General features: G+C 63.0%; 104 protein-coding genes and 6 tRNA genes (2 of these 110 only partly in view). 68 read left to right on the forward strand and 42 right to left on the reverse strand.

What is annotated here, in order from left to right:
* Positions 1–95, forward strand: partial view of an MFS transporter gene (locus Q7C30_RS17860; protein WP_317872281.1) — the final stretch only. The gene continues 1,060 nt to the left of window position 1, outside the view; only the last 95 of its 1,155 coding nucleotides appear in the window; the start codon falls outside the window, past its left edge; its stop codon occupies positions 93–95.
* A complete protein-coding gene (locus Q7C30_RS17865; protein ID WP_317872282.1) occupies positions 95–625 on the forward strand; it encodes an oxidase in 531 nt (176 codons plus the stop codon). Before Q7C30_RS17860 ends, Q7C30_RS17865 begins: the two co-directional genes overlap by 1 nt.
* Positions 626–712: 87 nt before the next feature.
* Here Q7C30_RS17865 and Q7C30_RS17870 read toward each other — a convergent pair whose 3' ends face one another.
* The gene (locus Q7C30_RS17870) at positions 713–985 is read right to left on the reverse strand and encodes a DUF3509 domain-containing protein (protein ID WP_029613749.1); all 273 of its coding nucleotides are present in this window, start codon (positions 983–985) and stop codon (positions 713–715) included.
* 272 nt (positions 986–1,257) lie between these two features.
* Between Q7C30_RS17870 and Q7C30_RS17875 the strand changes: the two genes are divergently transcribed.
* Together Q7C30_RS17875 and Q7C30_RS17880 are read left to right on the forward strand one after the other, a co-directional pair.
* Positions 1,258–1,779: an ankyrin repeat domain-containing protein gene (locus Q7C30_RS17875; protein WP_317872283.1), complete on the forward strand. Its 522-nt coding sequence runs from the start codon at positions 1,258–1,260 to the stop codon at positions 1,777–1,779.
* Between the two features lie 53 nt (positions 1,780–1,832).
* Positions 1,833–2,363, forward strand: a complete 531-nt coding sequence (locus Q7C30_RS17880; RefSeq protein ID WP_317872284.1) for a hypothetical protein — start codon at positions 1,833–1,835, stop codon at positions 2,361–2,363.
* A gap of 45 nt (positions 2,364–2,408) precedes the next feature.
* Here the strand turns inward: Q7C30_RS17880 and Q7C30_RS17885 are convergent, their stop codons facing one another.
* Positions 2,409–3,347, reverse strand: coding sequence for a ZIP family metal transporter (locus tag Q7C30_RS17885; RefSeq protein WP_317872285.1), 939 nt, complete (start codon positions 3,345–3,347; stop codon positions 2,409–2,411).
* 301 nt (positions 3,348–3,648) lie between these two features.
* On the opposite strand from Q7C30_RS17885, the gene Q7C30_RS17890 reads away from it, so the two are divergent.
* The 4 genes from Q7C30_RS17890 (at position 3,649) to Q7C30_RS17905 (ending at position 7,019) form a co-directional block, all read left to right on the forward strand.
* The gene (locus tag Q7C30_RS17890; protein ID WP_039579165.1) at positions 3,649–3,840 is read left to right on the forward strand and encodes a PLDc N-terminal domain-containing protein; all 192 of its coding nucleotides are present in this window, start codon (positions 3,649–3,651) and stop codon (positions 3,838–3,840) included.
* Between the two features lie 154 nt (positions 3,841–3,994).
* Positions 3,995–6,073, forward strand: a complete 2,079-nt coding sequence (locus Q7C30_RS17895; protein WP_039579161.1) for an LTA synthase family protein — start codon at positions 3,995–3,997, stop codon at positions 6,071–6,073.
* Between the two features lie 190 nt (positions 6,074–6,263).
* Positions 6,264–6,500, forward strand: coding sequence for a hypothetical protein (locus Q7C30_RS17900; RefSeq protein WP_029613755.1), 237 nt, complete (start codon positions 6,264–6,266; stop codon positions 6,498–6,500).
* A gap of 186 nt (positions 6,501–6,686) precedes the next feature.
* Positions 6,687–7,019: a ribonuclease E inhibitor RraB gene (locus Q7C30_RS17905; RefSeq protein ID WP_029613756.1), complete on the forward strand. Its 333-nt coding sequence runs from the start codon at positions 6,687–6,689 to the stop codon at positions 7,017–7,019.
* Positions 7,020–7,052: 33 nt separating this feature from the next.
* Here the strand turns inward: Q7C30_RS17905 and Q7C30_RS17910 are convergent, their stop codons facing one another.
* On the reverse strand, positions 7,053–7,853 hold the full coding sequence (locus Q7C30_RS17910) for a cytochrome c (protein ID WP_317872286.1): 801 nt from the start codon (positions 7,851–7,853) through the stop codon (positions 7,053–7,055).
* Between the two features lie 534 nt (positions 7,854–8,387).
* On the opposite strand from Q7C30_RS17910, the gene Q7C30_RS17915 reads away from it, so the two are divergent.
* Positions 8,388–9,116: an amidotransferase gene (locus Q7C30_RS17915; RefSeq protein ID WP_029613758.1), complete on the forward strand. Its 729-nt coding sequence runs from the start codon at positions 8,388–8,390 to the stop codon at positions 9,114–9,116.
* Between the two features lie 63 nt (positions 9,117–9,179).
* Here Q7C30_RS17915 and Q7C30_RS17920 read toward each other — a convergent pair whose 3' ends face one another.
* The 3 genes from Q7C30_RS17920 to Q7C30_RS17930 form a co-directional block, all read right to left on the reverse strand.
* A complete protein-coding gene (locus Q7C30_RS17920) occupies positions 9,180–10,151 on the reverse strand; it encodes a magnesium and cobalt transport protein CorA (protein ID WP_039579153.1) in 972 nt (323 codons plus the stop codon).
* A gap of 70 nt (positions 10,152–10,221) precedes the next feature.
* Positions 10,222–10,941, reverse strand: coding sequence for a 1-acylglycerol-3-phosphate O-acyltransferase (locus Q7C30_RS17925; protein ID WP_116888706.1), 720 nt, complete (start codon positions 10,939–10,941; stop codon positions 10,222–10,224).
* A gap of 102 nt (positions 10,942–11,043) precedes the next feature.
* Positions 11,044–11,733, reverse strand: coding sequence for a crotonase/enoyl-CoA hydratase family protein (locus Q7C30_RS17930; RefSeq protein ID WP_317872287.1), 690 nt, complete (start codon positions 11,731–11,733; stop codon positions 11,044–11,046).
* A gap of 289 nt (positions 11,734–12,022) precedes the next feature.
* Here Q7C30_RS17930 and Q7C30_RS17935 point away from each other — a divergent pair.
* Positions 12,023–12,112 (forward strand) — tRNA-Ser (locus tag Q7C30_RS17935).
* A gap of 56 nt (positions 12,113–12,168) precedes the next feature.
* Here the strand turns inward: Q7C30_RS17935 and Q7C30_RS17940 are convergent.
* The 5 genes from Q7C30_RS17940 to Q7C30_RS17960 form a co-directional block, all read right to left on the reverse strand.
* Positions 12,169–13,134 carry a D-glycerate dehydrogenase gene (locus Q7C30_RS17940; RefSeq protein ID WP_317872288.1) on the reverse strand — a complete coding sequence of 322 codons (966 nt, stop codon included), beginning with the start codon at positions 13,132–13,134 and terminating at the stop codon, positions 12,169–12,171.
* An 8-nt stretch (positions 13,135–13,142) separates the two neighbouring features.
* Positions 13,143–14,435 carry an MFS transporter gene (locus Q7C30_RS17945; RefSeq protein WP_039579145.1) on the reverse strand — a complete coding sequence of 431 codons (1,293 nt, stop codon included), beginning with the start codon at positions 14,433–14,435 and terminating at the stop codon, positions 13,143–13,145.
* 60 nt (positions 14,436–14,495) lie between these two features.
* Positions 14,496–15,446: a sugar kinase gene (locus tag Q7C30_RS17950; RefSeq protein ID WP_317872289.1), complete on the reverse strand. Its 951-nt coding sequence runs from the start codon at positions 15,444–15,446 to the stop codon at positions 14,496–14,498.
* Positions 15,439–16,218: an AP endonuclease gene (locus Q7C30_RS17955; RefSeq protein WP_317872290.1), complete on the reverse strand. Its 780-nt coding sequence runs from the start codon at positions 16,216–16,218 to the stop codon at positions 15,439–15,441. Before Q7C30_RS17955 ends, Q7C30_RS17950 begins: the two co-directional genes overlap by 8 nt.
* Before the next feature lie 83 nt (positions 16,219–16,301).
* A complete protein-coding gene (locus Q7C30_RS17960; protein ID WP_317872291.1) occupies positions 16,302–17,324 on the reverse strand; it encodes a LacI family DNA-binding transcriptional regulator in 1,023 nt (340 codons plus the stop codon).
* A 235-nt stretch (positions 17,325–17,559) separates the two neighbouring features.
* On the opposite strand from Q7C30_RS17960, the gene Q7C30_RS17965 reads away from it, so the two are divergent.
* Positions 17,560–19,002, forward strand: a complete 1,443-nt coding sequence (locus Q7C30_RS17965; RefSeq protein WP_317872292.1) for a sensor domain-containing diguanylate cyclase — start codon at positions 17,560–17,562, stop codon at positions 19,000–19,002.
* Here Q7C30_RS17965 and Q7C30_RS17970 read toward each other — a convergent pair.
* Positions 18,999–21,131: a TonB-dependent siderophore receptor gene (locus Q7C30_RS17970; RefSeq protein WP_317872293.1), complete on the reverse strand. Its 2,133-nt coding sequence runs from the start codon at positions 21,129–21,131 to the stop codon at positions 18,999–19,001. The two genes, Q7C30_RS17965 and Q7C30_RS17970, sit on opposite strands and share 4 nt — an antisense overlap.
* 471 nt (positions 21,132–21,602) lie before the next feature.
* Between Q7C30_RS17970 and Q7C30_RS17975 the strand changes: the two genes are divergently transcribed.
* Genes Q7C30_RS17975 through Q7C30_RS17995 form a run of 5 tightly spaced genes read left to right on the forward strand, consistent with a single transcriptional unit; the run spans position 21,603 to position 27,898 of the window.
* Positions 21,603–23,060 carry a serralysin family metalloprotease gene (locus tag Q7C30_RS17975; protein ID WP_039579134.1) on the forward strand — a complete coding sequence of 486 codons (1,458 nt, stop codon included), beginning with the start codon at positions 21,603–21,605 and terminating at the stop codon, positions 23,058–23,060.
* Positions 23,061–23,115: 55 nt separating this feature from the next.
* Positions 23,116–23,496, forward strand: a complete 381-nt coding sequence (locus Q7C30_RS17980) for an AprI/Inh family metalloprotease inhibitor (protein WP_052192099.1) — start codon at positions 23,116–23,118, stop codon at positions 23,494–23,496.
* 34 nt (positions 23,497–23,530) lie between these two features.
* The gene (locus Q7C30_RS17985; RefSeq protein ID WP_039579131.1) at positions 23,531–25,252 is read left to right on the forward strand and encodes a type I secretion system permease/ATPase; all 1,722 of its coding nucleotides are present in this window, start codon (positions 23,531–23,533) and stop codon (positions 25,250–25,252) included.
* Positions 25,249–26,541: an HlyD family type I secretion periplasmic adaptor subunit gene (locus Q7C30_RS17990; RefSeq protein WP_317872294.1), complete on the forward strand. Its 1,293-nt coding sequence runs from the start codon at positions 25,249–25,251 to the stop codon at positions 26,539–26,541. The genes Q7C30_RS17985 and Q7C30_RS17990 overlap by 4 nt, the downstream gene beginning before the upstream one ends.
* A gap of 10 nt (positions 26,542–26,551) precedes the next feature.
* Positions 26,552–27,898 carry a TolC family outer membrane protein gene (locus Q7C30_RS17995; protein WP_317872295.1) on the forward strand — a complete coding sequence of 449 codons (1,347 nt, stop codon included), beginning with the start codon at positions 26,552–26,554 and terminating at the stop codon, positions 27,896–27,898.
* Positions 27,899–27,904: 6 nt separating this feature from the next.
* Here Q7C30_RS17995 and Q7C30_RS18000 read toward each other — a convergent pair whose 3' ends face one another.
* Together Q7C30_RS18000 and Q7C30_RS18005 are read right to left on the reverse strand one after the other, a co-directional pair.
* Positions 27,905–28,387: a GreA/GreB family elongation factor gene (locus Q7C30_RS18000; protein ID WP_317872296.1), complete on the reverse strand. Its 483-nt coding sequence runs from the start codon at positions 28,385–28,387 to the stop codon at positions 27,905–27,907.
* Between the two features lie 2 nt (positions 28,388–28,389).
* Complete coding sequence (locus Q7C30_RS18005; RefSeq protein WP_317872297.1) at positions 28,390–28,779, reverse strand: hypothetical protein; 390 nt, start codon at positions 28,777–28,779, stop codon at positions 28,390–28,392.
* A 187-nt stretch (positions 28,780–28,966) separates the two neighbouring features.
* Between Q7C30_RS18005 and earP the strand changes: the two genes are divergently transcribed.
* Positions 28,967–30,097: an elongation factor P maturation arginine rhamnosyltransferase EarP gene (gene earP / locus Q7C30_RS18010; RefSeq protein WP_317872562.1), complete on the forward strand. Its 1,131-nt coding sequence runs from the start codon at positions 28,967–28,969 to the stop codon at positions 30,095–30,097.
* A gap of 48 nt (positions 30,098–30,145) precedes the next feature.
* Positions 30,146–30,715 (forward strand): elongation factor P, encoded by a 570-nt coding sequence (efp, locus tag Q7C30_RS18015; protein WP_029613941.1) that lies wholly within the window; start codon positions 30,146–30,148, stop codon positions 30,713–30,715.
* Between the two features lie 70 nt (positions 30,716–30,785).
* On the opposite strand, the gene Q7C30_RS18020 is transcribed toward efp, so the two are convergent.
* From Q7C30_RS18020 to Q7C30_RS18030, 3 genes are all read right to left on the reverse strand, one after another.
* A complete protein-coding gene (locus tag Q7C30_RS18020) occupies positions 30,786–31,214 on the reverse strand; it encodes an organic hydroperoxide resistance protein (protein ID WP_295482534.1) in 429 nt (142 codons plus the stop codon).
* Positions 31,215–31,328: 114 nt separating this feature from the next.
* Positions 31,329–31,784 (reverse strand): MarR family transcriptional regulator, encoded by a 456-nt coding sequence (locus Q7C30_RS18025; RefSeq protein WP_029613943.1) that lies wholly within the window; start codon positions 31,782–31,784, stop codon positions 31,329–31,331.
* 57 nt (positions 31,785–31,841) lie between these two features.
* The gene (locus Q7C30_RS18030; protein ID WP_304483287.1) at positions 31,842–32,795 is read right to left on the reverse strand and encodes a LysR family transcriptional regulator; all 954 of its coding nucleotides are present in this window, start codon (positions 32,793–32,795) and stop codon (positions 31,842–31,844) included.
* Between the two features lie 114 nt (positions 32,796–32,909).
* Between Q7C30_RS18030 and Q7C30_RS18035 the strand changes: the two genes are divergently transcribed.
* The gene (locus Q7C30_RS18035; protein ID WP_317872298.1) at positions 32,910–33,659 is read left to right on the forward strand and encodes a sulfite exporter TauE/SafE family protein; all 750 of its coding nucleotides are present in this window, start codon (positions 32,910–32,912) and stop codon (positions 33,657–33,659) included.
* Here Q7C30_RS18035 and Q7C30_RS18040 read toward each other — a convergent pair.
* The 4 genes from Q7C30_RS18040 to Q7C30_RS18055 form a co-directional block, all read right to left on the reverse strand.
* Positions 33,656–34,333: a response regulator transcription factor gene (locus Q7C30_RS18040; RefSeq protein ID WP_039579112.1), complete on the reverse strand. Its 678-nt coding sequence runs from the start codon at positions 34,331–34,333 to the stop codon at positions 33,656–33,658. The genes Q7C30_RS18035 and Q7C30_RS18040 overlap by 4 nt on opposite strands.
* Before the next feature lie 7 nt (positions 34,334–34,340).
* Positions 34,341–34,718 (reverse strand): translation initiation factor 2, encoded by a 378-nt coding sequence (locus tag Q7C30_RS18045; protein WP_295482522.1) that lies wholly within the window; start codon positions 34,716–34,718, stop codon positions 34,341–34,343.
* Between the two features lie 115 nt (positions 34,719–34,833).
* Positions 34,834–35,133 (reverse strand): YciI family protein, encoded by a 300-nt coding sequence (locus tag Q7C30_RS18050; protein WP_317872299.1) that lies wholly within the window; start codon positions 35,131–35,133, stop codon positions 34,834–34,836.
* A gap of 1 nt (position 35,134) precedes the next feature.
* The gene (locus Q7C30_RS18055) at positions 35,135–35,731 is read right to left on the reverse strand and encodes a septation protein A (RefSeq protein ID WP_317872300.1); all 597 of its coding nucleotides are present in this window, start codon (positions 35,729–35,731) and stop codon (positions 35,135–35,137) included.
* Positions 35,732–35,798: 67 nt separating this feature from the next.
* Here Q7C30_RS18055 and Q7C30_RS18060 point away from each other — a divergent pair, with 67 nt between their 5' ends.
* The 6 genes from Q7C30_RS18060 to Q7C30_RS18085 all read left to right on the forward strand — a co-directional run bounded on the left by Q7C30_RS18060 (position 35,799) and on the right by Q7C30_RS18085 (position 42,230).
* Positions 35,799–36,659, forward strand: coding sequence for a PHP domain-containing protein (locus Q7C30_RS18060; RefSeq protein ID WP_295482511.1), 861 nt, complete (start codon positions 35,799–35,801; stop codon positions 36,657–36,659).
* Positions 36,660–36,672: 13 nt separating this feature from the next.
* Positions 36,673–37,302 (forward strand): L-threonylcarbamoyladenylate synthase, encoded by a 630-nt coding sequence (locus Q7C30_RS18065; protein ID WP_317872563.1) that lies wholly within the window; start codon positions 36,673–36,675, stop codon positions 37,300–37,302.
* 125 nt (positions 37,303–37,427) lie between these two features.
* A complete protein-coding gene (locus Q7C30_RS18070; RefSeq protein ID WP_162889593.1) occupies positions 37,428–38,126 on the forward strand; it encodes a ScpA family protein in 699 nt (232 codons plus the stop codon).
* Between the two features lie 16 nt (positions 38,127–38,142).
* A complete protein-coding gene (scpB, locus tag Q7C30_RS18075; protein WP_317872301.1) occupies positions 38,143–38,907 on the forward strand; it encodes an SMC-Scp complex subunit ScpB in 765 nt (254 codons plus the stop codon).
* 168 nt (positions 38,908–39,075) lie between these two features.
* Positions 39,076–40,158 (forward strand): 23S rRNA pseudouridine(2605) synthase RluB, encoded by a 1,083-nt coding sequence (gene rluB / locus Q7C30_RS18080; protein WP_317872302.1) that lies wholly within the window; start codon positions 39,076–39,078, stop codon positions 40,156–40,158.
* Positions 40,159–40,808: 650 nt separating this feature from the next.
* The gene (locus tag Q7C30_RS18085; protein WP_317872303.1) at positions 40,809–42,230 is read left to right on the forward strand and encodes an amino acid permease; all 1,422 of its coding nucleotides are present in this window, start codon (positions 40,809–40,811) and stop codon (positions 42,228–42,230) included.
* Positions 42,231–42,442: 212 nt separating this feature from the next.
* Here the strand turns inward: Q7C30_RS18085 and Q7C30_RS18090 are convergent, their stop codons facing one another.
* Positions 42,443–43,327 carry a LysR substrate-binding domain-containing protein gene (locus Q7C30_RS18090; protein ID WP_317872304.1) on the reverse strand — a complete coding sequence of 295 codons (885 nt, stop codon included), beginning with the start codon at positions 43,325–43,327 and terminating at the stop codon, positions 42,443–42,445.
* A 162-nt stretch (positions 43,328–43,489) separates the two neighbouring features.
* On the opposite strand from Q7C30_RS18090, the gene Q7C30_RS18095 reads away from it, so the two are divergent.
* Positions 43,490–46,510, forward strand: a complete 3,021-nt coding sequence (locus tag Q7C30_RS18095) for an FAD-binding and (Fe-S)-binding domain-containing protein (protein ID WP_317872305.1) — start codon at positions 43,490–43,492, stop codon at positions 46,508–46,510.
* Positions 46,511–46,532: 22 nt separating this feature from the next.
* Here the strand turns inward: Q7C30_RS18095 and Q7C30_RS18100 are convergent, their stop codons facing one another.
* The 4 genes from Q7C30_RS18100 to phhA form a co-directional block, all read right to left on the reverse strand.
* Complete coding sequence (locus tag Q7C30_RS18100) at positions 46,533–47,732, reverse strand: MFS transporter (protein ID WP_317872306.1); 1,200 nt, start codon at positions 47,730–47,732, stop codon at positions 46,533–46,535.
* A 94-nt stretch (positions 47,733–47,826) separates the two neighbouring features.
* Complete coding sequence (locus tag Q7C30_RS18105) at positions 47,827–47,955, reverse strand: hypothetical protein (protein ID WP_275898054.1); 129 nt, start codon at positions 47,953–47,955, stop codon at positions 47,827–47,829.
* 282 nt (positions 47,956–48,237) lie between these two features.
* Positions 48,238–48,594, reverse strand: a complete 357-nt coding sequence (locus Q7C30_RS18110; RefSeq protein WP_039579085.1) for a 4a-hydroxytetrahydrobiopterin dehydratase — start codon at positions 48,592–48,594, stop codon at positions 48,238–48,240.
* Positions 48,595–48,633: 39 nt separating this feature from the next.
* Positions 48,634–49,419 carry a phenylalanine 4-monooxygenase gene (gene phhA, locus Q7C30_RS18115; protein ID WP_317872307.1) on the reverse strand — a complete coding sequence of 262 codons (786 nt, stop codon included), beginning with the start codon at positions 49,417–49,419 and terminating at the stop codon, positions 48,634–48,636.
* A 252-nt stretch (positions 49,420–49,671) separates the two neighbouring features.
* On the opposite strand from phhA, the gene Q7C30_RS18120 reads away from it, so the two are divergent.
* Positions 49,672–51,234 (forward strand): sigma-54-dependent transcriptional regulator, encoded by a 1,563-nt coding sequence (locus Q7C30_RS18120; protein WP_317872308.1) that lies wholly within the window; start codon positions 49,672–49,674, stop codon positions 51,232–51,234.
* A gap of 60 nt (positions 51,235–51,294) precedes the next feature.
* On the opposite strand, the gene Q7C30_RS18125 is transcribed toward Q7C30_RS18120, so the two are convergent.
* Entirely contained in the window at positions 51,295–51,552 is a 258-nt protein-coding gene (locus tag Q7C30_RS18125) for a DUF2790 domain-containing protein (protein WP_029614282.1), read from the reverse strand.
* Between the two features lie 402 nt (positions 51,553–51,954).
* On the opposite strand from Q7C30_RS18125, the gene acs reads away from it, so the two are divergent.
* From acs to astE, 13 genes are all read left to right on the forward strand, one after another.
* A complete protein-coding gene (gene acs, locus Q7C30_RS18130) occupies positions 51,955–53,916 on the forward strand; it encodes an acetate--CoA ligase (protein ID WP_039579080.1) in 1,962 nt (653 codons plus the stop codon).
* A gap of 510 nt (positions 53,917–54,426) precedes the next feature.
* Positions 54,427–55,212 (forward strand): ABC transporter substrate-binding protein, encoded by a 786-nt coding sequence (locus tag Q7C30_RS18135; RefSeq protein WP_029614281.1) that lies wholly within the window; start codon positions 54,427–54,429, stop codon positions 55,210–55,212.
* 91 nt (positions 55,213–55,303) lie between these two features.
* Positions 55,304–55,993: an ABC transporter permease gene (locus Q7C30_RS18140; protein ID WP_317872309.1), complete on the forward strand. Its 690-nt coding sequence runs from the start codon at positions 55,304–55,306 to the stop codon at positions 55,991–55,993.
* Positions 55,990–56,688 carry an ABC transporter permease gene (locus Q7C30_RS18145; RefSeq protein WP_039579076.1) on the forward strand — a complete coding sequence of 233 codons (699 nt, stop codon included), beginning with the start codon at positions 55,990–55,992 and terminating at the stop codon, positions 56,686–56,688. The genes Q7C30_RS18140 and Q7C30_RS18145 overlap by 4 nt, the downstream gene beginning before the upstream one ends.
* 22 nt (positions 56,689–56,710) lie before the next feature.
* Positions 56,711–57,475 carry an ATP-binding cassette domain-containing protein gene (locus Q7C30_RS18150; RefSeq protein WP_295482468.1) on the forward strand — a complete coding sequence of 255 codons (765 nt, stop codon included), beginning with the start codon at positions 56,711–56,713 and terminating at the stop codon, positions 57,473–57,475.
* Positions 57,476–57,568: 93 nt separating this feature from the next.
* The gene (argR, locus tag Q7C30_RS18155; RefSeq protein WP_317872310.1) at positions 57,569–58,549 is read left to right on the forward strand and encodes a transcriptional regulator ArgR; all 981 of its coding nucleotides are present in this window, start codon (positions 57,569–57,571) and stop codon (positions 58,547–58,549) included.
* Positions 58,550–58,754: 205 nt separating this feature from the next.
* The gene (locus tag Q7C30_RS18160; RefSeq protein WP_039579070.1) at positions 58,755–59,975 is read left to right on the forward strand and encodes an aspartate aminotransferase family protein; all 1,221 of its coding nucleotides are present in this window, start codon (positions 58,755–58,757) and stop codon (positions 59,973–59,975) included.
* Between the two features lie 140 nt (positions 59,976–60,115).
* Positions 60,116–61,135 carry an arginine/ornithine succinyltransferase subunit alpha gene (gene aruF / locus Q7C30_RS18165; RefSeq protein ID WP_116888677.1) on the forward strand — a complete coding sequence of 340 codons (1,020 nt, stop codon included), beginning with the start codon at positions 60,116–60,118 and terminating at the stop codon, positions 61,133–61,135.
* A gap of 62 nt (positions 61,136–61,197) precedes the next feature.
* On the forward strand, positions 61,198–62,229 hold the full coding sequence (gene astA, locus Q7C30_RS18170) for an arginine N-succinyltransferase (RefSeq protein ID WP_039579066.1): 1,032 nt from the start codon (positions 61,198–61,200) through the stop codon (positions 62,227–62,229).
* On the forward strand, positions 62,226–63,689 hold the full coding sequence (gene astD, locus Q7C30_RS18175; protein WP_317872311.1) for a succinylglutamate-semialdehyde dehydrogenase: 1,464 nt from the start codon (positions 62,226–62,228) through the stop codon (positions 63,687–63,689). The genes astA and astD overlap by 4 nt, the downstream gene beginning before the upstream one ends.
* A gap of 23 nt (positions 63,690–63,712) precedes the next feature.
* Positions 63,713–65,062, forward strand: a complete 1,350-nt coding sequence (astB, locus tag Q7C30_RS18180) for an N-succinylarginine dihydrolase (protein WP_317872312.1) — start codon at positions 63,713–63,715, stop codon at positions 65,060–65,062.
* 16 nt (positions 65,063–65,078) lie between these two features.
* Complete coding sequence (locus Q7C30_RS18185) at positions 65,079–65,369, forward strand: topoisomerase II (protein WP_317872313.1); 291 nt, start codon at positions 65,079–65,081, stop codon at positions 65,367–65,369.
* Between the two features lie 11 nt (positions 65,370–65,380).
* Positions 65,381–66,388: a succinylglutamate desuccinylase gene (gene astE, locus Q7C30_RS18190; protein ID WP_317872314.1), complete on the forward strand. Its 1,008-nt coding sequence runs from the start codon at positions 65,381–65,383 to the stop codon at positions 66,386–66,388.
* Between the two features lie 4 nt (positions 66,389–66,392).
* Here astE and Q7C30_RS18195 read toward each other — a convergent pair whose 3' ends face one another.
* A complete protein-coding gene (locus Q7C30_RS18195) occupies positions 66,393–67,583 on the reverse strand; it encodes a M91 family zinc metallopeptidase (protein ID WP_317872315.1) in 1,191 nt (396 codons plus the stop codon).
* Between the two features lie 358 nt (positions 67,584–67,941).
* Between Q7C30_RS18195 and alaS the strand changes: the two genes are divergently transcribed.
* The 8 genes from alaS (at position 67,942) to mgtE (ending at position 74,694) form a co-directional block, all read left to right on the forward strand.
* The gene (gene alaS, locus Q7C30_RS18200) at positions 67,942–70,566 is read left to right on the forward strand and encodes an alanine--tRNA ligase (RefSeq protein WP_317872316.1); all 2,625 of its coding nucleotides are present in this window, start codon (positions 67,942–67,944) and stop codon (positions 70,564–70,566) included.
* Between the two features lie 87 nt (positions 70,567–70,653).
* Positions 70,654–71,889 (forward strand): aspartate kinase, encoded by a 1,236-nt coding sequence (locus Q7C30_RS18205; RefSeq protein WP_116888672.1) that lies wholly within the window; start codon positions 70,654–70,656, stop codon positions 71,887–71,889.
* A gap of 170 nt (positions 71,890–72,059) precedes the next feature.
* Complete coding sequence (gene csrA / locus Q7C30_RS18210) at positions 72,060–72,248, forward strand: carbon storage regulator CsrA (RefSeq protein WP_003254503.1); 189 nt, start codon at positions 72,060–72,062, stop codon at positions 72,246–72,248.
* Positions 72,249–72,320: 72 nt separating this feature from the next.
* Positions 72,321–72,411 (forward strand) — tRNA-Ser (locus tag Q7C30_RS18215).
* 106 nt (positions 72,412–72,517) lie between these two features.
* A tRNA-Arg gene (locus Q7C30_RS18220) sits at positions 72,518–72,594 on the forward strand.
* Positions 72,595–72,666: 72 nt separating this feature from the next.
* Positions 72,667–72,743 (forward strand) — tRNA-Arg (locus Q7C30_RS18225).
* An 88-nt stretch (positions 72,744–72,831) separates the two neighbouring features.
* Positions 72,832–72,908, forward strand: a tRNA-Arg gene (locus tag Q7C30_RS18230).
* Positions 72,909–73,251: 343 nt separating this feature from the next.
* The gene (gene mgtE / locus Q7C30_RS18235) at positions 73,252–74,694 is read left to right on the forward strand and encodes a magnesium transporter (protein WP_039579015.1); all 1,443 of its coding nucleotides are present in this window, start codon (positions 73,252–73,254) and stop codon (positions 74,692–74,694) included.
* A 63-nt stretch (positions 74,695–74,757) separates the two neighbouring features.
* On the opposite strand, the gene Q7C30_RS18240 is transcribed toward mgtE, so the two are convergent.
* The gene (locus Q7C30_RS18240) at positions 74,758–75,084 is read right to left on the reverse strand and encodes an Arc family DNA-binding protein (protein ID WP_029613963.1); all 327 of its coding nucleotides are present in this window, start codon (positions 75,082–75,084) and stop codon (positions 74,758–74,760) included.
* A 622-nt stretch (positions 75,085–75,706) separates the two neighbouring features.
* Between Q7C30_RS18240 and Q7C30_RS18245 the strand changes: the two genes are divergently transcribed.
* A tRNA-Arg gene (locus Q7C30_RS18245) sits at positions 75,707–75,778 on the forward strand.
* 77 nt (positions 75,779–75,855) lie between these two features.
* Here Q7C30_RS18245 and lpdA read toward each other — a convergent pair.
* From lpdA to Q7C30_RS18265, 4 genes are read right to left on the reverse strand one after another with little or no spacing between them, the layout of a single operon-like run.
* Positions 75,856–77,235 (reverse strand): dihydrolipoyl dehydrogenase, encoded by a 1,380-nt coding sequence (lpdA, locus tag Q7C30_RS18250; protein ID WP_317872317.1) that lies wholly within the window; start codon positions 77,233–77,235, stop codon positions 75,856–75,858.
* 2 nt (positions 77,236–77,237) lie between these two features.
* Positions 77,238–78,518, reverse strand: coding sequence for a dihydrolipoamide acetyltransferase family protein (locus Q7C30_RS18255; protein ID WP_317872318.1), 1,281 nt, complete (start codon positions 78,516–78,518; stop codon positions 77,238–77,240).
* Positions 78,519–79,574 (reverse strand): alpha-ketoacid dehydrogenase subunit beta, encoded by a 1,056-nt coding sequence (locus Q7C30_RS18260; RefSeq protein WP_039579008.1) that lies wholly within the window; start codon positions 79,572–79,574, stop codon positions 78,519–78,521.
* Position 79,575: 1 nt separating this feature from the next.
* On the reverse strand, positions 79,576–80,808 hold the full coding sequence (locus Q7C30_RS18265; RefSeq protein ID WP_039579006.1) for a 3-methyl-2-oxobutanoate dehydrogenase (2-methylpropanoyl-transferring) subunit alpha: 1,233 nt from the start codon (positions 80,806–80,808) through the stop codon (positions 79,576–79,578).
* A 197-nt stretch (positions 80,809–81,005) separates the two neighbouring features.
* Here Q7C30_RS18265 and bkdR point away from each other — a divergent pair, with 197 nt between their 5' ends.
* The 3 genes from bkdR (at position 81,006) to Q7C30_RS18280 (ending at position 84,421) form a co-directional block, all read left to right on the forward strand.
* Complete coding sequence (gene bkdR, locus Q7C30_RS18270) at positions 81,006–81,491, forward strand: Bkd operon transcriptional regulator BkdR (RefSeq protein WP_039579003.1); 486 nt, start codon at positions 81,006–81,008, stop codon at positions 81,489–81,491.
* A 207-nt stretch (positions 81,492–81,698) separates the two neighbouring features.
* Positions 81,699–82,940 carry a glutamine synthetase family protein gene (locus tag Q7C30_RS18275; RefSeq protein ID WP_317872564.1) on the forward strand — a complete coding sequence of 414 codons (1,242 nt, stop codon included), beginning with the start codon at positions 81,699–81,701 and terminating at the stop codon, positions 82,938–82,940.
* Positions 82,941–83,065: 125 nt separating this feature from the next.
* A complete protein-coding gene (locus tag Q7C30_RS18280) occupies positions 83,066–84,421 on the forward strand; it encodes an MFS transporter (protein ID WP_317872319.1) in 1,356 nt (451 codons plus the stop codon).
* A 62-nt stretch (positions 84,422–84,483) separates the two neighbouring features.
* On the opposite strand, the gene Q7C30_RS18285 is transcribed toward Q7C30_RS18280, so the two are convergent.
* From Q7C30_RS18285 to flgA, 4 genes are all read right to left on the reverse strand, one after another.
* Positions 84,484–85,227 carry a flagellar regulator YcgR PilZN domain-containing protein gene (locus tag Q7C30_RS18285; RefSeq protein WP_317872320.1) on the reverse strand — a complete coding sequence of 248 codons (744 nt, stop codon included), beginning with the start codon at positions 85,225–85,227 and terminating at the stop codon, positions 84,484–84,486.
* A gap of 80 nt (positions 85,228–85,307) precedes the next feature.
* Complete coding sequence (locus Q7C30_RS18290; protein WP_304483253.1) at positions 85,308–85,775, reverse strand: flagellar protein FlgN; 468 nt, start codon at positions 85,773–85,775, stop codon at positions 85,308–85,310.
* Between the two features lie 46 nt (positions 85,776–85,821).
* On the reverse strand, positions 85,822–86,136 hold the full coding sequence (gene flgM / locus Q7C30_RS18295; protein ID WP_039578995.1) for a flagellar biosynthesis anti-sigma factor FlgM: 315 nt from the start codon (positions 86,134–86,136) through the stop codon (positions 85,822–85,824).
* 159 nt (positions 86,137–86,295) lie between these two features.
* The gene (gene flgA, locus Q7C30_RS18300; protein ID WP_039578992.1) at positions 86,296–87,048 is read right to left on the reverse strand and encodes a flagellar basal body P-ring formation chaperone FlgA; all 753 of its coding nucleotides are present in this window, start codon (positions 87,046–87,048) and stop codon (positions 86,296–86,298) included.
* A 67-nt stretch (positions 87,049–87,115) separates the two neighbouring features.
* Between flgA and Q7C30_RS18305 the strand changes: the two genes are divergently transcribed.
* The 16 genes from Q7C30_RS18305 (at position 87,116) to Q7C30_RS18380 (ending at position 107,321) form a co-directional block, all read left to right on the forward strand.
* The gene (locus Q7C30_RS18305; RefSeq protein ID WP_317872321.1) at positions 87,116–88,045 is read left to right on the forward strand and encodes a chemotaxis protein CheV; all 930 of its coding nucleotides are present in this window, start codon (positions 87,116–87,118) and stop codon (positions 88,043–88,045) included.
* Positions 88,046–88,096: 51 nt separating this feature from the next.
* Complete coding sequence (gene cheR, locus Q7C30_RS18310; RefSeq protein ID WP_029612439.1) at positions 88,097–88,924, forward strand: protein-glutamate O-methyltransferase CheR; 828 nt, start codon at positions 88,097–88,099, stop codon at positions 88,922–88,924.
* Between the two features lie 253 nt (positions 88,925–89,177).
* A complete protein-coding gene (gene flgB, locus Q7C30_RS18315) occupies positions 89,178–89,585 on the forward strand; it encodes a flagellar basal body rod protein FlgB (RefSeq protein WP_029612438.1) in 408 nt (135 codons plus the stop codon).
* A gap of 2 nt (positions 89,586–89,587) precedes the next feature.
* Positions 89,588–90,031: a flagellar basal body rod protein FlgC gene (flgC, locus tag Q7C30_RS18320; protein ID WP_029612437.1), complete on the forward strand. Its 444-nt coding sequence runs from the start codon at positions 89,588–89,590 to the stop codon at positions 90,029–90,031.
* 16 nt (positions 90,032–90,047) lie between these two features.
* Positions 90,048–90,740 (forward strand): flagellar hook assembly protein FlgD, encoded by a 693-nt coding sequence (gene flgD / locus Q7C30_RS18325; RefSeq protein WP_295482391.1) that lies wholly within the window; start codon positions 90,048–90,050, stop codon positions 90,738–90,740.
* 30 nt (positions 90,741–90,770) lie between these two features.
* Entirely contained in the window at positions 90,771–92,129 is a 1,359-nt protein-coding gene (flgE, locus tag Q7C30_RS18330) for a flagellar hook protein FlgE (protein ID WP_039578988.1), read from the forward strand.
* Between the two features lie 72 nt (positions 92,130–92,201).
* Complete coding sequence (locus Q7C30_RS18335) at positions 92,202–92,387, forward strand: hypothetical protein (RefSeq protein ID WP_039578985.1); 186 nt, start codon at positions 92,202–92,204, stop codon at positions 92,385–92,387.
* A 213-nt stretch (positions 92,388–92,600) separates the two neighbouring features.
* Positions 92,601–93,341 carry a flagellar basal body rod protein FlgF gene (locus Q7C30_RS18340; RefSeq protein ID WP_039578983.1) on the forward strand — a complete coding sequence of 247 codons (741 nt, stop codon included), beginning with the start codon at positions 92,601–92,603 and terminating at the stop codon, positions 93,339–93,341.
* A 48-nt stretch (positions 93,342–93,389) separates the two neighbouring features.
* Positions 93,390–94,175, forward strand: coding sequence for a flagellar basal-body rod protein FlgG (gene flgG / locus Q7C30_RS18345; protein ID WP_029612435.1), 786 nt, complete (start codon positions 93,390–93,392; stop codon positions 94,173–94,175).
* Positions 94,176–94,235: 60 nt separating this feature from the next.
* Positions 94,236–94,931 carry a flagellar basal body L-ring protein FlgH gene (gene flgH, locus Q7C30_RS18350; protein ID WP_039578982.1) on the forward strand — a complete coding sequence of 232 codons (696 nt, stop codon included), beginning with the start codon at positions 94,236–94,238 and terminating at the stop codon, positions 94,929–94,931.
* A 6-nt stretch (positions 94,932–94,937) separates the two neighbouring features.
* A complete protein-coding gene (locus Q7C30_RS18355; protein WP_162889550.1) occupies positions 94,938–96,053 on the forward strand; it encodes a flagellar basal body P-ring protein FlgI in 1,116 nt (371 codons plus the stop codon).
* Positions 96,054–96,064: 11 nt separating this feature from the next.
* On the forward strand, positions 96,065–97,261 hold the full coding sequence (gene flgJ / locus Q7C30_RS18360; RefSeq protein WP_039578981.1) for a flagellar assembly peptidoglycan hydrolase FlgJ: 1,197 nt from the start codon (positions 96,065–96,067) through the stop codon (positions 97,259–97,261).
* Positions 97,262–97,273: 12 nt separating this feature from the next.
* Complete coding sequence (flgK, locus tag Q7C30_RS18365; protein WP_317872322.1) at positions 97,274–99,319, forward strand: flagellar hook-associated protein FlgK; 2,046 nt, start codon at positions 97,274–97,276, stop codon at positions 99,317–99,319.
* A 14-nt stretch (positions 99,320–99,333) separates the two neighbouring features.
* Positions 99,334–100,902 (forward strand): flagellar hook-associated protein 3, encoded by a 1,569-nt coding sequence (locus Q7C30_RS18370; protein WP_317872323.1) that lies wholly within the window; start codon positions 99,334–99,336, stop codon positions 100,900–100,902.
* 73 nt (positions 100,903–100,975) lie between these two features.
* Positions 100,976–104,545, forward strand: a complete 3,570-nt coding sequence (locus Q7C30_RS18375; RefSeq protein WP_317872324.1) for a glycosyltransferase — start codon at positions 100,976–100,978, stop codon at positions 104,543–104,545.
* Between the two features lie 52 nt (positions 104,546–104,597).
* Complete coding sequence (locus Q7C30_RS18380) at positions 104,598–107,321, forward strand: glycosyltransferase (protein WP_317872325.1); 2,724 nt, start codon at positions 104,598–104,600, stop codon at positions 107,319–107,321.
* Positions 107,322–107,374: 53 nt separating this feature from the next.
* Here Q7C30_RS18380 and Q7C30_RS18385 read toward each other — a convergent pair whose 3' ends face one another.
* The 5 genes from Q7C30_RS18385 to Q7C30_RS18405 form a co-directional block, all read right to left on the reverse strand.
* Entirely contained in the window at positions 107,375–110,764 is a 3,390-nt protein-coding gene (locus Q7C30_RS18385; protein ID WP_317872326.1) for a glycosyltransferase, read from the reverse strand.
* A 146-nt stretch (positions 110,765–110,910) separates the two neighbouring features.
* Positions 110,911–111,894 (reverse strand): hypothetical protein, encoded by a 984-nt coding sequence (locus Q7C30_RS18390; protein ID WP_317872327.1) that lies wholly within the window; start codon positions 111,892–111,894, stop codon positions 110,911–110,913.
* Positions 111,887–112,612, reverse strand: a complete 726-nt coding sequence (locus Q7C30_RS18395) for a WbqC family protein (RefSeq protein WP_205419286.1) — start codon at positions 112,610–112,612, stop codon at positions 111,887–111,889. The genes Q7C30_RS18390 and Q7C30_RS18395 overlap by 8 nt, the downstream gene beginning before the upstream one ends.
* Complete coding sequence (locus Q7C30_RS18400) at positions 112,606–113,310, reverse strand: class I SAM-dependent methyltransferase (RefSeq protein WP_295482362.1); 705 nt, start codon at positions 113,308–113,310, stop codon at positions 112,606–112,608. Before Q7C30_RS18400 ends, Q7C30_RS18395 begins: the two co-directional genes overlap by 7 nt.
* A gap of 72 nt (positions 113,311–113,382) precedes the next feature.
* A protein-coding gene (locus Q7C30_RS18405) for an ATP-grasp domain-containing protein (protein WP_317872328.1) crosses the window boundary here: on the reverse strand, positions 113,383–113,922 show its end. The gene runs 729 nt beyond the window's last position; only the last 540 of its 1,269 coding nucleotides appear in the window; the start codon falls outside the window, past its right edge — the gene reads right to left on this strand; the stop codon is at positions 113,383–113,385.

A 113,922-nucleotide genomic window follows, 5' to 3' on the forward strand; every position in this document is an offset into this window, starting at 1 on the left:
GCCCGTCATTCACCTTTGGTATGGCCAGCCTCGCGGCGCTGGCCGCAGCCGTTATCATTGCCCGCCATTGTCCACCGAGCAGGAGCAGCCCCTGATGAGCATTCTCAGCGTTTTCCAGTGCAGCAGCCCACAGCTGCCGTACAAGGTGCTGACCCACCACGACGACATCGTTGCAACGTTGGCCGAACATGGCGTGCGGTTCGCCCACCAGAGTCTTCCGTGGTCTATCCGGCCAGGTAATGCCCAGCAACAGGTTCGCGACGAGGCGGGTGAGTGGATCGATGGGCTAATGGCTGAGCATGGCGCCACATCATGGACATTGCTCGATTGTGAGGAAGAATTGCCGGACGCTGGCGGCTGGCGCGAGGAGCACGTTCACAACGCGCTTGAGGTATTTGCCATGATGGCGGGGCGTGCTCAGGTCAGCCTGCGGATAGGCGATGAGGTGTTCGCAGTATTGTGCGAGAGGGGCGATATTCTGCACGTGCCAGCCGAAATACGGCGCTGGATCGACCTGGGGGACAGGCCGTTCTGCCTGGCGCTGCGCCTCACCGGGAACGGTCAGCCCGCGAAATTCACAGGGGATGATTTGTGCCGCGAACTTCCGGGGATGGCTGAGCTCTAACGCTCCACGCAACGATCGCGGGGTACTCCTGCTCCAGCGCAGTCCCTTCGTGGGAGCAGGAGTGCCTCGCGAACCCGGTGGCCATGCTCAACGGTAGGTTGGCAGGGCGAAGCGTTGTTGGCTTTGCAGCATGGAAATGACGGGCAATTCGCTCGCCTGCTCGGCCAGATCGCGGCGGATGGCGCTGATGGCCCAGGACAGTTGCTCGGCGCTGTGCAGTTGTGCGTAAGAGAGCACGCGGCGGGTCACGGTACCGTCAGCAGCGCGCAGCGTCAGCAGGATGCCACCGTCCGGGCGGGACTTGGTGTCGACCTGGTAAGCGGAAAAGACCGAGACGAATTTTTCCTGGATAAGGTCCATTAGCAACTCCTGATGTATAAGCGTTGGCAATCGTGGAGTAATGATTGCAGTCACCGTGCCAGGATTCGGACTTTGTTATTTTCCTTTAAAATCAATGACTTATTACTGATTTCCATAAAGCCTTCCATGCATTGTGCATGGTCGTGCAATTTGCACAGTGCATTTTGCAAGGTCATAGCCGCTGTCTTTGACGTCGATAGAATCTGAACCTTTGTCCTGCGCCTGAGGCCTGAAGCAGAATCAGGCCATCATTTTTTGCCAGGAGGTTGCAGATGTCCGATTCACAGCCCGTCACCATGACTGAAGATGAAACCGCTGCGTTCGCTGCAGAGGTATTCGAGCGCGCCCGTCAGGGCGATGCGGTGATGATCGAGCGGCTGCTCGAAGGTGGATTGCCTGCCAACTTGCGCAACCACAAGGGTGACACCTTGCTGATGCTGGCCAGCTATCACGGTCACCATGCGGCGGTGCAGGTACTGTTGAACCATGGTGCAGATCCCCTGATCGCCAATGACAATGGTCAGTTGCCTATCGCCGGGGCGGCCTTCAAAGGCGACCTGCCGATGATTCGCCTGTTGGTCGAGCATGGCGTGCCAGTCGATGCCGCCGCCCAGGATGGCCGCACCGCGCTGATGCTGGCGGCCATGTTCAACCGCAGCGAGATTCTCGACTACCTGCTCGCCCAGGGTGCCGATCCGGCTCATCGGGACGCGCGGGGCGCCACGGCCTTGGTGGCCGCGCAAACCATGGGCGCCAGCGACGCTGCCGCTCGGCTCCAGTCCCTGGTCGGCTGAGGGCGCGGCGGGTATCCTTGGCGCCTTTTTGCCCTTCGCCAAGCAGGCCCTCCATGAAAACCCAGTTGCTCGAATTCATCAGCCTCATCGGCGCCGGCTGCATCCCGGAGGCTGACATCGAGCGCATCGCTGACGAAGCCGCCCAGGCCTACGCCGATCCGGCGGCTTTTCTTGCAGCCAATCCCGACATCAATTACGACGACAGCTTCCCGATCCCGCTCGGCGAATGGGTGGTGCTCGGCAGTCTCCCGGATACCGTGGTGTTTCAAGCCGATACCTACCAAGGGCTGTTTCAGGCCATCAGTGACTCCTTCGACAAGAGCGTGCCATTGACCCTCAAGCCCAAGCAGTTGACGCGCACCGAACCGCTGACAGCGCTCAACCGCATTCAGGTTCAGATGAGTGCGCTGAACAAGGAGGCGGGCGGCTATGTGCTGCTCGACTTCAGCCAACTGCTCGATGACGAATTGCAGATGGTGATGGTCGGTCAACATGACCTGCCGCGGGTGCTGGAGTTGGGTCAGGCACTGGGTATCAAGGTGGAGCCAGCGCTGGAGGCGCTCAAGGTCGCTGTTCACGTCTGAGGCGCGAGTCAGTGCCTTGAGCGGGTGAGAGGACGTGCCGACGTGTCAGCCCAGGGCCGTGTCGAGAAACATCATCACTGCGAAACCGCCCATCAGACCCAGGGTTGCGGAGGTCTGGTGACCATTGCGATGGGTTTCGGGGATGACTTCATGGGACACCACGAAGATCATCGCGCCAGCCGCCAGGCCCATGCTGATGGGGTAGGCGAGGGCAAAGCCGGTGGAGATGCCCAGGCCAATCACCGCGCCCAGCGGCTCCATGAGTCCCGAGCCGATGGCCACAAGCGCAGCCTTGAAATTCGACAGCCCCGTGGCGCGCAGTGCCATGGCCACCGCCAGACCCTCCGGGATGTCCTGAATGGCGATGGCGCTGGTCAGTGGCAAGCCGATGCTCATGTCGCCATTGGTGAAGCTCACACCGATGGCCATGCCTTCGGGCAAGTTGTGCAGCGTGATCGCCAGTACGAACAGCCATACCCTGCTCACCCGCTCGGCGTCCGGGCCGCAAGGGCCAGTGCTTTCGTGCTCATGGGGGGTGAAGCGGTCCAGGCCGAGCATCAGCAGGACCCCCAGGCCCATGCCCAGCACCACCACGGCGGCAGCGGCCGGGCCGTTGCCGGTGATCGCCCGAGCAGCATCCAGCCCGGGCAGAATCAGGGAAAACGAACTGGCGGCGAGCATCATGCCGGCGGCAAAGCCCAGCATCACGTCCTGGCTGCGGGCGCTGACGTCGCGCAGCACCACGGCCAGGATCGCGCCCAGCGCCGTCGCGGCAAAACCCGATAGACCGCCCAGCGCCGCCAGGTGCAGGTTCTGCGAGTGATCGCCATTGATCGCATTCCACAAGCTGGCCAGCAGCAGCAGGATGATCGCCAACAGGCTCAGCCCCAGGCCGGCGCTCAGCCAGGGCGTGTTCAGCGCCTGCTGGCGCCAGGCATCCAGAAACGAGGAGGGTGAGGAGCCGTGGGTGTGAACTGGGGGCATGCAGACCTCTGCGACGATGAATGGCGGCAGTCTATCCAGTGACCCGTGGCGCGGGCCAAGGATTCCCTTCTATGGGGGTAATAGCCGACTATGCTCAGCCCTAGGCTCTGTTTGAAAAGTCTTGAGACGAAGGTCAGGCAAGGCGAAAACCGCCGAGGAACGGTCGGAGTCGCGCTCGACTTTACGGGTTGTAAATGAGCATTCCGACCGGGCTGGCGATCCAGGCGGTTTCCAACGCAGCATCACCGAGTATCAAGACTTCTCAGACAGAGACTAACGACGTCACACTGGGAGTTGCCACATGGGTTCAACCTTCAATGGCCTCGTTGGCCTCATCATTCTGGCCCTGGATATCTGGGCGATCGTCAACGTGCTGAAAAGCTCGAGCGAGGTCGGGATCAAGATCCTGTGGATTCTGCTGATTGTGTTGTTGCCGGTCTTGGGACTGATCATCTGGGCGATTGCCGGACCGCGCGGTAACGTGCGGCTGTGATCGTTCGTCGTGACAAAATTTTCACACGGGATTCACCAAACTCCGCGCCGCACGTTTACTGTATGCGTCCCTGCCGGCAATCGACCGGCACGGGCCTGAAAAAGGCGCGCCAGTGCCTTCTCCCACTCCCTGAAACCCTAGGATCCTCCCATTCATGGCCAATTCGGATGCCTTGAAGCCACGGGCCACGTCGGCACCGTTCGCACCGACCGTCAAATCGCACCTTGCCTACACCTTGCTCAGCGGTCTGCTGATCATGCTGATGCTCAGCCTGGTGCGCCTGGCGCTGCTGATCTACAACAGCGACCTGATCGGCGATACCCCGGCGGCTACGGTTGCCGAAGGCTTCGTCAACGGCTTGCGCTTCGACCTGCGGGTCGTGGTGTACCTGAGCATTCCGCTGCTGCTGGCGACCCTCAGCCCATGGGCCATGGCACGCCGCGGGCTGTTCCGTTTCTGGCTGACGGTCAGTTCCAGTGTGGTGATGTTCCTCGGCCTGATGGAGCTGGACTTCTACCGTGAGTTCCACCAGCGCCTGAACGGTCTGGTCTTCCAGTACATCCAGGAAGACCCCAAGACCGTCATGAGCATGCTCTGGTACGGCTTCCCGGTGGTGCGCTACCTGTTGGCCTGGCTGTTCGGCACCTGGCTGCTGAGCTTGCTGTTCAAAGGTATCGACCGCCTCACCCGGGGCAGCGGCAGCACGGCGCAGGTGGCCGGAGCGCGTCGCGTGGCACCCTGGTACGGGCGTCTGGCCGTGTTCATGGTACTGCTGCTGGTGGCGGTGGTCGCGGCACGCGGCACGCTGCGTCAAGGTCCGCCGATGCGCTGGGGCGATGCGTTCACCACCGACTCGAACTTCGTCAACCAGTTGGGCCTCAATGGCACCCTGACCTTGATCGATGCGGCGAAGAGCCGTTACGGGGAGGACCGCGCCAATATCTGGAAGCCGGTCCTGGACACCCAGGTGGCCCAGCAGACCGTGCGCAACATGCTGCTGACGCCCAACGACACGCTGGTCGATGCCGACCAGGCGGCCGTGCGCCGCGACTTCCGGCCGCCGGCCGAGAACACCTTGCCGATCAAGAACGTGGTCGTGATCCTGATGGAGAGCTTCGCCGGCCACTCCGTCGGCGCGCTGGGCAGTCCGAACAACATCACACCGTATTTCGACAAGCTGGCCAAGGAGGGGTTGTTGTTCGACCGCTTCTTCTCCAATGGCACCCACACCCATCAGGGCATGTTCGCCACCATGGCGTGCTTCCCCAACCTGCCGGGCTTCGAGTACCTGATGCAGACGCCTGAGGGCGGGCACAAGCTGTCCGGTCTGCCGGCGCTGCTCAGTGCCCGCGACTATGACGATGTCTACGTCTACAACGGCGATTTCGCCTGGGACAACCAGTCCGGTTTCTTCGGCAACCAGGGCATGACCACCTTCATCGGCCGCAACGACTTCGTCAACCCGGTGTTCTCCGACCCGACGTGGGGTGTGTCCGACCAGGACATGTTCGATCGCGCCAATCAGGAGCTGTCGCACAATTACGGCAAGAAGCCGTTCTACGCCCTGCTACAGACGCTTTCCAACCACACGCCGTATGCCTTGCCGGCAGACCTGCCGGTGGAAAAGGTCACTGGCCAGGGACGTCTGGACGAGCACCTGACTGCCATGCGCTACTCCGACTGGGCACTTGGCCAGTTCTTCGAGAAGGCGCGCAAGGAGCCGTACTTCAAGGACACTCTGTTCGTGATCGTCGGCGACCACGGTTTCGGCAACAACCAGCAGATCACCGAGTTCGACCTGGGTCGTTTCAACGTGCCGTTGCTGTTGATCGCGCCGGGTATCCAGGAGAAGTTCGGTGCGGTCAGCCACACGGTCGGCACCCAGGTCGACATCGTACCGACCATCATGGGCCGCCTGGGTGGCGAAACCCGCCACCAGTGCTGGGGGCGTGATTTGCTGAACTTGCCTGCTGGCGACCAGGGTGTAGGCATGATCAAGCCTTCGGGCAGCGAGCAGGTGGTCGGTCTGGTGCAGGGCGATCGCTTGCTCATCGAGTCCAAGGACATGTCCCCGCGCATGTATCGCTACCAACTGGGTCGCGAATTCAAGGCCGAGCTGATCGAAAGCCCGGACCAGCCGGAGATGCTCCAGAAGCTCGAAGCCTTCATCCAGACGGCCACCAAGAGCCTGCTGGACAACACGGCTGGCGTGGTTCACGGCAAGCCGCAGTAATTGCCAGCGGTATGATCGAGCCCGCCGTCTATCGGCGGGCTTTTCATTTGCCACCCAGGCTCATAGGGAGCGTAGTGGATCCTGAAAAAATCTTCATGCCACAGCGCCAGCCTTTCTGAACAACGCCCTAGCCCCATGGTCAGCTATTAACAGATGTCACCCACGTTGTGCTTCGAGCGAGGATCTATCAATGAAAGAATGGGAAGTCATCTTTCTCGACCAGAAAGGTGTGAAGCAAAGTTTGCGTTTTGCCAGCGAGCGCGAGCCTAGCTTCGAGGCTGCGGCGCACGAGATTCTTTCAAAATGGTTCCCTGTGACGAAGCGGCTCGACCTCAATGATTTCGAGGACCGTAATCCCACCCCAACGCTCGAGCTGCTCAAGGAACAGCATGGGGTGACCATTCACACGATTCTCGAAGCGTCCTGATCACAACGCCCTGGCTGGGCACCGCACGACGTACTACTCTGCACACAGGCGCCGGTTCACTTCGAGTCGGTGCCTATCACCTCCACCGCTGCATCAGCTCGAACTGCCAGTCACCTAACCTGCGCGCCCGCGCGGGCGCGTCAATGCACGGAAAGTCTATCCCTTGGTTTTTCAGGAGGACGATTCATGAGCAGCCAGAACGATGACATCAGCAGCAGCGTACTCCGCCAGATGAAGGCGGGCGGGTTCGACTTCACCCAGATCCATCCCATCGAGTTCTATGCCACCTTCCCGGACGAGGACGGTGCGCGTCAGGCTGCCGGACAGTTTCGCGGTGAGTCGATCAATGCCCAGGTGCATGAGCGTGACGATGGAGCCTGGCACCTGGAACTGAGCAAAGTAATGTTCGCCACCCATCGTGGTATCGGGGCGTTCGAGCAAGCCTTCGAGGCGGTGATTTCGCCCTTGGGCGGCGAAGTCGAGGGCTGGGGCGTTCGGCAGGAACGCTGTGTAGCCTGAACCGGCGGGGCCATGGATTGGCCCCCTCGTCGCTCAGCGTCGACGTCCGGCCATATGCGCCAGATAGCCGATCAGCGCGTCCAGTTCCTGATCACTCAATACCGTCTCCGGGAATCCAGGCATGCGCGCCTGCGGCCAGTGCCTGAGGCTCTGTGGGTCACGCAAGTACTGGCGCAGATAGCCAGGCTGGAAATATTCAGTGGGGTTGTGCGGCACATTGAGGTCCGGTCCGAACTGCGCGTCGCCTGCGCCGTTGAGGCGGTGGCAGACCAGGCAGTTTTGCTGAAACAGCGCAAAACCCTGCCGCACAGGGTCTTCGGCCGACAGTTCAGCCGCAGGAAGCAGGGCAGGGAAGCGCTCGGAGACGGGCGCCAGCCGACGGATGCTGGCTATCTGATAGGGCCATTGTTCAGGGCGAATAGCGCTGGCAGCTGGATCAGTCCACACCAGATAGAAGGGCCCTGCACTTGGCTTGCCTGGTTTCAGGCCGGGCCAGGGTTGATGCGGGTCTTCCACTGCTACCCAGGCCCGCGCCGGTCCGGGTTGCAGTAAAGGGCCAGCCGGCATTTCCGCGGCGAATCCATCCAGCGCTACGGCCTGCAGATGATCGTCTTCGTCGACGCCCTCGAGCAGGCTTGCCAAGGGTACGGCACGGTAGTGCATCGCTCGCTTGTAGGCCACATCCTCTGGAATGTCGATCGCTTGAGCCTGGGGGTGCTTCAACAATTGCTCGGCCTGCCATTGACGCTGAACCTGCCCCAGGTCCAGTGTCAGTTGCGCGGCCGCCAACGGCGCGCTGATCAGCAAAAAGAACAAGCCCAGACAGTGGCGCACGACGTTTCTCCAACCCATGAGGGTTGGCAGGTTACCGTTGCCCGGCCTAATGGCGCCAGCCTTGCATCAACCGAACAGACGCGTCAGGTTGGGAAGGATCAGCAGCAAGGTGGTGGCGAAAAGTATGAGTCCCGCTTGGCGTACTTTCGAGTGTCTGAACATGGCGGACCGCCTTCTTGTTGTTATTCCTGAATAACCCTTGGCTTCCTTGTCGCGTCGGGTCGATCACGATGGCGTGCACAACGCCATTTGCTGCTTGCCTGTTGCTGCCCTGTTACACGTGTCTACACCCAAAAGTAGGGCGATTGTCACCCGTGTTTCAGAACCCTTTGTTCTAACGTAAGACGCCTGCATTCCCTGACATTATGAGGCCATTGGCCAGATCGCTGTCATGCTTGGACTAGACGCCTTCAAGTGAGCCCTCGAGAGAACGTTGCTTCCCTACCGTTCGTCAGTGCACACCTCTTGCTTGTACGTGGCTTTCGCGGCAGTCTCTAGCGTTGATTTCTACCCTTGTCGTTCAGGACTATCCCTATGTCGTTACGCATCTGCATCCTTGAAACCGATGTCCTGCGACCGGAGTTGACGGCGCAGTACCAGGGCTATGGAAGGATGTTCGAGCAGCTGTTCTCGCGTCAGCCGATCGCAGCGCAATTCTGCGTCTACAACGTGATGAACGGTGAATACCCTCCGGAAGGCGAAACCTTCGACGCCTATCTTGTGACCGGCAGCAAGGCCGACTCGTTCGGTTCCGATGCCTGGATTCAGACGCTCAAGGCCTACCTGCTGAAACTCTATGAGCGCGGCGAAAAGTTACTGGGCGTCTGTTTCGGCCATCAGCTGCTGGCGCTGGTGCTCGGAGGGAAGGCCGAGCGTGCCGATCGCGGCTGGGGGCTGGGTATCCACCGCTACCGTCTGGCCGCCCATGCGCCGTGGATGGATCCGCAGGTCAGTGAACTCACCCTGTTGATCAGCCACCAGGACCAGGTGACGCAACTGCCCGAAGGCGCAACGCTGATCGCCTCCAGCGATTTCTGCCCCAATGCCGCTTACCACGTGGGTGACCAGGTCCTGTGCTTCCAGGGCCATCCGGAATTCGTCCACGACTACTCGCGTGCATTGCTCGATGCCCGTCAGGATCGCTTGGGCGATGAAGTCTACAACCAGGCCGTAGCGAGCCTGAGCACCGACCATCAAGGTGATCTGGTGGGCGAGTGGATGCTGCGCTTCATCCAGCATCCCCGCAAGCAAAGCGCGGCCTGACTTCAGACGAAAAAGCTCACCGAAGAAGCCAGCGCCCGCATGAGCGCTGCGCTTCGCGGATCGTCACAACCAGCCTGAGCGCTTGAAGCTGGCGAACAGCCCGGTGCAGCCGGCAGCGATCACGCCCAGCACCAGGAAATAACCGTAGTGCCAACCCAACTCCGGCATGTTCTGGAAGTTCATCCCATAGATACCGGCAATGGCCGTAGGGAAGGCGAGAATCGCCGCCCAGGCAGCGAACTTGCGCTGCACGATGCTCTGTCGTGAGGACTCCAGCAGCATGCCGATCTCGATGGTCTGGCTGGCGATGTCGCGGATGCCGACCAGGTCTTCCATCTGTCGGGTGACGTGAATCTGTACGTCCCGAAAGTACGGGCGCATGTTCTTGTCGATGAAGGGAAAGCTCAGGCGCTGCAGTTCTTCGCCAATTTCCACCATCGGCGCCACGTAACGTCGCATGCGCAGGATGTCACGGCGCAGGCTGTGCAGGCGGCGGATGTCCTGTTCCTGCAGCGAGCCACTGAGCACGCTCTGCTCCAGTGCCTCGATCTCGCTGTGGATCGCCTCGCTGACCGGCTGGTAGTTCTCGGTGACGAAGTCCAGCAGGGCGTACAGCACGAAGTCCTCGCCGTGTTCGAGCAGCAAGGGTCGCGCTTCGCAGCGCTGGCGCACCAAGGCATAGGATTTGGAGTGACCATTGCGGCAGGTGATGACATAACCCTTGCCGGCGAAGATGTGGGTCTCGATGAATTCCAGGCGACCTTCATGGCGCACCGGCGAATACGTGACGATGAACAACGCGTCGCCGAAGGTCTCCAGCTTCGGGCGGCTGTGCTTTTCCAGCGCGTCCTCGATGGCCAGTTCATGCAGGCCGAACTGGCGCTGCAGGTTGGCCAGTTCCTGGGCACTGGGTTCCTCCAGCCCAATCCAGACGAAATGACCGGGTTTGTTCGCCCATTCGCTGCCTTCGTCGAGGCTGATGTTGGTGACCTTTCTGCCGGCGCTGTACACCGCCGCTGCAACGACTCGACCCATGGCTGCCTGCTTGTTCGGTTGACTGTTGCGACAGCTTGGGCTGAGTCGCGGCGAACGGCAAGCAGCGCGCTCAGCGCGTGGGCAGTTCCTGCTCCATGTGATCGATGCACTGCTGCATCTGCGTGCGGCACTGTTCCATCAAGGCGGGCAAGTCCTGTTGGCTGAGCCCTCGCGTGGCAATTGGCGGCAGCGAGCGGACGATCACCGTCCGTCGTCGCCAACTGTTCAGGTTCAGGCGCTGCGTGTAGCGGCTGACGCACACGGGCACGATGGGCACGCCGGCTTCCAAGGCCATGTGAAAGGCGCCTTTCTTGAACGCCAGCAACTGTTCGGACGGGTTGCGCGTGCCTTCGGGGAAAATCCAGATCGAGGTGCCGTCGCGCAGGATACGCGTCGTGGTCTGCAGCGCCTTGCGCGCCTGGTAGGCATTCTTTCGATCCACCAGCACGTTGCCGCCGAGCCAGAACAACTGGCCGAACAGGGGAATCCAACCCAGGGTCTTCTTGCCGATGGCCACGGTGCGTCGTGGCACCACTTGCCCGAGGATGAACAGGTCGTAGTTGGATTGATGGTTGGCGACGATGACGCAGCCGGGCGGCTGATCCCACAACGGCCCGACTTCGGCCTTGACCTGGAGACGCATGAACCAAGCGGCCGGCACACTGTAGAGGCGGGCAAAGAGGCGGCTGTTATCCGGGTTGAAGGGGCGGCACAGGCCGATGAGCAGACCTACGGCGCCGACCAGCAGGAAGTGCAGGCCCAGCACAAGCATGCGAAGCAGATAGAGCATGATACGACTCACACCAGACAGTCGCGGTGCAGTGTACGACCGTGCACTGGCTGGGGCAAACACCGGCAGCGCTGACCACCGGTGAGCCTGGGCCCAGGCGTGTCAGCCCATGTGATGCTGGTCGGCTTGGATCGCCTCGTCCAATTTCGCCAGCAACGCCTTGCGCACCTTCAGCTTGGTGTTCTTGTGGGCCAGCATATTGAGCTTCTTCAGTTCGTGCGCTGCCGCGAGCGCTGCCTGCTGAAGCTGTTCGGCCGGCACCACCTTGTCGAGGAAGCCGGCGACCACGGCGGCGTGCGGATCGAACACTTCGGCGTTGTTCACCGAGCGCTGGAAGCTCGAGCGGGACAGGCGGTCGCGCGCCAGCTCGATGCCCGCGTGGTGCATGGTCATGCCGATCTGCACTTCGTTCAGGCAAATCTTGAACGGGCCTTCGACGCCAATCCGGTAGTCGGCCGAGAGCAGCAGGAACGCGCCTTTGGCCACGGCATTGCCGGGGCAGGCGACGATCACCGGGAAGGGGTGCGAAAGCAGGCGGCGGGACAGGGTGGAGCCGGCGGTGACCAGACCGATGGCCTCCTTGGGACCCGCCGTCATGACCTTCAGGTCGTATCCACCCGAGAGAATGCCGGGTTGGCCGGTGACGATCACCACCGCGCGCTCCTCGGCAGCGCGGTCCAGGGCCGCATTGAAGGCCGTGATCAGGTCCGGCGAGATCGCATTGACCTTGCCATTGTTCAGCGTCAAGGTGGCGATGCCGTCTTCGGCATGGTAGGTAATCAGCTCGCTCATGACAGAGTCCTTTGGGTGGCGTGGCCACGACGTTACCCAGCGCTGCCGGCCAGGTAAAGCGCCTTGGCTGACTGCCTGGTCAGCCGACGCGGCGCAGGCCGCGTGTCGTCGGGTCCGATTGAAAGGCAGTGAAAAAAGCACGGGTCAGATTGGCCGTATTGCCCTGGCCCCGAGCCCTTGCCGGACGAAAGCCTTAAGCGCATGAAAATTCTGAAAAAAATGCTTGCCAAAGAAAAGCGCTTCTACTAAATTAGCGCGCCTCGACAGGCTGAATGGCTTGAAGAGATCCGGTGAAGTGTCCGAGTGGTCGAAGGAGCACGCCTGGAAAGTGTGTATACGAGAAATCGTATCAAGGGTTCAAATCCCTTCTTCACCGCCACTTTCATGCAACCCCAGCACATCGACGATGTGCTGGGGTTTTGCATTTCTGGACCCTCAGAACGGGTTCACCCAATGCCTCGGCCGCTCCCCGGCCAATCCCTCCAGCAGATTCTCCACCGCGCAGCGGGCCATGGCTTCACGAGTCTCGTGGGTCGCCGAGCCGATGTGCGGAGTCGCCACCACGTTGGTCAACTGCAGCAGCGGCGAGTCGGCCGGCAGCGGTTCCTGCTCGAAGACATCCAATCCCGCGCCACGCAGGCGTCCGCTGCGCAGGGCCTCGATCAGTGCCGCTTCATCGACCACGCGACCGCGGGCGATGTTCACCAGGATCGCCTCCGGCTTCATCAGCGCCAGTTCCCGGGCGCCGATGAGGCCTTCGGTGCTGGCGCTCAACGGCACGGTCAGGCAGACGAAATCCGCTTCGCCCAGCAAGGCCTCGAGGCTGCGATAGCGGGCGCCGTGGCGGGCCTCGGCGTCGGGCTTGCGGTGGTTACTGTGGTACAGCACGCGCATGCCGAAGCCGGCAGCGGCCCGTCGCGCCAGGGCGTCGCCGATGCGGCCCATGCCGATGATGCCGAGGGTCTTGCCTTGCACATCGGTGCCAAAATGCGCAGGTCCCAGGCTCTTGTGCCAGTGGCCATCGCGCACCCAGTTGGCCAGCTCCACCACCCGCCGCGCACTGGCGAGAATCAGCGCGAAACCCGTGTCGGCGGTGGTTTCGGTGAGCACGTCCGGGGTGTGGGTGAGCATTACCCGGCGTCGAGTCAGGTCCGCGACATCGTAGTTGTCCACGCCCACCGAGATGCTCGATACCACTTGCAGATTCGGCGCCAGGTCCAGCAGCGCGCTGCCCAACGGCAGGCTGGCACCGAGCAGGCCGTGGGCGTCGGGCAGGGCATCGCGCAGACGTGCCAGCCCGTCGGAGGCGTTGAGGTCCACTTGAGTGACGTCCACCTGCTGCTGCAGACGCTCGAGCAGCGGCTGGGACAGCGTTTTGTACACAACGACACGTTTGTTCATGTCAGCTCCTAATGACTGGCCGCCAGTTGCGCTGGACCTTGAGCGTTGCAGTCGGCGCGGTGCGGGGGTTTGAGAAAGGCGGTCAGCGCTACGGCGAGCAGTAGCGCTGCCGCCATGAACAAGTACGAACTGCCTGGTCCGCCGGTGATGCCGTTGAGGTAGCCCACCAGCCACGAGCCACCGAACGAGCCCAGCGCGCCCATGCTGTTGATCAGGGCCATGGCGCCACCGGCGACGTTGCTCGGCAGGATCTCCGGCACGATGGCGAAAAACGGCCCATAGGGCGCATACATGCACGCGCCTGCGACGACCAGCAGCGTGTACGACAGCCAGAAGTGTTCGCTGCCCAGCGCATAGGAGCCGTAGAACGCCACCGCTGCGATCAGCAGCGGCGGCCAGACGAAGCGCTTGCGCACTTGCAGGCGATCCGAGGCCCAGGACACGCCGACCATCGCCAGCACGGCCGCCAGGTAGGGCACCGAGGCGAGCCAGCCGGCTTCGACGATGTCCACCTGGGCGGCCTGCTTGAGGATCGACGGCAGCCAGAGCACGAAGCCGTACACCCCGATGCTCCAGCAGAAATACTGCAGCGACAGGATCATCACCTGCGGAGAACGGAAGGCCTCGCGGTAGTTCTTCACCGGTTTCAGCCCCTGCTGCTCGTCGGCCAACGCCTGCGCCAGTCGGGCTTTATCCGCCTCGCTCAGCCAGCTCGCCTGGGCCGGCCGGTCATCCACCAGGCGCCACCAGATGAAGGCCCAGATCACTGCCGGCAAGCCTTCGATGATGAACATCCAGCGCCAGTCCAGGTGCTTGATCAGGTAACCGGATACCACCGACATCCAGAGGATGGTCACCGGATTGCCGAGCATCAGGAAGGTATTGGCCCGTGAGCGCTCGGCGCGCGTGAACCAGTGGCACAGGTACACCAGCATCGCTGGCATCACCACGGCCTCTACCACGCCGAGCAGGAAGCGGATGGCGATCAGCAGGTAGACGTTGCTGACCATCCCGGTCAGGGTCGCCAGGCCGCCCCACAGGATCAGGCTGACGAAGATCAGCTTCTTGACGCTGCCTTTCTGGGCGTAGAGCGCACCGGGCACCTGGAAGAAGAAGTAGCCCAGGAAGAACAGCGCTCCCAGCAGCGAGGACAGGGCCGGGGTGATGTGCAGGTCGTCGGCCATGCCCGAGGCGGCGGCGAAGCCGTAGTTGGCGCGGTCCAGGTAGGCCAGGCTGTAAGTGATGAAGACGATGGGAATCAGGTACCACCAGCGCCGAGGCGCGAGACTGTTCGAGTGCATGAAAAAACTCCTGAGCGAATTGTTGTTGTCTCAGCAGGGCCGGCGCACCGGCGATGTTCATCAGGCGCTGGCGCGCAACTCATAGGCGGCCAGTTCTTCGCGCCGCGGCAGGCCCTCCATGTCACCCAGGCTTTGTACGGCGCGGCTGCCACACCAGTTGCCACGGGCCACCGCCAGTGCCAATGGCAGGCCGTCCAGCAGGGCACTGATCACGCCGACGGCAAAGGCATCGCCGGCACCGACGGTGTCGATCACTTTGGCTACCGGCACCGGGGCGACCAGGCCCTGGCTGGCGGCGTCGCGGTAATAGGCCCCGTCGGCACCGAGCTTGATCGCGACGCGCTGGACACCCTGGTCGAGGTAGAACGCGGCAATGTCGGCTGGCGTGCTCCAGCCGGTCAGTACGCGACCTTCCTCCAGGCCCGGCAGCACCCAATGCGCTTTGATCGCCAGGGCGTTGATCTCGCGCACCATGGTCTGGCGGTCCGGCCACAGGGAGGGGCGCAGGTTGGGATCGAAGGAAATGCTCGCGCCCGCCGCCCGCATGCACTCGATCAAGCGATGTGACAGCTGCCGACAAGGGGCGGACAGGGCCGGAACGATGCCGGTGGCGTGCAGATGGCGCGCCTGCGTCGAGGCGACGTCCAGATCGTCGACCGATAACCTGCTTGCCGCCGAACCCGCGCGGAAGTACTCGACCGCCGGGTCGCTGCCGTCATCACAACGGGCCTTGAGCTGAAAACCGGTGGGATGACGCGGATCGACCGCCACCTGGCTGCAATCCAGGCCCTCGCGGCGCAGGCTGGCGAGGACGAAGCGGCCCAGCGCATCGTCGCCCACGCGGCTCAGCCAGCGCACCCGCAGACCCAGCCGTGCCAGACCGATCGCGACATTGCTGTCGGCGCCGGCGATACGTCGGCTGAAGGTCTCCACCTGGTCAAGATCGCCCGGTTGCTGGGCCACGAACATGGCCATGGTTTCGCCGAAACACAGCACGTCATGCTCAGGCATGGCTCACCTCCGGGTGAGTGCCGAGCCGGGCCAGTGCGCAGGCGTGCAGATGGGTCACGGCGGTGAGGTCGGCACCGACCAAGGGATACTCCACGGCCCGGGGCACCCCTGGCGGGAAACAGGTGAACAAGCGCTGCCAGTTCGCCAGCTCGCTCGGCTCCGGCGGTACGGCGACCAAGCGGCCATCGGGGTTGCGCGCCACCGCCTTGCAGTGCACGTAGCGCACCCAGCCCCCGAGATGACGCGCCGCGTGTGCAGGCGATTCGCCTTGCCAGTGCCAGTTGCCAATGTCGAATGTCATGCCCACCGGCAGTGCGGCCTGCTGTGCGCGTTGGAAGAAGCTCAGCAGCGCCTCGAGCCGACCGCCGTACGCGGTCTGGTCGTTCTCGACCAGCAACAGCGGATCGCCGGGCTTGAGCCAGGGCCCGAGGTCGGCCAGGTCGCATTCGGCGCGGAAATGACCGAGCGACACCTTCAGCGCGACCGCGCCCAGCGCCCGGGCTGTGGCCAGTGCCTGCGGCAACTGCGGGTCCGGCCGGCCTTGCCGCGTCCACAGCTCCAGGGGCGCTGAATACAGGCATTCCAGGCCGCGGCTGGCGACCGCTGCCTTGAGCCGGGCGGTATCAAGCGGCTCGGTGAACAACTCTTCGCGCAGTTCGACGCGGTCGACCCCGGCGTTGGCCAGCACGTCGAGAAAAGCGACCTGGCCACGCTCGCGGACCTGGTCGGCGCCGTAGCTGGAGAGGCTGATGGAAACAGGATTGGGCTGCATTGTTATTGTCCTCGTCTGCTTCGAATGAAATCGGTTTCATTTTGACTCGCAGCGGTGTGCTGCGCGGTGTCGTCGCAACCTCGTTACGTGGGGAGGGATGTGGAGCCGCGCACGATCAACTGCGCTTTGAAATCCAGACGCCGAGGCTGGGCTTCACTGCCGCGCAGGCGTTCGAGCAGGCACTCGAACGCGGCAGCGCCGATGCGTTCGGTGGGCTGGGCCAAGGCAGTGATGCCGGGACCGACCAGCGAGCACCAGTCCAGTTCGTCGATGGCGATCAGGCCCAAGTCGTTGCCCAGTCCCCGCCCAATAGCGTGAAGGGCGCGGGTCACAGCCAGCGTAGCGACACCATTGAAGGTGAGCAGGGCCTGGGGACCGTGATCGTCGTTGGCCAGACACTGCTCGAGTGTCTGCGGCAGATGGGCATCGAGACTGAGCACCCGCCCGCGCACGCTGGCCCGTCGTTGCACGGAGGCGGTAAAGGCCTGCACGCGCTCATGACGCGAACTGGTGCCGTCCAGCGGCTCGCCAATGGCAATGATGTCGCGGTAGCCCTGGGTCTGGAGGTGGTCCAGGGCCTGCTCGACGGCATCGGTGTTGTCCAGCCCGACCAGGTCGACCTGCAGATCCGCCAGTTGGCGATCCACCAGCACCATGGGCAGGCGACGGTGCAGGTCGAGCAGTTCGCCGGGCTGATGACCGAGGGTATTCACGATCAGGCCTTCGACGTTGTACGACTGCAGCGCTTGCAGGTGGTGACGTTCCTGCTCATCGTCACGGTTGGTGTTGCACAACACCAGGCTGTAGCCGTGCTGGCGGCAGGCCGTTTCCACGCCATGGATCACCGCGACGGAATAGGGGTTGAGAATGTCCGCGACCAGCATGCCGATCAGCCGCGTCTGTCCGCGCTTCAGGCCACGGGCCATCTGGTTGGGGCGGTAGCCCAACTGCTGGATCACGGCTTCCAGGCGTTGGGCAGTGGCTTCGGCCAGCAGCTGGCGGTCGCCGCCGATGTAGCGCGACACGGTGGCTTTGGACACACCGGCGGCTTTCGCCACTTCGCTGATGGTGACCCGGGGCCGGGTCAATGAAGATTGTGTGGTCATTGCGAGCCTTATTGGCGTTGTAATGGGCGAATGAAACCGGTTTCAATACAGCAAATGTTCAGACATCCGTCAATCTACCGTTGGTCAGGCAGCCATACCGGCGCGTGGTTACCTGCCGCTGCGACAGGTGATCGACCCGCCGAAGATGCATCAATCTGCCAGACTGTCTTTTGAAATAGCGTTGTTTTCCGACAGAATCGGTCGCAGCCCTGGGTCGCGAGTGGATTGCCTCATGATGAGCGTCGTTCGAGCCGGACGCTGGTTGCGCTGGAGTCTGCCGCTCCTGGCCTTCACCGGCTTCTTCCTGCTCGGCTGGATTCTGTTGCAGCGTTTCGACGAGGACGCTCGACGCCTCGAACAGGTGCGCACCGGCGAGGTGGCGACCACCTTTGCGGTGGCGGTGGAAAAAGTGCTCGAGCGAGCGCTGACCGCCAATCGCACGCTGGCGGTGATGGTCTATCAGGGTCATGGCCAAGTGCCGGATTTCCCCGCCCTCGCGCATTTTCTGCTGCCGCTGTACAAGGGCGCCTACGCGTTCTCACTGGCCCCCGAGGGCATCATCCGCCAGATCGAGCCGCTGGACCGCAACCTGATCGTGCGCGATCACGATCTGCTGGAGTTCTATGACCGCAAGCAGGTACTGGCTGCGCTGGACCCTGCGGCGCCGCGTCTTCAGTTCACCGGTCCCTTCACCCTGATCCAGGGACCGTTGGGCGCCATTGGCATGCTCCCGGTGTTTCTGCCGGATTCAAACGGAACACCACGCTTTTGGGGGTACACGGTGGTCACCCTGGTGCTGCCCGAAGCCCTGGAAGATGCCAACCTGCCAGCCATCGAAGCTCAAGGTTATGCCTACGCGCTGTCGGGCCTGGATGCCGAGACCGGCGAGCGTCGCGTGCTGCTGCGCTCGCCAGGTGATCTGGTCGACGGGCTGTGTCGCGATGTCAGGATCGGTACCACGGTATGGAATCTGTGTGTGGCGCCGCTGCACGCCACGGCCGCAGATGCCCGGCACTACTTCGAGTTCGGGCTGATCCTGCTGGGCAGCGGCTCGATCGCCTGGCTGATGCATGCCTTGCTGAGTCTGCGCCAGCGCCGCGCCGAACTGCTGCGCCAGGCACTGATCGATCCACTCACCGGGCTGGCCAACCGAAGGCTGATGCTACGGCGCCTGGAGCAGGCCGAGCAGCGCAGCCATCGGCAAGGCAAGCGCTTCGCCCTGGCGCTGCTGGACCTGGACGGTTTCAAGGGCGTCAACGACCGCTTCGGCCACGCTCAGGGTGATCGGGTGCTGATCACGGTTGCCCAACGTTTGCTGGGCAAGGTGCGCGGTTCCGACACGTTGGCGCGGCTGGGGGGCGATGAGTTCGTGCTGATCATGGAGGACCTGTCCGGGCGCCCTGAATGCCGCATGATCCTCGATCGGGTGATCGCTGCCGTGCGCGAGCCGATTGCCTTGGAAGGTGGCAGCGCTCAAGTGCGCGCCAGCGTCGGCGTGATCCTCTGCGAAGACGCCAGCGACACCGACACCGACAGCGACAGCCTGCTCAGGGCGGCGGATGCCGCGATGTACCACGCCAAGCACCTGGGCAAGGACCGCTATGTGTTCGCCGACGAGTTCGAAGCGCCCGTGCAGGACAGCGCTTGGGGGAGCTGTCCACGTCCGCATGCACCCTAGAAGCTGACCGACGCCGACAGCCTGGCGGTACGCGGCGCGCCCTGGAACAGGTAGTCATCGCCCAGGTAATCGCCGACGTCGCGCCAGTAGCGTTTGTCGAACAGGTTATCGACGCTCAAGCGCACGACCGTGTCGTAGTCGCCGATACGGGTGCGATAACGGCTACCCACATCGAATACGGTGTAGCCGCCCACGGCCACGTTACCCGCCTGACTGGCGTACTTGCTGGCGCTGTAGCGAGCGCCGCCGAGCAGCGCCAGGCCGGGCAGCGGCAAGCTGTATTCGGCCTGCAACGCAGCGCGAAGGCGTGGCACGTTGATCGCCTGGTGACCCTCGTAGGCGTCGGTGCCTGTGTCGTTCACCCGCGCCCGGATGGCCGCCGCACTGGCATGCAGTTGCAGGTTGGCGGTGGCCCAACCGCTGGCCCCCAGCTCCAGGCCGGTGTTCTTTTGCTGCCCCTGCTGCACGTAGAGCGGCGCGGCGCCGTCTCCGGGCTTGGCGTACTGGTAGGCCTGACGGATCTGGAACAGCGCTGCGCTCAGGCTCACGCCCTGCCAGTCACGCTTGATACCCACCTCCAACTGGCGTGACAGGGTCGGCGCGAGGATCTCGGCGGCGTTGCTGGCGAACCAAGGCGCGGTGCCGCCGGCTGACAGGCCCTTGGACCAGCTGGCGTAGAGGGTGGTGTCGGCCTGCGGTTTGTAGATCAGCGCGACGTTGGGCAACAACTGGTACTGCCGGGTGTGGCGGCCAGGCGTGCCGGTCTCGTCCCAGGTCTTCTCGTCCAGGCGTACTTCGCGCGCGCCGAGCACCGTCTGCCAATGTTCGTCGAAGCGGATGCGGTCGCTGAAGAACAGGCCGTACTGGCGGCTGTCCAGGCGGCGTTCGCTGTGACCCACCGGCTTGTCCGACGGGGCGAGGGCGGGGGCGTCGGTATCGATGTTGCCGGTGCCCAGCCACTCGTTGTAGTAAGGGCGCTGATCCACGGTGCGTCGCTGCGCGCTGCTGCCCAGGGTCAGCTCGTGGTCGAGGCCCAGGGCCTGGAAGTGTCCATCCAGGGTGGCCTGCAGGGCGTCCACACGCCGGGTGTCGTCGGGGCTGCGGTAGTCGTAGATGCCGTAATCACCGTTGCGGGCGAACACGGCGCCGGCGTCCGAGCCCCAGGCGAAGGCGCTGTAGTCGTCGATCACCACCTGGCTGCGCGACGCGCTCAACGCACCGCTCCAGGTGTCGCTGAAGCGGTATTCGAAGCGACCGCCCAGGTTCAGCGAATCGTTCTGCACCGGATTTGCCCACGACTGATAGGCCAGGCGATCCCGCGGGTTGACGCCGTGCGGCACCTCGCTACCCCCCAGCAACTGGTAACCCGGTACCGAGCGCTGTTCACGGTGCTGGTATTCAGCATCCAGTTGCAGCGTGGCATTGGCGTTGATCTGCCAGTCGAAGGCCAACGAGGCGAAGTCGCGCCTGCCGTCGGCGTGGTCGACGTAGCTGCGCAGGTCTTCGTGGGCCAGGTTGGCGCGCAGACCGAACTGCTTCTGCTCACCGAACCAGCCGCCCAGGTCGGTGGCCAGGTAGCGCTCGCCTTGGTCGTTGGTCGAGACGGTGACGCTGCGTACGTCCTCGGCGCGCTTGGTGACGTAGTTGATCAGCCCGCCGGGTTCGGAGACGCCGCTCTGCAGCCCCGACAGACCCTTGAGCAGTTCGACCTGCTGCTTGTTCTCCAGCGCCACGTTCTGCTCGCCGGCGATGGTCTGGCCATTGATTCGGTAGCTGTTGGCCGCGTCGAGGCTGAAGCCGCGCACGTTGAAGTTCTCGTAGTAGCCGATGGGCGCATAGCTCTCGCCGACCGAGGCATCGCTTTGCAGCACTTGGCTGAGCAGACGTACTTGGCGATCGTCGAGCAGTTGGCGGCTGAACACGCTGACCGAGGCGGGAGTGTCGAGCAGTGGGGCCGCTTGCCAGCCGCCAACCTGCGCTTGGTCGGCCTGGTAGCCGGCGTCCGTCGCCCGTTCGCTGATCTGCACCGGTGCCAGGTTGACCGGTTCTGCGCCATGGCCAGGGCAGGCGTGCAGCGCAACCCCCAGGCCCAACAGGCCGAAGGGCAGACGAGAACGAAGCGGGGTCATGCGAGGCTCCTTGGAAGCGGGCAGGGCGGGGAGGGCAAAAAGGGCGATATGGTAGCAGGGCGGCTCGATGTCGGGTGGCCGAGCCTGAACCGGTCGGAGCCGGCGACGGACAGCGCGCCTTTGAATTCAAACGAATAGCGATAGCGCTGTTTTACCGATGCGCCACACGCATTGTAATTCATGTCGCTTTTTCATAATAAAACTTCCCCGACGCGCATAATGAACGGCCAGTCATTATTTGAATAAGCCGTTCTGCACTGCCCTAATCATTCGCGACTGTTTGCGCAAATAACCCAGAACTTCGACGTGGTTGGCAATTCGTATAACGCACACCAAAAAAAGACTGGACAGTAAGTTTCAGGGTGTGTCAGTTTTTTTACGCCTCATAAGGGCGAGTGACAGGATGCTCTCGCCAATGCTTGAGCGTTCCTGTCGAACTTCAATCATTTCCGCAAACAAGGAAGTGTCTGCATGTCGAATGTCAATGCTAAGGCCCTGTACGCTGCCGCCTCGGCGCTGCAGCCCAACGGTCCCAGTTCCGCTTTCGGGCTGATCAACGGCTTCGCCCACCAGTACGATCGCGGGGGTGCGAAGATCAATGGCAAACCGTCGTTCACCGTCGACCAGGCAGCGACCCAGCTGCTGCGTGACGGCGCGTCCTGGAAGGACCTGAACAAGGACGGCACCATCAGCCTCACCTACACCTTCCTGAGCAAAGCGCCGTCTGACTTCGTCAGCCGCGGCCTGGGCACCTTCAGTCAGTTCAACACCCAGCAGAAGGCTCAGGCCAAGCTCGCCATGCAGTCCTGGGCGGACGTGGCCAAGGTCACCTTCACCGAGTCGGCCTCAGGTGGCGACGGTCACATGACCTTCGGCAACTACAGCGCCAACGACGGCGGCGCGGCCTTCGCCTACCTGCCGTTCGACGGCGCCGGGTCGCACAAGGGTGAGTCGTGGTACCTGGTCAACAACGGCTACCAGGTCAACATCAGCCCGGACACCGGCAACTACGGTCGCCAGACCTTGACCCACGAGATCGGCCACACCCTGGGCCTGTCCCATCCCGGCGACTACAACGCCGGCCAGGGCAACCCGAGCTACCGTGACGCCTCGTACGCCCAGGACACCCGCGGCTACAGCGTGATGAGCTACTGGAGCGAGAGCAACACCGCGCAGAACTTCGTCAAAGGCGGTGGCCAGTACTATGCCTCGGCGCCTTTGATCGACGATATCGCGGCGATCCAGAAGCTCTACGGCGCCAACTACGCCACCCGCTCGGGCGACACCGTGTACGGGTTCAACTCCACGGCCGATCGCGATTTCTACTCGGCCACCTCGGCTTCGTCCAAGCTGGTGTTCACCGTGTGGGACGGTGGCGGCAACGATACCCTGGACTTCTCCGGGTTCACCCAGAACCAGAAGATCAACCTCAACGAAGCCTCGTTCTCCGACGTGGGGGGGATGGTCGGCAACGTCTCGATCGCCAAGGGCGTGACCGTGGAAAACGCCATAGGCGGTTCGGGCAACGACCTGCTGATCGGCAACGCGGTGGCCAACGTGCTCAAGGGCGGTGCCGGCAACGACATCATCTACGGCGGCGGCGGGGCGGACGTGCTCTGGGGCGGTAGCGGCGCAGACACCTTCGTCTATGGCGCAGTCAGCGATTCCACGGCCAAGGCGCCGGACCGGATCATGGATTTCGCCAGCGGTCAGGACAAGATCGACCTGTCGGCCATCCCGGCCTTCGCCCAGAGCAAGTTGCCACTGGCCTTCGTCAACAGCTTCAGCGGCCATGCCGGCGAAGCGGTGCTCAGCTATGACCAGGCCACCAACCTGGGCAGCCTGGCCATCGACTTCACCGGCAACAGCCAGGTTGATTTCCTGGTGACTACCGTGGGTCAGGCGGTCGCCACGGACATCGTGGTCTGACCTGACGGGGCGGCCCGTGCAGGCTGCGGGTCGCCCTCGCCACGGAGGTGGACGAATGCGAGCAGTCAACCCCATGATCGCGCTAGGCGCGATCGCCCTGATATCGATGACCGAGGTAGGTATGGCGAGCAGCCTGCTACTCCCCAGCGCGGCGCAACTGGCCGGGCGCTGGCAGCTTTATCCGCAACCACGTCCAGCCGAGGGCTGCGCCCTGCGCCTGGAGGCCGAGCAAGGCACCCTGGACGGCGACCTGGCCTGCGCCCAGGCCCTGCTGGGTCTGCGCCCCGGCAGTTGGTTGGTGACGCCCGACACGCTGGCCCTGGTGGGGGCCGATGGCAGCACCGTAGTGCATTTCAGCCGCCAACAGGTAGACCGCTATACCGGCACTGTGCCGGGCGGTGAGGTGTTGGTACTGGAGCGTCTGGATAATAACTAACCAGGCCAAGTTGCAACGGTAATAAGGGCGAAACATGAAACTTCCGAGCCATCAGCCCGGTGCACTTCTGTGGGCGGCACTTGCCGAATTCAAATCGACCTTGATCAGTGTTGGCTGTTTTACCGCCTTGATCAACGTTCTCATGCTGGTGCCGTCGATCTATATGTTGCAAGTGTACGACCGTGTACTGACTTCGCAGAATCCCACGACGTTATGGATGTTGACCCTGATGGTCGTGGGCTTCTTCTTTTATATGGGCGTGCTGGAGGCAGTGCGCAGTTTCATCGTGATTCGAGTGGGTTATCGGTTGGAACAGCGGTTCAACTTGACCCTCTATCGCGCCGCCTTCGAGCGTAACTTGCGCCAGGGTGACGGGGCGGCGGGGCAAGCCCTGACCGACATGACCCAGGTGCGCCAGTTCGTCACCGGTCCGGCGTTGTTCGCCTTCTTCGATGCGCCCTGGTTTCCGGTGTACCTGGCCGTGATCTTCCTGTTCAACGTCTGGCTGGGCGTGCTCGCCAGTGCCGGCGCCTTGTTGCTGGTGCTGCTGGCGGTGCTCAACGAGCGCTTGACTCAACGCCCCCTGGCCGAGGCCAGCGGCTTGCAGCAGCAGTCCAGCAGCCTGGCCGCCAGCCAGTTGCTCAACGCCGAGAGCATCCAGGCCATGGGCATGCTCGGCGTCCTGCGCCAACGCTGGTTCGCCCTGCACAGCCGTTTTCTCACGCTGCAGAACCAGGCCAGCGACACCTCTGCGGTGATCACTGCGACCAGCAAGGCCCTACGCCTGTGCTTGCAGTCGTTGGTGCTGGGACTCGGTGCCTTGCTGGTGATCGAAGGGCAGATGACGCCCGGCATGATGATCGCCGGCTCGATCCTGATGGGACGGGTGCTGGCGCCGATCGACCAGCTCATCGCTGTGTGGAAGCAATGGAGCGGTGCGCAGTTGGCCTACCGGCGTCTGGATGCGCTGCTGCGCGAGCACCCCGAACCGCCGGCACCGATGCCACTGCCCACGCCGCTTGGGCAATTGACGGTGGAGCAGGTCAGCGCTGGACCGCCCGGTCGCCAGCAGGCCACGCTGCAGCAGGTCAGCTTTGCGCTGGCGCCGGGTGAGGTGTTGGGTGTGCTGGGCGCTTCGGGCTCGGGCAAGTCGACGTTGGCGCGTTTGCTGGTGGGTGTCTGGCAGCCATTGGCCGGTCATGTTCGCCTGGACGGCGCCGAGCTGCGCCAGTGGGATCGGGAGGCGCTCGGCCCGCACATTGGCTATTTGCCCCAGAGTATCGAACTGCTGCGCGGCAGCATCGCCGAGAACATTGCCCGCTTCGGCGAGCTCGACGGCCTCAAGGTGGTGGAGGCCGCGCGCCTGGCGGGGGTCCATGAATTGATCCTGCGCCTGCCGCACGGCTACGACACCCGCTTGGGCGAAGGCGGCGCCGACCTCTCCGGTGGCCAGAAGCAGCGCATCGCGCTGGCGCGGGCGCTGTACGGCCATCCGTGCCTGGTGGTGCTCGACGAGCCTAATTCCAACCTGGACAGCCTCGGCGAGGCGGCATTGGCCAATGCCTTGGTCCAGCTCAAGGCGCTGGGGCGCAGCGTGGTACTGGTGACCCATCGCAGCGCGGCGCTGGGCCAGGCCGACAAGCTGCTGGTGATGAACGAGGGGCGGATGCAGGTGTTTGGCCCAGCACGTGAGGTGCTCCAGGCCTTGGGCCAGGGCGCGGTGCATCGTCCGCTGCAGGCCGGAGGTGGCGCATGAGCCGTTCGATGCGCGATTCAGGTTTTTATGTACGCCTGGGCTGGCTGCTGACCCTGCTCGGCTTTGGCGGGTTCATGCTCTGGGCCAGCCTGGCGCCGCTCGATCAGGGCGTGACGGTGCCTGGCACCGTGGTGGTGTCCGGCAAGCGCAAGGCGGTGCAGTCGATGGCGGCGGGCGTGGTCAGTCGCATCCTGGTCAGCGAAGGGCAGGCGGTGCGCCAAGGCGAGCCGCTGCTGCGTCTGGACCGGACCCAGGTGCAGGCCGATGTCGAGGCCTTGCAGGCCCAGTACCGCATGGCCCAGGCCAGCCTGGCGCGGTGGCGCGGCGAGCGTGACAATGCGCAGCAGGTGCACTTTCCGGTCGAACTGAACGAGGCATCCGACCCGCAGTTGGGACTGGTGCTCGAAGGGCAGCGTCAACTGTTCGAGAGCCGTCGCCAGGCCCTGGCCCGCGAGCAAGGCGCATTGTCGGCGAGCGTCGAGGGCTCGCGGGCGCAGTTGGCCGGTATGCGCCGGGCGCGCGGCGACTTGCAGGCTCAGGCCGACTCCTTGCGCGAGCAGCTCGACAACCTGAGGCCATTGGCTGGCGAGGGCTATATCCCGCGCAATCGGGTGCTGGAGTACCAGCGCCAGTTGTCCCAGGTCCAGCGCGACCTGGCGCAGAATGCCGGCGACAGCGCCCGTCTCGAACAAGGCATCGTCGAAGCCCAGCTCAACCTGCAACAGCGCCGCGAGGAGTACCAGAAGGAGGTGCGCAGCCAGTTGGCCGATGCGCAGGTACGCGCTGCGACGCTGGAGCAGCAACTGAATTCGGCACGTTTCGAACTGCGCCACAGCGAGATCCTGGCGCCGGCCGACGGCATCGCCATCAACCTGGGCGTGCACACCGAAGGCGCGGTAGTGCGGGCGGGCGAGACCCTGCTGGAAATCGTGCCCCAGGGCACGGCCCTGGAAGTGGAGGGGCGTCTGCCGGTGAACCTGGTGGACAAAGTGGCGCCGCAGTTGCCGGTGGACATTCTGTTCACCGCCTTCAACCAGAACCGCACGCCGCGGGTCACCGGCGAAGTGGCGCTGATCTCGGCCGACCAGTTGCTGGACGAGCGCAGCGGCCAACCCTACTACGTGCTGCGCAGCACCGTGAGCGAAGAGGCGTTGACGCGTCTGCAGGGGCTGTCGATCCGCCCCGGCATGCCGGCGGAGCTGTTCGTGCGCACCGGCGAGCGCTCGCTGCTCAACTACCTGTTCAAGCCCCTGCTCGATCGAGCGGGCAGCGCCTTGAGCGAACCTTGAGGACGCTGTGATGAAGTCTTTTGCCACCGGCCTGCTGGCGGCCTGCACACTGTTGCCGGCCTTGGTCCAGGCCGCCATGGGGCCGTTCCAGGTCTACGAGCAGGCGCTGCGCCGAGACCCGACCTACCTGGCGGCCTTCAAGGCCCGCGAGGCGGGCCAGGAATACCGTGCGATCGGTCGCGCGGGTCTGCTGCCGAACCTGTCCTACAGCTACAACAAAGGCCGCAACGATTCGAAGGCCAGCTACCTGGGTGACGCGCGGCGCACCAGCGAAGATCGGCGCTACGACAGCTACGGCTCGACCTTCATTCTGCAGCAGCCGCTGTTCGACTACGAAGCGTACGCCGCTTATCGCAAAGGCGTGGCCCAGGCCCTGTTCGCCGACGAGAGTTTCCGTGACCAGAGCCAGCAGTTGCTGGTGCGGGTCATGACCAGCTATACCCAGGCGCTGTATGCCCGTGATCAGATCGCCATCAGCGTGGCCAGCAAGCAGGCCTACCGCCAGCAGTTCCAGCAGAACCAGCGGTTGTACCAGGCAGGCGAGGGCACGCGCACCGACATCCTCGAGGCCCAGGCACGTTTCGAGCTGGCCGATGCCGAGGAAATCCAGGCCCGCAACGACGAAGACGCCGCCCTGCGCGAACTCGGTGCGTTGATCGGCGAACCGGCGGTGCACATCGACGATCTGGCGCCGCTGCGCAGCGGCTTCGCCTTGCCGGTGATGGCGCCCACAGGCTTCGAGGCCTGGCAGTCGCTGGCGCTGGAGGGCAACCCCGTGCTCGGCTCGCAGCGCCATGCGCTGGACGTGGCCCGCTACGAAGTCGAGCGCAACCGGGCCGGGCACCTGCCCAAGGTCAACGCCTTCGCCACCTCGCGGCGCCAGGAGTCGGACAGCGGCAACACCTACAACCAGCGTTATGACACCAACACGGTGGGTATCGAAATCAGCCTGCCGCTGTTCGCTGGCGGTGCCGTGAGTGCGTCCACCCGCCAAGCCAGCCGACACCTGGAGCAGGCCGAGTACGAACTCGATGGCAATACCCGTAGCACCCTGATCGAACTGCGTCGGCAGTACAACGCCTGCGCCTCTGGCGCCAGCCGCTTGCGCGCCTACGAACGGGCCCTGCAGGCCGCCGAGGCGTTGGTGGCCTCGACGCGCAAGAGCGTGCAGGGCGGGGAGCGGGTCAACCTGGATGTGCTCAATGCCGAGCAGCAGTTGTCCACCACTCGACGCGATCTGGCCCGGGCGCGTTACGACTACCTGCTGGCGTGGATCAAGCTGCACTATCAGGCCGGCACGCTGAGCGAGGCGCAGTTGGCTCGGGTGGACGAGGCCTTCGTGGCCAGCGGCGGGTAGGGCGGCTCAGTCGACCTCGACCACGCACTGCACCTGCGCGGTGCCGGCGAGCGTCAGGGTGACTTCGTCGTCGAGTCGCTTGCCGAGCAGCTGCAGGCCCAACGGCGAGCGCGGGGTGATCACGGTGACCTGTGCATCGCCTTCGCCGATCTTCAGGCCTGCACCCTCAGGTCCGAGGAACAGGCACTGGCGAGTGCCCTGCTCATCCTCGAGGGTGACCCTATTGCTCACCTGGATACCTCGCCCGGGGTCGTAGTCGCGCAGCAGCAGTTGCTGATAGCTCACCAGCGCCTGGCGAATCTCGGCCGTGCGCCGCGCTTGTCCGGTGGCGAGGTAGGAGGCTTCGAGGCCGAGCGTGTCGTACTTGTTCTCGGCGATGTTTTCTTCGGCCGTCGCGGTTTCGTAGGCCGTCTGGGCGGCGCGACGCAGCACCTCGCTGTCGTGCTCGAGGCGTTCGATGATGTGGGCGAGCAGGCAGGCCTTGTCCATGATCAGTTGCAGAACTCCATCACTTTGGCCTGGCTGTTGGCGGTGGGGGCGTTGCGGTTCTGCTGCAACCAGAACTGGCATTTGGGGTTGGCCAGATGGCGCGGATCGGCCTCGATGGCCTGGCGTGCCTGCTGCTCCTGCAGCACCTGCTGGTAACGCTCGAACATCGCCTGCTGAGCGTCTTGTTGCGCGGGCGCTGGTGGGGTTGGCCCTGGCGTAACGCGCGCCGGCGCCACGGCGCGTGCCAACGGCTCGACCTGCTCCGGCCAGAGATGCCAGACCAGCCCTACGCTCAAGCCAACGGCCACCGCCCCAAGCCATAGGCCCAAGGCGATGCTCAGGACCAACTGCACAGGGCTAAGCGTGATCTTCACTGCGCGAGGACGATTCATCGTGGCTTCCTGGAAAAGAGAATGACCCCTCGATTGTCGCACGACCCCGCATCGGCACCCACACTCGACACCAGAAAACCCGGTGAGGACTGCGCCCACAAGCAACGCTTTCCCCCTCGGCCCTTTGCCGCCAGAATACCCGGCCCCCAATCCGCCGCTATCGAGAATGACCATGCAGCACGCGCCCTTGCCGCCCACCTGGGACATCTTCTGCACGGTCATCGACAACTACGGTGATATTGGCGTGACCTGGCGCCTGGCCCGGCAACTGGCCAATGAGCACTCACTGCACGTGCGCCTGTGGGTCGACGATCTCACCGCCTTCACTCGCCTGTGCCCAAGCGCCGACCCGCAAGCCTCGCAGCAGTGGCAACAGGGTGTCGACGTGCGTCATTGGGCAAGCGACTGGCCCGCGTGCGCCACTGCCGAGGTGGTCATCGGCGCCTTCGGCTGCCGCCTTCCTGGCCCCTACCTCGACGCGCTGGCGGCACGTGCAACGCCCGCGTTATGGCTGAATCTGGAATACCTCAGCGCCGAAGACTGGGTCGAAGGCTGCCATGGCTTGCCTTCGCCACAGCCCAATGGTCTGCGCACCGTGTTTTTCTTCCCCGGCTTCACGGCCAAGACCGGTGGCCTGCTGCGAGAACGCGATCTCGTCCAGCGCTGCCTGGCCTGGCAGACCGACGACACCGCGCGGCAGGCATTTCTGGCCCGGTTGAACGTGCATCCAGCGCCCTCGGCACGGCTGATCTCGTTGTTCGCCTACGAGAACCCGCAGTTGGCCAACTGGCTGGACGCGTTGATCGAAGATGTCCAGCCCACGCACTTGCTGGTGCCAGAGGGACGAATTCTCGCCGACCTCAATGCCTGGTTCGGCGAAGCCTTGGCCGTGGGGGATGTACGCCGTCGCGGTGGCTTGACCCTTCAGGTACTGCCGTTCGTCAGCCAGCAAGACTACGACCAGTTGCTCTGGTGCTGCGATTTCAACGCCGTGCGCGGTGAGGATTCCTTCGTGCGCGCCCAGTGGGCCGGGCAGCCGTGGCTGTGGCACATCTATATCCAGGAGGAGAACGCCCACTGGGAAAAGCTCGAAGCCTTCTTGAAGATCTACCGCCAGGGCCTGTCGGACGAAGCGGCGCAGGCGCTGCTGGCGGTGTGGCGGGCGTGGAACATGGACCGCGACATGGCCCAGGCCTGGCGCGCGTTGCAGCCCCACTGGCCGACACTCCAGGCGCACGCCCGGCAGTGGCGCAGCGCACAGGCCGCTCGACCGGACCTTGCTACAGCGCTGGTACAGTTTTATCGAAATTGGCTATGATACGCGGCCTCGATTTTTATAAATCCATCCAGATTCGGATACTGCGTAATGAAAACTGGTAAAGAACTGAAACCCGGCACCGTCCTGCGGATCGACAACGACCCGTGGCTGGTCCAGAAAGCGGAATTCACCAAGTCGGGCCGTAACAGCGCGATCATGAAGACCAAGCTGAAGAACCTGCTGACCGGCTACAAGACCGAGACCGTCTACTTCGCCGACGACAAGCTGGACGACGTGATCCTGGATCGCAAAGAAGCGACCCTGTCGTTCATCAATGGTGATGAATACACCTTCATGGACACCACCGACTACACCATGTACGAGCTGAACGCCGAAGACATCGACGCCGTTCTGCCGTACATCGAAGAAGGCATGGAAGACATCTGCGAAGCCGTCTTCTTCGAAGGCCGTCTGGTGTCGGTCGAACTGCCGACCACCATCAGCCGTAAGGTCGTCTACACCGAGAACGCTGCCCGTGGCGACACCTCCGGCAAGGTCATGAAGCCTGCCAAGCTGGCCAACGGCACCGAGATCCAAGTCGCCGACTTCATCGAAATCGACGAGTGGATCGATATCGATACCCGCGACAACAGCTTCAAAGGCCGCACCAAGAAGTAAGACTTCTGGTGAGCCAATAAAAAACCCGGCGTTTGCCGGGTTTTTTGTGTCCGTCAGCAAGGCGGCTGATTCAGACCGTCACGTGCAGGCGCACATCCACGTTGCCACGGGTGGCGTTGGAATAAGGACAGACCTGATGGGCCTTCTCGACCAGCGCCTCGGCGTCCGCCTGGGTCAGGCCGGGGAGGGCGATGTGCAGGTCGATGTCCAGCCCGAAACCACCGGGGATCTGACCGATACCGACCTTGGCGGTGATCGCCGTGTCGGCGGGCAATGCTTGCTTGGCCTGGCCGGCGACGAACTTAAGCGCACCGATGAAACAGGCCGAGTAACCCGCAGCGAACAACTGCTCGGGATTGCTGCCTTCCCCGCCTGCGCCGCCCAGCTCCTTGGGGGTGCTGAGCTTGACCTCGAGCTTGCCATCGCTGGAGCGGGATTGGCCGTCACGGCCGCCGGTGGAAGTCGCTTGTGCAATGTACAACGCAGTGACCTTGTGCATCTTGAGCCTCGCTTGCGTGATGAGCGCCGGAGCGCAATGGGGTGTGGCGTTAAATTTAGTACGCAATTATTTTGCGCGCAATATGATTTTTAGGCCATTCGTCCGGTTGCTCGCTCACAGGCTCTTTTGCAGGCTCTCGCGCAATTCCAGTAATTCAGCCTGCAATTTCTGCAGGCGCTGCACTGTGCGCCCGGAGGCTTCCAGGATGCACTGCGGCACCTTGCGCGCTTCCTCGCGCAGATTCCGTCCCTTGTCGGTCAGTTCCACCAGCACCACACGCTCATCTTCACGGCTGCGGGTGCGGTTGAGCAGCCCTTCGCTCTCCAGGCGCTTGAGCAAAGGGGTCAACGAACCGGGATCGGTCAGCAGGCGATGGCTGATTTCACCTACGGTGAGCCCGTCCTGCTCCCACAACACGAGCATGGCCAGGTACTGCGGGTAGGTCAGACCCAAGGCTTGCAGCAGAGGCTTGTAGACCTTGGTCATCAGCAACGAGGTGGAATGCAGGGCGAAACACACCTGATTGTTCAGCAGCAGCTCGTCGCACGGGGCGTTGGTGTCGGCGTTCATGCAAGTCCTTGAATGAGTTCGGTTAAGAATCTAGCACGCTGATCGTTAGTGCGCTCACTAACTGCGCAGTCCACTGCGCAGTGCCAGGTCCCAAGGCGGTACCGGGCTGAAGCGGCTCTTGAGGAATTCGAGCAACAAGCGGCTGCGAGAGTTCGTTTCATGTTCGAGCCGCAATGCATAGATGCCGGTGGTTTCCGGTTCTGGCAGGCCGTTTTCGCAAAACAGCGGCTGCAATTCGCCGCGCAGCAGGTACTCGCTGACCAGCCAAGTGGGCAGATGAGCGATGCCAAGGCCGGCCAGGGCGCCGAACAGCAGGGTCTCGGCATTGTTCGCGGTCATGCGCAGGCGGGCAGGGCGATACAGCCGCTGTTGGCCATTCACGGTGAAGCGCCAGGCAAAAGGGGGGGCCAGGCCGTCCCAGTCCAGGCCATCGTGCTGCGGCAGTTCACTGGGGCAGCCGGGTACGCCGCGGCTGGCCAAATAGGCAGGACTGGCGCAGGCGATGCGCACCATCTTGGCCAGAGGGGTCGCCACCAAACGGGTGTCGGCCAGCGTGCCGGCGCGCAGGACCAGATCGACTTCGCCCAGATGCCCACCGTGCATGTCGACGAAGCTGTCGATCAAGCGCAGTTGCACGTCCAGGCCGGGATAGGCCACCAGAAAGTCGGCAATGGCCGGCGCCAGGTGACGACGGCCAAAGGCGGCGGGTGCGTCCATGCGGATCAGCCCTTCGGGCGCGCTGCTCAACGACACCGCCTCGGCCCGCGCCAGGCGCAGTTCCTCGATGATGCGTCGGGCACGTTCGGCGAACGCGTTGCCCGCCGGGGTCGGGCGCACGGCGTGGGTACTGCGCACGAACAGGCGGCTGCCCAGGGCGTTCTCCAGCGCGTCGATGCGCCGGGCAACGGCCGAGGGGGTCAGCGGATGGCGGCGCGCGGCGGCGGAGAAACTGCCGGTGTGCAACACGTCGAGGAACAGGCTTAGCTGTTCGGTGAGGATATCGGGGCTCATGACAGGTCCTTGCTTGTGCGTGATACGCATAGCCATTGTGCGCTGCTGTGCGTTTCCCTGCCAGGCACGACTGCGTAGCATGCGGGCATCGAGAACGTGGCGCATGAGGGACTGATGATCGAGTGGTTGATGTATGTGCTGTTGGGGACGGTGCTGGGCACCGTTGGCGGGTTGTTCGGGATCGGTGGCGGCCTGATCGCCATTCCCGCCCTGGGTGTGCTGTTCGGCCTCGATCAACAATTGGCTCAAGGGACCGCGTTGGTGATGGTAGTGCCGAACGTGCTGCTGGCGCTGTGGCGCTATCATCAGCGTAACCGTATCGAGCTGCGACACGCCGTGCCCTTGGCGCTGTGCAGCTTTGTGTTCGCCTGGCTGGGCTCGATCTGGGCGGTGGGGCTCGATGCGCACGCGATGCGTCTGGGCTTCGTGGCGTTTCTGGTGGCCTTGGCCGTGTGGAACGTGGCGCGCATGTTCATGAAGGTGGCGCCACCGAGCAGCCAGTTACGTTATCCCTGGCCGTGGCTCGGTGTGCTGGGCTGTTTTGCCGGCAGCATGGGCGGGCTGTTCGGGGTCGGCGGGGCCGTGGTGGCCACGCCCGTGTTGACCAGTGTGTTCGGCGCCTCGCAGGTGGTGGCCCAGGGCTTGTCGCTGGCACTGGCGGCGCCCAGTACCCTGGTGACCTTGGTCACCTACGGTGTGCATGGCAGCGTCGACTGGCGCATGGGCGCTGGCTTGGCCATCGGCGGGCTGCTGAGCATCAGCTGGGGCGTGCGGCTGGCCCATGCGCTGCCTGAGAAGGTGCTGCGCACGCTGTTCTGCGTGTTCTTGATCCTGTGCGCGGTGATGCTGGGGCTGGAGCTCTAGAGGCTGTAGTAATAACCCCGGCTGCGCAGGGCAACGATGCGCGGCCGGCCATCGGCATGGGGGCCGATTTTCTTGCGCAGGTTGCTGACGTGCATGTCCAGGCTGCGGTCGTACAGCGTGAGTTTGCGGCCCAGGGCGAGCTGCGCCAGGGCCTGTTTGTCCAGCGGCTCGCCGGGCTGGCGCAGCAGGGCTTCGAGGATACGGCTCTCCGACAGGGTCAGGCTCATCTCGCGCTGATCGATGCTGACCACGCCGCGCACCGGGCTGAAGATCAGGTCACCGATCTCGACCTGGGTACTGGGCGCAGCTGGATGACTGCGGCGCAGTACCGCACGCAGGCGGGCGGTGAGCTCGCGTGGATCACACGGCTTGGCCAGGTAATCGTCGGCGCCCAGCTCCAGGCCGAGAATGCGATCCAGCGGTTCGCCACGGGCCGAGAGCATCAACACGGGCAGTTCGGCGTGCTCGCTGCGCAGTTGCTTGAGCAACTCCAAGCCGCTGCCGTCGGGCAGCATCACATCCAGCACCACGGCCGCCGGCGCCTGGGCGGCCAAGGCCTGGCGCGCACTTTCGCCATCGTGGCAGGCGCGGACCGCAAAACCTTCCTGAGTCAGCCAACTGCCGAGCAGCTCGCACAACTCCTGGTCATCATCAATCAGTAACAGCTCGCTCATGACTCACTCAATTCAACCATTGCCGACGTCTTCTGTGTCCGCCGCTGGCTAAGATACCGCACACAGCCGACAACAGTGCAACGCCCGAGCCGATCACGAACCACTGTTGCTGTTCGGTGAGCAGGTGCAGCGGGCCGCTGGCCTGCTGTTTCTGCACGGCTGCCTGCAAACGCTGGTTCTCCTCACGCAGGCGTTCGAGCTGGGTGCTGTCGGTTCCCTGGAGTTGTCGGCTCAGCACCGCGCGCTGCTGCTCGCTGGCTTGCAGGCGCTGCTGCAGTTCGCTGACACGTGCATCGGTATCCGTCGAGTGCGGTTGCTCGGCGAGCGCGAGGGGGGAGGACGACAGCAGGCAGCACAGCAGCACGAACAACGGACCTTGGCGCATCGGAACTCCTGATTCTCTGATTCGATTCAGGAGGTTGTCGGCAGGTGGCCGCGATAGATGAATGTTCAGCAAAAGGCCTGTGCGCCGCAGGGCGTGCGTACAGGCCTGGGGCCGGTCAGGGCAGGACTTGCTTGAACGGCTTGACCACCACCTGCGCGTAGACGCCGGCCGCCACGTAAGGGTCGGCATTCGCCCAGGCCTGGGCTGCGGTCAGCGAGTCGAACTCGGCGACGATCAGGCTGCCGCTGAAGCCTGCCGCCCCGGGATCGCTGCTGTCGACGGCCGGATGCGGGCCGGCCAGCACCACGCGGCCTTCGGCCTTGAGCTGCTGCAGCCGCTCGATGTGCGCGGGGCGTGCGGCCAGGCGCCGTTCCAGGGAATTTTCGACGTCGCTGGCGATGATGGCGTAGAGCATGTCAGTCCTTGGGTTTGGAAGGGGAGGTGTCGGCGTCGTGCAAATGGCGCGACAGGTAAACGCCCTGGGCGATGAGGAAGACCACGGTCATGCCGAGGCTGCCGAAGACTTTGAAGTCGACCCAGAAGTCCTGGAAGGTGAAGGCGACGAACAGGTTGGCCGCACCGCAGATCAGGAAGAATGCGATCCAGGCCAGGTTCAGGCGGGTCCAGATGGCGTCCGGCAGGGTCACGGCGTGGCCCATGATGCGCTTGATCAGGACCCGATCGCCGATGAAATGGCTGCCGGCGAAGGCCAGGGCGAACAGCCAGTTGACCACCGGTGCCTTCCATTTGAGGAAGGTTTCGCTGTGGAAGGCCAGGGTCAGGCCGCCGAACACCAGGCAGGCGACCAGGGTCAGCAATTGGCTCTTTTCCAGCCGGCGCTGGCGCAGGAATACGGCGCCATAGACCACCACGGAGCTGACGATGAGCATCGCCGTGGCGCTGTAGATACCGCCGAACTCGAAGGGGTGGCCGGCGAATTCCAGCGGTCGCGGGTCCATCTTGTAGACGATGAAGAACAGCAGCAGCGGGATGAAATCGATGAATTGTTTCACAGTGGCAGCCAGAAGCGGGATGTGACGGCATAATAACAAACATCGATTCCGGCGAAAGCGCTCCTCCATGAATGTTGATCTGCACTGTCACAGCACGGCCTCCGACGGCGCCTTGTCGCCCACGGCACTGGTCGCGCGCGCCCATGAACACGGGGTGCGCACGCTGGCGTTGACCGATCACGATACCCTCGAAGGCTTGTCGGAGGCGCGTGCCGCCTGCCTGGAGCGGGGCCTGCAGTGGGTCAGCGGTGTCGAACTGTCGTGCACCTGGGGCGGGGCCACCATTCATGTGCTGGGTTACGATTTTGCGCTCGATGCGCCGCCTCTGCTCGAGGCCATCGAACAACTGCATCGCGGTCGCTGGATGCGCGCCGAGGACATCGCCCGACGCCTGGCGGCCAAGGGTATGCCCGATGCCCTCGACGGGGCCCGGGCGGTGCAACAGGCGTTGGGCGACAGCCAGAATGCGCCGGCGCGCCCGCATTTTGCCGAATTCCTGGTCCGTGCCGGCTACGTCAAGGACCGCGGCGAGGCTTTTCGCAAGTGGCTGGGCGCCGGCAAACTGGGCGACGTCAAGTTGCACTGGCCGACGCTCGAGGAAACTGTCGCGACCCTTCGTCAGTCAAACGCTTGGGTCAGCCTGGCCCACCCCATGCACTACGAGCTCACCCGCAGCAAGCGCAGGCGCCTGATCGCCGACTATATTCAAGCGGGAGGGCAGGCACTGGAAGTGGTCAATGGGATGATGCCGCCCGAACAGGTGGGCACGATGTCCATTCTGACCCGTGAGTTCGGCCTGCTGGCAAGCGCCGGCAGTGATTTCCACGGCCCCGGCACCTGGGGCGAGATCGGTGCCTACCGGCCCCTGCCCGAGGACCTGCCACCTCTGTGGCGCCGATTCCATCATGAACAGCCTATGGCGGTATGAACAGGACGACGAAGTGAGCCAATTCTTCCAGATTCACCCGGAGAATCCGCAGGCGCGGCTGATTCGTCAGGCCGTGGAGATCATTCGCAAAGGCGGGGTGGTGGTCTATCCGACCGACTCGGCTTATGCCCTGGGTTGTCAGATTGGCGACAAGGCGGCGATCGAGCGCGTGCGGCGTCTGCGAGGCTTGGACAAGACCCACAACTTCACGCTGATGTGCTGCGACATGTCGCAGTTGGGGCTGTATGCCAAGGTCGACACCGGCACCTTCCGCCTGCTCAAGGCCCATGTGCCCGGCCCCTACACGTTCATTCTCAACGGCACCCGCGAGGTGCCGCGTTTGCTACTGCATGAAAAACGCCGCACCATCGGTCTGCGTGTGCCGAACCATGCGATTACCCTGGCGCTGCTGGCCGAGCTTGGCGAGCCCCTGATGAGCGTCAGCCTGATCCTGCCGGGCGACGACGAACCGATGACCGATCCCTACGAAATCCGTGAGCGCCTGGAGCACCACGTCGACCTGGTGATCGACGGTGGATTCGGCGATCTCAAGGCATCCACCATCATCGATCTGTCCGGCGACGCGCCGCAGCTGATCCGTGAAGGGTGTGGCGACCCGTCGCCGTTCCTGGTTGACGCGTGAGCCAGGCCGACGCCCCCGAGGCCCTGACGCACGAACCTGAAACGCCGCAGCAATTGCAGTTGGCGCTGGTCTATGGCGAAGCCCTGACCGAGCTGCCCATCGACCTGTATATTCCACCGGACGCGCTGGAGGTGTTTCTCGAAGCCTTCGAAGGCCCGCTGGACCTGCTGCTGTACCTGATCCGCAAGCAGAACATCGACATCCTCGACATCCCGGTGGCCGAGATCACCCGGCAGTACATGGGCTACGTCGAGTTGATGAAGTCCGTACGCCTGGAACTGGCGGCGGAGTACCTGGTGATGGCCGCCATGCTCGCCGAGATCAAGTCGCGCATGCTGCTGCCGCGCTCCAGCGAAGTCGAGGAAGAAGAGGGCGATCCGCGCGCCGAGCTGATCCGTCGCCTGCAGGAGTACGAGCGCTTCAAGGCTGCCGCCGAGGACATCGACGGCCTGCCGCGCATTGGCCGCGAGGTGCTGGTGCCGCAATTGGAGGCGCCCCAGGCCAAGGTGCGCAAGCTGCTGCCGGAGGTGGCGCTGGAGGAGATCCTGCTGTCCATGGCCGAGGTCATGCGCCGCAACGACCTGTTCGAAAGCCACCAGATCACCCGCGAGACGCTCTCTACCCGCGAGCGCATGAGTCAGGTGCTGGAACGCTTGAAGGGCGGCGGCTTCGTACCCTTCGTCGAGCTGTTCGAGGCCGAGGAAGGCAAGCTTGGGGTGGTGGTCACCTTCATGGCGATTCTCGAGCTGGTGAAGGAATCGCTGATCGAACTGGTGCAGAATGAGCCGTTCACCCCGATCCATGTCCGAGTCCGCGCCGAGTAACGGTCAAACTACCCCGATGAACCTCAATGAACCCCGCGACCTGGCGTCGCTGATCGAAGCTTTTCTGTTGGCCAGCGGCAAGCCGCAGTCGCTTGAGCGCCTCTACGAGCTGTTCGAGGAGGCCGAGCGGCCGGCGCCGGCCGTGTTCAAGAAGGCGCTGGCAGCCTTGGAGAAATCCTGCGCCGGCCGCGCCTTCGAGCTCAAGGAAGTGGCCAGCGGCTATCGTCTGCAGATCCGCGAAACCTACGCGCCGTGGGTCGGCCGGCTATGGGAAGAGCGCCCGCAGCGTTACTCCCGCGCGCTGCTGGAGACCCTGGCGCTGATCGCCTACCGTCAACCCATCACCCGCGGGGAGATCGAGGACGTGCGGGGCGTGGCGGTCAACAGCAATATCGTCAAAACGCTGATGGAGCGCGAGTGGATCCGCATCGTCGGCTATCGCGAAGTGCCGGGCCGTCCAGCGATGTTCGCCACTACCAAGGCGTTCCTCGATCACTTCAATCTGCGTAGCCTGGACGAGCTGCCGCCGCTGGCCGAACTGCGGGAAATGGAGCCGCAGGTGCTGGCTGACGACCCGGACGAGGCCCCGGTGCCTGCGCATCTGCAGGCGCTGGCCGACGCCAGCCTCGCCGATGAGGCCCAGGAGGGTGAGCCGAAGGAGCAGACCAGCTTCCGCAGCTTGTTGGTGGAGCTCGACGCGATGGAGGAGGGGCTCAAGACCGATTTCGATGATTTGCGCCAGGCCGATGATGCGGTCGAGGCGCCGGAGGACAAGGTCTGAGGGCCTGGTACGGGCTGCGCCCATGATCAGGTCGACGCGTTACCTACCGTTGGGAAAAAAACACCTGCACCCCGATGCATCGCTTGCGTCAACCACGTACAATGCGCGCCCCCTTGGCGCATCCGTCGCCGAATCGCTTTCATACACCGTACACCGGGAGGTGCCCAGATGAGCGACAAAGACCTGCAAGAAACCCAACCCACCCCGCCGTCCGGCGAAAAGCTGCAAAAGGTGCTGGCGCGCATTGGCGTGGGTTCGCGCCGTGACGTCGAAGCCTGGATCAGCCAGGGCCGCATCAAGGTCAACGGCGTCGCTGCCACACTTGGCCAGCGCGTCGACCTGCACGATGCCATCGCCGTCGATGGCAAGCTGATCAAGCGCGAGGAAGCCGCCGAGGCGACCCGCCGCGTCATCATGTACAACAAGCCCGACGGCGAGATCTGCACCCGTGACGACCCCGAAGGTCGTCCCACCGTGTTCGATCGCCTGCCGCGTCCCAAGGAAGGCCGTTGGATCAACATCGGTCGCCTGGACATCAACACCACCGGCCTGCTGCTGTTCACCACTGATGGCGAGTTGGCCAACCGCCTCATGCACCCCTCCTACGAGATGGACCGCGAATACGCGGTGCGCGTGCGGGGCGAGGTCGATGACGAGATGATCGACCGCCTCAAGGCCGGTGTGATGCTCGAAGACGGCCCGGCCAAGTTCACCGACATCCAGAAGGCGCCCGGTGGTGAAGGGTTCAACCACTGGTATCACTGCGTGGTGATGGAAGGTCGCAACCGTGAAGTGCGCCGGTTGTGGGAATCCCAGGGCATGGTGGTCAGCCGCCTCAAGCGTGTGCGCTTCGGCCCGGTATTCCTCAACTCCGACCTGCCGATGGGCCGCTGGCGTGAAATGAGCCAGGGCGAGATCGATATCCTGGCAGCCGAAGTCGGGCTGCAGCCGGTGGCGCTGCCGACCCTCAACCTCAAGGCCAAGGACAAGCTCGAGCGTCTGCAGCGCAAGTCCACCCGTCCGCTGGGCCGTGGCGAGCGCGTGCGCAACCTGCGTCCTGCCCAGGAGGCGGGCGAGCGCCAGCCGCGCGAGGCGGCTGAGCGTCCGGCACGTCCAGGACGCGAAGAGGCCCCCCGCAAGGGCAATCGCGGCAGTGCCGTCGCCGAGCGCCCAAGCGAGATGCGTAAGCGTGCGACCAAGCCCGGCGCTGACAAGCCGGCCGGCCGTGGGCGCGGCAAGCCACGCGGCTGATCGATTTGCGCCGTGCATGAGCCAGCCTTCGGGCTGGCTTTTTTGCATCTGCGCGAAGAGCTGGAAGGCTATTGCAAGTCCTTGAGCAAAAAGTCTTTTTCCAGCCTGTGGAAGATCTGGTTTCCACCTTGTAAAGAAAAGTGTACGAACGCTTCGCGCAGGCCTTGAAGCAAACGCCGCAACGGCGCCACCTGTAAAGCCAGCGTTCCGTCTCGGGGTGCGTTGGCACGTTTCTGTCTGCACCACGGGCCTTGTCTGACGCGTGCATTCTCACCGATAGTCCAGCCAGCCCCGTGCACCGCGCAGCCACGACGCTGCGCCCGACAACAATAAATGGAGGCGCCATGTACGCCGATCATCCCGCCCCAGGCGGCCTCTCCCTCAGGACCGCTGCGTTTTGCCCCGAGCAAACCACGCAACGCGTTGATGCCTGCGCGCTCGCAGGGGTATACAATGCGCCGCGTTTTACCTGTGACCCCCTCGCGTACCACGCATTCTCGCCGACACCCGGCTGATCTGCCCCAGGCCCAGCGCCCGGCGCGGCGCCAGGGTCCGAGAACCCAAGGTAACCACCTTGCTTCATTCCGCTGTGCCACGAGCGCTGCGGGTCCGATTCCGTCACAGATAAAAACAAGCAGGTGACTTCGTTCATGAGTGGACAACATTCGCAGCCGTCAGGCGAACTCAAGCGCGGCCTGAAGAACCGCCACATCCAGTTGATCGCCCTGGGCGGCGCCATCGGCACCGGGTTGTTCCTGGGCTCGGCCGGGGTGATGAAATCCGCCGGCCCGTCGATGATTCTCGGTTATGCCATCTGCGGCTTCATCGCCTTCATGATCATGCGCCAACTCGGCGAGATGATCGTCGAGGAGCCGGTGGCAGGCTCATTCAGCCATTTCGCCCACAAGTACTGGGGCGGTTTCGCCGGCTTTCTGTCGGGCTGGAACTGCTGGGTGCTGTATATCCTCGTGGGTATGTCGGAACTGTCGGCGGTCGGCAAGTATGTCCACTACTGGTGGCCGGAGATCCCCACCTGGGTCACGGCGGCGGGTTTCTTCGTGCTGATCAACGCCATCAACCTGATGAACGTCAAGGTGTTCGGCGAGGCTGAGTTCTGGTTCGCGATCATCAAGGTGGTGGCCATCGTCGGCATGATCGCTTTGGGCGCCTACCTGCTCACCAGCGGCAGCGGCGGTCCGGAGGCTTCGGTGAGCAACCTGTGGAGCCACGGCGGTTTCTTCCCCAATGGCGTCAGCGGATTGGTGATGGCATTGGCGATCATCATGTTCTCCTTCGGCGGCCTGGAAATGCTCGGTTTCACCGCTGCCGAAGCCGACAAGCCGAAGACGGTGATTCCCAAGGCGATCAACCAGGTCATCTACCGCATCCTGATCTTCTACATCGGCGCGCTGGTGATCCTGCTGTCGCTGACACCGTGGAACAGCCTGGTGGCGAGCATCGACGCGTCCGGCGGCAGTTATGGCAGCAGTCCGTTCGTGCAGGTGTTCTCCCTGCTGGGCAGCGACGTGGCGGCGCACCTGCTCAACTTCGTGGTGCTCACTGCCGCATTGTCGGTCTACAACAGTGGCACCTACTGCAATGCGCGCATGCTCTACGGCATGGCCGAGCAGGGCGACGCGCCGGCGGCCCTGGCGAAAATCGACCGTCGTGGCGTTCCCGTCCGGGCGATCCTGGCTTCGGCGGCCTTTACCCTGATTGCCGTGCTGCTCAACTATTTCATGCCGCAACAGGCCCTGGAGTTGCTGATGTCGCTGGTCGTGGCGGCACTGGTGATCAACTGGGCGATGATCAGCTACTCGCACCTCAAGTTCCGTCAGCACCTGGACCGCACGGGCCAGAAACCGCTGTTCAAGGCGCTGTGGTATCCGTATGGTAACTACCTGTGTCTGGCTTTCGTGGTGCTGATCCTGGGCATCATGCTGCAGATTCCGGGGATCCAGATTTCGGTCTACGCGATTCCGGTGTGGTTGCTGGTGATGTACGTGTTCCATATGATCAAGAGCAAGCGCATGGCGCAGGCGGGCGAGGCGACGCGCAGCGTGGCCGAGTGAAGCGCGGTTGATGCCATCAAACCCGGTGCCAGGTAACGGGTACCGGGTTTTTTGTTGTCTGGGCGAAAGCTAGGCTCTGTTTGAAAAGCTTTGAGACGAAGGTCAGGCAAGGCGAAAACCGCCGAGGAAGCGGAGTTTACGGGTTGTAAATGAGCATTCCGAGGCGGTTTTCAACGCAGCATCACCGAGTGTCAAGGCTTTTCAGGCAGAGCCTAGATCTGCTCCAGCAACCACCCGCGAAAGGCCCGCAACGACGGCAGCCTTTCATTGCGGGGTGGATAGATCAGGTAGTAGCTGCGCTGGCTGGCGAATGCCCCTGCGGGGCTGAACAGCTCGCCTTTGGCCAATTCCTCGGCCACCAGGATCCTGGGCACCAGGCCGATGCCGATACCCGCGCGTACTGCCTGGATCAAATGCGAGGTCAGCTCGAAGCTCGGCCCCAGGCGCATCGAGCGATGCGCCAGTCCATGATGGGAGAACCATTCGCCCCAGGCGTGCGGATTGTTGGCGACATTGAGCAGCAGCTCTTCGCTGATCCGCCGCGGCGTCCAGCCATCGGCCGCAAGTGCCGCTTGCGGCGGCAGGATCACCACCAACTCTTCGGCATGCAGCCGATGACAGATCAAGCCAGGTAGGTCGTGGCTGGCCACGCCGATGGCAGCATCGATTTCGCTGGTGTCGAAGTCGATGGCTTCGATACGTGAATGAATATGCACCAGCATGCCCGGGTGCGCCTGATAGAACGCGTGCAAGCGCGGTAACAGCCATTTCGAGCCGAAAGTCGGCAAGGTCGCCAGGCGCAAGGTGCCGACCCCGGATTGATAGGCCAGGGCCTGCAGGGTGGCGCTGCGAATTCGACCCAGGGCTTCGCTCAGTTCGCGCTGGTACAAGCGCCCCACATCGGTCAACTGCACCTGGCGCCCCTCGCGGCGGAACAGTGTCAGCCCCAGTTGCTGCTCCAGCGCCTGGACCTGGCGGCTGACCGCACTCTGGGTGAGCGACAGCTCCACGGCAGCGCGGGTGTAGCTTTCATGGCGCGCAGCCGCCTCGAAGGCCAGCAGCAGCGACATCGAGGGCGTCAAGTGGCGGTAATTCATTCATGAAACTCATCGATAGCGGCAGGATTATCCGTTTGCCCTCGAGCCGAAACTACAGGAACATGGGCGCATCCGTCATCTGGCCTGTCGGCATTCATGCGTGCTGCGCAGGTGTCAGTAACGTCCACACCGTGATCAGACCTATCAAGAGGCCATCCTTCGATGATCGCCCAGTTGCCTGTCCGTGCGCCTGCCGCCGGTTACCCCGAATTCCTCGACGCTCTGCGTGCCAGCGGTTTCCGCGGCCAGATCAGCGCCGACTACGGCACCCGCACGGTGCTGGCCACCGACAACTCGATCTACCAGCGCTTGCCCCAGGCGGCGGTGTTCCCGTTGGACGCCGACGATGTGGTGCGGGTCGCCACGCTGATGGACGAGCCGCGCTTCACCCAGATCAAGCTGACCCCGCGCGGCGGCGGCACCGGCACCAACGGCCAGTCGCTGACAGACGGCATCGTCGTCGACCTGTCGCGGCACATGAATGCCATTCTCGAGATCGACGTCGAACAGCGCTGGGTGCGGGTGCAGGCCGGTGTGGTCAAGGACCAGCTCAATGCGGCGCTCAAGCCCCATGGGTTGTTTTTCGCCCCTGAGCTGTCCACCTCAAACCGCGCCACCCTTGGCGGCATGATCAACACCGATGCCAGCGGCCAGGGCAGTTGCACCTATGGCAAGACCCGCGATCACGTACTCGAATTGCACAGCGTGCTGCTCGGTGGTCAGCGCCTGCACAGCCTGCCGCTGGACGACGCAGCCCTGGAGCAGGCCTGCGCCGCACCCGGACGGGTGGGCGAGGTGTATCGCACGGCGCGCGACATCCAGCAGACCCAGGCCGAATTGATCGAGGCGACCTTTCCCAAGCTCAACCGCTGCCTGACCGGCTACGACCTGGCGCACCTGCGCGACACGCAAGGCCGCTTCAACCTCAACAGCGTACTGTGCGGCGCCGAGGGCTCATTGGGCTATGTGGTCGAGGCCAAGCTCAATGTGCTGCCGATTCCCAAGTATGCGGTACTGGTCAACGTGCGCTATGCCAGCTTCATGGACGCGCTGCGCGATGCCAATGCGCTGATGGCGCTCAAGCCGCTGTCGATCGAGACGGTCGACTCCAAGGTGCTGATGCTGGCGATGCAGGACATCGTCTGGCACAGCGTGGCCGAATACTTCCCCGCCGATACGCAGCGTCCGACCCTGGGCATCAACCTGGTCGAGTTCTGCGGCGATGAGCCGGAGGCGGTCAATGCGCGGGTGGCGGCGTTCGTCGAGCACCTGCGCAGCGACACCAGCGTCGAGCGCCTGGGCCATACCTTGGCCGAGGGCGCCGAAGCGGTGACGCGGGTGTACGCCATGCGCAAGCGGTCGGTGGGGCTGCTGGGCAACGTCGAGGGCGAGGTGCGGCCGCAGCCCTTCGTGGAGGACACCGCCGTGCCGCCGGAGCGCCTGGCCGACTACATCGCCGAGTTCCGCGCGCTGCTCGACGGCCACGGCCTGGCCTACGGCATGTTCGGTCATGTCGATGCCGGTGTGCTGCATGTTCGGCCGGCGCTGGACATGAAGGATCCGGCCCAGGCCGCGCTGGTCAAGCCGATCTCCGATGCGGTGGCGGCGCTGACCAAACGCTACGGTGGCCTGCTCTGGGGCGAGCATGGCAAAGGCCTGCGTTCGGAGTACGTACCCGATTATTTCGGCGAACTGTACCCTGCCCTGCAGCGCCTCAAAGGTGCCTTCGACCCGCGCAATCAACTCAACCCTGGCAAGATCTGCACCCCGTTGCACAGCGCCGAGGGCCTGACGGCGGTCGATGGCGTGACCCTGCGCGGCGACCTCGACCGTCACATTGACGAGCGCGTCTGGCAGAGTTTTGCCAGCGCGGTGCATTGCAATGGCAACGGCGCCTGCTACAACTACGACCCCAACGACGCCATGTGCCCGTCGTGGAAAGCCACCCGCGAGCGCCGCCACTCGCCCAAGGGCCGCGCCTCGCTGATCCGTGAGTGGCTGCGCCTGCAGGGCGAGGCCGATATCGACGTACTGGCCTCGGCGCAGCGCAAGGCACCGTGGTTCAAGGGCCTGCCCAAGCGCTTGGCCAACCGGCGCGCGCAGCGCCAGGGGCAGGCCGACTTCTCCCACGAAGTCTACGACGCCATGGCCGGTTGCCTGGCGTGCAAGTCCTGCGCCGGGCAGTGCCCGATCAAAGTCAACGTGCCGGACTTCCGTTCGCGTTTCCTCGAGCTCTATCACGGGCGCTATCAGCGTCCGTTGCGTGATTACCTGATCGGCTCGCTGGAATTCACCATTCCTTATCTGGCCCGCGCGCCGGGCCTGTACAACGCCGTGATGGGGTCGAAGTGGGTGAGCCGTCTGCTGGCCGATCAGGTGGGCATGGTCGACAGCCCGCTGATCAGCCGCTTCAACCTGCAGGCCACGCTGACCCGCTGCCGGGTGAAGATGGCCAGCGTGCCCAGCCTGCGCGAACTGACGCCGATGCAGCGCGAGCGTAGCCTGGTGCTGGTGCAGGATGCCTTCACCCGCTATTTCGAAACGCCGCTGCTGGCCGTGCTCATCGAGCTGGCGACCCGCCTTGGCTATCAGGTGTTTCTCGCCCCCTATAGTGCCAATGGCAAGCCGCTGCACGTACAAGGTTTCCTCGGTGCGTTCGCCAAGGCGGCAATTCGCAATGGTCGTCAGCTCAAGGCCCTGGCCGACTGCGGGATACCCTTGGTCGGGCTGGATCCGGCGATGACCTTGGTTTATCGCCAGGAATACCAGAAAGTCGATGGGCTCGAAGGCTGCCCCAAGGTGCTGCTGCCTCAGGAGTGGTTGGTCGATGAGCTGCCACGCCAGCCTGCAGGGCAGGGCGGCAGCTACCGTCTGCTGGCCCACTGCACGGAGAAGACCAACGCGCCGGCCAGCACGCGTCAGTGGGAACAGGTGTTCGAGCGGTTGGGGCTCAACCTGGTGACCGAAGCCACCGGTTGCTGCGGCATGTCCGGCACCTACGGCCATGAAGCGCGCAACCAGCAGACGTCGAAGGCCATCTTCGAGCAGTCCTGGGCGGGCAAGCTGGACAAGGCAGGCGAGGCCTTGGCGACGGGTTATTCATGCCGTAGCCAGGTCAAGCGCATGACCGACAAGCCGTTGCGACATCCGTTGGAGGTCGTGCTGCAACATCTGCTGCGCTGATCCTGACGGTCACCCCGCGCCTTCACAGGCGCGGCTGCCCGCGATCGTATCGGCGCGTCTGCCGGTACAGATACACACTCAACACCAGCCCGCACACCGCAGCCCCAGCGGCGAACAGGAAGATCGAGCGGAATCCGAACCCTGCGGCCACCGCGCCCACCAGGGGCCCGGTGATCCCCAGCGACAGGTCGATGAACAACGAGTACGCCCCCACCGCTGCGCCGCGGTTGGCGGCCGACACCTGATTGACCGCCTCCACGCCCAGTGCCGGGAAGACCAGGGAGAAACCGAATCCGCTCAAAGCCGCGCCGAGCAGCGCAAGCTCCGCGCTCGGTGCCAGCCACAGCATCAACAGCCCGAGGGTTTCCACCGACAGGCAGGCGATGGCCACGCGAAAGCCGCCCAGGCGGTTGATCAGGTTGCCGAACACCAGGCGCGCGCAGATGAAGCTGGCGCCGAACACGCTCAGCGTCAGGGCGGCGCTCGGCCAGCCGCGACTGGCGTAGTAGAGGGTGATGAAGGTCGCGATGGTGCCGAAGCCGATCGAGCCCAGGGCCAGTCCCGCGCCGTGGGGAAACACCTTGCCCAGCACTTGCAGAAATGGCAGGCGCTTGCCGGCCACGATCGGCGCCGCCGGCTTCGACCACGCCAGGGCCAGACCGATCAGGCCCAGCGCAATGATGCTGGCGCCCATGCTCCACAGCCCCAGGTGGTTGACCATCAGCACCCCGAGCGGAGCGCCGATGGCCAGGGCGCCGTAACTGGCGATGCCGTTCCAGGAAATGACTTTGGCCGTGTGTTCGGCGCCCACGCGGCCAATGCCCCAGCCTATCGAACCCGAACCCACCAGGCTTTCCGCGCTGCCTAGGACCAGGCGTCCCACCAGCAGACAGGCCAGGCTCACCCACGGCAGGTGGCCGAGGAAGCTGCACGCCAGCATGAACACGCCGCTCAGGCCGCAGCCGGCCAAGCCCCACATCACCGCCTTCTTGCTGCCCAGATTGTCGATGATGCGGCTGGCGGTGGGGCGGCTGAGCAGGGTGGCCAGGTACTGCACGCTGATCACCAGGCCGGCGAGTACGGCGCTCAAGCCCAGGTCGTTATGCACGTAGCCGGGTAGCACGGCCAGCGGGATGCCGATGTTCAGGTAGCCGATGAAGGTGAACAGCACGATGGAGACGATTTGCAGCGTGATCGCCAAGCGGCGCGGTGATTCGGGCATGGGGGATTCGCGGGAGAGGGTCTGGACAGTGTGAAAGCGCGCTGACGGGGCGAGCCCGCAGGTCAGCCGTTTTCACACGGTCGGGGGTGCGCGATTAGTCCTGATCGGCGCTGGAGGGGTCGTCACCTTCGTGCCCAGCAGGTGCCGGCTCGGCGGCATGGGCGGTAACGGTCTGCTCTTCGGGGTTCAGGCTTGGGAAGGGAAGATTCGGGATTTCGTGCATCTCGTCGTTCCTCGCAAGTGTGAGTGAAAAGGCTGCGCCAGGCGCATTCTGAAGCGTTTGCAACGCCGAGGCAGGATACAGGAGTCTGGATGACAGTTTGAAAAAAATCCCGCGCGCACTTCGGATTTGTGGGCGGATAGCGGACGGTCAACGCGCTGGGCGAGCGCGAGAAACCTTGAGCAGTGGGAGGTGGTAGCGATCATGGGCGCTGCACGCGACAGGTGCAGAGGCGCAGGCATCGCGGGTGAATCGCAGCGGCAAACCGCTGCGAATGTGCAGCGCTTACTTACGCCCTTCAGCCGTTTGCGCCACCTGGTCGGTACGCGCGCACATGATGAAGTCGTTGCGGTGCAGGCCCTTGATGGAGTGGCTCCACCAGGTGACGGTGACCTTGCCCCATTCGGTCAGCAGGCCTGGGTGATGCCCTTCGGCTTCGGCGATTTCACCGACCGCGTTGGTGAAGGCCAGCGCATGCTTGAAGTTCTTGAACAGGAACACCCGCTCCAGTTCCATGTGACCGTCGCGCACTTCCACGCTCCAGTCGGGTATTTCGCGGATGAGCTCGGCCAGCTCTTCGTCGCTGACCTTCGGTGCATCGGCACGGCACGCTTCACAGTGGGCTTGGTTCAAGGCGTTCATCGAGGGTTTCCACTATCAGTTTGTTGTCGACAAGGTGGCTCAGGCCGCCTTGGGTGGGAATTTCGGCGCATGCAAGCCCAACTGCGTGGCTCGCTGGACCATGCCCATGATGTCTTCGTGGGCCAGGTCGAACAGGCGCTTCATGTTCGGCAGCACGAAATACACCGGCTGCAGAATGTCGATGCGATACGGCGTACGCATGGCTTCGATGGCGTCGAAGGCCTGGTGCTCGGGCTCGATGGAAAGGCTATACAGGGTTTCCTTGGGCGAGGAGAGAATACCGCCACCGTAGATCTTGCGGCCGTGGGCAGTCTCCATCAGGCCGAACTCGATGGTCATCCAGTACAGTCGCGCCAGGTACACGCGCTGCTCCTTGGTCGCGGCCAGGCCGAGCTTGCCGTAGGTATGGGTGAACTCGGCGAACCAGGGATTGGTGAGCAAGGGGCAGTGACCGAAGATCTCGTGGAAGATGTCCGGTTCCTGCAGGTAGTCGAGTTCTTCGGCGCTGCGAATGAAGGTGGCGACAGGGAAGCGCTTGCTGGCCAGCAATTCGAAGAACGTCTGGAAGGGGATCAGCGCCGGGACCCGGGCGACTTGCCAGCCGGTGGTAGCGGCCAGCACCTTGTTGATTTCACCCAGTTGCGGGATGCGGTGGTGGGGCAGGGCGAGCTGCTCGATGCCGTCCAGGTATTCCTGGCAGGCGCGGCCCTCGATCACCTTCAACTGACGGGTGATCAAGGTGTTCCACACCGCATGCTCATGCTGCGGGTAGTCGATAAAACCTTGCGCGTCGGGCTCACGGGCCACGTACTGCGTTTGTTTCATGTCGCTCTCCTGCTGAGGGCTTTGTTGTTATGACCGCAATGGCATTAGAAATAGCCCTTGGTTTGGGCGATTGCATCCGGTGATCAGGTCAGGCGAGCGGTGTCTGCAAAGGATTTCTGTAAGGTAAATTTTACAAGCAGCCTGTATTGACCGAAGATCCGCCTTTCTAAGGCCTTAAGGCTGATTGATTTGTCAGCTTATCTTTACGAATTTCTGCGCTGAACATGAAAAAGACGGCGTGACGGAGCTTCCATGCGCATCAAAGTCCATTGTCAAAACCGCATCGGCATCCTGCGCGACATTCTCAATCTTCTGGTGGAGTACGGCATCAACGTGCTGCGCGGGGAGGTCGGCGGCGATCAGGGCAATGCGATCTATCTGCACTGCCCCAACCTCATCAATCTGCAATTTCAGGCCCTGCGTCCCAAGTTCGAGGCCATCGCCGGCGTGTTTGGTGTCAAGCGCGTCGGCTTGATGCCCAGCGAGCGCCGACATATGGAACTCAACGCCCTGCTCGGTGCGTTGGAATTTCCCGTGCTATCGGTGGACATGGGCGGCAGCATCGTCGCGGCCAACCGCGCGGCGGCGCAGTTGTTGGGCGTGCGCGTCGACGAAGTGCCTGGGCTACCGCTGGCGCGCTACGTCGAGGATTTCGACCTCCCGGAACTGGTGCGGGCCAATCAGTCGCGCATCAACGGCCTGCGGGTCAAGGTCAAAGGCGATGTATTCCTGGCCGACATCGCCCCGCTGCAGTCCGAGCACGACGACAGCGAAGCGCTCGCCGGCGCCGTGCTCACGCTGCACCGCGCCGACCGCATCGGCGAGCGCATCTACAACGTACGCAAACAGGAGTTGCGCGGTTTCGACAGCATCTTCCAGAGCTCTCGGGTAATGGCCGCAGTGGTGCGTGAGGCGCGGCGCATGGCGCCGTTGGATGCGCCGTTGCTGATCGAGGGCGAGACCGGCACCGGCAAGGAGCTGCTGGCCCGCGCCTGTCACCTGGCCAGTCCGCGCGGCCAGGCGCCGCTGATGGCGCTCAACTGCGCCGGGTTACCGGAATCGATGGCCGAGACCGAGCTGTTCGGTTACGGGCCTGGCGCCTTCGAAGGCGCCCGCGCCGAAGGCAAGCTCGGCCTGCTGGAACTGACGGCAGGCGGTACGCTGTTTCTCGATGGCGTGGCCGAGATGAGCCCGCGGCTGCAGGTCAAGTTGCTGCGCTTTCTGCAGGACGGTTGCTTTCGTCGTGTCGGCAGCGACGAGGAGGTGCATCTGGACGTGCGGGTGATCTGCGCGACCCAGGTGGACCTGTCGGAGTTGTGCGCACGCGGCGAATTTCGTCAGGATCTGTATCACCGCCTCAATGTGCTGTCATTGCATATTCCGCCACTGCGTGAATGCATGGACGGTCTCGAAGGATTGGTTCGTCATTTCCTCGACCAGGCCAGTCGACAGATTGGCTGCGCCTTGCCGACATTGGCGCCGGCGGCATTCAACAAGTTGAGTCTTTATCAATGGCCGGGCAATGTGCGGCAACTGGAGAACGTGGTGTTCCAAGCCGTCTCGTTATGCGAAGGCGGGGTGGTGAAAGTTGAACATATTCGCCTGCCGGATTACGGCTCGCGTCAACCGCTGGGTAACTTTTCGTTGGAAGGGGAACTGTCGGATATTATCGGTCGCTTTGAAAAAGCGGTGCTTGAAAGTTTGAAGGCCGACTTTCCAAGTAGTCGAGCGCTGGGGAAGCGATTGGGCGTCTCGCACACGACGATTGCCAACAAGTTACGCGATTATTCCCTGGGCAAGATGACCGATCGATAGTGGGCCGTGGGGTGTCCGTCGGGGCGGCGAAAGGGGCCCGCAGGGCCCCCGTGTCGCGACTCAACCGTTGGAGCAGCCATTGCCCATCACGCGGTACTCCAGGACGTGTCGGTGGCCTTGGGAGTCCTCGTAGGTCATGCGCGCCGGCACCACTGCGCAGACATCGGCGACCGGGCTCATGGACAGCACCTTGGCGATATCCAGGTGCTGGGAGTAATTGTAGTGTTCGACCGGAATCTGCTCGGCGGGCGGCGTCAGGTCATCGGCCATCGCCGCGCTGCAGACACTGCCCAGTAGCAATACCAGTAAAGCTTTCATGTTCGAGTTACCTGTCTAAGGTCGTGAAGGGACGCGCGGCACGCAGGGCGCCGCGAAAACGTACAACGTTGAAAGTTGAGTTCGGGAGAGGATCAACAAGGCCGCGTGGGGGCTGGACTGGAAGTTGATCGGTTTGCCGTTGTTGGCGAGGGCCATGTTAGGCCTGCGTGGCAAGTTGAAAAAGACACTGTTTTGATACAGTTTTTGCTGGATTCGGTAACAATCTTTTCCTGCACCACCGCTTTTTTCTGGACATCAGCGATTACGCCGGTTGCAGCGCTGTCGTGGAAGCGCTGACGCGCCAGTCGGGTTTTGGTACTACCAACGTCGAATGGTCACGCGCGCTCTGGTACAGTTAAAACCTTCGTATACAAAAACAACTATTACACCGAGGTAAAACAGATGAGTGCGGCTCCCCTGTATCCCGTTCGTCCCGAGGTCGCGGCAAACACCCTGACCGACGAGGCCACCTACAAGGCCATGTACCAGCAATCGGTGATCAACCCGGACGGCTTCTGGCGCGAGCAGGCCCAGCGCCTGGACTGGATCAAGCCTTTCACCAAGGTCAAGCAGACCTCTTTCGATGACCACCACGTGGACATCAAATGGTTCGCCGACGGCACTCTGAATGTCTCCTACAATTGCCTGGATCGCCACCTCGAAGAGCGGGGCGACCAGTTGGCTATCATCTGGGAGGGTGACGACCCTTCCGAACACCGCAACATCACCTACCGCGAGCTGCACGAGCAGGTGTGCAAATTCGCCAACGCGCTGCGCGGGCAGGACGTGCACCGTGGCGATGTGGTGACCATCTACATGCCGATGATTCCCGAAGCGGTGGTGGCGATGCTCGCCTGTGCACGCATCGGTGCCATTCATTCGGTGGTGTTCGGCGGCTTCTCGCCCGAAGCGCTGGCCGGACGCATCATCGACTGCAAGTCCAAGGTGGTGATCACCGCCGACGAGGGCCTGCGCGGCGGCCGACGCACGCCGCTCAAGGCCAACGTCGACCTGGCCCTGACCAATCCTGAAACCAGCAGCGTGCAGAAGATCATCGTGTGCAAGCGCACCGGTGGCGACATTGCCTGGCACCAGCACCGCGACATCTGGTACGAGGACCTGATGAAGGTGGCCTCCAACCACTGCGCGCCCAAGGAAATGGGCGCCGAGGAAGCGCTGTTCATCCTCTATACCTCGGGTTCGACCGGCAAGCCCAAAGGCGTGCTGCACACCACCGGCGGTTACCTGGTGTACGCCGCGCTCACCCATGAGCGGGTCTTCGACTACCGTCCGGGCGAGGTCTACTGGTGCACCGCCGACGTGGGTTGGGTCACCGGGCACAGCTATATCGTCTATGGTCCGCTGGCCAACGGCGCCACCACGCTGCTGTTCGAAGGCGTGCCGAATTACCCCGACATCACCCGTGTGTCGAAGATCGTCGACAAGCACAAGGTCAACATCCTCTACACCGCCCCGACCGCCATCCGCGCGATGATGGCCGAAGGCGAGGCGGCAGTGGCCGGCGCCGACGGTTCGAGCCTGCGCCTGCTTGGCTCGGTCGGCGAGCCGATCAACCCGGAAGCCTGGAACTGGTACTACAAGACGGTCGGCAAGGAGCGTTGCCCGATCGTCGACACCTGGTGGCAGACCGAAACCGGCGGCATCCTCATCAGCCCGTTGCCAGGTGCCATCGGCCTCAAGCCAGGCTCGGCGACCCGGCCGTTCTTCGGCGTGGTGCCGGCACTGGTGGATAACCTGGGCAACCTGATCGAGGGCGCGGCCGAGGGCAACCTGGTGATCCTCGACTCCTGGCCGGGGCAGTCACGTTCGCTGTATGGCGACCACGACCGTTTCGTCGACACCTACTTCAAGACCTTCCGTGGCATGTACTTCACCGGTGACGGCGCGCGTCGCGACGAAGATGGCTACTTCTGGATCACCGGGCGGGTCGACGACGTGCTCAACGTCTCCGGCCACCGCATGGGCACCGCCGAGATCGAGAGCGCCATGGTGGCGCATGCCAAGGTCGCCGAAGCGGCGGTGGTGGGCGTACCGCACGACATCAAGGGGCAGGGCATCTATGTCTATGTCACCCTCAACGCCGGCGAGGAGCCCAGCGAGCAGTTGCGCCAGGAGTTGAAGAACTGGGTGCGCAAGGAGATCGGCCCGATTGCCTCGCCGGATGTCATCCAGTGGGCACCAGGCCTGCCCAAGACCCGCTCGGGCAAGATCATGCGCCGTATCCTGCGCAAGATCGCCACGGCCGAGTACGATGCGCTGGGTGATATTTCCACCCTGGCCGATCCGGGTGTGGTGCAACACCTGATCGACACCCACAAGGCCATGAGCCGGGCGTCGGCGTAGTTGCATGACAGGGGCTGCGATGCAGCCCCTTCTCATTCTTGCGGCAGCTTACCCTTGACGGGATTTCTGCTCGATCTTGCCGAGTGTTACCCGATATTCATCGGTAACCCGTCGCGCTGATCCATTGCACCGAATCGGGGCCAGGGGAAACAGTCCTGCAGTCCTCCGGTGCATTTCCTATCACATCGTCACCCCCACGCACCCCGCACTTGCTGGAATTCAAGGCTTTGCCAATAATAGGCGCGCTTATTGCTTCGTCTAAAGGTTGTATTCCTTTTGCGCTTGCATGTTTCGCAAGAGCTGTCAATATCGCCGCCCGCAGGTTTATGCGCTTCTATACGTAGTTGTCGCTTTGAAGAAATATCGACCACCGGGCTGCCGTTAGAATGCCACTCACTCGCTCGTGGTCTGCGACCCTGGTCGAACCCTGCGCGGCTCGCGTTGTACTCATTCGCCTCTCGGGCAGTCGTTTCCCTGCCTGCTAGTGCCCCGTACCGATGGAGTTACCTGATGAAGAAGCTCGCACTGCTTGGCGCCCTGGCGCTGTCCGTGTTTTCCCTGGTCTCGCAGGCCGACGAAAAGCCGTTGAAGATCGGTATCGAAGCGGCCTATCCACCCTTTGCCTTCAAGCAGCCCGATGGCAGCATTGCCGGCTTCGACTACGACATCGGTAACGCCCTGTGCGAAGAGATGAAAGCCAAGTGCACGTGGGTCGAGCAAGAATTCGACGGCCTGATCCCGGCACTGAAAGTGCGCAAGATCGACGCCATCCTGTCCTCCATGTCGATCACCGACGATCGCAAGAAGTCGGTTGACTTCACCAATCGTTATTACCTGACCCCGGCGCGTCTCGTGATGAAGGACGGCACCACCGTCAGCGACAGCCTCGATGAGCTCAAGGGCAAGAAAATCGGCGTGCAGCGTGGTTCGATCCATGACCGCTTCGCCAAGGAAGTACTGGCACCGAAGGGCGTCACCGTCGTGCCCTATGGCACGCAGAACGAAGTCTACCTGGACGTCGCGGCCGGTCGCCTGGACGGTACCGTGGCCGATGCCACCCTGCTCGAAGACGGCTTCCTCAAGACCGACGCTGGCAAAGGCTTCGCCTTCGTCGGGCCTGCCTTCACCGACGTGAAGTACTTTGGCGACGGTGTGGGTATCGCCGTGCGCAAGGGTGATGACGCCAACCGCGAGCGCATCAACAAGGCCATCGACGCCATCCGTGCCAACGGCAAGTACAAGCAGATCGAGGCCAAGTACTTCAACTTCGACATCTACGGTCCAGACGCGAAATAAGCGTCCGGCAATCACCTGAGCAATGGTGCAAACAGCAGGAGCGCTGAGGTTTGCACCATTTTTCGTTCCCAAGTCCTGAGGAATTCGAAACATGTTGAAAGGCTACGGGGCAGTCATCCTCGAGGGGGCGTGGCTGACGTTGCAGCTCGCCCTGTCGTCGATGGCCCTGGCCATCGTTCTCGGCCTGATCGGCGTAGCCTTGCGGTTGTCGCCGGTGCGCTGGCTGGCCTGGCTGGGCGACCTCTATTCCACGGTCATCCGTGGCATCCCGGACCTGGTGCTGATCCTGCTGATCTTCTACGGCGGTCAGGACATCATCAACCGGCTCGCGCCGCTGGTCGGCTACGACGACTACATCGACGTGAATCCGCTGGTCGCTGGCATCTTCACCCTGGGCTTCATCTTCGGTGCCTATCTGTCGGAAACCTTTCGTGGCGCGTTTCTCGGGATTCCCCGTGGGCAGGCCGAAGCCGGGGCGGCTTATGGCATGAGCTCGCGGCAGGTGTTCTTCCGCATCATGGTGCCGCAGATGATCCGCCTGGCGATTCCGGGCTTTACCAACAACTGGTTGGTGTTGACCAAGGCCACTGCGCTGGTGTCGGTGGTGGGCCTGCAAGACATGATGTTCAAGGCCAAGCAGGCAGCCGACGCTACCCGCGAACCTTTTACCTTCTTCCTGGCGGTAGCCGCGTTGTACCTGGTGTTGACCAGCGTCTCGCTGCTGGCGCTCAAGTACCTGGAAAAACGCTACTCGGTCGGCGTGAGGGCCGCTGAACTATGATCTTCGACTACAACGTCGTCTGGGAAGCCATGCCGCTGTACCTCGGTGGCCTGCTCACCACGCTCAAGTTGCTGGCGCTGTCGCTGTTCTTCGGCTTGCTGGCGGCGATCCCGCTGGGTTTGATGCGCGTCTCGCGCCAACCGCTGGTGAACATGACCGCCTGGCTCTACACCTACGTGATTCGTGGCACGCCGATGCTGGTCCAGTTGTTCCTGATCTACTACGGCCTGGCCCAGTTCGAGACCGTGCGCGAGAGCTTCCTGTGGCCGTGGCTGTCCAGTGCGACCTTCTGCGCCTGCCTGGCCTTCGCCATCAACACCAGTGCCTACACCGCCGAAATCATCGCCGGCAGCCTCAAGGCCACGCCCCATGGCGAGATCGAAGCGGCCAAGGCCATGGGCATGTCGCGTCTGAAGATGTACCGCCGCATCTTGCTGCCTTCGGCGCTGCGCCGCGCGCTGCCGCAGTACAGCAACGAGGTGATCATGATGCTGCAGACCACCAGTCTGGCGTCGATCGTGACCCTGATCGACATCACCGGCGCCGCGCGCACGGTCAGTGCCCAGTACTACCTGCCTTTCGAGGCCTTCATCACCGCGGGCGTGTTCTACCTGTGCCTGACCTTCATCCTCGTGCGCCTGTTCAAGATGGCCGAACGCCGCTGGCTCAGCTACCTGGCGCCGCGCAAGCACTGACCGCTCTGTGAGAATCGACAGCATGTACAAACTCCAAGTCCAAGACCTGCACAAGCGCTACGGCAGCCATGAGGTCCTCAAGGGCGTGTCCCTGGAAGCCAAGGCGGGCGATGTCATCAGCATCATCGGCTCCAGCGGTTCCGGCAAGTCCACCTTCCTGCGCTGCATCAACCTGCTCGAGCAGCCCCACGCGGGCAGGATCGTGCTCAACAACGAAGCGCTCAAGCTGGTGGCCGACAAGGACGGGGCGCTGCGCGCCGCCGACAGCAAGCAACTGCAACGCCTGCGCTCGCGCCTGTCGATGGTGTTCCAGCACTTCAACCTGTGGTCGCACATGACTGCGCTTGAGAACGTCATCGAAGCGCCAGTGCACGTGCTGGGCGTCAATCGCAAGGAAGCGCTGGAAAAGGCCGAGCACTACCTGGCCAAAGTCGGTGTGGCGCACCGCAAGGACGCCTTCCCCGGACACATGTCCGGCGGCGAGCAGCAGCGTGTGGCGATCGCCCGTGCGCTGGCCATGGAGCCTGAGGTCATGCTGTTCGACGAACCGACCTCGGCGCTTGATCCGGAACTGGTGGGCGATGTGCTCAAGGTCATGCAGGCGCTGGCCCAGGAAGGTCGGACGATGGTGGTGGTCACCCACGAGATGGGCTTTGCCCGCGAGGTGTCCAACCAGTTGGTCTTCCTGCACCAGGGGCTGGTCGAGGAGCGCGGCAATCCGCGCGAAGTGCTGGTCAATCCGCAGTCCGAGCGTCTGCGCCAGTTTCTCTCCGGCAGCCTCAAGTAAGGGCTGCACTCGCGCACCAGAATAGGGCATGCTGCGCTACGGGCGCGGCAGCGCCTGCCGCCTCATTCGACCCCAGGTTTCGGACCGTCACCTATGACCACCCAGCGAATCGGCTTTCTCATCTGGCCCGGCACTCGGCCGCTGACCCTGGCTCTGGCCGAGGAAGTGCTGCAGCTTGCCCAGCGGGTGCACCCGGAGGTGATCTACGACCTGAGCTACCTGCAGGCCGAGCCCGCCGAAGAGGGCGCCTGGCGTCTGCCGGGCGAGCCTTGGAATGGTCGTCTCGAAGGCCTGCACAAACTGCTGCTGTTGGCGGATGAACCCACCTTGGCCCTGGGTGCGCCGCTGACGACGGCGCTCAAGCAGGTGGCGCGCAGCGGCTGCATGGTCGGCGGCCTTTCTGCTGGCGTGTACCCGCTGGCCTTGCTGGGTTTGCTCGATGGCTACCGGGCCGCGGTGCACTGGCGCTGGCAGGACGACTTCGCCGAGCGCTTTCCCAAGGTCATTGCCACCAGCCATCTGTTCGACTGGGACCGTGACCGTCTGACCGCTTGCGGCGGCATGGCGGTCACCGACCTGCTGCTGGCGGTGTTGGCCCGTGACCATGGCGCTGAGCTGGCGGGGGCGGTGTCCGAGGAACTGGTGGTCGAGCGCATTCGCGAGGGCGGCGAGCGCCAGCGCATTCCGTTGCAGAACCGCCTGGGCTCCAGCCATCCCAAGCTGACCCAGGCGGTGCTGTTGATGGAGGCCAATATCGAAGAGCCGTTGACCACCGACGAAATCGCCCAGCATGTCTGTGTGTCGCGTCGGCAACTGGAGCGGATTTTCAAGCAGTACCTCAATCGCGTGCCCAGCCAGTACTACCTGGAACTGCGTCTGAACAAAGCCCGGCAGATGCTGATGCAGACCAGCAAGTCGATCATCCAGATCGGCTTGTCCTGCGGGTTTTCCTCCGGGCCGCATTTCTCCAGCGCCTACCGCAACTTCTTCGGCGCCACACCCCGTGAAGATCGCAACCAGCGGCGCAGCAACAGTCCGTTCGAGCTGAGTTCGACGCCCGCAGAGAAAGGCTGAGGCGTGCAGCGTTCACCCAATGCCATGCTGCCGGTACACTGCGCGAATGCGACCATGTTTGTCGCATTGCCGAAAGCCTTGGCAAAACCGGGTTTGACCCTGTAACAAGTTGTCGCCTGGCAGCAAGGACAGGCGTCGATCAGTCCTTACAATCCCCCCATCGCTGGTGACTCCACAGGCCAGCGTTCCTCTTCAGGAGACTCAGATGTCCGTTGAGCAAGCCCCAGTGCAACGTGCCGATTTCGACCAGGTCATGGTGCCCAACTATTCCCCGGCGGCCTTCATTCCCGTCCGAGGCGAGGGTTCCCGTGTGTGGGATCAATCGGGCCGCGAACTGATCGACTTTGCTGGCGGCATCGCGGTGAACGCCCTGGGCCATTGCCACCCGGCGCTGGTCAAAGCGCTGACCGAGCAGGCCAACACGCTCTGGCACGTGTCCAACGTCTTCACCAACGAACCGGCCCTGCGCCTGGCGCACAAGCTGGTGTCCGCGACCTTCGCCGACCGTGCGTTCTTCTGCAACTCCGGCGCCGAATCCAACGAGGCCGCTTTCAAGCTGGCCCGTCGCGTGGCCCATGACCGCTTCGGCCCGGACAAGCACGAAATCATCGCCACCGTGAACAGCTTCCACGGGCGCACCCTGTTCACCGTCAGTGTCGGCGGCCAGCCCAAGTATTCCGATGGCTTCGGCCCGAAGATCACCGGCATCAGCCATGTGCCCTACAACGACCTCGAGGCGTTGAGGGCGCAGATTTCGGACAAGACCTGCGCGGTGGTCATCGAGCCGATCCAGGGCGAAAGCGGTGTGGTGCCCGCCGACCAGGCTTACCTTGAGGGCGCGCGTGCATTGTGCGACGAGCACAACGCTCTGCTGATCTTCGACGAGGTGCAAACCGGCGTCGGCCGTACCGGTTCGCTCTACGCCTACCAGCACTACGGCGTCACCCCGGACATCCTCACCAGCGCCAAGAGCTTGGGCGGCGGCTTCCCGATCGGCGCCATGCTGACCACGGCCGAGCTGGCCAGCCACCTGGCCGTCGGCACCCACGGCACCACCTACGGCGGCAACCCGCTGGGGTGCGCCGTCGCGTGCGCGGTGATGGACGTGGTCAACACTCCCGAGACGCTGGCAGGCGTCAAGGCCAAGCACGCGCGGTTCAAGACGCGTCTGGAAGCGATTGGTCAGGCTGCCGGTCTGTTCAGCCAGGTGCGTGGTGTCGGCCTGCTGATCGGCTGCGTCCTCACCGAGGCCTGGAAAGGCAAGGCCAAGGACGTGCTCAACGCCGCCGAGAAAGAAGGGCTGATGGTGCTGCAGGCCGGTCCCGACGTAGTGCGTTTCGCCCCGAGCCTGGTGGTCGAGGATGCTGATATCGACGAGGGCCTGGCCCGCTTCGAGCGCGCCGTACGCACGCTGACCCAGGGCTGATCGGCCTGCGGTTCATCGCCGATGCAGGCTGCGCCGCGTCGGCGATCATCGAATTCCAGTGCGGGGGCTGCGCGTGCCAGCACGTACCCGCCGATTTTCCGTGCCGACCCGTTCGGCCCGTATTCCTGAGGAGTGACACCATGCTGGTGATGCGCCCCGCGCAAATGGCGGACCTGAACGAAGTGCAGCGCATGGCTGCCGACAGCCCCATTGGTGTCACCTCGCTGCCCGATGATGCCGGGCGCCTGGGCGACAAGATCGCCGCTTCGGAAACCTCCTTTGCCGCCGAAGTCAGTTTCAACGGCGAGGAAAGCTACTTCTTCGTGCTCCAGGACAGCGTCACCGGCAAGCTGGCCGGCTGCTCGGCCATCGTCGCCTCGGCGGGCTATTCCGAGCCGTTCTACAGCTTTCGCAACGAGACCTTCGTGCACGCGTCGCGCGAGCTGAAGATCCACAACAAGATCCACGTCCTGTCGCTGTGCCATGACCTCACCGGTAACAGCCTGCTGACCAGCTTCTATGTGCTGCCTGAACTGGTCGACAGCGGCTGGGCAGAACTGAATTCGCGAGGACGCCTGCTGTTCATGGCCTCGCATCCGGAGCGCTTTGCCGAGTCGGTGGTGACCGAGATCGTCGGCTACAGCGACGAGCAGGGCGAGTCGCCGTTCTGGGACTCGATCGGGCGCAACTTCTTCGACCTCAACTACGCCGACGCCGAACGCCTGTGCGGCCTGAAGAGCCGTACCTTCCTCGCCGAGCTGATGCCGCACTACCCGATCTACGTGCCATTGCTGCCCGACCGCGCCCAGGAAGCGATGGGCCAGGTCCACCCGCGGGCGCAGATCACCTTCGACATCCTGATGCGCGAGGGCTTCGAAACCGAGCACTACATCGACATCTTCGATGGCGGGCCGACCCTGCATGCGCGCACCTCGGCCATTCGTTCGATCGCCCAGAGCCGCGTGGTGCCGGTCAGGCTCGACGATACGCCGATCAAAGGTGGACGCCCGTACCTGGTGTGCAATGGTCAGTTGCAGGACTATCGCGCCGTGTTGCTGGAGCTGGACTGGGTGCCGGGCAAGCCGCTGGTGCTGAGCAATGAAGCGGCCGACGCCCTGGGCGTTGGCGAAGGTGGCAGTGTCCGTGTGGTTGCCGCCTGAGCCGAGCGCTCGCCGGCAGGCGCGATTCGCGGCAGGCACAGGCCGCCGCACAAGGAGATAGCATGATCGTTCGTCCCGTACGCAGCAGCGATTTACCCGCGCTGATCGAACTGGCTCGCAGCACCGGCAACACCGGACTGACCACGTTTCCGGCCAACGAAGAGCGCCTGGCCCGGCGGGTTGGCTGGGCCGAGAAGAGCTTCAGTGGCGAAGCCGCGCGCGGCGACACCGACTACCTGTTCGTGCTCGAGAACGACGAGGGTCTGGTGGTCGGCATCAGTGCCATCGCCGGCGCCGTCGGTCTGCGGGAGCCCTGGTACAACTACCGGGTCGGCTTGACCGTCAGCGCCTCCCGCGAGCTGGACATCTATCGCGAAATTCCCACCCTGTTCCTGGCCAACGACCTGACCGGCAACGCCGAACTGTGTTCGTTGTTCCTGCGCAGCGACTACCGCAACGGGCGCAACGGCCACCTGCTGTCCAAATCGCGGATGCTGTTCATCGCCGAATACCCGCAACTGTTCGGCAAGAAGATCATGGCGGAGATGCGCGGCATGGCGGATGCGCATGGCCGTTCGCCGTTCTGGGAAAGTCTGGGGCGGCATTTCTTCAAGATGGAGTTCAGTCAGGCCGACTACCTCACCGGGGTGGGCAACCGGGCCTTCATCGCCGAGCTGATGCCCAAGTTCCCGCTGTACACCTGCTTCCTGTCCGAGGCAGCGCGCAGCGTCATCGGTCGCGTGCATCCGGACACCGAACCTGCGCTGGCGATGCTCGAGCGCGAAGGGTTCGCCTATCAGGGTTATGTAGACATCTTCGACGCGGGTCCGGCGATCGAATGCGAGACCCAGCGTATCCGCGCCGTGCGCGACAGCGAAACCTTGGTGCTGGCCGTCGGCACGCCGGGCGAGGACGCTACGCCCTACATCATCCATAACCGCAAGCGCGAAGACTGCCGCATCACCGCCGCGCCGGCACGCCTGGCGGCAGGCACCCTGGTGGTCGATGCACTGACCGCCAAACGGCTGCGCCTGGGGGTTGGCGACAGTGTCCGCGCCGTGCCGCTGAGTGCGCCCCGGGAGGTTCAGGCATGACCACGCATTTCATCGCTGGCCAGTGGCAGGCCGGTCACGGCCAGGCGCTGCAGTCGCTCGATCCGGTGAGCCAGGCGCTGCTCTGGGAAGGTCAGGGCGCCACCGCCGATCAGGTCGATGCGGCCGTTGAGGCGGCGCGCTCGGCATTCTCCGGCTGGGCGCAGCGTAGCCTGGAGGCCCGCCTCGCAGTATTGGAGGCATTCGCCGAACAGCTCAAGACGCGCGCCGACGAATTGGCTCGCTGCATCGGTCAGGAAACCGGCAAGCCGCTGTGGGAGTCGGCGACCGAAGTCACCAGCATGATCAATAAAGTGGCGATCTCGGTGCAGAGTTATCGTGAGCGCACCGGCGAGAAAAGCGGCCCCCTGGCCGATGCCACCGCCGTGCTGCGGCACAAGCCCCACGGCGTGGTCGCGGTGTTCGGGCCGTACAACTTTCCTGGCCATCTGCCCAATGGGCATATCGTGCCGGCGTTGCTGGCCGGTAACTGCGTGGTGTTCAAACCCAGTGAGCTGACGCCCAAGGTCGCCGAATTGACCGTGCAGTGCTGGATCGCCGCGGGTCTGCCCAACGGCGTGCTCAATCTGGTGCAAGGCGCGCGCGACACGGGTGTTGCGCTGGCGGCCCACCCCGGCCTCGACGGGCTGTTCTTCACGGGCTCGAGCCGTACCGGCACCGTGCTGCATCAGCAATTCGCCGGGCGTGCGGACAAGATCCTGGCGCTGGAGATGGGCGGCAACAACCCGCTGCTGGTGGATGAGGTCAAGGACCTGGAGGCGGCGGTCTACACCATCATTCAGTCGGCCTTCATCTCTGCCGGCCAGCGCTGCACCTGCGCACGACGCCTGTTGGTACCGCAGGGGACGTGGGGTGATCGGCTGCTGGCGCGACTGGTCGAGGTGTGCGGCCAGTTGCGGGTCGGCGCTTTCGATGCTCAGCCGGCGCCCTTCATGGGCTCGGTGATTTCCCTGGACGCGGCGCGCGCGCTGTTGGCGGCGCAGGCTGACCTGCTGGCCAAGGGCGGCACGGCGCTGCTCTCGATGACCCAACCGCAGGATGGCGCGGCCTTGCTGACCCCTGGCATCGTCGATGTGACCGCCGTGGCCGAGCGCCCTGACGAGGAGTTTTTCGGTCCGCTGCTGCAGGTGATTCGCTATGACGATTTCGAGTCGGCGATCGATGAGGCCAACAACACGCAGTTCGGCCTGGCGGCCGGCCTGTTGTCCGATTCGCACGCCCGTTACCAGCACTTCTGGCTGCGCAGCCGCGCCGGCATCGTCAACTGGAACAAACAGCTGACCGGCGCGGCCAGCAGCGCCCCCTTCGGTGGCGTGGGCGCCAGTGGCAACCATCGCGCCAGCGCCTACTACGCGGCCGACTATTGTGCCTATCCCGTGGCATCGCTGGAGACCGCCAGCCTTGCTCTGCCGGCGACCCTGACGCCGGGTGTGACGCTATGACAACAGGTCTCGGAGCCGAGCCGATGAAAGCCCATGAAGTGAATTTCGATGGCCTGGTGGGGCCGACCCACAACTATGGTGGCCTGTCCTACGGCAACGTGGCCTCGCAGAGCAACAGCCAGCAGCACTCCAACCCGCGAGAGGCTGCGCGTCAGGGACTGGCCAAGATGAAGGCGCTGATGGACATGGGCTTCAAGCAGGGCGTGCTCGCCCCGCAGGAGCGCCCGGACGTGGCCGCCTTGCGCCGCTTGGGGTTCGCTGGCAGCGACGCCGAGGTCATCCGGCGCGCGGCACGCGAGGCGATGCCATTGCTGGTTGCCAGTTGTTCGGCGTCGAGCATGTGGGTGGCCAATGCCGCCACGGTCAGCCCGAGCGCCGACACCGCCGATGGGCGTGTGCACTTCACCGCAGCCAACCTCAACTGCAAGTATCACCGCAGCATCGAGCACCCGACCACCAGCCGCGTTTTGGCGGCGATGTTCGCCGACGCACAGCACTTCGTCCATCACCCGGCGCTGCCTGCGGTGGCGCAGTTCGGTGATGAAGGCGCGGCCAACCACACGCGGTTTTGCCGCGACTACGGCGAGCCGGGAGTGGAATTCTTCGTCTATGGCCGCAGCGCGTTCGACAGCCGTTATCCGTCTCCGCAGAAGTACCCGGCACGCCAGACTCTGGAAGCGTCCCAGGCGGTGGCGCGGCTGCACGGCCTCAGCGCCGATGGCGTGGTCTACGCTCAACAGAATCCGACGGTGATCGACCAGGGCGTGTTCCACAACGACGTGATCGCGGTGGGTAATGGCCAAGTGCTGTTCCACCACCAGGACGCCTTTCTCGACAGCGATGCGGTGCTCGGCCAGTTGCAGACCAAGCTGGGGGCCAGGGGTGGGCAGTTCCAGGCCATCGCGGTGCCGCGCTCGGCGGTGACGGTGGAAGATGCTGTGCGCTCTTACCTGTTCAACAGCCAACTGCTGTCACGCGACGACGGCTCCATGGTGCTGGTGGTGCCCGAGGAGTGCCGTAACAACGAGCGGGTGTGGCAGTACCTGCAGCAGCTCACTGCGCAGCAGGGCGTGATCCGTGAGGTCAAGGTGTTCGACCTCAAGCAGAGCATGCGCAACGGCGGCGGCCCGGCATGCCTGCGTTTGCGTGTGGCGCTCAAAGAGCATGAGTTGGCGGCGGTCAACCCAGGCGTGATACTCACCGCGCCGCTTTATGAACGTTTGCTGCAGTGGGTGGATACGCATTATCGCGATCGCCTGGCCGACGCCGACCTGGCCGACCCGCAACTGCTCGATGAATGCCGTACGGCACTGGACGAGCTGACCCGGATCCTGAACCTGGGTAGTGTCTACCCGTTTCAATACCAACCTTGATAGAGAGAACCTTGAGATGTCCGATGCCCTGCGCCTGATCCTGGAAGATGAAGACGGCACCCAACTGGAAACCTCCTGCACACGCTTTGCGGTGGTGTGGCAAGGCAAGGAGGTGTGGATCCAGCAGGATGGTCGCGGCCAGTTGCTGATCGGTGTCGACGTGGAGGAGGGCGATGCCGAATACGCCAACCTGCTGCTGCGCCCGATGGCCACCAACCTGGTCAGCCTGCAACTGGAGATGGAACCCGCCGAGGTCGACGAAGACGACGATCACGTGCACGGCCCCGACTGCGGCCACCAACACTAAGGAAGCGCCCTATGCTCGCCCTCGGCAAACTGCTTGAGTTGACCCTCACCGATCATGAACCGGCCGAGAAGACCCAGGTGACGTCCCGGGGCGTGCGTCTGCGTTGGCTGGGCGAGGGGGCGCTGGAAGTGCGTCCGCCCGAAGGCGAGGACTGCGGGCTTGATCTGCTGCTTTCGGCAGGTATTCACGGCAACGAGACTGCGCCGATCGAGCTGCTCGAGCGGTTACTGCACGGCGTTGCCGGCGGCACCCTGATACCCCGCGCGCGGGTGTTGTTCCTGTTTGGCAATCCGGCTGCGATCCGCAAGGGCGAGCGCTTCGTGGAGCAGGACATCAATCGCCTGTTCAACGGTCGCCATGCCCTGTCCAGCGGTTTCGAGGCATTGCGTGCGGCCGAGCTGGAGCAGTTTGCCCGCGTCTTCTTCGCTACGCCTGGCCGCCAGCGCCTGCATTACGATCTGCACACCGCCATTCGCGGCTCGAAGATCGAGCAGTTCGCCTTGTATCCGTTCAAGGAAGGTCGGCTGCATTCACGTGAACAACTCGCGCGATTGGCAGCGGCCGGTATCGAGGCGGTGCTGTTGCAGAGCAAGTCGTCGATCACCTTCAGCGCCTTTACCTACGAACAGCTCGACGCCGAAGCCTTCACCCTGGAGCTGGGCAAGGCGCGCCCGTTCGGGCAGAACGCGCCGGTCAACCTCGACCGGCTCGAGCAGCGTCTGATTCAGCTCATCGAACACGCCGAACCAGAAGCTGCGCAGAGTCTTGAGAACCTCAAGCTGTTCCGAGTCGCCCGCGAGGTCATCAAGCACAGTGACAACTTCCGCCTTCACTTGCCGCCGGACATCGAGAATTTTTCGCCGCTGCCGCAAGGCTACCTGCTGGCTGACGATATCGCCCAGACCCGCTGGGTGGTCGACGAGCAGGATGCGCGGATCATCTTTCCCAACCCCAAGGTGCGCAATGGACTGCGTGCCGGCATCCTGGTGGTGCCGGATGCCGGGCAGCAATTGGGTTAGGCCGTTACGGGTAGCTCAATCGCGGTGGCAGCCCCAGTTCGAAGCGTAGGGCATTTTCATTGAAAGGCGGCGGATTGGTGTCGGTATCCGGGGTAGTGGGATCGTCGTCGTAATCGAACATGGACCCTGGGTTGTCGAGTCCGACCGCCAACCGCTCGACGTTGTCCGTCACACTTCCGGTGGCGTAGTTCCAGGCATGGCACAGCTCGTGGTACAGCATGACCAACGACGGTGTATCCAGACGCTGCGCCAACGGGTTGTAGTGGACCTCGCAGTAGCGTAGGCGGTCGCCGCGAACCCCATCGCGCATACGTGGATCGCCCAGATTCAAATCGTAACTCGCGAAGGCATTGTCCAGCGCCTCGCAGGGCTTGATCGTTATGGTCATCTGTTGCGCTACCAGTCGATCGAGCAACACCGAGGCGCTCGGGCTGGCTCTGAGCATTGTCAGTTGACGCGTGACCTGGTCGACGTAGTGTGCATCGCCCTTGATCTTGAAGGCGGCCACGTATTCAGGCGGCAGTTGGGCGTCCTGGAGTGGGTACAGCAAGGGCGCGCTGAAGCCACTCTCGGCGATGATGCGCGCAGGGTCGCCGTAAATCCGGTCATCCTGTTTGCCGGTGCTCACTCGGTTGCTGCCGTGCAGCGCTTCGAGTGTGCCCTTGCCAGCCTCGACCTCAAGGCGGTCCTCGCCAGGGCCTGCGTAGAGCAGACTGTAAGCGGCGCCGCTACGCAGTGCATCGTTGCCGGCGCCGCCGTCGATTTCTGCCTGCCTGAGCCCTTGCACAACAATGCGGTCATCGCCGGCTCCGGCGTCCACCACCACGATGCCGGCATTCAGTGTCTCAGCGTCCGGCGCAGGGCCGTGCACCTGTATGTCGTCGTTACCGTCGCCGCTCTCGATCACCGTGTGCCGGTCCAGGCTGGACTCGACGATCACCTGATCGTCGCCATCGCCAGTACGTACCCGCACGGTATCGTGCGCTGCCAGCGCCAGGGTGCAGGTGACGTCGCGCCAGAGCAAGGCAAGTCCTTCGGGGCAGTGGCGCACAATCAGGTTGCAGCCTTGGTCGAGCACCTCGATCAGCAACTGTCGGCTTTGGCGAGTGATCGTCAGCGGCCCGCTGCGATAGGGCAGGTTCTGCACGACTGAGACGCCGGAGGGATCTTCGATTCTAATTTCGTCCGGTGACATGGAGCGCTTCCTATAAGAACGATGGAAGTCGCATCTTGGCGCCTGATCCGCCTTGGCCAAGGCTATGTTCTTACCACCCGGCGCTGCTGACAGGTGGATGAACAGGATTTAATCCATGTGCCGTTTTCTTTTGCGCGCAGATGCGCGGTAATTGGCTTGTCAGTGGCCAAAGCGACGATTTAGCATCCGCCGATGCCGTTTTCACCGCCGCGAGCCCGAAAATACTCAGGATTACCGGTTTGCATCGCATAAACACACTGCACCTTGCCTGCAGGACCGATATAATGCGGCCCTTTGCCGTCGTTTCGTCGATCCGACGCGTTAGCCAAAAACGGCCGCCGTTTCCGTGGAAGAACCTATGAAAAGCGCAGAAATCCGTGAAGCCTTCCTTCGCTTCTTCGAAGAGCAGGGCCACACCCGAGTTGCCTCCAGCTCGCTGATCCCGGGCAACGACCCGACCCTGCTGTTCACCAACGCCGGCATGAACCAGTTCAAGGACTGCTTCCTCGGTCAGGAAAAGCGCGCCTACACCCGCGCAGTGAGCAGCCAGAAATGCGTGCGTGCCGGCGGCAAGCACAACGACCTGGAAAACGTCGGCTATACCGCGCGGCACCATACCTTCTTCGAAATGCTGGGCAACTTCAGCTTCGGTGACTACTTCAAGCGCGACGCCATCACCTTCGCCTGGACCTTCCTCACGTCCGAGCAGTGGCTGAACCTGCCCAAGGACAAGCTCTGGGTCACCGTCTACGCGAGCGACGACGAAGCCTACGACATCTGGACCAAAGAGGTCGGCGTGCCGGCAGAGCGCATGGTGCGCATCGGTGACAACAAAGGCGCCCCTTACGCTTCCGACAACTTCTGGACCATGGGCGATACCGGCCCATGCGGCCCGTGCACCGAGATCTTCTTCGACCACGGGCCGGACATCTGGGGTGGCCCGCCCGGCTCGCCAGAAGAAGACGGTGACCGCTACATCGAGATCTGGAACAACGTCTTCATGCAGTTCAACCGTACGGCCGACGGCGTGCTGCATCCGCTGCCAGCGCCTTCGGTAGACACCGGTATGGGCCTGGAGCGCATCAGTGCGGTCATGCAGCACGTGCACTCGAACTACGAGATCGACCTGTTCCAGAACCTGCTCGCCGCAGCCGCCAAGGCCATCGGTTGCAGCAACGACGAGCAGCCGTCGCTCAAGGTCGTGGCCGACCATATCCGCTCCTGCGGCTTCCTCATCGCCGACGGCGTGCTGCCCTCCAACGAGGGGCGTGGCTATGTGCTGCGTCGCATCATTCGCCGCGCCTGCCGTCACGGCAACAAGCTCGGCGCCAAGGGCAGCTTCTTCCACCTGATCGTCGCGGCCCTGGTCGCCGAGATGGGCGAGGCCTTCCCCGAGCTCAAGGGCCAGCAGGCGCATATCGAGCGCGTGCTCAAGACCGAAGAAGAGCAGTTCGCCAAAACGCTCGAGCAGGGTCTGCGCATCTTGGAGCAGGATCTGGCGCAGTTGCAGGGCAAGGTCGTGCCGGGCGATGTGGTGTTCAAGCTCTATGACACCTACGGTTTCCCCATGGACCTGACCGCCGACATCGCCCGCGAGCGCGAGTTGACCATCGACGAAGCCGGCTTCGAGCGCGAGATGGATGCCCAGCGCGAGCGCGCCCGTTCGGCCAGCGCCTTCGGCATGGACTACAACAGCCTGGTCAAGGTCGATACCGCCACCGAGTTCCTCGGTTACGAAGCGACCTACGGCGAAGGCAAGGTCATTGCGCTGTACAAGGACGGTCAGTCGGTCGATCAGTTGGGTGAAGGCGAGGAGGGTGTGGTGGTGCTCGACCGCACGCCGTTCTACGCCGAATCCGGTGGCCAGATCGGTGATGCCGGCTATCTGCAGTCCGGCGCCGTGCGCTTCGATGTGCGCGATACCACCAAGACCGGTGGGGCTTTCCTGCACCATGGCGTTGTCGCCAGCGGTGCGCTGCTGATCGGCGCGCCTGTCCAGGCCCATGTCGATGCCGACGTGCAGCACGCCACCTCGCTGAACCACTCTGCCACTCACTTGCTGCACGAAGCGTTGCGCCGGGTGCTGGGCGATCACGTGCAGCAAAAGGGCTCGCTGGTCGACAGTCAGCGCCTGCGGTTCGACTTCAGCCACTTCGAGGCGGTCAAGCCGGAACAGATCAAGGTGCTGGAAGACATCGTCAATGCCGAGATCCGTCGCAACACCGAAGTCACCACTGAACTGACCGATATCGACACCGCCAAGCGCAAGGGCGCCATGGCCTTGTTCGGTGAAAAGTACGGCGATACGGTGCGTGTGCTGACCATGGGCGGCGACTTCTCGGTGGAACTGTGCGGCGGTATCCACGCCAAGCGTACCGGCGACATCAGCCTGTTCAAGATCGTCAGCGAAGGTGGGGTGGCCTCCGGCGTGCGCCGTATCGAGGCGATCACCGGCGCAGCGGCGCTGGCCTGGCTGAACGCGGCCGAAGAGCAGGTCAAGGAAGCTGCGCAACTGGTCAAGGGCAACCGCGACAACCTGATCGACAAGCTGTCGGCTGTGCTGGAGCGCAACCGTCAGTTGGAGAAGCAACTCGAGCAGTTGCAGGCCAAGGCCGCCAGCGCCGCAGGGGACGATCTCTCCAATGCGGCCGTTGAGGTCAAGGGTGCCAAGGTGCTTGCCGCCCGTCTTGATGGGCAGGATGGCAAGGCGCTGCTGGCGCTCGTCGATCAGTTGAAGAACAAGCTCGGCCACGCAGTGATCCTGCTGGGCAGCGAGCATGAGGGCAAGGTCGTGCTGGTGGCCGGCGTGACCAAGGACCTCTCCAGCCAACTCAAGGCTGGCGACCTGATGAAACAGGCCGCTGCGGCGGTCGGCGGCAAGGGTGGTGGCCGTCCGGACATGGCTCAGGGTGGTGGCGTCGACGTCGCCGCGCTGGATCAGGCCCTGGCACTGGCCGTGCCGTTCGCCGAGCAGGGGTTTTGAGAGGAAGCGGCCGCGGGCATGACTGCCCGCGGCCGCTTCGGCAAGGATTGATTACTGGGTGCCCTTCGTGGGCTGAGGCACTTTGAAATGGCGTTGATCGTACAGAAATTTGGCGGCACCTCCGTCGGCTCAATCGAGCGGATCGAGCAGGTGGCCGACAAGGTCAAGAAACACCGCGAAGCCGGCGACGACCTGGTGGTTGTTCTGTCGGCCATGAGTGGGGAAACCAACCGTCTGATCGACCTGGCCAAGCAAGTCAGCGACCAATTGGTGCCCCGCGAACTGGACGTGATCGTTTCGACCGGCGAGCAGGTGACTATCGCACTGCTGGCCATGGCCTTGATCAAGCGGGGCGTGCCGGCGGTGTCCTATACCGGCAACCAGGTGCGCATCCTCACCGACAGTTCGCACAACAAAGCGCGCATCCTGCAGATCGACGATCAGAAGATTCGCGCCGACCTCAAGGAAGGCAAGGTGGTAGTTGTCGCCGGTTTCCAAGGTGTCGACGAGCAAGGCAACATCACGACCCTCGGTCGTGGCGGCTCCGATACCACTGGCGTTGCCCTGGCCGCGGCGTTGGGTGCGCAGGAGTGCCAGATCTACACCGACGTCGACGGTGTCTACACCACCGACCCGCGTGTGGTGCCGCAGGCGCGCCGCCTGGAGAAGATCACCTTCGAAGAGATGCTGGAAATGGCCAGCCTCGGCTCCAAGGTGTTGCAGATCCGCTCGGTGGAGTTCGCCGGCAAATACAACGTTCCGCTGCGCGTGCTGCACAGCTTCAAGGAGGGTCCGGGTACCCTCATTACCATCGATGAAGAGGAATCCATGGAACAGCCGATCATTTCCGGTATCGCCTTCAACCGTGATGAGGCCAAGCTGACCATTCGTGGTGTGCCGGATACCCCGGGTGTCGCCTTCAAGATCCTCGGCCCGATCAGCGCGGCGAACATCGAAGTCGACATGATCGTGCAGAACGTTTCCCACGATAACACCACCGACTTCACCTTCACCGTGCACCGTAACGAGTACGAGAAGGCGCTCAGCGTCCTGGAAAACACTGCGCGCGAGATCGGTGCCCGGGAAGTGATCGGCGACACCAAGATCGCCAAGGTGTCGATCGTCGGTGTGGGCATGCGCTCCCACGCCGGTGTGGCCAGTCGCATGTTCGAGGCCCTGGCCAAGGAAAGCATCAACATCCAGATGATCTCCACGTCCGAGATCAAGGTCTCGGTGGTGATCGAGGAGAAGTACCTGGAGTTGGCCGTGCGTGCGCTGCACACCGCGTTCGAGCTCGACGCGCCTGCCCGACAGAGCGAGTGACGCATTGCCCGCAGGGGCGCGGCCGATGCCGCGCCCTTCGTGTTTCTGGCTGGCGGGCGGGTTACTGTCCTTTTCCTGCCTGACAGCCGACAAGGGCGCCGGATCGTCCCGTCCGGCGCCCTGATTCCAACAGACTGTTGTCCCTGAATGAATTGCGTGAGGAGAAAGCTATGTTGATTCTGACTCGTCGGTGCGCCGAGAGCCTGATCATTGGAGACGGTGAGATCACCGTGACCGTCCTGGGTGTGAAAGGCAACCAGGTGCGTATCGGTGTGAGCGCCCCTAAAGAAGTGGCTGTTCACCGCGAGGAAATCTACCTTCGGATCAAGAAAGAGAAGGACGAAGAACCAAGCCTTTAATTTTTATCGGTTTTTTTTCAAAAAAAGGTTTGCAAACGGGGAAGGGTCTGGTTAATATACGCCCCGTGTTGCGGTGAGGTGGCCGAGTGGCCGAAGGCGCTCCCCTGCTAAGGGAGTATACCTCATAAGGGTATCGGGGGTTCGAATCCCCCCTTCACCGCCATTTTTTGTGTAGGGCGCTGTAGCAGGTCAAGATGCTAAGTCGTTGAAATTAAACGAAATAGTACTTGGCAAAATGATTAAGCGAACTATAATGCGCGGCAAGACACGGACTCATAGCTCAGCTGGATAGAGTACTCGGCTACGAACCGAGCGGTCGGAGGTTCGAATCCTCCTGAGTCCGCCATACAATGAGGCGGTTTTCCTAGGAAAGCGCATCATTCAACCAGTGGTAATCTGGTCTAAAACTACCAACTGTGGACTCATAGCTCAGCTGGATAGAGTACTCGGCTACGAACCGAGCGGTCGGAGGTTCGAATCCTCCTGAGTCCGCCACTTTATGAAGTGGTTTTGCTTGCCGAAAGGCTGCTCAGTGAAGCCAAGTCAAAAACCAGTGGTAACCTGGTCTAAAATTACCAACCACGGACTCATAGCTCAGCTGGATAGAGTACTCGGCTACGAACCGAGCGGTCGGAGGTTCGAATCCTCCTGAGTCCGCCACACCCAAAAAGCCCGCTCACTGTAGCGGGCTTTTTCATGTCTGTCGTTCGGTGCTGCAGCCTACAGGGCGTCGGTGCCCGCGATGTGATTTTTCACAGCGCGACGCCGTCGCACTGTAGGCTTCGAGCGTTGTCAGAGCTTTAGCGCGCAAACGATTGTTACAACCAAAAATTTAAGCGATCACCTGGCTCGACCCGTGTATGATTGCGCCCGTCAGCCCCGCCGGGGCTTGTGGAATACCACCATGGACTTACCCAGTAGTTACTCCTTACTGATTCTTGCCAAGCCAGATCTGACCGATTGATTCTCCCGGCGTGCCCACTGCTGGGAGTGGAGTTCGCCTATGACCGAAGTCGAAGTAAAGAAAGTTCAAGAAAGCCTGCAGGATCGTCTGGCTCAGGTGATCGAGCTGCTGCAGCGCCAACGTCTGGTCGAAGACCTGACCCACCGCCAGGAAGGTCAGCACAACGACCTGGTGGAAAACCTCGTCCACCGGCAGAACCTGGTCGAGCTGCAACGCAAGCTCGATGATCTGCACCCCGCCGATATCGCCTACATCCTTGAAGCCTTGCCCCTGGAAGACCGTCTGACGGTCTGGCAGTTGGTGCGCTCGGATCGCGATGGCGACATTCTCCTGGAAGTCTCCGACGCTGTGCGCCAGACGCTGATCGCCGACATGGACGATCACGAGCTGCTTGCTGCCGCCAAGGAGATGGATGCCGACGAACTGGCTGACCTTGCGCCAGAGCTGCCTCGCGACGTTGTTCATGAGCTGATGGAGAGCCTCGATGCCCAGCAGCGCGAGCGCGTGCGCTCGGCGTTGAGCTACGACGAGGAGCAGGTCGGTGCGCTGATGGACTTCGAGATGGTCACCATCCGCGAAGACGTCAGCCTTGAGGTGGTGCTGCGTTACCTGCGACGGCTCAAGGAGCTGCCCGGCCACACCGACAAACTGTTCGTGGTCGATCAGGGCGGCATCCTCAAAGGCGTGCTGCCCATCAAGCGCTTGCTGGTCAATGACCCGGACAAGAAGGTGGCGGAGGTCATGGCGACCGATCCGGTCAGCTTCACACCCGAAGAAGATGCTTATGATGCGGCGCAGGCCTTCGAGCGTTATGACTTGGTATCCGCTCCGGTGGTGGACAAAGGCGGGCGTCTCATTGGTCGTCTGACCATCGATGAAATGGTCGACCTGATTCGTGAGGAGAGTGAGAGCGAAGTGCTCAACATGGCCGGTCTGCGCGAGGAGGAAGATATCTTCGCTTCGGTTTGGCGCTCGTTGCGCAACCGTTGGGCATGGCTTGCAATCAACCTGATCACTGCTTTCGTCGCCTCGCGGGTGATCGGTCTGTTCGAAGGTTCGATCGAGAAGCTGGTGGCCCTGGCTGCGTTGATGCCTATCGTTGCCGGCATCGGTGGCAACTCGGGCAACCAGACCATCACCATGATCGTGCGTGCCATGGCGCTGGATCAGGTATCACCGGGTAATACGCGCCGCCTGATGCGCAAGGAGCTGGCGGTGTCGCTGCTCAATGGCCTGATCTGGGGCGGGGTGATCGGTGCGGTGGCATTCCTGCTCTACGGCAGTTGGTCGTTGGGTGTGGTGATGACCGCAGCCATGACCCTCAACCTGTTGCTGGCGGCCTTCATGGGCGTCCTGATTCCCATGACCCTCACGCGTTTGGGGCGAGACCCTGCGATGGGCTCGAGCGTGATGATCACGGCGGTGACCGACAGCGGCGGCTTCTTCATCTTCCTGGGGCTGGCGACGCTGTTCCTGCTCTGAGGCTTTGCAGCCACAACGAAAAAAGCCAGCTTACGCTGGCTTTTTTCGTGGGCGTTGGAAGCCTCAGGAGGCGTCTGCGGCCATTTCCACATCGTGGGCGATGAGGGCGACCAGGGCATTCTGCTGGCGGTGGGTAAGCTGGCGGAAGCGTTGCAGCAGCTCGCGCTCGTGCAGCGACAACTCAGGGCTGTCCAGACGCATGCTCAGTTCATCGCCCAGGGCGCCTTCCTGGATAAGGCTTTGCTCCAGGCGGGCGATGATCTCGGAGTTCATGCTGCGGTGATGGTTGCGCGCTACCTCGGCAATGCGCTCACGCATCCCGTCAGGCAGGCGGACGACAAACTTGTCAGCGGTGCGGCTGGAGTAGATAGCCTGTTTCATTGGGCGCATATTAATTGACCGGTTAGTTCGGGTTCAGGGAAGCGGTTCTCAAATTGGCCGCACGGTTGTGGCTACGACCGTGGCGAGAGCAAAATGTTCAACCGTTGTGATTTTGGATGCTCATCTTGCCTCAAGGTCGCCGTTTCTTTGGCGTCAATTCTGTGACAAATAGTGATCCGAATAAAGGCTTTTTGCCAGCACCAATTATCAGAAATGTGTACTGGTTTGAAAAGTTTTACACGCGATCAGTTTGCACTTAAGTCCGCATCCGGCTCAAAAGAGCGGGTAAAACCGGCAAAAGCCTAGGGAAATGACTAAAGATCCCAAGAGTCTTGCGCTGCCAGCGGACGGCCTCGACGACCTGTCACAAGCACTCCCCATCAGGCCTTCAATGCCCGACGTTGACGTTTGGACCGCGGTCACGGGAAAAATTCCCTGTCGATGCCACTAATATGCAATTAATCCCGTAGGGGTGCTGGGGAGGGGAATGGAGGGAGAGGACGACACGCCAGGCGCCATCTTGGTCATGACAAATAGCGATGGGATGGTTAACATGCGGGCCTTGTGCGTCGCACTCGAGCTTGGTTAGCTTCTCCAAGCTACTGAATCTGCGTAGAATGCTCGCCGCGATGTCCCCTTAGTTCAACGGATAGAACAAGCCCCTCCTAAGGGTTAGATGCTGGTTCGATTCCAGCAGGGGACACATCTCTTTCTCTGGCCAGTGCGCGCCAGACCGCCAGGGCCGCCAATGCTGCAACCCCGGCCCGCCTGTCTATGTCATCAAATATGCAACGCGTGTCCCAGCGCCCGTAGTGCAGCTTCCTGCACTGCCTCGCCGAGCGTTGGATGAGCATGGATGGTGCCGGCTACATCCTCCAGGCGCGCGCCCATCTCCAGCGATTGGGCAAAGGCGGTAGACAATTCCGAGACCGCCGCCCCGACCGCCTGCCAGCCCACGATCAGATGATTGTCGCGGCGCGCCACTACCCGCACGAAGCCGCGCTTGGCCTCCAGGCTCATGGCTCGGCCATTGGCGGCGAAGGGGAACTGCGCGACGATGCAGTCCAAGCCTAGCGCCTGGGCTTGTTGCGGCGTCTTGCCGGCCACCACCACTTCCGGATCGGTGAAGCACACCGCAGCAATGGCGGCGGGTTCGAATCGCCGCGCCTTGCCGGCGATCAGCTCGGCCACCATTTCGCCCTGGGCCATGGCTCGGTGTGCGAGCATCGGCTCGCCTGCCACGTCGCCGATGGCCCAGACGTTACGCATGCTGGTCTGGCAGCGTTCGTCGATGGCGATAGCCGCCCCGTTCATGGTCAAGGCCAGGCTTTCAAGGCCAAAGCCGTGAGTGCGCGGCCGACGCCCAACGGCCACCAGCACCTGGTCGGCCTCTAGGCGCAGCCGTTCGTCAGCCTTGGAGCGTGCCCACAGACTGCCATCCTCATACCCCTCGACGCTGTATCCCAAGTGCAGAGCAATGCCGAGCGCCTTCAGCGATTCAGACACCGGTGCCGTGAGCTCGGCATCGTAGCTCGGCAGAATACGCTCGCGCGCCTCCACCACGCTGACTCGCGCCCCGAGCTTGCGATAGGCAATGCCCAGTTCCAGGCCAATGTAGCCACCCCCGACGACCACCAGGTGTTCTGGCAGACGCTCAGGTGCCAGGGCCTCGGTGGAGGAAATGACCGGCCCGCCGAGCGGCAGCATCGGCAGTTCGACGCTGCTGGAGCCGGTTGCCAGCAGCAGGTGCTCGCACTGGATACGCTGGCCGTCGACCTCCACGTGCTTGCCGTCGAGGATCTTCGCCCAGCCATGGATCACCTGCACACCATGCTTTTTCAGCAGGGCGGCGACGCCGCTGGTGAGGCGGTCGACGATACCGTCCTTCCATTGCACGCTACGACTGATATCCAGCTGTGGCGCCGTCACGCGGATACCCAGCGGCGAGTCACCGCTCAGCCGGGTGGCCTGGTGGAACTGCTCAGCGACATGAATCAAGGCCTTGGACGGAATGCAGCCAACGTTCAGGCAGGTGCCGCCCAGTGCCTGGCCCTCGACCAGCACGGTCGGAATGCCCAGTTGTCCGGCGCGGATGGCCGCCACGTAGCCGCCGGGCCCGCCGCCGATGATCAGCAGGGTCGTCTCGATGATCGGTTGCATACTCACTCCACGAACAGGCAGGCGGGTTGTTCCAGCAAGCCGCGCACGGCCTGGATGAACAGCGCGGCATCCATGCCGTCGACCACACGGTGATCGAACGAGCTGGACAGGTTCATCATCTTGCGCACGACGATCTGCCCGCCGACGACCACCGGCCGCTCGACGATGCGGTTGACCCCGACGATCGCCACTTCCGGGGTATTGACCACCGGCGTGCTGACGATGCCGCCCAGGGCGCCCAGGCTGGTCAGGGTGATGGTCGAACCGGACAGCTCTTCGCGACTGGCCTTGTTGCCGCGTGCGGCCTGCGCCACGCGGGCGATCTCACTGGCGTTGTCCCACAGGCTGCCCGCCTCGGCGTGGCGCAACACCGGCACCATCAAACCGCTGTCGCTCTGGGTGGCAATACCGACGTGAACAGCGCCGTGGCGGGTGATGAGCTGGGCTTCGTCGTCATAAGTGGCGTTGATCTGTGGGAAGTCACGCAGGGCGACCACCAACGCGCGCACCAGCAATGGCAGCAGGGTGAGTTTGCCGCGACGCTCGCCGTACTGCGCGTTGAGCTGCTGGCGCAAGGCTTCGAGTTGGGTCACGTCGACTTCTTCGACGTAACTGAAATGTGCCACTCGGCGTTTGGCGTCCTGCATGCGCTGGGCGATCTTGCGCCGCAGACCGATCACCGGCACCTGTTGGCTGTCGGTGCGTTTGCCGCAGGCGGGCGACCGCTGACCCGCAGCGCCCTGTGGTGCGCTGATGAAGGCATCCAGGTCTTCGTGGAGAATCCGCCCGGCCGGCCCGCTGCCGTGCACGTAGCGCAACTCGATGCCGGCATCCAGCGCGCGCTTGCGCACGGCGGGGGAGGCCAGCGGCTTTTCCTGGGCTTCGCGTAGGACGATGGGTGAGGCGACCGGACCGGCTTCAGGCGTGGAAGTGCGCTCGATGGGCGGCTGTGGCGCTGCCTGGACTTCGACCTGCGCCGGCGCGACGGCGGCCGCGGACTGTTGCACCTGGCTCGGCGCGGCATCGACATGATTGCCGCTGCCTTCGACCTCGATCCGGATCAGTTCGCTGCCAACGGCCATGACCTCTCCGGGTTGCCCGCCCAAGGCCAGCACCTTGCCGCTGACCGGCGAGGGAATCTCCACCGTGGCCTTGTCGGTCATGACATCGGCCAGTACCTGATCCTCGGCGATCAGGTCGCCGACCTTGACGAACCACTCCACCAGCTCGACCTGGGCGATGCCTTCGCCGATGTCCGGCATCTTGATGACGTGCGTGCCCATTCAGACCTCCATGACCCGTTTCAATGCCGCACCGACCCGCGCAGGCCCTGGGAAGTAGGCCCATTCCTGTGCGTGAGGGTAGGGTGTGTCCCAGCCGGTGACGCGCTCGATCGGTGCTTCGAGGTGATGGAAGCAGTGCTCCTGCACCAGCGACACCAGTTCGGCGCCAAAGCCGCAGGTGCGCGTGGCCTCGTGCACCACCACGCAGCGTCCGGTCTTTTTCACTGAGGCCACGATTGTGTCCAGGTCCAGCGGCCACAGGCTGCGCAAGTCGATCACCTCGGCATCGACGCCGCTCTCTTCGGCGGCCACCTGGGCCACGTAGACCGTGGTGCCATAGGTGATCACCGTGACATCGTTGCCGGGGCGAGTGATGGCGGCCTTGTCCAGCGGCACGCGGTAGTAACCGTCGGGCACTGCGCTGTGCGGGTGTTTGGACCAAGGCGTCACCGGGCGATCGTGGTGGCCGTCGAAGGGGCCGTTGTACAGGCGCTTGGGCTCGAGGAAGATCACCGGGTCGTCGCATTCGATGGAGGCGATCAGCAGGCCCTTGGCATCGTAGGGGTTGGACGGCATCACCGTGCGCAGGCCGCAGACCTGGGTGAACATCGCTTCCGGGCTTTGGCTATGGGTCTGGCCGCCGTAGATGCCGCCGCCGCAGGGCATGCGCAGGGTCAGTGGGGAGATGAATTCGCCCGCCGAGCGATAGCGCAGGCGCGCCATCTCCGAGACGATCTGGTCGGAGGCAGGATAGAAGTAGTCGGCGAACTGGATTTCCACCACCGGGCGCAGACCATAGGCGCCCATGCCTACCGCCGTGCCGACGATGCCGCTCTCGGAGATCGGCGCGTCGAACACCCGCGACTTGCCGTACTTGGCCTGCAGCCCCTCGGTGCAGCGGAACACGCCGCCGAAGTAACCGACGTCCTGGCCATAGACGACCACGTCCTCGTCGCGTTCGAGCATGACATCCATGGCCGAGCGCAGGGCCTGGATCATGGTCAGGGTGCTGGTGGTCATGGCGTTTTCCGGGTTGATGCTGGTGTGATCGTTCATCTCAAACCCCCAGGTCCTGGCGTTGACGACGCAGGTGATCGGGCATGTCCTTGTACACGTCCTCGAACATCGAGGCGGCGCTGGGAATGTGGCCATTGGCAAGGGTGCCGAACTGCTCGGCCTCTTTCTGTGCCTTGACCACTTCGGCTTCCAGTTCGGCGCTGACGGCCTGGTGCTCGTCATCGGACCAGTGCCCCGCCTTGATCAGGTGCTGCTTGAGGCGGGCGATCGGGTCGCCCAGCGGGAAGTGGCTCCAGTCATCGGCAGGACGGTACTTGGAGGGATCGTCGGAGGTGGAATGGGGGCCGGCGCGGTAGGTGACCCACTCGATCAGGGTCGGGCCCAGGCCCCGGCGCGCACGTTCGGCGGCCCAGCGCGAAGCGGCGTAGACGGCGATGAAATCGTTGCCGTCGACCCGCAGCGAGGCGATGCCACAGCCCACGCCGCGGCCGGCGAAGGTGGTCGATTCGCCCCCGGCGATGGCCTGGAAGGTGGAGATCGCCCACTGATTGTTGACCACGTTGAGGATCACCGGCGCGCGGTAGACGTGGGCGAAGGTGAGGGCAGTGTGAAAATCGGATTCAGCCGTGGCGCCGTCGCCGATCCAGGCCGAAGCGATCTTGGTATCGCCCTTGATCGCCGAGGCCATGGCCCAGCCAACAGCCTGCACGAACTGCGTGGCCAGGTTGCCGCTGATGGTGAAGAAACCGGCCTCGCGCACCGAGTACATGATCGGCAATTGGCGGCCTTTGAGCGGGTCGCGCTCGTTGGACAGCAACTGGCAGATCATGTCCACCAGTGACACATCGCGGGCCATCAGGATGCTTTGCTGGCGGTAGGTGGGGAAGCACATGTCGCTGCGGTTCAGCGCCAAGGCCTGACCGCTGCCGATGGCTTCCTCGCCCAGGCTCTGCATGTAGAAGGACATCTTCTTCTGACGCTGGGCGACCACCATGCGGCTATCGAAGATGCGCGTCTTGAGCATCGTGCGCAGGCCCTGGCGCAGTACCTGCGGGTCGATGCCTTCGGCCCAGGGACCGACGGCGTCGCCCTGTTCGTCGAGCACGCGCACCAGGCTGCCGGACAAATCGGCGGTCTCGGCGGGTTCGACGTCAATGGGCGGTTTGCGAACTTGACCGGCGTCATTCAGGCGCAGGTAGGAAAAATCGGTCTGGCAGCCTGGCCGGCCTGTAGGCTCGGGCACATGCAGACGCAGGGGGGCGTACTCGTTCATGCTGTTCACGCTCGCTCGAATATTGTTTTTGTGAGCTTTGCAACGATCGCCGCTGAGTGCCGGCTCGTGACTGGCAGGTCAGCGTTCCCTACATCTTAGAGGCTGGCTCGGAGAATATTTCTCTCAAGTTGATTGCCTTTGCCGCAGGGCACAGATAAACATTCCGCACAACCACAAGAATCAGGTGAATTTGTCTCATGCGAAAACTCGATCGCACGGATATCGGCATTCTCAACAGCCTCCAGGAGAATGCACGGATCACCAACGCTGAACTGGCGCGCTCGGTGAACCTGTCGCCGACCCCTTGCTTCAACCGCGTCAAGGCCATGGAGGAGCAGGGCGTGATCCGTCAGCAGGTGACGTTGCTGTCGCCAGAGGTGCTGGGACTGGACGTCAATGTGTTCATCCATGTGAGCCTGGAGAAACAGGTGGAGCAATCGCTGCACCGTTTCGAGGAGGAAATCGCCGAGCGCCCGGAGGTGATGGAGTGCTACCTGATGACCGGCGATCCGGATTATCTGTTGCGTGTGCTGCTGCCCAGTATCCAGGCGCTGGAGCGCTTTCTCGACTACCTGACGCGCTTGCCGGGGGTGGCCAACATCCGTTCCAGCTTCGCCCTCAAACAGGTGCGTTACAAGACCGCCTTGCCGCTGCCGGCCAACGGCATGACCCTGCGTGAATAGGACGTAGCCATCACCCTGCGCGGGGTGCTTGATATTTTAAACACCCCCGGCCTATGTTGTGCCTGTCGCCGCTCGCGGCCAGCCAAAACAACAAGGATCTCTGTGATGACGACCCAAGGCCTGCGCTCTGCTGCCGAGCGCCTGACCGGCATCGACGAAATCGAATGCGTCACCCCCGACCTGAACGGCGTACCTCGAGGCAAGGTGATGACCGCCGAGGGTTTCCTCGAAGGGCGACGCTTGCAGATGGCGCGTGGCGTATTGCTGCAGTGCATCATGGGCGGCTACCCGCCGGCGAAGTTCTACGGCAGTGACGACGGTGATCTGGCACTGGTCGCTGACCCAAAACAGACCCACGTGCTGCCCTGGAGTGACCGCCCACGGGCGCTGGCGATTTGTGATGCGGTGGAGCTCGATGGCACACCCTCGCCGTTGTCCACGCGCGGCCAGCTCAAGGCGGTCATCGCACGCTATGCCGCCCTCGGCCTGGCGCCGGTGGTGGCCACCGAGCTGGAGTTCTTCGTCTTCGCCGCCAATCCGGATCCGCACCAGCCGTTCGTGCCGCCCCTGGGCCTGGATGGGCGTCGCGAACTGGGCCACTCGGCCTTCAGCGTCAGCTCCAACAATGGCCTGCGGCCGTTCTTCGACGAGGTGTACCGTTGCATGGCGGCGCTGGGGCTGCCGCGCGATACTTTCATGCACGAGATGGGGGTCAGCCAGTTCGAGATCAATCTGCTGCACGGTGATGCCTTGTTGTTGGCCGACCAGACCTTCCTGTTCAAGCACCTGCTCAAGGAAGTGGCGCTCAGGCACGGGCTGACCGTGGTGTGCATGGCCAAGCCGCTGGCGCACACGCCGGGCAGCTCGATGCACATCCACCAGAGCCTGGTCGAAATCGCCACAGGTCGAAATGTCTTCAGTGATGAGCAGGGGCGGGCGACCGAGCGCTTCGCTCACTTCATCGGCGGGCTGCAGGCTTGCATGGCCGACTTCACCGCGCTGTTCGCACCCAACGTCAATTCCTACCAGCGATTGTGTCACCCGTATGCCTCGCCGAACAACGCCTGCTGGTCGCAGGACAACCGCGCCGCCGGCCTGCGCATCCCGGCCAGCGCGCCCGTGGCCCGGCGCGTGGAAAACCGCCTGCCGGGGGCCGACTGCAACCCCTACCTGGCGCTCGCTGCCAGCTTGGCGGCTGGCCTTCACGGCCTGGAGCGCAGGCTGCAACCTGCACCGGCCGTGCAAGGCGAGTTCACCGTGCCTGAGCACCTGAGCCTGCCGTGCACCTTGCATGCCGGTCTAGAACGCCTGCGTCGCAGCGCACTGGCGCGGGAACTGTTCGGCGAGGTGTTCATCGAAGGATACGTCGCTACCAAGCTGCTGGAACTGAGCGATTTTCTCGACGAGATCACCCCTTGGGAGCGGCGGGTGCTGGCCGCGCAGGCCTGATCGAGACACGTTGTTCTGCGCCTGCGTCGCCGCTGGTTTTTTTTCCGGCCAGCGGCCCATGAACGGTTCACAGACCTTATGCTGTCCAGCAGCACCATACCTGCCCAAGGAGCCCGCGGGGTCGCATGCGCCAGATCTGGAAGTCTTTTCGTTCGTTGTATTTCGCTGCGTTGATGATGCTGATCGGTTCCGGTCTGCTCAGTACCTACCTGGCCCTGCGCCTGGCCGCCGATCAGGTCGACAGCCTGTGGGTGGGTGCGCTGATGGCCGCCAACTATTTCGGCCTGGCATTGGGCGGCAAGGTCGGCCATCGGCTGATCGGCCGGGTCGGACATATCCGGGCCTATGCCACCTGCGCCGGTATCGTCGGCGCGGCGGTGCTGGGACACGGCATGACCAACTACGTACCGGCCTGGATCGGCCTGCGGGTGATCGTTGGCCTGGGCATGATGTGCCAGTACATGGTCATCGAGAGCTGGCTCAACGAGCAGGCCGATGCCAAGCAGCGGGGTGCGGTGTTCAGCGGCTACATGATCGCTTCCTACCTGGGCCTGGTGCTGGGTCAGTTGATCCTGGTGGTACACCCGGCACTGGGTCCTGAGCTGCTGATGCTGGTGGCCATGTGCTTTGCCCTGTGCCTGGTGCCGGTGGCCATGACCCGTCGAATTCACCCTGCACCGTTGCGGCCTGCACCCATGGAGCCGAAGTTCTTCATCAAGCGGGTGCCGCAGTCGTTGAGCACGGTACTGGGCGCAGGATTGATCGTCGGTGCGTTCTACGGTCTGGCCCCGCTGTATGCAGCGCGCCAGGGGCTCAGTACCGAGCAGGTCGGTCTGTTCATGGGCTGCTGCATCTTCGCCGGTCTCGTGGTGCAGTGGCCGCTGGGCTGGTTGTCGGACCGCTATGACCGTGCGCTGCTGATTCGCAGCATCTCCTTAGGACTGGCCGTGGCGTCGCTGCCGCTGGCGATTCTGCCCAGCGTGCCCTTGGAGGTGTTGTTCGCGATGGGCTTCATCGTGTCGCTGCTGCAGTTCTGCCTGTACCCGCTGGCCGTGGCGTTTTCCAACGACCACGTGGAAAGCGAGCGGCGGGTGTCGTTGACGGCGATGTTGCTGGTGACCTACGGCGTCGGCGCGAGCATCGGGCCGCTGGTGGCGGGCGTACTGATGAAGGTACTTGGCGCGCAGATGCTGTACGCCTTCTTCGTGTTCTTCGCCTTGGTACTGGTCTGGCGCATACGGCCCAAAGCGGTTACCGGTCTGCACCAGGTGCAGGATGCGCCGCTGGGTCACGTGGCGATGCCGGCGGCGGGCTCGCCTTTGTCGGCGGCGCTCGACCCGCGGGTGGACGAGCAGACGGTTCAGGATGTGATGCAGACGCCGGTGGCGGCCGAAGACACCGAGGCCACCGAAGGCGAGATCGAGCATCCGGCTTCGGTCGATCCCGCTGTTTCCCAGGCGCCCCTGGACAAGTCAGGTTGAAGCGCATGGAACGCAAAAGGGCCGCTTGAGCGGCCCTGGCAATCCCGGCTAACGGCGCGGAATCAATAATCGTCTTTGTCGAATCGCCGCGCTTCACGCTGCAACTGATAAACGAAGCTCTCGACCTTGCGCTGGCCCTGGCCGCTGAGGTTGTGAAAGCGCAAGCCGGCAAAGGTGGTGTTGATGCGCTCTTCGAAGTGCAGGTGCCGTAGCTCCACCATCACATCGCTCAGGCCAAGCGGATTGGCAGCCTTGAAGCGTTCATAGACCTGACCCAGCTGCAGACGCTCCTCGACGTTGCCGTCGAAACGCAGCTTGCAACCGGTGGCGGATACGTCCAGCAACTTGCCGCGCATGGCGCCGTTGCCTTTGAGGTGCGTGCCATCGAGGGTGATGTCGACCAGTTGCGACAGCTTCAGCGCAGCGCGGAAGGCGTTACGACGCTGGTGGTAGGTCATTTCCTGCGGAAGCGCGCCACGGTAGCAGCGGTGCCCATCGACTTCACCGAGGGTCAGCGAGGTATTGCATTCCCAAGCGATGCGTACCCCATCATGAAAGCCCTCGACGCGGAAAGGCTCGCCGTTTTCGATGAATCGCTCACCATCACGGGGAATGAGCTCGTCCAGGGCCAGCACGTCGGCATCCCGGTCCACGTGAACCACGTAGCTCTGGAAACGCTGGTTGCGCTCGGGGAAGCTGATGATCAGCGGGTCGTGGCTGTCCATCAGTTGGCGCAGGTTGGCCGCAATTTCCAGCGCGGTGGTGAGCACCTTCGGTGGCTGAGGTGCATCGGTTTCAGTGAACACGGATTATCGATCTCCAGGCAAAAACGGCACACGCAAGTTACGGCATTTTGCCAGTATGATCCGTGCCTTGAACAGGACTATTAAACCTGGCTGATCGCCCGAGGCTTGTCCATGGGGGAGGTGGTGCCACGGCTGTCATACAGTGACGGAGAGTCGCCACCCATGAGGATTCTGATCTGATTGGCCGTAGCGTGCTGCTGCACCTGGATGACCCGACCGTTGGTCTCGTTGACCTTCTGGCAAGCGTCCATCAGGCCGGTCAGCACATCGAGCTGCTGGAGGATGAGCTCACCATTGACCGACTGCGCGGCAACGGCCTGCACGCCTGCCCGGTCGGCACTCAGGCCCAGCCCGTTGAGCAGGTGATTACGGCGCATGCCCTGCTGCTCGAGCAAGACGATCAGCGACTGCTTGCGGGCCAGGATGGTCTCCAGTACCTGCATGTCACGACCATGCAGGGCCACCGTCTCCTTTTGCAGGAGATCGAGCAGTTCCTGGGTCGGCGCGATATCGTCTTCGATCAGTTGCAGCAGTGTGGTGTCGTGCATGGCTGGCTCTGGGCTCTGGCGTCCTGTGAGTCAGCGCACCCGGGGGTTAGCGCTGAGCTTCGAAATCAAGCAGTTTGGAGGCGACACGGCCGGCATCGACCTTGTAGCTGCCATCGGCGATCGCTTGCTTCAACTGCGCCACACGGGCGTTGTCGACGGCGGGCTGATCGCGCAGCTTGTCGCTGATCTGTTGCAACTTCTGGGCCTCTTGGCTGAGGTGTACCGCTTCTCCGCTGACGCTGGCCGGCTTGCTGGTATCGCTGCTGGCCGCGGCTTTTTCGCTGTTGCCGCTGGCGCTCGTGCTACGCACGCCGCCCGCTACGGACGGGGAGTTATTCAAACGACTGAAGTCGATGACCATGATCAGAAACCTCTGGGTAAATAGGACGCTTGCCTTTGTTTCGGCTAACCCGGAGCAAACTTTAGGCATAAAAGTTTTGCCGTCCGTCAGTACAGGCGCGCATCCCGATTTCTGACCCAGTTTAGGAAAGGCGGTTCCTTGCCGCCAGTCCCCCACCCGTTACATAGGCACCTCGACCTGGCCCGGTCCGATCACCGTGGCCTTGACCACCCGCTTGGAATTGAGGTTGCGCACGCGGATCTGCTCGGTCAGGCCGCCTTTGGCCAGCGCCTCCCCCGGCATTCTCACGCTCAGGCCGCCGCTGCGGGCGGTAATCACCACCTGGTCGCCCTTGCGAATCACTTCGGCCTGCTCCAACTGCTGCAAGGTGAGCACCTGGTCCATCACGGTGGGGCGCAACAGCTTCATGCCCACGGCTTGATCGAGGTCGCTGATGAACCCTTGGCCCAGGCTGCTGACGTCGCGCTCGCGCAGGGTCACGTCGCCTTCGCCGATCACGCTTTCGCGCTTGAGCGGGCGGGTCATGACCACCACGTCGCGCAGCAGCTTGACCTGCGCCGGCACGAACACGGTCCACGGCGCTTCGCCGTCACAGCGTACCCGCACCGTCACTCGCCCCAGTGGCTGCGCCGGACTTTCCAGCGAGGCGTCCAGCGACTGGCTGCACAGCGGCATGCGCAGGCGCGGGTCGAGGTTGTTGACCTGGATGTCATAACGCCCAGGGGTCTGCGTGCGGCTCAGATAATCTTCGACGGTGAACTCAAGAAACCCTTGGGTGACACCGATAAGCTGTTCAGGCAAGGTAAACGAATCCGCCAGCGTGCGAGCGCCGGACGCGAACAGGCAAGCGGTGGCCAGAAAAAGGGCCACGAGGCGTGTCGGTCGTCGGAAAAATGTCGTTTTCGTGTACATGGGCTCAAAAAAGCAAAGCCCGTGCCGACTTGTTGTCTAGCAAGCAGAAAAACATAAGGAGTCTGGCATGGCTGGCGTTATGGATTCGGTCAACCAGCGCACACAGCTGGTTGGACAGAATCGCCTGGAGCTGCTGTTGTTCCGTCTCAATGGCGATCAACTCTACGGCATCAACGTGTTCAAGGTGCGGGAGGTGCTGCAGTGCCCGGACCTGACCCTGTTGCCCAAGTCACATGCGGTGGTGCGTGGCGTGGCGAACATTCGCGGGGCGACCATTCCCATTCTCGACCTGTCGATGGCCACCGGTCTGCCGGGCCTGAAGGAAGAGACGCGCAACAGTTTCGTGATCATCACCGAATACAACACCAAGACCCAGGGCTTCCTGGTGCACTCGGTCGAGCGCATCGTCAACATGAACTGGGAAGAAATCCATCCGCCACCCAAGGGCACCGGCCGCGATCACTACCTCACGGCGGTCACCCGTGTGGACAATCGCATGGTCGAGATCATCGACGTGGAGAAGGTGCTGGCCGAAGTGGCGCCGTCGTCGGAGTCGGTCTCGGCCGGCGTGGTGGATGCCGAAGTGCAGGACAAGGCCGTGTTGCTGCGGGTGCTGACGGTCGATGACTCGTCGGTGGCACGCAAGCAGGTCAGCCGTTGTCTGCAGACGGTGGGCGTGGAAGTGGTGGCGCTCAACGATGGTCGTCAGGCGCTCGACTACCTGCGCAAGCTGGTCGACGAGGGCAAGCGTCCGGAAGAAGAATTCCTGATGATGATTTCCGACATTGAAATGCCGGAGATGGACGGCTATACCCTCACTGCCGAGATTCGCAGCGATCCACGCATGCAAAAGCTGCACATCCTCCTGCATACTTCGCTGTCGGGCGTGTTCAACCAGGCGATGGTCAAGAAAGTCGGCGCTGATGACTTTCTGGCCAAGTTCAGGCCGGATGACCTGGCCCACCGCGTGGTCGACCGGATCAAGGCGACGCACTGAAACTGTCGGGGGTTCGCCCCCGGCGCAAGCGATTGGAAAGAGGCGGCAGCATTGTCTACGGGTAATTTGGATTTCGAACAGTTCAGGGTCTTCCTGGAGAAAGCCTGTGGCATCCTGCTGGGCGAAAATAAGCAGTATCTGGTGTCCAGCCGTCTCAACAAGTTGATGGAGCAGCAGGGCATCAAGAGCCTCGGCGAGCTGGTGCAGCGCATTCAGACCCAGCCACGCAGCGGTCTGCGCGAGCAGGTCGTCGATGCCATGACCACCAACGAAACCCTGTGGTTTCGCGATACCTATCCGTTCGAGGTGCTCAAGAGCCGGGTCATCCCGGAGTTCATTCGTGCCAACCCGGGGCAGCGCCTGCGCATCTGGTCGGCGGCGTGTTCGTCGGGTCAGGAGCCGTATTCGCTGTCGATGGCCATCGACGAATTCGAGCGCAGCAATCTTGGCCAGTTGAAGATGGGGGCGCAGATCGTTGCCACCGACCTCTCCGGCGCCATGCTGAACAACTGCAAAACCGGCGAGTACGACAGCCTGGCCATCGCCCGTGGCCTGTCCCAGGAACGCCTGCAGCGCTACTTCGACCCGAAAGGGCCGGGCCGCTGGGCGGTCAAGCCGCCGATTCGCAGTCGCGTCGAGTTCCGCTCGTTCAACCTGCTCGACAGCTACGCGTCGCTGGGCAAATTCGACATCGTGTTCTGCCGCAACGTGTTGATCTACTTCTCCGCCCAGGTGAAGAAAGACATCCTCATGCGCATCCATGCCACCCTCAAGCCGGGCGGTTACCTGTTCCTCGGCGCCTCCGAAGCGCTGAACGGCTTGCCGGATCATTACCAGATGGTCCAGTGCAGTCCGGGGATCATCTACCAGGCCAAGTAACGAAAAAGCCGGTGTCGAAAGACGCCGGTTTTTTCGTTCTGCGCGATCACGTCAATTTTTTGGATTGCCGCCGTTGCCGCTGCGCTTTTGCCGCTTCGCCGCCATGAAGCGGAAACCCCTTGCCGCTTTTCTGGCAGGCCAAACCCCTCGCTAAAGGTTCAATGCCCGGCATTGCTGGGCTGTAGCGTGTTGGCACAGCCCTTGCTATATCTTGGCCAACGCAACGCTGGTCAACCTTCGAAGGTTCCCCGACATGAGCATCAGCTTCGACAACGCCCTTGGCATCCACGAAAAGGCATTGGGTCTGCGCGCCCAGCGCGCCGAGGTGCTGGCCAACAACATCGCCAACGCCGACACCCCCGGCTACAAGGCCCGCGACCTGGACTTCGCCTCGGTACTGGCCGGTGAGTCCGGCAAGCGCACCGAAGAGCGGGTGTCGTTGCAGCGCACCAACAGCCGACACATCGAGGCCGAAGGCATGGCGCTGGCCGACGACACGCTCAAGTACCGCACGCCGATGCAGCCGTCGATCGACCAGAACACCGTCGATGCCCATATGGAACAGTCGAACTACACGCAGAACGCCATCGACTTCCAGGCCAGCTTCACCTTGCTCAACAGTAAATTCAAAGGGCTGGTATCGGCCCTGCGCGGAGAGTGACCATGTCCCTTGCCAGTGTCTTCAATATCGCCGGTAGCGGCATGAGTGCGCAGAACACGCGCCTGAACACCGTCGCTTCCAACATCGCCAACGCCGAGACCGTGTCCTCGAGCATCGACCAGACCTACCGTGCCCGCCACCCGGTGTTCGCCACCACCTTCGAGCAGGCGCAGAACGGTGGCAGCCAGTCGCTGTTCGAGGATCAGGGGCAGGCCGGCCAGGGCGTGCAGGTCAAGGGCATCATCGAGGACCAGAGCAATCTGGAGGCTCGCTACGAGCCCAACCACCCGGCAGCGAACAAGGACGGCTACGTCTACTACCCCAACGTCAACGTGGTCGAGGAGATGGCTGACATGATCTCCGCCAGCCGTGCGTTCCAGACCAACGCCGAGCTGATGAACACCGCCAAGACCATGATGCAGAAGGTCCTGACCCTGGGTCAGTGATCACGGAGTTTAAGACATGGCCACGAACCTCAATGAAGTCCTCGCCAATTCGGGCGTGAGCACCACTGCCAACACCAAGAAGAACACCACCGAGTCGACCGACAAGAACGCGCTCGGCAAAGATGCCTTCCTGCAGTTGCTGGTCACCCAGATGCAGCACCAGAACCCCCTCGACCCGCAGGACAACAGCGAGTTCGTCTCGCAGTTGGCGCAGTTCAGCAGCCTGGAGGGCATCCAGACCCTCAACCAGTCGGTCAACGGCATCACCAGCGCAATGGGTTCCTCTCAGGCCCTGCAGGCGTCCTCGCTGGTCGGTCGCTCGGTGATCGTGCAGAACGACAAGGCCATGATCGACCCGAGCAAGAGCCTCAATGGCCAGGTGGTGGTGCCGCAGAACATCGACAACGGCAAGATCACCATCAAGGACAAGGATGGCAACGTGGTCAAGACCATCGACCTCGGCGCGCAGAACAAGGGCAATGCCGACTTCATCTGGGATGGCACCAACGACAAGGGCGAGAAGGTCGCTGCCGGCAACTACAGCTTCAGCGCCACCACCACCGTCGATGGCAAGGCCCAGCAGATGTACACCCTGCTGCCGGCCACGGTCACCAGTGTCACTGTCGCCGGTGCGGGCGGCGAGATGATGCTCAACCTCGCCGGCATCGGCAAGGTCGGCATCTCCAAAGTACAAACCATCGGAATCTAAGGCCGGTCTGTTCGGCAGAAGGAGCACTACATGTCTTTCAATATCGGCCTTAGCGGTCTCTACGCAGCCAACAAGCAACTGGACGTCACCGGCAACAACATCGCCAACGTCAACACCACCGGCTTCAAGTCGTCGCGCGCCGAGTTCGCCGACGTCTATGCCGGCGCCAACCGTCTGGGCGTGGGCAAGAACCAGATCGGTAACGGCGTGCGCCTGGCCGCCGTCTCGCAGCAGTTCACCCAGGGTGACGTGAACAACACCGGCAACGTGCTGGACATGGGCATCCAGGGCCAGGGCTACTTCGTGCTCTCGGACAACGGCTCGCTCAGTTATACCCGTGCCGGTGCGTTCCGCACCGACAAGAACAGCAATGTGGTCACCTCCGACGGCTTGAACCTGCAAGGCTACGCCGCTGACAGCACCGGCAAGATCCAGAAGGGCATCCTCACCAATCTGAAGATCGACACCTCGGCACTGGCGCCCAAGGCGACCACCCTGATCGATCAGGGCATCAACCTGAACTCCTCCGCCGACACCATTCCCCTGGAAGTGTCCAACGGCGCCACGCCGCCGGTGATGGTGCCGAACAAGCCGTTCGACCCGGCCGACCAGACCACCTACACCAAATCGTTCCCGACCAAGGTCTACGATAACCAGGGCAACGAACACACGATGGAGCAGTTCTATCGCAAGACTGGCACCAACGAGTGGACCATGTACACCTTGGTCGATGGTCGCAACCCGCTCGATCCGACCAGTGCCGCGCCGCTGACCGGTACCATGGACTTCAATGCCGACGGCAGCATCAAGGCCATGGCCACCGACAACACCAGCGTGCCTGCCGCGAACTGGAGCGTGACCAACAACACCTTCAGCCTCAAGGGCTGGATCCCGGCGTCCAAGGACGCCTCCGGTAACTGGGCGAGCAACGGCTCGAGCGGCAACACCGACGGCATGCGCCTGTCGATGAACAGCACCACCTCGTACAACACCGAGACCGCGCGCATGTCGCAGAGCCAGGACGGTTACGCCACCGGCATCCTGTCGAGCCTGTCGATCGACTCCTCGGGGGTGATGTTCGCCAGCTTCAGCAACCAGCAGTCGCGTGCAATCGGCCAAGTGGCCATCGCCAGCTTCGCCAACGACCAGGGTCTGCAGCAGATCGGCGGTACCCGCTGGAAGGAAACCTTCGCTTCCGGCATTCCGGGTGTCGATGCGCCGAAGACCGGCACCCTGGGTTCGGTGGAGTCCAACTCCCTGGAAGCCTCGAACGTCAACCTGACACAGGAGCTGGTCGAGCTGGTCAAGGCGCAGAGCAACTACCAGGCCAACGCCAAGACCATCTCCACCGAAAGCACCATCATGCAGACCATCATCCAGATGACCTGATGGTCGTCGGTCGAGCGTAGTGATCCGAGCCCCTTTGCCTTGAAGGGGCTCGTCGTTTGTGCAGGAGTGATCATGAGGAAAGTCGCAGTCGCGCTGCTTGCCGGGCTGTGCCTGCTGCAGGCCCAGGCCGGTACCGCGCCCTGGTGGCGCTGGGAGAGTCAGGTGGACGGACGTCTGGTGTGCTCGCAGTGGTCGCCAGGGGAGGGCTGGAAGCGCTTCGCCGGGCCCTATGACAATGGCGGATGCCGTGACCGCTGAGGGCGGCTTCGCGGCTCTCGAACTTTTGGCACCCCCTTGCCACCGGCGGCAAAGCCGCGCCGGATAACCGACATCCAACCACTGCTCCGATCCCTCGAAAGCCCGTGTCCACGGGCTTTTTAGCGAATTCTGGAAAGTTGGTTCGGAACTTGCTTTACAGCCTGCACAGCAACGGTGAGCGGCAATCGATCGCCAGTGCAGCGGAGGATGACTGTGGACAAGATGCTTTATGTCGCCATGACCGGCGCCGCCCAGAACGCGGTGGCGCAGAAGGCGCATGCCAACAACCTGGCGAACGTTTCCACCAACGGCTTTCAGCGCGACCTGGAACAGGCGCGCTCGATGCCCGTGTTCGGCGACAGCTTTCCGGCGCGTGCCTTCGCCATGAGCGAGCGGCCCGCCACCGACTTCAGTGCAGGCCCGTTGATCGAAACCGGTCGTGACCTGGACGTGGCGGTCAGCGGCAACGGTTTCATGGCCGTGCAGGCGCCGGACGGCAGCGAAGCTTACGTGCGCACCGGCAGCCTGAACATCGACGCGCTCGGCGTGCTGCGTGCCGGCAATGGCATGGCGGTGATGGGCAACGGCGGACCGATCGCCATTCCGCCTGAGCAGAAAGTCGAAGTGGGTGACGACGGCACCATCAGCATTCGCGCCATGGGCGAAGATCCGCGGGTCATGGCCGAAGTGGACCGCATCAAGCTGGTCAACCCGGACATCAAGGCCATGCATAAAGGCCTGGATGGATTGATCCACACCAACAGCGGCCAGCCGGCCGATGCCGATGCCAACGTGCGCGTGGTCTCGGGTTTCCTTCAGGGCAGCAACGTCAATGCCGTGGAAGAAATGACCTCGGTGCTGGCGCTGTCCCGTCAGTTCGAACTGCACGTCAAGATGATGAAGGCCGCCGAAGAAGGCGACCAAGCCATGGCTCGGGTCTTGCAACTCGGCTAATTACCTTTGAACGGGTGCCGTAAAACAGGCGCACGAGGAGAACACTGAATGCTTCCGGCTCTTTGGGTCGCTAAAACCGGCCTCTCCGCACAGGACACCAACCTGTCGGTCATCTCCAACAACCTGGCCAACGTCTCGACCACTGGCTTCAAGCGCGACCGTGCCGAGTTCCAGGACCTGCTGTACCAGACCAAGCGTCAGCCTGGCGCCCAGTCGACCCAGGACAGCGAGCTGCCGTCGGGTCTGCAGGTCGGTACCGGTGTGCGCGTCGTCGGCACCCAGAAGAACTTCCAGACCGGCAGCCTGCAGACCACCGAGAACCCGCTGGACCTGGCCGTCAACGGCCGGGGGTTCTTCCAGGTCCTGCAGCCTGATGGCACCGTTTCCTATACCCGTGACGGCACCTTCCACCTCAATTCGGACGGCCAGATCGTCACCGCCAACGGTTTCGCCCTGGAGCCTGCCATCGTCGTGCCGCCGGAGGCGCAGACCTTCACCGTCGGCCAGGACGGCACCGTGTCGATCACTGTGCCCGGCAACCCGGCCGCGCAGATCATCGGCAACATCCAGACCGCCGACTTCATCAACCCGGCCGGCCTGCAGGCGATCGGCAGCAACCTGTTCTTCGAGACCGCCGCCAGCGGCGCGCCGCAGGTGGGCACCCCGGGCCTGAACGGGCTGGGTACCACGCTGCAGCAGACCCTGGAGAACTCCAACGTCAGCACCGTGGAAGAACTGGTGAACATGATCACCACCCAGCGTGCCTACGAGATGAACTCCAAGGTCATCTCCACCGCCGACCAGATGCTGTCGTTCGTCACCCAGAAACTCTGAGCCCTGGCTCTAGCGACCCGGCTGCCGTGGCAGCGCCCGTTACACCGTGAGGTAAGCGTCATGAATCGTCTGTTGTCCGTCGTCGCCCTGGGTGGTGCCGTGTTGCTGGCCGGCTGCGTCGCACCGTCGGCCAAGCCCAACGACCCGTACTATGCGCCCGTGCTGCCACGCACCCCGCTGCCGTCGGCGGCCAACAACGGTTCGATCTACCAGGCCGGGTTCGAACAGAACATGTACGGCGACCGCAAGGCGTTCCGGGTCGGTGACATCATCACCATCACCCTCAACGAGCGCACCTCGGCGAGCAAGAATGCCGGTTCGCAGTTGCAGAAGAACAGCAAGGCCAACCTCGGTCTGACCTCGTTGTTCGGCACCACCCCGAACACCAACAACCCGTTCGGCGGTGGCGACCTGTCGCTCAATGCCGGCTACAACGGCGATCGCACCACCAAGGGCGCCAGCCAGGCCAGCCAGGGCAACACCCTGACCGGCTCGGTCACCGTGACCGTGGCCGAGGTGCTGCCCAACGGCATCATCGCCGTGCGCGGCGAGAAGTGGATGACCCTGAACACCGGCGAAGAGCTGGTGCGCATCGCCGGGCTGGTGCGTGCCGACGACATCGCCACCGACAACACCGTGCCGTCCACCCGTGTGGCCGACGCGCGCATCACCTATTCGGGCACCGGCTCCTTCGCCGACGCCAGCCAGCCCGGGTGGCTGGACCGCTTCTTCATGAGCCCGCTTTGGCCCTTCTGAGTACGGATGACCATGTTCAACGCCAGGCAGTTGATTGCCGCGACCTTGCTCCTGACCTTCGCCGTCGCCGCCCAGGCCGAACGGCTGAAGGACATCGCCAGCATTTCCGGCGTGCGCGCCAACCAGCTGATCGGCTACGGGCTGGTGGTGGGGCTCAACGGCACCGGTGACCAGACCACCCAGACGCCGTTCACCCTGCAGACCTTCAACAACATGCTCTCGCAGTTCGGCATCAAGGTGCCGCCGGGATCGGGCAACGTGCAGCTCAAGAACGTCGCGGCGGTGTCGGTGCATGCCGACCTGCCGGCGTTCGCCAAGCCGGGGCAGGTGATCGACATCACCGTGTCCTCGATCGGTAACTCCAAGAGCCTGCGCGGCGGCAGCCTGCTGATGACGCCACTCAAGGGTATCGACGGCAACGTCTATGCCATCGCCCAGGGCAACCTGGTGGTCGGTGGCTTCGACGCCGAAGGTCGCGACGGCTCCAAGATCACCGTCAACGTGCCGTCGGCCGGACGCATTCCCGGCGGCGCCTCGGTCGAGCGCGCGGTGCCGAGCGGCTTCAACCAAGGCAATACCTTGACGTTGAACCTCAACCGCCCCGACTTCACCACGGCCAAGCGCATCGTCGACAAGGTCAACGAGCTGCTCGGCCCGGGCGTGGCCCAGGCATTGGACGGCGGATCGGTCCGCGTCAGCGCGCCGATGGACCCCAGCCAGCGCGTGGACTACCTGTCGATCCTGGAGAACCTGGAGATCGATCCCGGCCAGGCCGTGGCCAAGGTCATCATCAACTCGCGTACCGGCACCATCGTGATCGGCCAGAACGTGAAAGTCTCGCCCGCCGCCGTCACCCACGGCAGCCTGACCGTGACCATCACCGAAGACCCGATCGTCAGCCAGCCGGGGCCGCTGTCCAACGGCCAGACCGCCGTGGTGCCGCGCTCGCGGGTCAACGCGCAGCAGGAAGCCAAGCCGATGTTCAAGTTCGGCCCGGGCACCACGCTGGACGAGATCGTCCGTGCGGTGAACCAGGTCGGCGCGGCGCCGGGTGATCTGATGGCGATCCTCGAAGCCCTGAAACAGGCCGGCGCCTTGCAAGCCGACCTGATCGTGATCTGAGGAGCCTGGCGATGACCCCCAAGAGCCTGGTCTCCGGTAGCGCCGACAGCGGCGCCTACACCGACCTCAATCGCCTGAGTTCGCTCAAGCACGGCGACCGCGACAGCGAGGGCAACATCCGCAAGGTGGCCCAGGAGTTCGAATCGCTGTTCATCGGCGAGATGCTCAAGGCCTCGCGCAAGGCGGGCGATGTCATGGCGGCCGACGACCCGATGAACACCGAGACGGTCAAGCAGTACCGCGACATGTACGACCAGCAGTTGTCCGTGAGCATGTCCCGCGAGGGCGGCGGTATCGGTCTGCAGGACGTGCTGGTGCGCCAGTTGTCGAAGAACAAGGCCGCGCGTCCCAACACCAGTCCGTTCCCGCGCGTGGACGGTAATGCGCCGGCGCTGTGGGGCACCAAGGTGGTCGCCGCGCCGCAGGCGATGGAGTCCACGGCGACCCGCAACGACGTGGCGGCGCTCAATGCGCGGCGCCTGTCGCTGCCCGGCAAACTCACCGATCGCCTGTTGGCCGGCATCGTGCCGTCGGCGAGCGCGCCTGCGGCGGCTGGCAACGCCGCGGCACTGCCGCAACGCGGCGACATTCCCCCCGGCGGCGTGGCCACTGGCGACTGGGAACCGGCGCAAGCGTTCGCCGCGCCCGGGCGTGACCTGCAGATCCTCGGCCGCGCCGTGGCCCAGCCACCGCTGGCGCCGAAGAAAGCGTTCGCCGACAGCGACGCTTTCGTTGCCACCATGCTGCCGATGGCCGAGCAGGCCGCCAAGCGCATCGGCATCGATCCGCGCTATCTGGTGGCCCAGGCGGCCCTGGAAACCGGCTGGGGCAAGTCGGTCATGCGCAACCCCGACGGCAGCAGCAGTCACAACCTGTTCGGCATCAAGGCCACCGGCAACTGGCAGGGTGGCGAGGCGCGGGCGATCACCAGCGAGTTTCGTGACGGCCAGTTCGTCAAGGAGACGGCGGCGTTCCGCTCCTACGCGTCGTACCAGGACAGCTTCCACGACCTGGTCAGCCTGTTACAGAACAATTCGCGCTATCAAGCTGCGGTGAACGCAGCCGATAAACCGGAACAGTTCGTGCGAGAGCTGCAGAAGGCGGGGTATGCCACCGACCCCAACTACGCCAGCAAGATCTCGCAGATCGCACGACAAATGAAGTCGGACACGAGCTACGCAATGCTCGGGACCACCACGCAACTTTAAGGGCAGCGAAACATGGCGAGCTTGATCAACATTGGCATGTCCGGGCTGGGCGCCGCGCAATCGGGGTTGCATACCCTGGGTAACAACATCGCCAACGCCGATGTGGACAGCTACTCTCGCCAGCAGATCGTGCAGAAGACCAAGGGCTCGCAGCAGACCGGCACGGTCTTCATGGGCAGCGGCACGACCCTGGCCGACGTGCGCCGGGTGTACAACGCCTTCCTCGAGAACCAACTGCGCACCACCACCTCGTTGTCCAGCGACGCCACCTCGTACCTCAAGCAGATCGCTCCGCTCGATACGGCGCTGTCGAGTGCCGACACCGGCATCACCGCAGCGCTGAAGGGCTTCTTCAACGCCATGCAGGACGCGGCGGCCAAGCCCAACGAGGACGCCTCGCGGCAATTGCTGCTGACTGGCGCGCAGACCTTGTCCAAGCGCTTCAACAGCCTGTCCTCGCAGCTCAATCAACAGAACACCAACCTCAACGCCAACATGGCGTCGATGGCCGACCAGGTGAACAAGCTCACCACCACCATCGCCCAGTTCAACGAGCAGATTTCCCGTGTCTCGGCGATCCAGGGCCAGCCCAACGACCTGCTCGATCAGCGCGACGGTGCGGTGCGCGAACTGAACAAGCTGGTCGGCACCCAGGTGGTCGAGCGCGAAGGCAACTACGACATCTACTTGCCCAACGGCCAGGCGCTGGTGCTCGGCAAGACCACCCAGGCCCTGGAAGTGGCGCCGGGTCGCGACGATCCCACGCGCATGAGCCTGGTCATCAACCGCGGCAGCACCAAGATGGACATCACCGCCTCCACCACCGGCGGTGAGCTCGGCGGCCTGCTGCGTTACCGCAAGGAAACCCTGGACCCGGCACTCAACGAGCTGGGCCGCGTGGCGCTGGTGATCTCCGACGCGATCAACAGCCAACTGGGGCAGGGCATCGACAAGAACGGCGAGTTCGGCGCGCTGCTGTTCGGCGACATCAACAGCGCCAAGGCCGTCAGCGAGCGCAGCATCGCCCGACAAGGCAACAGTGCCGGTTCCGGCAACCTCGATGTGACCATCAAGGACAGCGGCAAGCTCGGCACCAGCGATTACCAGGTGACCTTCACCAGCGCCACCGGCTACAACGTGCGCAAGCTGCCCGATGGCACCGACATGGGCAATTTCGACCTGACCGACAACCCGCCCAAGGTGATCGAAGGTTTCAGCCTGTCGCTCAACGGCGGCGCGGTGTCCGCCGGTGACAGTTTCAAGATCACCCCGACGCGCAATGCCGCTGCCGGTATCCAGGCGGTGCTGACCGACCCCAAGCGCCTGGCCATGTCCTCGCCACTGAGTGTGGTCAACGGCGGGGGCAACCAGGGCACCGGATTGGTCAACCAGCCGACCCTGACCTCCAAGCTGGACATCTACAACGCCACCGACCGCGCCGAGTTGCAGACGGGCCTGAAGTACTCCACGCCGGTCAAACTGGTGTTCGGCGACGACTCCGCCTCGCCTCAGGGCTATACCCTGTACGACGCCAAGGGCAATTCGATCGGCACCGGCACCATCATCCCCGGCCAGAGCAACAAGCTGCAGCTTTCGGTGCCGATGGTCGACGGCTCCGGCAACCCGATCATGGACGGCGCCACCCAGCGTAATTTCACCTTCGAGATGGACGTGTCGGGTGCGCCGAAGAGCGGTGACAACTTCACGGTGTCGCTGACCGCCGGCGGTTCCTCCGACAACCGCAACGCCCAGTCGATTCTCGACCTGCAAACCAAGGCCACGGTGGACGTCGGCGCTGACGGCCGTGGTATCAGCATGACCGACGCCTACGCCAAGCTGGTGTCCAACGTCGGCGGCAAGGCCAGCCAGGCGAGCATGGACATGGATGCCACCGACGCGTTGCAGAAGTCGGCACTGGAGGGGCGCGACAGCGTCTCGGGCGTGTCGATCGATGAAGAGACCGGCAACCTGGTCAAGTTCCAGCAGTACTACACCGCGTCCTCGCAGATCATCAAGGCGGCCCAGGCCACCTTCGCCACCTTGATCAACAGTCTTTGAAGGAGACGTAGACCGTGCGCATTTCCACTTCGCAGTTCTACAACACCAGCAGCACCAACAACCAGCGCAGCTTCGGCAACCTGGTCAAGACCCAGCAGGAAGCCACCGATCTGGTCCGCGTGCGTACCGCCGCCGACGATCCGGTGGGCGCCTCGCGGCTGCTGCAACTCGATCAGCAGAAGAACATGCTGGACCAGTACAAGACCAACACCACCAACGTGCGCAACGCGCTGGGCACGGCAGAGAGCACGCTCAACGGCATCAGCAACATCCTGCAGCGTGTCAACGAACTGGCGGTCAGTTCCGGCAACGCCGGCTTCACCGACGACGACCGCAAGGCCAATGCCGCCGAGCTGAAATCGCTGGAGGAGCAATTGTTCTCCCTGATGAACAGCCGTGACGAGAACGGCAAGTACCTGTTCTCCGGCTCCAAGGGCGACACCCCACCGTATGCCCGCAACGCTGACGGCACCTACAGCTATCAGGGTGACCAGAGCCAGCTCAAGCTGCAGGTCGGTGACATGCTCAGCCTGGCGACCAACGAGACGGGTTACGACGCCTTCGAACAGGCGCTCAATACCAGCCGCAGCCAGACCCGCCTGACCTCGCCGGCGGTGGACGACGGACGCGTGAGCCTGTCCGATGGGCAAGTGTCCGGCAGCGCCACCTACAACGACCGCTTCCGCGGCGGCGAGCCGTACAACATCGAGTTTCTCAGCAGCACCCAGTACCGCATCCTCGACGCCGGTGGCAACGATGTCACGCTGGAAGCCTCTCAGGGCGGCACGTTCGACCCCAAGAGCGACAACCCTTCGATCTCTTTCCGCGGAGTGGACCTGCGTCTGGGCATCAGCCTCAAGCCGGGCGACCAGGCCAACCCGGATGCAGCCATCGCAGGGCACACCTTCAGCCTGAGCTCCAAGGCCGACTCCATCGCCGGCACGCGCAGCCCCGGCAACAGCTCTTCGGCGCAGGTGACCGGCGCTACCATCAGCAACCAGGGCCAGTACAACGCCTCGTTCCCGGGCGGCGGTGCGGTCTTGAAGTTCACCAGCGCCACCGACTTCGAGCTGTACGCCGCACCGATGAGCGACAATAGCCGCCCGATCTCCAGCGGAACGCTGTCAGGTTCAACGGCGACCGCCTCGGGCGTGAGCTTCCAACTATCGGGCACCCCCAGTGCCGGTGACGCGTTCGGCATCAAGGTCGATACCCATCAGACCCAGAACGTACTCGACACCATCGGCCAGTTGCGTGCGGCCCTGAACTCCCCTGTAGACAGTGATCCGACGGCCAAGCGCAACTTCCAGGCCGCCTTGGATTCGGCGATCGGCAATGTCCGCAGCGCGTCCGATCAGGTCGCCTCGTCCATCAGCAGCATCGGTGGCCGCGGTGCGGCGCTGGACGTGCAGTCCGAGACCAACGAGGCACTGACCACCGAGAACGCCAAGACCCAGAGCTCGATCCGCGACAGCGACCCGGCATCGGTGATGATGCGCCTGCAGATGCAGACCAACATGTATCAGGCTTCGCTGCAGTCCTACGCCAAGATCGCCAGTTTGTCGTTGGTCAATTACATCTGATCCCTCCTGCGTCATCGTCCGTGCGCTCGCGCTCGTGAGCGCGGCGCGCGGGCCTTTCACAAGGTTCCGCGCTGTGACCCCATCCGCCCTCGTCAGCATCGTTATCCCTGCCTACCGCGCAGACTTCTTCCGCGCCACGTTGCTCAGTGCTATCGAGCAGGACTACCCGAACCTGGAGGTGCTGGTATGCGATGACAGCACGGACGGCGCCATCAAGCATATCGTCGAGCAGGTGGTGGCGCAGTCGGGTGTAGCGGTGCGCTACATGCGAAACGCTGGCACCCTAGGCTTCGCGCGCAATCTACTGGCATGCCTGAGCGAAGCGCGCGGTGAGCTGATCAAGTTCCTGTGCGACGATGATCGTCTGTTCCCCGATTGCATAAGCCAACAGGCTGCATTGATGCAGGCGCATGCCGGCGTGAGTATGACCATTTGCCAGCGCATGCTGTGCGATGCCGACGACGCCTTGCTGCCCTCACGCATGCTCAATGCGGTTCTCTGCCCGGACGACGCGCTGATCAATGGCGGGGATCTGCTGGAGGCCCTGGAAACCTACGCGCCGAACCTGTTCGGTGGGCTCAGCCATGCCCTGATGCGTACAACCCTGGTGCAGGCGTACTTGCCAGCACTGGTGGAGGAGGGTGGCTTCGTCGCGAGGTTGGATCTGGCGCTTTACATCTGTCTGATGCGCCGAGGCGACCTGGGTCATCTCAAGCGGTATTTAAGCCTTGAGCGTCTGCATCCTGGACGCTTGAGTCACCAGACCCGGTTGGTCATGGCCTTCGACGGCGAAACCGATTGGATCAAAGCCATGCTGGCGGCACGTACCAGCGAACCTGCACCTGCCACTGGTTGGGTGCGCTATTTGCCACTGGACGAGTACAGCGCGTCGCCGGACGCGACGTGGCGCGAGTACGAGCTGAATCGGCTGTATGGCGCGCAGCAGGCGCGTCAGCAGCAGCAGGTGGGCACTGACTGCCTGTCCTTCGACGAGGTCTATGAGCAGTGGCTGGAATGTCGGGCGCTGTCCACTGCGCAGATAGCCGCATTGCCCAAGCGCTTCGAGCAATGGCCCATACGCCCGCGCATCGTATCGGTCATCTGGGCTCAGAACGGTGAAGAGCACGCTGTTCGAACGACGCTGACGAGTCTCAAGGCGCAGTCGTATGAATCGGCTGGTTGCTGGGTGCTGGCACCTGAGACCCTGGCATTGCCCGAGGACGGATCGATCGAGCGGGTGCGCAAGGACGGCGACGGCTTCGCGGCGTTGCAGGCTCGGCTGGATGCCACCGACGAATTCGACTGGGTACTGTTGCTGAGAGCCGGCGATCGCCTTGTGCCCCATGCATTGGCCATCATGGCCGAGCGGATGGCACTGGGCGGGCGTCTGTGTCTGTATCCCGACGAGGGTGGGCACGATACCTTGCGTGCGCACACGCCTATCCTCAAACCCGATTTCAACCTAGATCTGATGCGCAGTCTGCCCTACGTGGGCCGAGTGCTAGCGTTCGATTGTCAGGCATTGCGTACAGCAGGCGGTTTCGATACCACCTTCGGCCCCCTGGCGGCTCATGACCTGATCTGGCGTCTGGCCGAGCAACAAGGTCTGCAGGTGGTCGAGCATATCGATCAGTTGCTGGTGCACTGCCAGTGGGATATCGACCGCTGGTTGCGCGAACCGGACTGCGTCGCGCAGGCGCCGAAGGTCGTGGCTGCCCATCTGGCGCGATTGGGCGTGGACGCCCAGGTCATCGGGCATCAGGAACTGGCCTTGTGTCGTGTGGACTATCGTCATCACTCGCCAGCGCTGGTTTCGATTCTGGTCGATGTGGGACAGGATCTGGCAGCGGCGATGCGCTGTGTCGAATCCGTGTTCGAGCACACGCTCTACACCTCCTTCGAGGTGTTGCTGGTGGCGCCAGATGACCTCCCAGACGAGCTGCACCAGTGGTGTAGGGCGATGGCCGCATTGGGCAGCGCTCAGTTGCGGGTGGTGGACGTCGGAGCCGGCGAGCGTGTGCAGCGTTTCAATCAGGCCAGTCATGCGGCTTCAGGCCAATACCTGCTGATGCTCGACAGTGCTTGCGTGGCCTTCGACGCTCATTGGTTGAGCGAGATGATGGCTCAGGCACAACGTCCTGAGGTCGGCGTGGTGGGGCCCAAGTTGTGCACCCGCGAAGGCAACGTTTTCGGGGCAGGCCTGGTATTGGGGTTGCATGGTGGTGTGAGTAGCCCGTTCGTCGGTGTGTCCGCACAGAGCAGCGGTTATCTGCATCGGCTGCAGGCGGCTCAGAACTGGAGCGCGCTGCCGCTCGATGGCATGCTGATACGCCGAGCGCTGTTCGAGACGCTCGAGGGTTTCGATCACCAGGCATTGCACGCTGGCTTGCACGACGCCGACCTCTGTTTGCGCGCTCGCGAGCGCGGCTACCTGTGCGTCTGGACGCCCTATGCGCTATTGGTGCGCCTGGGCAGCGCACACGATGTGCCGCCTGACAGTCGACGCAAGGCGCTGGATCTGGATACATTCCACAGCCGCTGGTTAGCCACGGTGGCTCGTGATCCGGCCTACAATCGCAATCTCAGCCTGAAGATGGCCAGTTTCAACCTCGATCCCGGACAGCGACGCGGTTGGGACCCCTTCATCGCTCGCGTGCTGCCGTCGGTGTTGGGGCTGCCAATCAACACCTCTGCAGTAGGTCACTACCGTGTCGCTCAACCTTTCCATGAATTGGAAAAGGCCGGATGGATCCAAGGTCGCCTGGACTACAGCACGCCGGAAATGATCGAAATCGAGCGTGAACAGCCCGATGTCATCATCCTGCAATGCCGCTACACCACCACGTCGCTCGACGAAATGAAGCGCATCAAGCGTTTGTCGAATGCGCGGCGAATCTATGAGATCGATGACTACATCATCGATGTACCGAAGAAGAACGCCCATGCGCGCAACATGCCCAGCAATATGCGCGAGTTGGTTAGCGAAGGCATTGGCCTATGCGATCGGCTGGTGGTTTCTACCCAACCTTTGGCCGACGCTCTCTCGGGCATGCACCACGACATCCGCGTAGTGCCGAACATGCTTGCCGCTCACCTGTGGGCCGACAGGCACAGCGAGCGCCAGACCACTCTGCGCCCACGCGTGGGATGGGCTGGCGGCACCAGCCATCGGGGCGACCTTGAGCTGCTGCTCGACGTCATTCGCACCCTGGCCGAAGAGGTCGACTGGGTGTTCTTCGGCATGTGTCCAGATGTGCTGCGGCCTTATGTCAAAGAGTTTCACAAAGGTGTGCCGTTGGCGGTGTATCCGCAGAAACTTGCCAGTCTCAACCTCGATCTGGCCTTGGCCCCGCTTGAGCAGAACCTGTTCAACGACTGCAAGAGCAATCTAAGGCTGCTCGAGTACGGCGCTTGCGGTTTCCCGGTGATCTGCACACAGACCAAAGCCTACGATGGCTACCTGCCTTGTACGCGAGTGAGGGACAACACGTCAGCGCAGTGGCTGGAAGCTATCCGCATGCACCTGGCCGATCCGCAAGCGAGCTACCGACAGGGCGATGCCTTGCGTGAAGCAGTACTGCGAGACTACCTGCTCAGGCCTCACCATCTGCAGCAGTGGGCCAACGCCTGGCTGGCAGACTGAATGTCCGGCGCCGGTTCATCCGGTGCCTCCACACACTACTCATAGGTGCCCTATGGCTGAAAATGCAACCGCCTCACGCGATCAGGTGACAGTCATCCTGCTCGGGCACGAGCAGCCCGCTCACCGCGCTCGCGCCCTGCATTACTACCAACGCGCTGGAGTCGCCTGCGTGGCACTGGAGTACCTGCATGGCCAGAACACCCCAGCGGTGCTGAGTGAGCGACTGATCCAGGCGTTGAGCCAGCTCGAAAGTCCTTACGTCATGCTTGCGCTTGACGCTGATTTCGTGCGCCCCCAGGCACTGGACCGCGCAGTCCAGGTCTTGGCCCAGACCCCCCAGTTCTTGGGCGCCCAGGGTTACGCTCTGGCGTATCGGCTGGGTAATGCCAAAGCCTTCTATCACAAGGTGGGTGCTGTAATGCACCCACCGCAAGGCGAGGGCGGCCGCGGGCGGTTGCACCAGTATGCGCTAGCTGGTCAGTCGGCCTGGCGGGCGGTGTTGCGGATCGACGCACTCACCCGGGTATTGGCGGACTTGCCTGCAGAGCTGGATTTCGCCGGTTGGCAGGTGGCATTGTCCTACGCCCTGCTGACTCAGGGTTTCATTGCGTCGGTGCAGCAAACCGATGTGATCTGCGAACTGGCCACCTGTGGGTTGACGCCGGTGGCACGGGATCAGCAATTGGCACATACCGTGCGCGTGCTGCGTCAGTGGGATAGCGCAGGCCCCGCACTGTGCATTGATGAAGCCGGCTTCAAGGTGCTCAATCACTTGGTGCGAAGTACCTACGATCACGCCGATGCGCCGCTGCTGTTCACGTCGCCGTGGGTATCGGTAATCGGCGAACCACAGCGGGTTTTCGAGCCTCGCCAGTACGTGGAACTGCCCTACTACGACCCAATTCTGTTCGCGGATTTGACGGAGGTGGAGTTCCTCTGCCACGCCTGGCCGACAGGTCAGGCCCACCGCGAAGCACTCGAGGGTACCTGGGTGCGCCAGCGCGAGTTGCTGATCGAACATCCGAACGACACTCGCGAAAGCTTGCAGCAACGCTACTGGAAAGCGCTGGCGCTCGGTCTGTTCAATCTACAGGTCTGCCGTCATCTGGTTCCCACCTTGACCGGCGTAGAAGATGAGCAGCGGGCGCTGGAACTGGGTGAATGGCTCGAGCGCCTGCAGCAGATACCGGGCTTGCAGGCGCTGGACTGGCTCGCAGACACCCGCTCCGGGCAGGTGATCGGCGCGTTGGCCGAATCGCTCCCGCAGGAGAGTGTGCGCCGGCGCGCGCTGGCTGAAATCGCCAAGCGTCCGGGCGTGCTGCTGACCTTCGTCGTCCTCGATCTGCACAACGACGATCTTGCGCTGCAAGCCAGCTTCGACAGCCTTCTTGCAAGTGGCCTGCGGCAGTTCAAGCTGGTGGTGCTCAAGAATGGCAAGCCACCGGCGATCACAACGTCACGTGACACCCTGCATTTCGTCCAGGTGAACGATGACAACTGGATCAATCACCTCAATCAGCTGTTGCGCCAGCTTGCCAGCGAGTGGCTGATGCTTCTGGACGCCGGTGACGAGTTGGTGGTCGGCGGTCTGTTACGTCTTCATCAGGAGTTAGCGCAGGCGCCTGGGTGTCTGGCGGTGTGTGCCAACGAGGTACAGCGCGACGACCAAGGGCGCCTGCACCCGGTCGTGCGTCCAGGCAGCGACCTGACTGTCTTGCGCAGTCAGCCCGGTTTGATGTCGCGACACTGGTGCGTTCGTCGTCAGGCGGTATTGGATGCGGGAGGGTACAGTGAAAGCCTGAGTGCAGCGTTCGAGTTCGACCTGCTGCTGCGTCTGGTCGAGCAACACGGTCAAGGTTGCCTGGCTCATATGGATCAGTACTTGGTCGTGGGGTCGGTTTCTAGGCCGAGCCTTCAGGCCGAGGCCGCCACACGCCTCAAACGCCATCTCACCGACTTGGGCTATCGGGGCGAGGTGCATGATCGGGGCGAAGCGGGCCTGACTTTGGACTACCGGCATTCAGCCACGCCACTGGTGAGCATACTGGTCGCGGCGCAGGGCGATCCGCAACAGTTGATGGGCTGCTTGAACAGCATCTTGCAACGGACCCGCTACCCCCGTTACGAGGTAGTGGTGGCCTCGTCCTCCGCGCATGCCGATGCGCTGTCCGCCGGCCTGGCATCGCTGGGCAGTCGTGTGCGTCTGGTGACCACCCAGGCCAGTGAGCTTTCCGAGTTGTTGAATAGTGCAGCCGAACACGCCCAAGGTGAGCACTTGCTGCTGCTGGCAGAGTACTGCGAGGTGATTTCACCCGCGTGGATCGAAGCGTTGCTCAATGAAGGGCTGCGCCCGGAGGTCGGGGTCGTTGGCGCCTGCCTGCTGTCGCGCGAGCTGAATCTGGTGCACGCCGGCTTCGACCTATTGCAAGGGCCGCAGGTGCATGCGCCGTGGTCGGGGCTGGCACTCGCCGACTGCGCCGAGGCACGCTGGCCAGACACGGTACGAGGCTGTGCAGCGGTCTCTGCCGACTGCATGCTGATACGCCGCGATTTGTTCGATCATTGCGGTGGTTTGAAGGCCGCAGGGGGCTTCGACGTAGCGCTGTGCCTGGAGGCTGCGCAACATGGGTTGCTGGTGGTCTGGACACCGGTCGCCCAACTGTTCGATGACGCGCCGTTGATGCCCGACGAGGGCGCTTGCGCAGCGCTTCAGGCGGGCTACCCCCAGGCATTCGTTGGCAGTTGGCCCAGTGACGCGCTGAAGCCGATTCTCTGACAGCCCGGCGACCGTTGGTAGCGCTCGTCTACCAAGGGTCGCATCCAGGGCTGCTAGGGTTGCATCCAACTGCGCAGGCAGACCTCACGGTGAACAGCGTCGAAGAAGCCTGTCCCTTCGACCACCTGACGTAGCCGTAGCCCTGCTGCCCTGGCGTTCTGCGGTGCTTGCAGGTAGGCGTCCACGGCCTCGATCCAATGCTCACTGCGGTTGACGACGAAGGTCATCGGCCAATCACGGACTTGCGCTTGATCGTCATTGCTGATGATCGCCACGCCACTGGCAGCTAGGCGCAGGGCCAGCTCCGGGGGTGGTGATACGCCAGGCGGCATGGGAATGAGTGCGAGGTCGAGCGCCAGGCTGTGCAGCAGTTCGGGCTGGGAGGTTATGTCTTGAGGATGGACTTCCTCGACCAGTGGCGCCAAGTGCGCGGGTACGTCTCCCCAGAGCACCCAGTGCGCGCGCCCTGCGCAGGCACGTAGTATCGGCTCGACCATTGCCAACGTTTCCAACTGCACCGGACAGCCGATTCGCAGTTTTTCTGGCGAGGGTCGCGCGATCAAAGGCTTCTGCCACGGCGGCATCAGACGCGTGGCTCGCACCCGAACATCCGCGTGCATGTGCGCCAGATCGTGCGCCAGTTGCTCAGTCGCCACCACAACGCGATCAACCACTGCGAGGGCATCATGCAGGAGTTGCCAGGCGCGCTCGTCCTGGGGCAGTTCCTCAACTTCCAAGACTTTGAACGCCGAATGCCGAGCGTAATCAGTGCCAACGGTCGCAATGCGCGCCGAATCGGCGACGTGCGCGAACACCACGACATCCGGGTTCAAGCGTCCCAGTTCCGGGCCAGAGAGCAATACGGGTATCGAGCAGCCGTCGACTTGGCCATGCTCAAGCAACTGCTCGAATGTGTCGATGCATCGCTGTGGACGTTCGCTGTCAGGATGCACCAGGACGACGGGTAGTGGACGCCAGCTCAGTGGACGCCAAGTCAGTGCGTGTAGGGCGGGAAGTTCGTGGCCTGCGCCTCGCAGCGACAAATTTTTGTTGTAGGCAGGATCGCGTATCAATGAGTCATGCCAGCGAGCATGCAAGTTGTCTTCGTCCTGTCGCAGACGTACACGCAGATCCGGTTTGCGTAGCTCACCGGTCCAGCCGTCCACACGCTCGCAGGCCACCAGGGCGCGGGCGTTCCAGACGTTCAGCAGGCCCTGAGCACTGGCACGCAGGCACAGGTCGAGGTCATTGAAACGCAGTGCGAAGGCAGACTCGTCCATGCCGCCAAGGGACTCGAAGAGTTCGCGCCTGATCATCAGGCACGCGCCGCTGACTGCGCTGACATCGCGGTCCACCAGCAGGTACTGCAAATAGCCTGCTTCGCTGTTCTCCAAGCCGACTCCGGGACTGGCAGCGCTGCCGTTCAATCCCAATACATAACCTGCATGGGCGAGCTTGCCTTCGATGTCCAGCAACTTCGGCGCGACCACGCCGACTTCCGGGCGCATTGCGTGGTTGAGCAGATGTTCCAGCCATTGCTCGTCGAACGCCACGCAGTCATTGTTCAGCAACAGCAGGAAGTCGCCCTGTGCGTGGCGGGCGCCGAGATTGTATAGCGCGCTGAAATTGAGTGCGGCCTCGTCGCGAATGACCTTGATCAAACCCTGCCCGGCTACCACGAGCTGTTCGAGCCACTCCTGCAGCGCAGGACTCTGACTGGCGCTATCGAGCAGTATCAGTTCGAAAGCGCTGTAGCGCGTCTTCGACAGTAGGCTGTCGACGCAACGCCGTACCAGGTCCAACTGATCGCGTACCGCAATCAGGATCGAAACCGTAGGTTGCCCAGAATGGCTGTAGTCGATGTGATAGTGGCGCGGCGGGGTTTCCAGAACTTGTGCCTGAGGGTAATCACGCGCGACGAGATGACGACGGATCTGGGCGACCTCATCAGGGTTCGCTGACATGTCAGCGGCATCGCAGATGACCAGCGGCTCATCCAGGTGACCGATGCCGTCGAGGCCGTGAGCCTCGATCAGGCGCAGAATGACGCCGAGTTCAAGGGCGTTGGGAAGCTGCCTGTCGAAACCACCGACCTGTAGCAGCAGGTCCCGGCGAATGATCCAGTGCCGGGCCATTATCGCCGGTATCGACAGCAGGTAATCCAGATTCATGTCTGGCCGCAGGACCGGGCTAGCTCCACCCTGAGTGCGATAGATTTCATCGGCGTAGAGCATGCGGCAGCCCTGCGCACCGGGCAACTCGAGATCCAGCATGAGGCAGCCACTGGGCAGTAACTCCTCGCCCGATTCCATAAGCAGCAACCATTGGCCGTCATCGTGCTCGGCAATCTGGTTGAGCAATCCGACCTCGGGTTCGCCGTCGATCCACTGAACATTACTGGCGAGCAAGGAGGGTAGCGGCTGTCGACTGACGACATAGACGCGCAATTGCAGTGGGCTGCTGGTACTCCACAGCGCCAGGCTTTCCAGTGTGTCACTCAGCGCCCGGTATTCGCCGCTGTTGTCGCTGACGACCACGCTCAGGCGTGTCTGGCCAGTAAGTGCGTTACGCTGCACGTCAACGAGTGCTCGCTGTACTGGAGTGAGCTGGCGATGAAGCAACCAATCACGGACGCTGGGCGTTTGGCTGGTTGCCGAATGCTCCGCTGCCACCCGCTGGGTATGGCCGATGAAGGCTTTGAGTTGAGGCCAGAATTCATCCTCCATGCGCAGAAGTCGCTGGCGGGCTAGACCCACCGAATGACGTGCGCGCTCGATTCCTCCAGGTTCATCGAGCATGGCCGCGCCAGCGTCGCCAATATGTTCGGTGAACGGCAGTTCATGCACGTGGCCGCCGCGCAGATAAATCACCGGGCAGCCGCACATCAACGCCATGGTGCAGGTGGCCGAAATTTCGTAGGTGTACAGGGTTTCTGCGCTCTGGAACAGCACGGCGAGCTCTGGGAGGGTACGCGGATTGCTCAGGCTGAGCACTTGTACATCTGCTGGCAGCAAGCTGTAGTCCACCTGTTGTGCATCGAACCGATGCAGGTACAGGTAGTGGCCGCGTCGGGCAATCGGCTGCACGGGTGGCGCGAACAGCGTCGAGTCGATGGTCGGCAGGGTGAGCATGTCGTGCAGGAGCTTGCCGTCGGCAAAGTCGTGGGCGTAGTAGTAATAGAGGTCGCTTTTTTGACCGCCCACCTCCAGGCCGTTGAGGAAGCCGTCACGGTTGAGCATGTAGCGTACTACCACGGGACTGCCCAGAGGATTTCCGCTGATGACCTCGGGGTAAACGGCGATGGGCGACACCCCTCGGACCTTGTGCACGTGCCGTACCACGTCCGTCAAGGCAGGTGTGCGCAGGTTGGGATTGACCACCGTGCAGCCCACCACATAGGCCTCCTGCCCGCTGATGTTCAGCGCATGACAGAGAAAGTGCATGACGCATACACCCGAGGACGTATCGCGGTAGTCGGGGGCGTAGATATAGTAAGGATTACCCTGTGTCCGGTGAAGCGCTTGCGGAATCATTAAATGTCCTGTTGCTAGGCTGGTCCACAGGGCCATGCCGTTATCGAAAGAGGCGCTCAGCATGTGGCCATGTGCCAATGCACGCGGTCGATAAGCCTCTGCATGTGCTCTTGGTGGTATCGCTGGTCGACAGGCAGAGGCAATACACAGCCTGCCAATAGCCTTTCCACGTTCGGGCTTTGCGCAGCATTCGCCACTTCCGGCCAATAGCAGGGGATGAATATGCGCTCTTCCCGCAGCGCTTGGCGTACGTACTGCGCCTGTGCCGGAGAGCCGAGCAGCAGTGGATAGCTCAGCGCGGCTACCTGGGGCGCAGTAACGCCGGGCTTGAAGAGGTTGTCGCGGTCGAACGCTTCGCACAGGTGGATGAAGTTGTCTCTCCGGCGGTCGGCGATGATGGCGTAGTCCAAGCTGTCGAGCAGGCGCCGAGTACTTTGCGACATGGCCGAAACAGGAGCTTGCGCCAAGGCTTTTTCAGCTTCGGTAAAAGCAAGATAGTGCTCTTCGGGAGCGGACTCCAAGCGTCCCAGCAGCGCGCCGAAGCGGTCTCTGGATTGGCTCTGTGGCAATTCCTTCAACCGCTCTGGAGGGTTGGCCAGCCATCCACCGTCGGCGACGCCGACGAATTTTCGTGGAGAGTAGAGCGTGGAGATACCTGGCAAGGGCGTGCTGAACAGCGCCTGCGAGTTATCTACAATCAGGCGATCGCCATACTGGGGGGCCAGCACTTCTCGGATATAAGTGTCCTTCAGGCCGAAATAGTTGACGTAAAGTAAGCGCTCGTCCGCCTTCAGTGCCGGTAGTTGCAGTAATTCGAAATCCATGTCGATCGCGTAGGGCTTAGGTCGGCTGCCTGCGACTTGAGCGGCCTCCACTACCGCTTGACAAATGTAGTAGGGCAGATACAGGCAAGGGGCGGCACTGGCCTCCAGCAACGCCGTCAGTGCGGAACGGGCGCAGTTGAAGCCAACGGCGTCTGGATACGGCGTCAGGCCTGTTCGCAGTTCCAGTTCGAAATAGCCGCCGATAGCCTCAAGCATTTTTGACGATCCCTTGTCTGGCCCATTCACCAACGGTGTGCGCCGGGTTGAACATCAAGGCGTCGAGAATGGACAGTCCTGGCAGGAACTCATGGCTGCCTTGCTGATAGCTCGGTAGCCGTGCCTGGAGCAGTTGCAACTGCATGCCCGCCGCGCTGAAGGTGTCGGAGTCGTACAGAAAGGCGCCTGCTGAGGGATTCAAGTAATGGCTGGCGCCCACGGCTGTCATCAGCTCCAGCACCCGCGCCTGACCGCTCAGGCCTACTCCGTCTCCCAACTCACTGGCGCTGATGATTGGCGTGGTCACGCCGATCAAGTCGCAGCTGGCTTTGAGCATGCGAACGTTGAGCTCGGCGATACTCGAGGCGGGCTCTTCGAGCAACGGTTGCAACCACGAGAGCACGAATGGCGCGTTGGGCGCCTTGCGATAGGCATTGGCGAGTTTGTTAAGGATGCCGCGCACATCGAATACCTTGCTGATTCGTTTGCGCAGAATTGGCGCGGTATGGCTGCTTTTCTCAAGCGCAACGCTGAACCAACGGGGTTCACCGTCCAGCAGGTAGCGGTTGCGCTCGATCCAGCCATTCTTGATGAATTGCGCAGTGTCATAGCTGACGAAAAGGTCCGCTGCGCCCAGAAGTTGGTAATAACCCAAGTAGGGAAGCAGGTAGGGCTGCATCAACACCACACGCTTGCGAGGGCTGCCAACATTCAGCATCGCTGATACACCCCTAGCCATGAAGAGGTGACGCCCACATGCCCGTTAGAGGCCCGCCATGCTAGATCCAGCCCTCGATTGATCCATCGGGTAAACGGATGCAGCACGCTTTTCTCGACATAGAAGGATCGCCACAAGCGTGTTCTGTACGGGTCTCGGAAAAAGTAGATGTCGCTCAACACGATGCGCTCGCTTGCGCCGAACGAGAGTGGTGCGTTGGATTGCCCAAAGGCGTGACGGATGCTCTGCGGATAGTAAGGCCGCACGTGAGAGAAGTCGTGAAAGAACCTCTCTCCCAGAACCGGGCTAATGAGTACCAGACGCCCGCCCGGTGCAAGCAGGTCGATCAAACGCTTGAGCAGCGTCAACAGTTGTGTCGGATCTAGATGTTCAACCAAGTGACTCAGAAAAATAACATCGAAGCTTTGCTGCAGCGGGGCGAGCTCGGACTCGTGATAGGCCTCGAAGCCTTCTTCGATGGCTTGGTTGATGTAGTCCGGATTGATGTCCACTCCTACTGGCTGCAGGCCCCACTCTCGAAACAGGCGTAGATATTTCCCGCGTCCCAGGCCGTAGTCCAACACGCTGAGCGATTGACGCCTATTTGCCGACCACTCGCCCAACAATCTTTTCACGCGCTGGGTTTCCAGCGTTTGGTAGTGTGCCGGATAACGCTTGCTGTCCAACAGCTCAAACATGAGGAGCCTCTCGACGGAGGAAAAGTTTTTTTTTGAATGAAGTAGACGGTAGACGCATAGCCTTGAAGGCAATCATGAAATGAACTCCAAAGCATCGACATCGAACACTGGAATACCGCAGTGGGTGGCCACATCCACGCGTTCAGGGAAATGGTTATCGATGAAAATAGCCTTGCCGACGATGAATGAGGATTTGGCGCGGCCGTCGGTAATATGAATGATGTCGTCAAACAGTTCGGCGGCGATGCGTGCTTTGCGCAAGGCAATCAGAGGATCGCCAGCGTGGCGGGTAAGCAGCACCAACCGCTTGCCTCTAGCTAGCATGCGGTAGAGAAAGTGCAGTGTTGAGGCAATGGCCAGGCCGTCGCGAATTACGGTTTCGTCGAAATCGATGTAGATCGTATCGAAGGGCTGAGTTATTTGCGCCAGGGTGAGAATACGTCGTTCGACCAGGTCGACAGCGTATTGAGGTAAGGCTCTGACTTTACGGCCAATGTAATCATGCACCGCCATCAGTGGCAGGTTCACCCCGCGTGCGCGCTGAGCCACCATAGATCCTGCCACCCGGCAACTGATCTCCAGCAGCTTCCACTGGCCCGAGTGGTCGCGTTT

It is taken from the genome of Pseudomonas sp. RAC1 (genome assembly GCF_030658255.1).
GTDB lineage: Bacteria > Pseudomonadota > Gammaproteobacteria > Pseudomonadales > Pseudomonadaceae > Aquipseudomonas > Aquipseudomonas boreofloridensis.

Bases quoted from the DNA above. Each gene is read 5' to 3' on its own strand.
- Q7C30_RS17865 (WP_317872282.1), top strand. From the start codon at position 95: ATGAGCATTCTCAGCGTTTTCCAGTGCAGCAGCCCACAGCTGCCGTAC.
- Q7C30_RS17870 (WP_029613749.1), bottom strand. From the start codon at position 985: ATGGACCTTATCCAGGAAAAATTCGTCTCGGTCTTTTCCGCTTACCAG.
- Q7C30_RS17875 (WP_317872283.1), top strand. From the start codon at position 1,258: ATGTCCGATTCACAGCCCGTCACCATGACTGAAGATGAAACCGCTGCG.
- Q7C30_RS17880 (WP_317872284.1), top strand. From the start codon at position 1,833: ATGAAAACCCAGTTGCTCGAATTCATCAGCCTCATCGGCGCCGGCTGC.
- Q7C30_RS17885 (WP_317872285.1), bottom strand. From the start codon at position 3,347: ATGCCCCCAGTTCACACCCACGGCTCCTCACCCTCCTCGTTTCTGGAT.
- Q7C30_RS17890 (WP_039579165.1), top strand. From the start codon at position 3,649: ATGGGTTCAACCTTCAATGGCCTCGTTGGCCTCATCATTCTGGCCCTG.
- Q7C30_RS17895 (WP_039579161.1), top strand. From the start codon at position 3,995: ATGGCCAATTCGGATGCCTTGAAGCCACGGGCCACGTCGGCACCGTTC.
- Q7C30_RS17900 (WP_029613755.1), top strand. From the start codon at position 6,264: ATGAAAGAATGGGAAGTCATCTTTCTCGACCAGAAAGGTGTGAAGCAA.
- Q7C30_RS17905 (WP_029613756.1), top strand. From the start codon at position 6,687: ATGAGCAGCCAGAACGATGACATCAGCAGCAGCGTACTCCGCCAGATG.
- Q7C30_RS17915 (WP_029613758.1), top strand. From the start codon at position 8,388: ATGTCGTTACGCATCTGCATCCTTGAAACCGATGTCCTGCGACCGGAG.
- Q7C30_RS17920 (WP_039579153.1), bottom strand. From the start codon at position 10,151: ATGGGTCGAGTCGTTGCAGCGGCGGTGTACAGCGCCGGCAGAAAGGTC.
- Q7C30_RS17925 (WP_116888706.1), bottom strand. From the start codon at position 10,941: ATGCTCTATCTGCTTCGCATGCTTGTGCTGGGCCTGCACTTCCTGCTG.
- Q7C30_RS17930 (WP_317872287.1), bottom strand. From the start codon at position 11,733: ATGAGCGAGCTGATTACCTACCATGCCGAAGACGGCATCGCCACCTTG.
- Q7C30_RS17940 (WP_317872288.1), bottom strand. From the start codon at position 13,134: ATGAACAAACGTGTCGTTGTGTACAAAACGCTGTCCCAGCCGCTGCTC.
- Q7C30_RS17945 (WP_039579145.1), bottom strand. From the start codon at position 14,435: ATGCACTCGAACAGTCTCGCGCCTCGGCGCTGGTGGTACCTGATTCCC.
- Q7C30_RS17950 (WP_317872289.1), bottom strand. From the start codon at position 15,446: ATGCCTGAGCATGACGTGCTGTGTTTCGGCGAAACCATGGCCATGTTC.
- Q7C30_RS17955 (WP_317872290.1), bottom strand. From the start codon at position 16,218: ATGCAGCCCAATCCTGTTTCCATCAGCCTCTCCAGCTACGGCGCCGAC.
- Q7C30_RS17960 (WP_317872291.1), bottom strand. From the start codon at position 17,324: ATGACCACACAATCTTCATTGACCCGGCCCCGGGTCACCATCAGCGAA.
- Q7C30_RS17965 (WP_317872292.1), top strand. From the start codon at position 17,560: ATGAGCGTCGTTCGAGCCGGACGCTGGTTGCGCTGGAGTCTGCCGCTC.
- Q7C30_RS17970 (WP_317872293.1), bottom strand. From the start codon at position 21,131: ATGACCCCGCTTCGTTCTCGTCTGCCCTTCGGCCTGTTGGGCCTGGGG.
- Q7C30_RS17975 (WP_039579134.1), top strand. From the start codon at position 21,603: ATGTCGAATGTCAATGCTAAGGCCCTGTACGCTGCCGCCTCGGCGCTG.
- Q7C30_RS17980 (WP_052192099.1), top strand. From the start codon at position 23,116: ATGCGAGCAGTCAACCCCATGATCGCGCTAGGCGCGATCGCCCTGATA.
- Q7C30_RS17985 (WP_039579131.1), top strand. From the start codon at position 23,531: ATGAAACTTCCGAGCCATCAGCCCGGTGCACTTCTGTGGGCGGCACTT.
- Q7C30_RS17990 (WP_317872294.1), top strand. From the start codon at position 25,249: ATGAGCCGTTCGATGCGCGATTCAGGTTTTTATGTACGCCTGGGCTGG.
- Q7C30_RS17995 (WP_317872295.1), top strand. From the start codon at position 26,552: ATGAAGTCTTTTGCCACCGGCCTGCTGGCGGCCTGCACACTGTTGCCG.
- Q7C30_RS18000 (WP_317872296.1), bottom strand. From the start codon at position 28,387: ATGGACAAGGCCTGCCTGCTCGCCCACATCATCGAACGCCTCGAGCAC.
- Q7C30_RS18005 (WP_317872297.1), bottom strand. From the start codon at position 28,779: ATGAATCGTCCTCGCGCAGTGAAGATCACGCTTAGCCCTGTGCAGTTG.
- efp (WP_029613941.1), top strand. From the start codon at position 30,146: ATGAAAACTGGTAAAGAACTGAAACCCGGCACCGTCCTGCGGATCGAC.
- Q7C30_RS18020 (WP_295482534.1), bottom strand. From the start codon at position 31,214: ATGCACAAGGTCACTGCGTTGTACATTGCACAAGCGACTTCCACCGGC.
- Q7C30_RS18025 (WP_029613943.1), bottom strand. From the start codon at position 31,784: ATGAACGCCGACACCAACGCCCCGTGCGACGAGCTGCTGCTGAACAAT.
- Q7C30_RS18030 (WP_304483287.1), bottom strand. From the start codon at position 32,795: ATGAGCCCCGATATCCTCACCGAACAGCTAAGCCTGTTCCTCGACGTG.
- Q7C30_RS18035 (WP_317872298.1), top strand. From the start codon at position 32,910: ATGATCGAGTGGTTGATGTATGTGCTGTTGGGGACGGTGCTGGGCACC.
- Q7C30_RS18040 (WP_039579112.1), bottom strand. From the start codon at position 34,333: ATGAGCGAGCTGTTACTGATTGATGATGACCAGGAGTTGTGCGAGCTG.
- Q7C30_RS18045 (WP_295482522.1), bottom strand. From the start codon at position 34,718: ATGCGCCAAGGTCCGTTGTTCGTGCTGCTGTGCTGCCTGCTGTCGTCC.
- Q7C30_RS18050 (WP_317872299.1), bottom strand. From the start codon at position 35,133: ATGCTCTACGCCATCATCGCCAGCGACGTCGAAAATTCCCTGGAACGG.
- Q7C30_RS18060 (WP_295482511.1), top strand. From the start codon at position 35,799: ATGAATGTTGATCTGCACTGTCACAGCACGGCCTCCGACGGCGCCTTG.
- scpB (WP_317872301.1), top strand. From the start codon at position 38,143: ATGAACCTCAATGAACCCCGCGACCTGGCGTCGCTGATCGAAGCTTTT.
- rluB (WP_317872302.1), top strand. From the start codon at position 39,076: ATGAGCGACAAAGACCTGCAAGAAACCCAACCCACCCCGCCGTCCGGC.
- Q7C30_RS18085 (WP_317872303.1), top strand. From the start codon at position 40,809: ATGAGTGGACAACATTCGCAGCCGTCAGGCGAACTCAAGCGCGGCCTG.
- Q7C30_RS18090 (WP_317872304.1), bottom strand. From the start codon at position 43,327: ATGAATTACCGCCACTTGACGCCCTCGATGTCGCTGCTGCTGGCCTTC.
- Q7C30_RS18095 (WP_317872305.1), top strand. From the start codon at position 43,490: ATGATCGCCCAGTTGCCTGTCCGTGCGCCTGCCGCCGGTTACCCCGAA.
- Q7C30_RS18100 (WP_317872306.1), bottom strand. From the start codon at position 47,732: ATGCCCGAATCACCGCGCCGCTTGGCGATCACGCTGCAAATCGTCTCC.
- Q7C30_RS18105 (WP_275898054.1), bottom strand. From the start codon at position 47,955: ATGCACGAAATCCCGAATCTTCCCTTCCCAAGCCTGAACCCCGAAGAG.
- Q7C30_RS18110 (WP_039579085.1), bottom strand. From the start codon at position 48,594: ATGAACGCCTTGAACCAAGCCCACTGTGAAGCGTGCCGTGCCGATGCA.
- phhA (WP_317872307.1), bottom strand. From the start codon at position 49,419: ATGAAACAAACGCAGTACGTGGCCCGTGAGCCCGACGCGCAAGGTTTT.
- Q7C30_RS18120 (WP_317872308.1), top strand. From the start codon at position 49,672: ATGCGCATCAAAGTCCATTGTCAAAACCGCATCGGCATCCTGCGCGAC.
- Q7C30_RS18125 (WP_029614282.1), bottom strand. From the start codon at position 51,552: ATGAAAGCTTTACTGGTATTGCTACTGGGCAGTGTCTGCAGCGCGGCG.
- acs (WP_039579080.1), top strand. From the start codon at position 51,955: ATGAGTGCGGCTCCCCTGTATCCCGTTCGTCCCGAGGTCGCGGCAAAC.
- Q7C30_RS18135 (WP_029614281.1), top strand. From the start codon at position 54,427: ATGAAGAAGCTCGCACTGCTTGGCGCCCTGGCGCTGTCCGTGTTTTCC.
- Q7C30_RS18140 (WP_317872309.1), top strand. From the start codon at position 55,304: ATGTTGAAAGGCTACGGGGCAGTCATCCTCGAGGGGGCGTGGCTGACG.
- Q7C30_RS18145 (WP_039579076.1), top strand. From the start codon at position 55,990: ATGATCTTCGACTACAACGTCGTCTGGGAAGCCATGCCGCTGTACCTC.
- Q7C30_RS18150 (WP_295482468.1), top strand. From the start codon at position 56,711: ATGTACAAACTCCAAGTCCAAGACCTGCACAAGCGCTACGGCAGCCAT.
- argR (WP_317872310.1), top strand. From the start codon at position 57,569: ATGACCACCCAGCGAATCGGCTTTCTCATCTGGCCCGGCACTCGGCCG.
- Q7C30_RS18160 (WP_039579070.1), top strand. From the start codon at position 58,755: ATGTCCGTTGAGCAAGCCCCAGTGCAACGTGCCGATTTCGACCAGGTC.
- aruF (WP_116888677.1), top strand. From the start codon at position 60,116: ATGCTGGTGATGCGCCCCGCGCAAATGGCGGACCTGAACGAAGTGCAG.
- astA (WP_039579066.1), top strand. From the start codon at position 61,198: ATGATCGTTCGTCCCGTACGCAGCAGCGATTTACCCGCGCTGATCGAA.
- astD (WP_317872311.1), top strand. From the start codon at position 62,226: ATGACCACGCATTTCATCGCTGGCCAGTGGCAGGCCGGTCACGGCCAG.
- astB (WP_317872312.1), top strand. From the start codon at position 63,713: ATGAAAGCCCATGAAGTGAATTTCGATGGCCTGGTGGGGCCGACCCAC.
- Q7C30_RS18185 (WP_317872313.1), top strand. From the start codon at position 65,079: ATGTCCGATGCCCTGCGCCTGATCCTGGAAGATGAAGACGGCACCCAA.
- astE (WP_317872314.1), top strand. From the start codon at position 65,381: ATGCTCGCCCTCGGCAAACTGCTTGAGTTGACCCTCACCGATCATGAA.
- Q7C30_RS18195 (WP_317872315.1), bottom strand. From the start codon at position 67,583: ATGTCACCGGACGAAATTAGAATCGAAGATCCCTCCGGCGTCTCAGTC.
- alaS (WP_317872316.1), top strand. From the start codon at position 67,942: ATGAAAAGCGCAGAAATCCGTGAAGCCTTCCTTCGCTTCTTCGAAGAG.
- Q7C30_RS18205 (WP_116888672.1), top strand. From the start codon at position 70,654: ATGGCGTTGATCGTACAGAAATTTGGCGGCACCTCCGTCGGCTCAATC.
- csrA (WP_003254503.1), top strand. From the start codon at position 72,060: ATGTTGATTCTGACTCGTCGGTGCGCCGAGAGCCTGATCATTGGAGAC.
- mgtE (WP_039579015.1), top strand. From the start codon at position 73,252: ATGACCGAAGTCGAAGTAAAGAAAGTTCAAGAAAGCCTGCAGGATCGT.
- Q7C30_RS18240 (WP_029613963.1), bottom strand. From the start codon at position 75,084: ATGCGCCCAATGAAACAGGCTATCTACTCCAGCCGCACCGCTGACAAG.
- lpdA (WP_317872317.1), bottom strand. From the start codon at position 77,235: ATGCAACCGATCATCGAGACGACCCTGCTGATCATCGGCGGCGGGCCC.
- Q7C30_RS18255 (WP_317872318.1), bottom strand. From the start codon at position 78,518: ATGGGCACGCACGTCATCAAGATGCCGGACATCGGCGAAGGCATCGCC.
- Q7C30_RS18260 (WP_039579008.1), bottom strand. From the start codon at position 79,574: ATGAACGATCACACCAGCATCAACCCGGAAAACGCCATGACCACCAGC.
- Q7C30_RS18265 (WP_039579006.1), bottom strand. From the start codon at position 80,808: ATGAACGAGTACGCCCCCCTGCGTCTGCATGTGCCCGAGCCTACAGGC.
- bkdR (WP_039579003.1), top strand. From the start codon at position 81,006: ATGCGAAAACTCGATCGCACGGATATCGGCATTCTCAACAGCCTCCAG.
- Q7C30_RS18275 (WP_317872564.1), top strand. From the start codon at position 81,699: ATGACCGCCGAGGGTTTCCTCGAAGGGCGACGCTTGCAGATGGCGCGT.
- Q7C30_RS18280 (WP_317872319.1), top strand. From the start codon at position 83,066: ATGCGCCAGATCTGGAAGTCTTTTCGTTCGTTGTATTTCGCTGCGTTG.
- Q7C30_RS18290 (WP_304483253.1), bottom strand. From the start codon at position 85,775: ATGCACGACACCACACTGCTGCAACTGATCGAAGACGATATCGCGCCG.
- flgM (WP_039578995.1), bottom strand. From the start codon at position 86,136: ATGGTCATCGACTTCAGTCGTTTGAATAACTCCCCGTCCGTAGCGGGC.
- flgA (WP_039578992.1), bottom strand. From the start codon at position 87,048: ATGTACACGAAAACGACATTTTTCCGACGACCGACACGCCTCGTGGCC.
- Q7C30_RS18305 (WP_317872321.1), top strand. From the start codon at position 87,116: ATGGCTGGCGTTATGGATTCGGTCAACCAGCGCACACAGCTGGTTGGA.
- flgB (WP_029612438.1), top strand. From the start codon at position 89,178: ATGAGCATCAGCTTCGACAACGCCCTTGGCATCCACGAAAAGGCATTG.
- flgC (WP_029612437.1), top strand. From the start codon at position 89,588: ATGTCCCTTGCCAGTGTCTTCAATATCGCCGGTAGCGGCATGAGTGCG.
- flgD (WP_295482391.1), top strand. From the start codon at position 90,048: ATGGCCACGAACCTCAATGAAGTCCTCGCCAATTCGGGCGTGAGCACC.
- flgE (WP_039578988.1), top strand. From the start codon at position 90,771: ATGTCTTTCAATATCGGCCTTAGCGGTCTCTACGCAGCCAACAAGCAA.
- Q7C30_RS18335 (WP_039578985.1), top strand. From the start codon at position 92,202: ATGAGGAAAGTCGCAGTCGCGCTGCTTGCCGGGCTGTGCCTGCTGCAG.
- flgG (WP_029612435.1), top strand. From the start codon at position 93,390: ATGCTTCCGGCTCTTTGGGTCGCTAAAACCGGCCTCTCCGCACAGGAC.
- flgH (WP_039578982.1), top strand. From the start codon at position 94,236: ATGAATCGTCTGTTGTCCGTCGTCGCCCTGGGTGGTGCCGTGTTGCTG.
- Q7C30_RS18355 (WP_162889550.1), top strand. From the start codon at position 94,938: ATGACCATGTTCAACGCCAGGCAGTTGATTGCCGCGACCTTGCTCCTG.
- flgJ (WP_039578981.1), top strand. From the start codon at position 96,065: ATGACCCCCAAGAGCCTGGTCTCCGGTAGCGCCGACAGCGGCGCCTAC.
- flgK (WP_317872322.1), top strand. From the start codon at position 97,274: ATGGCGAGCTTGATCAACATTGGCATGTCCGGGCTGGGCGCCGCGCAA.
- Q7C30_RS18380 (WP_317872325.1), top strand. From the start codon at position 104,598: ATGGCTGAAAATGCAACCGCCTCACGCGATCAGGTGACAGTCATCCTG.
- Q7C30_RS18385 (WP_317872326.1), bottom strand. From the start codon at position 110,764: ATGCACTTTCTCTGTCATGCGCTGAACATCAGCGGGCAGGAGGCCTAT.
- Q7C30_RS18390 (WP_317872327.1), bottom strand. From the start codon at position 111,894: ATGCTTGAGGCTATCGGCGGCTATTTCGAACTGGAACTGCGAACAGGC.
- Q7C30_RS18395 (WP_205419286.1), bottom strand. From the start codon at position 112,612: ATGCTGAATGTTGGCAGCCCTCGCAAGCGTGTGGTGTTGATGCAGCCC.
- Q7C30_RS18400 (WP_295482362.1), bottom strand. From the start codon at position 113,310: ATGTTTGAGCTGTTGGACAGCAAGCGTTATCCGGCACACTACCAAACG.